105 protein-coding genes, 1 tRNA gene and 3 pseudogenes (1 of these 109 running past the window's edge) are annotated in these 115,343 nt (G+C 55.3%); 61 read left to right on the top strand and 48 right to left on the bottom strand.

Annotated elements, in window-relative coordinates:
* The first annotated feature begins 252 nt into the window (after positions 1 to 252).
* Positions 253 to 693, top strand: coding sequence for a M23 family metallopeptidase (locus tag QC815_RS02110; protein WP_309766687.1), 441 nt, complete (start codon positions 253 to 255; stop codon positions 691 to 693).
* A gap of 241 nt (positions 694 to 934) precedes the next feature.
* On the opposite strand, the gene QC815_RS02115 is transcribed toward QC815_RS02110, so the two are convergent.
* The 8 genes from QC815_RS02115 to QC815_RS02150 form a co-directional block, all read right to left on the bottom strand.
* Positions 935 to 1,555 carry an SCO family protein gene (locus QC815_RS02115; protein WP_309766689.1) on the bottom strand — a complete coding sequence of 207 codons (621 nt, stop codon included), beginning with the start codon at positions 1,553 to 1,555 and terminating at the stop codon, positions 935 to 937.
* Positions 1,552 to 2,394: a cytochrome c oxidase assembly protein gene (locus tag QC815_RS02120; RefSeq protein WP_309766691.1), complete on the bottom strand. Its 843-nt coding sequence runs from the start codon at positions 2,392 to 2,394 to the stop codon at positions 1,552 to 1,554. The genes QC815_RS02115 and QC815_RS02120 overlap by 4 nt, the downstream gene beginning before the upstream one ends.
* Before the next feature lie 22 nt (positions 2,395 to 2,416).
* Positions 2,417 to 2,908: a DsbA family protein gene (locus QC815_RS02125; RefSeq protein ID WP_479694311.1), complete on the bottom strand. Its 492-nt coding sequence runs from the start codon at positions 2,906 to 2,908 to the stop codon at positions 2,417 to 2,419.
* 190 nt (positions 2,909 to 3,098) lie between these two features.
* On the bottom strand, positions 3,099 to 4,058 hold the full coding sequence (locus tag QC815_RS02130) for an arsenic resistance protein (protein ID WP_309766694.1): 960 nt from the start codon (positions 4,056 to 4,058) through the stop codon (positions 3,099 to 3,101).
* 21 nt (positions 4,059 to 4,079) lie between these two features.
* Positions 4,080 to 4,541, bottom strand: a complete 462-nt coding sequence (locus QC815_RS02135) for a hypothetical protein (protein ID WP_309766696.1) — start codon at positions 4,539 to 4,541, stop codon at positions 4,080 to 4,082.
* 14 nt (positions 4,542 to 4,555) lie between these two features.
* Positions 4,556 to 5,476 carry a cation diffusion facilitator family transporter gene (locus tag QC815_RS02140; protein WP_309766698.1) on the bottom strand — a complete coding sequence of 307 codons (921 nt, stop codon included), beginning with the start codon at positions 5,474 to 5,476 and terminating at the stop codon, positions 4,556 to 4,558.
* Positions 5,477 to 5,581: 105 nt separating this feature from the next.
* A complete protein-coding gene (locus tag QC815_RS02145; protein WP_309766699.1) occupies positions 5,582 to 5,932 on the bottom strand; it encodes a DUF3703 domain-containing protein in 351 nt (116 codons plus the stop codon).
* 64 nt (positions 5,933 to 5,996) lie between these two features.
* A complete protein-coding gene (locus QC815_RS02150) occupies positions 5,997 to 6,893 on the bottom strand; it encodes a cation efflux transmembrane domain-containing protein (protein ID WP_309766701.1) in 897 nt (298 codons plus the stop codon).
* A 165-nt stretch (positions 6,894 to 7,058) separates the two neighbouring features.
* Between QC815_RS02150 and QC815_RS02155 the strand changes: the two genes are divergently transcribed.
* The gene (locus QC815_RS02155; RefSeq protein WP_309766703.1) at positions 7,059 to 7,523 is read left to right on the top strand and encodes a hypothetical protein; all 465 of its coding nucleotides are present in this window, start codon (positions 7,059 to 7,061) and stop codon (positions 7,521 to 7,523) included.
* A 162-nt stretch (positions 7,524 to 7,685) separates the two neighbouring features.
* Here the strand turns inward: QC815_RS02155 and tnpC are convergent.
* The 3 genes and pseudogenes from tnpC to tnpA all read right to left on the bottom strand — a co-directional run.
* Positions 7,686 to 9,224, bottom strand: a pseudogene (tnpC, locus tag QC815_RS02160) (IS66 family transposase); the annotation flags it as partial.
* Positions 9,225 to 9,299: 75 nt separating this feature from the next.
* Positions 9,300 to 9,635 (bottom strand): IS66 family insertion sequence element accessory protein TnpB, encoded by a 336-nt coding sequence (gene tnpB / locus QC815_RS02165; protein ID WP_309766705.1) that lies wholly within the window; start codon positions 9,633 to 9,635, stop codon positions 9,300 to 9,302.
* Positions 9,632 to 10,009: an IS66-like element accessory protein TnpA gene (gene tnpA / locus QC815_RS02170; protein ID WP_309766707.1), complete on the bottom strand. Its 378-nt coding sequence runs from the start codon at positions 10,007 to 10,009 to the stop codon at positions 9,632 to 9,634. The genes tnpB and tnpA overlap by 4 nt, the downstream gene beginning before the upstream one ends.
* 87 nt (positions 10,010 to 10,096) lie before the next feature.
* Here tnpA and QC815_RS02175 point away from each other — a divergent pair, with 87 nt between their 5' ends.
* On the top strand, positions 10,097 to 10,855 hold the full coding sequence (locus QC815_RS02175) for a ZIP family metal transporter (protein WP_309766709.1): 759 nt from the start codon (positions 10,097 to 10,099) through the stop codon (positions 10,853 to 10,855).
* Between the two features lie 28 nt (positions 10,856 to 10,883).
* Here QC815_RS02175 and QC815_RS02180 read toward each other — a convergent pair whose 3' ends face one another.
* Positions 10,884 to 11,342 carry a MerR family transcriptional regulator gene (locus tag QC815_RS02180; protein ID WP_253026807.1) on the bottom strand — a complete coding sequence of 153 codons (459 nt, stop codon included), beginning with the start codon at positions 11,340 to 11,342 and terminating at the stop codon, positions 10,884 to 10,886.
* Positions 11,343 to 11,428: 86 nt separating this feature from the next.
* Here QC815_RS02180 and QC815_RS02185 point away from each other — a divergent pair, with 86 nt between their 5' ends.
* The 6 genes and pseudogenes from QC815_RS02185 to QC815_RS02215 all read left to right on the top strand — a co-directional run bounded on the left by QC815_RS02185 (position 11,429) and on the right by QC815_RS02215 (position 18,680).
* Entirely contained in the window at positions 11,429 to 13,615 is a 2,187-nt protein-coding gene (locus tag QC815_RS02185) for a heavy metal translocating P-type ATPase (protein WP_309766713.1), read from the top strand.
* The gene (gene lspA / locus QC815_RS02190) at positions 13,612 to 14,115 is read left to right on the top strand and encodes a signal peptidase II (protein WP_253026803.1); all 504 of its coding nucleotides are present in this window, start codon (positions 13,612 to 13,614) and stop codon (positions 14,113 to 14,115) included. Before QC815_RS02185 ends, lspA (QC815_RS02190) begins: the two co-directional genes overlap by 4 nt.
* A gap of 4 nt (positions 14,116 to 14,119) precedes the next feature.
* Complete coding sequence (gene lnt / locus QC815_RS02195) at positions 14,120 to 15,652, top strand: apolipoprotein N-acyltransferase (protein WP_309767058.1); 1,533 nt, start codon at positions 14,120 to 14,122, stop codon at positions 15,650 to 15,652.
* 53 nt (positions 15,653 to 15,705) lie between these two features.
* Positions 15,706 to 16,749, top strand: coding sequence for a L,D-transpeptidase family protein (locus tag QC815_RS02200; RefSeq protein WP_085920377.1), 1,044 nt, complete (start codon positions 15,706 to 15,708; stop codon positions 16,747 to 16,749).
* A 406-nt stretch (positions 16,750 to 17,155) separates the two neighbouring features.
* Positions 17,156 to 18,131: pseudogene (locus QC815_RS17345) on the top strand (IS30 family transposase).
* A gap of 114 nt (positions 18,132 to 18,245) precedes the next feature.
* Positions 18,246 to 18,680: a hypothetical protein gene (locus QC815_RS02215; protein ID WP_233337237.1), complete on the top strand. Its 435-nt coding sequence runs from the start codon at positions 18,246 to 18,248 to the stop codon at positions 18,678 to 18,680.
* A 67-nt stretch (positions 18,681 to 18,747) separates the two neighbouring features.
* Here the strand turns inward: QC815_RS02215 and QC815_RS02220 are convergent, their stop codons facing one another.
* From QC815_RS02220 to QC815_RS02260, 9 genes are all read right to left on the bottom strand, one after another.
* Positions 18,748 to 19,206: an ATPase gene (locus tag QC815_RS02220; RefSeq protein WP_199283581.1), complete on the bottom strand. Its 459-nt coding sequence runs from the start codon at positions 19,204 to 19,206 to the stop codon at positions 18,748 to 18,750.
* A 25-nt stretch (positions 19,207 to 19,231) separates the two neighbouring features.
* Complete coding sequence (locus QC815_RS02225; RefSeq protein ID WP_309766719.1) at positions 19,232 to 20,569, bottom strand: APC family permease; 1,338 nt, start codon at positions 20,567 to 20,569, stop codon at positions 19,232 to 19,234.
* A gap of 164 nt (positions 20,570 to 20,733) precedes the next feature.
* The gene (locus QC815_RS02230) at positions 20,734 to 21,492 is read right to left on the bottom strand and encodes a glutaredoxin family protein (RefSeq protein ID WP_085920385.1); all 759 of its coding nucleotides are present in this window, start codon (positions 21,490 to 21,492) and stop codon (positions 20,734 to 20,736) included.
* Between the two features lie 194 nt (positions 21,493 to 21,686).
* Positions 21,687 to 22,103, bottom strand: coding sequence for a hypothetical protein (locus QC815_RS02235; RefSeq protein ID WP_309766721.1), 417 nt, complete (start codon positions 22,101 to 22,103; stop codon positions 21,687 to 21,689).
* A gap of 132 nt (positions 22,104 to 22,235) precedes the next feature.
* Entirely contained in the window at positions 22,236 to 23,006 is a 771-nt protein-coding gene (locus tag QC815_RS02240) for a copper resistance protein B (RefSeq protein ID WP_199283577.1), read from the bottom strand.
* A gap of 9 nt (positions 23,007 to 23,015) precedes the next feature.
* The gene (locus tag QC815_RS02245; RefSeq protein WP_309766724.1) at positions 23,016 to 24,848 is read right to left on the bottom strand and encodes a copper resistance system multicopper oxidase; all 1,833 of its coding nucleotides are present in this window, start codon (positions 24,846 to 24,848) and stop codon (positions 23,016 to 23,018) included.
* A gap of 69 nt (positions 24,849 to 24,917) precedes the next feature.
* Entirely contained in the window at positions 24,918 to 26,252 is a 1,335-nt protein-coding gene (locus QC815_RS02250) for an ATP-binding protein (protein ID WP_309766726.1), read from the bottom strand.
* The gene (locus QC815_RS02255; protein ID WP_085920390.1) at positions 26,239 to 26,904 is read right to left on the bottom strand and encodes a response regulator transcription factor; all 666 of its coding nucleotides are present in this window, start codon (positions 26,902 to 26,904) and stop codon (positions 26,239 to 26,241) included. Before QC815_RS02255 ends, QC815_RS02250 begins: the two co-directional genes overlap by 14 nt.
* 15 nt (positions 26,905 to 26,919) lie before the next feature.
* Complete coding sequence (locus QC815_RS02260) at positions 26,920 to 27,423, bottom strand: cupredoxin domain-containing protein (RefSeq protein ID WP_253026791.1); 504 nt, start codon at positions 27,421 to 27,423, stop codon at positions 26,920 to 26,922.
* Between the two features lie 161 nt (positions 27,424 to 27,584).
* On the opposite strand from QC815_RS02260, the gene QC815_RS02265 reads away from it, so the two are divergent.
* Positions 27,585 to 28,178 carry a DUF411 domain-containing protein gene (locus QC815_RS02265; RefSeq protein WP_309766729.1) on the top strand — a complete coding sequence of 198 codons (594 nt, stop codon included), beginning with the start codon at positions 27,585 to 27,587 and terminating at the stop codon, positions 28,176 to 28,178.
* A 97-nt stretch (positions 28,179 to 28,275) separates the two neighbouring features.
* Here the strand turns inward: QC815_RS02265 and QC815_RS02270 are convergent, their stop codons facing one another.
* Both QC815_RS02270 and cadR read right to left on the bottom strand, forming a co-directional pair.
* Complete coding sequence (locus QC815_RS02270; RefSeq protein WP_085920393.1) at positions 28,276 to 28,791, bottom strand: cytochrome b; 516 nt, start codon at positions 28,789 to 28,791, stop codon at positions 28,276 to 28,278.
* A gap of 1,334 nt (positions 28,792 to 30,125) precedes the next feature.
* Complete coding sequence (cadR, locus tag QC815_RS02275) at positions 30,126 to 30,533, bottom strand: Cd(II)/Pb(II)-responsive transcriptional regulator (protein WP_004364961.1); 408 nt, start codon at positions 30,531 to 30,533, stop codon at positions 30,126 to 30,128.
* A gap of 95 nt (positions 30,534 to 30,628) precedes the next feature.
* Between cadR and QC815_RS02280 the strand changes: the two genes are divergently transcribed.
* The 4 genes and pseudogenes from QC815_RS02280 to QC815_RS02295 all read left to right on the top strand — a co-directional run.
* On the top strand, positions 30,629 to 31,525 hold the full coding sequence (locus tag QC815_RS02280; protein WP_004574643.1) for a cation efflux transmembrane domain-containing protein: 897 nt from the start codon (positions 30,629 to 30,631) through the stop codon (positions 31,523 to 31,525).
* A gap of 3 nt (positions 31,526 to 31,528) precedes the next feature.
* Positions 31,529 to 32,041: a signal peptidase II gene (gene lspA, locus QC815_RS02285; RefSeq protein ID WP_004863699.1), complete on the top strand. Its 513-nt coding sequence runs from the start codon at positions 31,529 to 31,531 to the stop codon at positions 32,039 to 32,041.
* A gap of 21 nt (positions 32,042 to 32,062) precedes the next feature.
* A complete protein-coding gene (locus QC815_RS02290; RefSeq protein ID WP_309766732.1) occupies positions 32,063 to 33,352 on the top strand; it encodes an ISL3-like element ISPpu12 family transposase in 1,290 nt (429 codons plus the stop codon).
* 64 nt (positions 33,353 to 33,416) lie between these two features.
* Positions 33,417 to 33,626 (top strand): annotated as a pseudogene (locus tag QC815_RS02295) (IS5/IS1182 family transposase); the annotation flags it as partial.
* Positions 33,627 to 33,930: 304 nt separating this feature from the next.
* Here the strand turns inward: QC815_RS02295 and radC are convergent.
* From radC to QC815_RS02325, 6 genes are all read right to left on the bottom strand, one after another.
* Entirely contained in the window at positions 33,931 to 34,428 is a 498-nt protein-coding gene (gene radC, locus QC815_RS02300; RefSeq protein WP_309766735.1) for a RadC family protein, read from the bottom strand.
* Positions 34,429 to 34,516: 88 nt separating this feature from the next.
* On the bottom strand, positions 34,517 to 35,128 hold the full coding sequence (locus tag QC815_RS02305; protein WP_199283573.1) for a lambda exonuclease family protein: 612 nt from the start codon (positions 35,126 to 35,128) through the stop codon (positions 34,517 to 34,519).
* Between the two features lie 36 nt (positions 35,129 to 35,164).
* The gene (locus QC815_RS02310; protein WP_309766737.1) at positions 35,165 to 35,950 is read right to left on the bottom strand and encodes an ERF family protein; all 786 of its coding nucleotides are present in this window, start codon (positions 35,948 to 35,950) and stop codon (positions 35,165 to 35,167) included.
* A gap of 89 nt (positions 35,951 to 36,039) precedes the next feature.
* Positions 36,040 to 36,216 (bottom strand): hypothetical protein, encoded by a 177-nt coding sequence (locus QC815_RS02315; protein WP_309766739.1) that lies wholly within the window; start codon positions 36,214 to 36,216, stop codon positions 36,040 to 36,042.
* Between the two features lie 151 nt (positions 36,217 to 36,367).
* Positions 36,368 to 37,336, bottom strand: a complete 969-nt coding sequence (locus tag QC815_RS02320; protein ID WP_309766742.1) for a DUF932 domain-containing protein — start codon at positions 37,334 to 37,336, stop codon at positions 36,368 to 36,370.
* 90 nt (positions 37,337 to 37,426) lie between these two features.
* Positions 37,427 to 37,729 carry a hypothetical protein gene (locus QC815_RS02325; RefSeq protein WP_309766744.1) on the bottom strand — a complete coding sequence of 101 codons (303 nt, stop codon included), beginning with the start codon at positions 37,727 to 37,729 and terminating at the stop codon, positions 37,427 to 37,429.
* A 193-nt stretch (positions 37,730 to 37,922) separates the two neighbouring features.
* Between QC815_RS02325 and QC815_RS02330 the strand changes: the two genes are divergently transcribed.
* Complete coding sequence (locus tag QC815_RS02330; protein WP_309766746.1) at positions 37,923 to 38,372, top strand: LexA family protein; 450 nt, start codon at positions 37,923 to 37,925, stop codon at positions 38,370 to 38,372.
* Positions 38,369 to 39,646: a Y-family DNA polymerase gene (locus QC815_RS02335; RefSeq protein ID WP_309766747.1), complete on the top strand. Its 1,278-nt coding sequence runs from the start codon at positions 38,369 to 38,371 to the stop codon at positions 39,644 to 39,646. The genes QC815_RS02330 and QC815_RS02335 overlap by 4 nt, the downstream gene beginning before the upstream one ends.
* Before the next feature lie 635 nt (positions 39,647 to 40,281).
* Here QC815_RS02335 and QC815_RS02340 read toward each other — a convergent pair.
* On the bottom strand, positions 40,282 to 41,940 hold the full coding sequence (locus QC815_RS02340; protein ID WP_309766749.1) for a hypothetical protein: 1,659 nt from the start codon (positions 41,938 to 41,940) through the stop codon (positions 40,282 to 40,284).
* A gap of 982 nt (positions 41,941 to 42,922) precedes the next feature.
* Between QC815_RS02340 and QC815_RS02345 the strand changes: the two genes are divergently transcribed.
* On the top strand, positions 42,923 to 43,993 hold the full coding sequence (locus QC815_RS02345) for a YagK/YfjJ domain-containing protein (RefSeq protein WP_309766751.1): 1,071 nt from the start codon (positions 42,923 to 42,925) through the stop codon (positions 43,991 to 43,993).
* A 367-nt stretch (positions 43,994 to 44,360) separates the two neighbouring features.
* The gene (locus tag QC815_RS02350) at positions 44,361 to 44,570 is read left to right on the top strand and encodes a helix-turn-helix transcriptional regulator (RefSeq protein WP_309766753.1); all 210 of its coding nucleotides are present in this window, start codon (positions 44,361 to 44,363) and stop codon (positions 44,568 to 44,570) included.
* Here QC815_RS02350 and QC815_RS02355 read toward each other — a convergent pair whose 3' ends face one another.
* Together QC815_RS02355 and QC815_RS02360 are read right to left on the bottom strand one after the other, a co-directional pair.
* Positions 44,571 to 45,362 carry a hypothetical protein gene (locus QC815_RS02355; protein ID WP_309766755.1) on the bottom strand — a complete coding sequence of 264 codons (792 nt, stop codon included), beginning with the start codon at positions 45,360 to 45,362 and terminating at the stop codon, positions 44,571 to 44,573.
* A gap of 99 nt (positions 45,363 to 45,461) precedes the next feature.
* The gene (locus QC815_RS02360) at positions 45,462 to 45,710 is read right to left on the bottom strand and encodes a hypothetical protein (protein WP_309766757.1); all 249 of its coding nucleotides are present in this window, start codon (positions 45,708 to 45,710) and stop codon (positions 45,462 to 45,464) included.
* Between the two features lie 129 nt (positions 45,711 to 45,839).
* Between QC815_RS02360 and QC815_RS02365 the strand changes: the two genes are divergently transcribed.
* A complete protein-coding gene (locus QC815_RS02365; RefSeq protein WP_309766759.1) occupies positions 45,840 to 47,411 on the top strand; it encodes a hypothetical protein in 1,572 nt (523 codons plus the stop codon).
* A gap of 1,159 nt (positions 47,412 to 48,570) precedes the next feature.
* The gene (locus tag QC815_RS02370) at positions 48,571 to 48,945 is read left to right on the top strand and encodes a histone-like nucleoid-structuring protein, MvaT/MvaU family (protein WP_309766760.1); all 375 of its coding nucleotides are present in this window, start codon (positions 48,571 to 48,573) and stop codon (positions 48,943 to 48,945) included.
* Positions 48,946 to 49,316: 371 nt separating this feature from the next.
* Here QC815_RS02370 and QC815_RS02375 read toward each other — a convergent pair whose 3' ends face one another.
* Positions 49,317 to 50,510, bottom strand: a complete 1,194-nt coding sequence (locus QC815_RS02375) for a tyrosine-type recombinase/integrase (RefSeq protein WP_309766762.1) — start codon at positions 50,508 to 50,510, stop codon at positions 49,317 to 49,319.
* Positions 50,511 to 50,894: 384 nt separating this feature from the next.
* Here QC815_RS02375 and QC815_RS02380 point away from each other — a divergent pair, with 384 nt between their 5' ends.
* The gene (locus QC815_RS02380; protein WP_230446483.1) at positions 50,895 to 51,821 is read left to right on the top strand and encodes a YihY/virulence factor BrkB family protein; all 927 of its coding nucleotides are present in this window, start codon (positions 50,895 to 50,897) and stop codon (positions 51,819 to 51,821) included.
* A 166-nt stretch (positions 51,822 to 51,987) separates the two neighbouring features.
* The gene (locus QC815_RS02385) at positions 51,988 to 52,953 is read left to right on the top strand and encodes a zinc-binding metallopeptidase family protein (RefSeq protein ID WP_230446484.1); all 966 of its coding nucleotides are present in this window, start codon (positions 51,988 to 51,990) and stop codon (positions 52,951 to 52,953) included.
* A gap of 14 nt (positions 52,954 to 52,967) precedes the next feature.
* Here the strand turns inward: QC815_RS02385 and QC815_RS02390 are convergent, their stop codons facing one another.
* Positions 52,968 to 53,759 (bottom strand): CLCA_X family protein, encoded by a 792-nt coding sequence (locus tag QC815_RS02390; RefSeq protein WP_230446485.1) that lies wholly within the window; start codon positions 53,757 to 53,759, stop codon positions 52,968 to 52,970.
* 168 nt (positions 53,760 to 53,927) lie between these two features.
* On the opposite strand from QC815_RS02390, the gene QC815_RS02395 reads away from it, so the two are divergent.
* Positions 53,928 to 54,986 carry an oxidoreductase gene (locus tag QC815_RS02395; protein WP_230446486.1) on the top strand — a complete coding sequence of 353 codons (1,059 nt, stop codon included), beginning with the start codon at positions 53,928 to 53,930 and terminating at the stop codon, positions 54,984 to 54,986.
* A 41-nt stretch (positions 54,987 to 55,027) separates the two neighbouring features.
* Here the strand turns inward: QC815_RS02395 and nudE are convergent, their stop codons facing one another.
* On the bottom strand, positions 55,028 to 55,642 hold the full coding sequence (gene nudE, locus QC815_RS02400) for an ADP compounds hydrolase NudE (RefSeq protein ID WP_230446487.1): 615 nt from the start codon (positions 55,640 to 55,642) through the stop codon (positions 55,028 to 55,030).
* A 72-nt stretch (positions 55,643 to 55,714) separates the two neighbouring features.
* Here nudE and yrfG point away from each other — a divergent pair, with 72 nt between their 5' ends.
* The 9 genes from yrfG (at position 55,715) to rsd (ending at position 65,519) form a co-directional block, all read left to right on the top strand.
* Positions 55,715 to 56,368 carry a GMP/IMP nucleotidase gene (gene yrfG, locus QC815_RS02405; protein WP_230446488.1) on the top strand — a complete coding sequence of 218 codons (654 nt, stop codon included), beginning with the start codon at positions 55,715 to 55,717 and terminating at the stop codon, positions 56,366 to 56,368.
* 18 nt (positions 56,369 to 56,386) lie between these two features.
* The gene (gene hslR / locus QC815_RS02410) at positions 56,387 to 56,776 is read left to right on the top strand and encodes a ribosome-associated heat shock protein Hsp15 (protein ID WP_230446489.1); all 390 of its coding nucleotides are present in this window, start codon (positions 56,387 to 56,389) and stop codon (positions 56,774 to 56,776) included.
* A 40-nt stretch (positions 56,777 to 56,816) separates the two neighbouring features.
* The gene (gene hslO, locus QC815_RS02415; RefSeq protein ID WP_230446490.1) at positions 56,817 to 57,692 is read left to right on the top strand and encodes an Hsp33 family molecular chaperone HslO; all 876 of its coding nucleotides are present in this window, start codon (positions 56,817 to 56,819) and stop codon (positions 57,690 to 57,692) included.
* Between the two features lie 303 nt (positions 57,693 to 57,995).
* Positions 57,996 to 59,552: a phosphoenolpyruvate carboxykinase gene (locus QC815_RS02420; RefSeq protein WP_230446491.1), complete on the top strand. Its 1,557-nt coding sequence runs from the start codon at positions 57,996 to 57,998 to the stop codon at positions 59,550 to 59,552.
* 107 nt (positions 59,553 to 59,659) lie between these two features.
* Positions 59,660 to 60,157, top strand: coding sequence for a peptide-methionine (R)-S-oxide reductase MsrB (gene msrB, locus QC815_RS02425; protein WP_230446492.1), 498 nt, complete (start codon positions 59,660 to 59,662; stop codon positions 60,155 to 60,157).
* 123 nt (positions 60,158 to 60,280) lie between these two features.
* Positions 60,281 to 62,638 (top strand): Tex family protein, encoded by a 2,358-nt coding sequence (locus QC815_RS02430; RefSeq protein WP_309766768.1) that lies wholly within the window; start codon positions 60,281 to 60,283, stop codon positions 62,636 to 62,638.
* A 132-nt stretch (positions 62,639 to 62,770) separates the two neighbouring features.
* Entirely contained in the window at positions 62,771 to 64,411 is a 1,641-nt protein-coding gene (gene gshA, locus QC815_RS02435) for a glutamate--cysteine ligase (protein WP_230446494.1), read from the top strand.
* Positions 64,408 to 64,923, top strand: coding sequence for a disulfide bond formation protein B (locus QC815_RS02440; RefSeq protein ID WP_230446495.1), 516 nt, complete (start codon positions 64,408 to 64,410; stop codon positions 64,921 to 64,923). Before gshA ends, QC815_RS02440 begins: the two co-directional genes overlap by 4 nt.
* 107 nt (positions 64,924 to 65,030) lie before the next feature.
* Entirely contained in the window at positions 65,031 to 65,519 is a 489-nt protein-coding gene (rsd, locus tag QC815_RS02445; RefSeq protein ID WP_230446496.1) for a sigma D regulator, read from the top strand.
* 182 nt (positions 65,520 to 65,701) lie between these two features.
* On the opposite strand, the gene QC815_RS02450 is transcribed toward rsd, so the two are convergent.
* Both QC815_RS02450 and QC815_RS02455 read right to left on the bottom strand, forming a co-directional pair.
* A complete protein-coding gene (locus QC815_RS02450) occupies positions 65,702 to 68,764 on the bottom strand; it encodes an efflux RND transporter permease subunit (protein ID WP_230446497.1) in 3,063 nt (1,020 codons plus the stop codon).
* On the bottom strand, positions 68,748 to 69,896 hold the full coding sequence (locus QC815_RS02455) for an efflux RND transporter periplasmic adaptor subunit (RefSeq protein WP_309766771.1): 1,149 nt from the start codon (positions 69,894 to 69,896) through the stop codon (positions 68,748 to 68,750). Before QC815_RS02455 ends, QC815_RS02450 begins: the two co-directional genes overlap by 17 nt.
* Positions 69,897 to 70,141: 245 nt before the next feature.
* Between QC815_RS02455 and QC815_RS02460 the strand changes: the two genes are divergently transcribed.
* A complete protein-coding gene (locus QC815_RS02460) occupies positions 70,142 to 71,116 on the top strand; it encodes a malate dehydrogenase (RefSeq protein WP_230446499.1) in 975 nt (324 codons plus the stop codon).
* Between the two features lie 104 nt (positions 71,117 to 71,220).
* Here QC815_RS02460 and QC815_RS02465 read toward each other — a convergent pair whose 3' ends face one another.
* Complete coding sequence (locus tag QC815_RS02465; RefSeq protein WP_230446500.1) at positions 71,221 to 71,877, bottom strand: histidinol-phosphatase; 657 nt, start codon at positions 71,875 to 71,877, stop codon at positions 71,221 to 71,223.
* Between the two features lie 196 nt (positions 71,878 to 72,073).
* Between QC815_RS02465 and QC815_RS02470 the strand changes: the two genes are divergently transcribed.
* Positions 72,074 to 72,565: an RNA pyrophosphohydrolase gene (locus QC815_RS02470; protein WP_230446501.1), complete on the top strand. Its 492-nt coding sequence runs from the start codon at positions 72,074 to 72,076 to the stop codon at positions 72,563 to 72,565.
* Positions 72,566 to 72,646: 81 nt separating this feature from the next.
* Positions 72,647 to 74,908, top strand: a complete 2,262-nt coding sequence (gene ptsP / locus QC815_RS02475) for a phosphoenolpyruvate--protein phosphotransferase (RefSeq protein WP_230446889.1) — start codon at positions 72,647 to 72,649, stop codon at positions 74,906 to 74,908.
* A 16-nt stretch (positions 74,909 to 74,924) separates the two neighbouring features.
* On the opposite strand, the gene QC815_RS02480 is transcribed toward ptsP, so the two are convergent.
* A complete protein-coding gene (locus QC815_RS02480; protein ID WP_309766774.1) occupies positions 74,925 to 75,695 on the bottom strand; it encodes an NRDE family protein in 771 nt (256 codons plus the stop codon).
* Between the two features lie 190 nt (positions 75,696 to 75,885).
* Between QC815_RS02480 and QC815_RS02485 the strand changes: the two genes are divergently transcribed.
* The 9 genes from QC815_RS02485 to QC815_RS02525 all read left to right on the top strand — a co-directional run bounded on the left by QC815_RS02485 (position 75,886) and on the right by QC815_RS02525 (position 85,654).
* Entirely contained in the window at positions 75,886 to 77,049 is a 1,164-nt protein-coding gene (locus QC815_RS02485) for a response regulator (RefSeq protein ID WP_309766776.1), read from the top strand.
* A complete protein-coding gene (locus tag QC815_RS02490; protein WP_230446504.1) occupies positions 77,046 to 77,849 on the top strand; it encodes a sulfite exporter TauE/SafE family protein in 804 nt (267 codons plus the stop codon). The genes QC815_RS02485 and QC815_RS02490 overlap by 4 nt, the downstream gene beginning before the upstream one ends.
* 39 nt (positions 77,850 to 77,888) lie before the next feature.
* Positions 77,889 to 78,707, top strand: coding sequence for a prolipoprotein diacylglyceryl transferase (lgt, locus tag QC815_RS02495; RefSeq protein WP_309766778.1), 819 nt, complete (start codon positions 77,889 to 77,891; stop codon positions 78,705 to 78,707).
* A 71-nt stretch (positions 78,708 to 78,778) separates the two neighbouring features.
* Entirely contained in the window at positions 78,779 to 79,606 is an 828-nt protein-coding gene (locus QC815_RS02500; protein ID WP_309766780.1) for a thymidylate synthase, read from the top strand.
* Complete coding sequence (locus tag QC815_RS02505) at positions 79,603 to 80,154, top strand: dihydrofolate reductase (protein WP_230446506.1); 552 nt, start codon at positions 79,603 to 79,605, stop codon at positions 80,152 to 80,154. The genes QC815_RS02500 and QC815_RS02505 overlap by 4 nt, the downstream gene beginning before the upstream one ends.
* Before the next feature lie 26 nt (positions 80,155 to 80,180).
* Positions 80,181 to 80,870 (top strand): ProQ/FINO family protein, encoded by a 690-nt coding sequence (locus QC815_RS02510; RefSeq protein WP_309766782.1) that lies wholly within the window; start codon positions 80,181 to 80,183, stop codon positions 80,868 to 80,870.
* A 263-nt stretch (positions 80,871 to 81,133) separates the two neighbouring features.
* Positions 81,134 to 82,201, top strand: coding sequence for a porin (locus QC815_RS02515; RefSeq protein WP_309766784.1), 1,068 nt, complete (start codon positions 81,134 to 81,136; stop codon positions 82,199 to 82,201).
* A gap of 85 nt (positions 82,202 to 82,286) precedes the next feature.
* Complete coding sequence (locus tag QC815_RS02520; protein WP_309766786.1) at positions 82,287 to 83,327, top strand: hypothetical protein; 1,041 nt, start codon at positions 82,287 to 82,289, stop codon at positions 83,325 to 83,327.
* Between the two features lie 365 nt (positions 83,328 to 83,692).
* Positions 83,693 to 85,654, top strand: coding sequence for a sensor domain-containing diguanylate cyclase (locus QC815_RS02525; RefSeq protein WP_309767062.1), 1,962 nt, complete (start codon positions 83,693 to 83,695; stop codon positions 85,652 to 85,654).
* On the opposite strand, the gene QC815_RS02530 is transcribed toward QC815_RS02525, so the two are convergent.
* A complete protein-coding gene (locus tag QC815_RS02530) occupies positions 85,651 to 88,719 on the bottom strand; it encodes a sensor domain-containing phosphodiesterase (protein ID WP_309766788.1) in 3,069 nt (1,022 codons plus the stop codon). The genes QC815_RS02525 and QC815_RS02530 overlap by 4 nt on opposite strands.
* Positions 88,720 to 88,866: 147 nt before the next feature.
* Between QC815_RS02530 and QC815_RS02535 the strand changes: the two genes are divergently transcribed.
* From QC815_RS02535 to QC815_RS02550, 4 genes are all read left to right on the top strand, one after another.
* Positions 88,867 to 89,814, top strand: a complete 948-nt coding sequence (locus tag QC815_RS02535; protein ID WP_309766790.1) for an AEC family transporter — start codon at positions 88,867 to 88,869, stop codon at positions 89,812 to 89,814.
* Positions 89,815 to 89,867: 53 nt separating this feature from the next.
* Positions 89,868 to 89,944: transfer RNA gene (locus tag QC815_RS02540), tRNA-Arg, on the top strand.
* A gap of 202 nt (positions 89,945 to 90,146) precedes the next feature.
* Positions 90,147 to 91,316: a tyrosine-type recombinase/integrase gene (locus tag QC815_RS02545; RefSeq protein WP_309767064.1), complete on the top strand. Its 1,170-nt coding sequence runs from the start codon at positions 90,147 to 90,149 to the stop codon at positions 91,314 to 91,316.
* A gap of 109 nt (positions 91,317 to 91,425) precedes the next feature.
* Entirely contained in the window at positions 91,426 to 92,478 is a 1,053-nt protein-coding gene (locus QC815_RS02550; RefSeq protein WP_309766792.1) for a hypothetical protein, read from the top strand.
* A 95-nt stretch (positions 92,479 to 92,573) separates the two neighbouring features.
* Here the strand turns inward: QC815_RS02550 and QC815_RS02555 are convergent, their stop codons facing one another.
* On the bottom strand, positions 92,574 to 93,050 hold the full coding sequence (locus QC815_RS02555; RefSeq protein ID WP_309766794.1) for a head completion/stabilization protein: 477 nt from the start codon (positions 93,048 to 93,050) through the stop codon (positions 92,574 to 92,576).
* Between the two features lie 292 nt (positions 93,051 to 93,342).
* Between QC815_RS02555 and QC815_RS02560 the strand changes: the two genes are divergently transcribed.
* The 9 genes from QC815_RS02560 to QC815_RS02600 all read left to right on the top strand — a co-directional run bounded on the left by QC815_RS02560 (position 93,343) and on the right by QC815_RS02600 (position 103,033).
* The gene (locus QC815_RS02560) at positions 93,343 to 93,645 is read left to right on the top strand and encodes a helix-turn-helix transcriptional regulator (protein WP_309766796.1); all 303 of its coding nucleotides are present in this window, start codon (positions 93,343 to 93,345) and stop codon (positions 93,643 to 93,645) included.
* Positions 93,642 to 93,869 (top strand): hypothetical protein, encoded by a 228-nt coding sequence (locus QC815_RS02565; RefSeq protein WP_309766798.1) that lies wholly within the window; start codon positions 93,642 to 93,644, stop codon positions 93,867 to 93,869. Before QC815_RS02560 ends, QC815_RS02565 begins: the two co-directional genes overlap by 4 nt.
* Positions 93,870 to 94,323: 454 nt before the next feature.
* Positions 94,324 to 94,563, top strand: a complete 240-nt coding sequence (locus QC815_RS02570) for a hypothetical protein (RefSeq protein ID WP_309766800.1) — start codon at positions 94,324 to 94,326, stop codon at positions 94,561 to 94,563.
* Positions 94,556 to 94,873 carry a hypothetical protein gene (locus QC815_RS02575; RefSeq protein ID WP_309766802.1) on the top strand — a complete coding sequence of 106 codons (318 nt, stop codon included), beginning with the start codon at positions 94,556 to 94,558 and terminating at the stop codon, positions 94,871 to 94,873. The genes QC815_RS02570 and QC815_RS02575 overlap by 8 nt, the downstream gene beginning before the upstream one ends.
* Positions 94,866 to 95,858 (top strand): toprim domain-containing protein, encoded by a 993-nt coding sequence (locus QC815_RS02580; protein ID WP_309766804.1) that lies wholly within the window; start codon positions 94,866 to 94,868, stop codon positions 95,856 to 95,858. Before QC815_RS02575 ends, QC815_RS02580 begins: the two co-directional genes overlap by 8 nt.
* Positions 95,855 to 97,648: a DUF927 domain-containing protein gene (locus QC815_RS02585; RefSeq protein ID WP_309766806.1), complete on the top strand. Its 1,794-nt coding sequence runs from the start codon at positions 95,855 to 95,857 to the stop codon at positions 97,646 to 97,648. Before QC815_RS02580 ends, QC815_RS02585 begins: the two co-directional genes overlap by 4 nt.
* 436 nt (positions 97,649 to 98,084) lie before the next feature.
* The gene (locus QC815_RS02590) at positions 98,085 to 98,993 is read left to right on the top strand and encodes a hypothetical protein (protein ID WP_309766809.1); all 909 of its coding nucleotides are present in this window, start codon (positions 98,085 to 98,087) and stop codon (positions 98,991 to 98,993) included.
* 919 nt (positions 98,994 to 99,912) lie between these two features.
* Positions 99,913 to 102,372: a TIR domain-containing protein gene (locus QC815_RS02595; protein ID WP_309766810.1), complete on the top strand. Its 2,460-nt coding sequence runs from the start codon at positions 99,913 to 99,915 to the stop codon at positions 102,370 to 102,372.
* 91 nt (positions 102,373 to 102,463) lie between these two features.
* Positions 102,464 to 103,033 (top strand): hypothetical protein, encoded by a 570-nt coding sequence (locus QC815_RS02600; RefSeq protein WP_309766812.1) that lies wholly within the window; start codon positions 102,464 to 102,466, stop codon positions 103,031 to 103,033.
* A 424-nt stretch (positions 103,034 to 103,457) separates the two neighbouring features.
* Here QC815_RS02600 and QC815_RS02605 read toward each other — a convergent pair whose 3' ends face one another.
* From QC815_RS02605 to QC815_RS02630, 6 genes are read right to left on the bottom strand one after another with little or no spacing between them, the layout of a single operon-like run.
* Positions 103,458 to 103,736, bottom strand: a complete 279-nt coding sequence (locus QC815_RS02605) for an amphi-Trp domain-containing protein (RefSeq protein ID WP_309766813.1) — start codon at positions 103,734 to 103,736, stop codon at positions 103,458 to 103,460.
* Entirely contained in the window at positions 103,737 to 105,068 is a 1,332-nt protein-coding gene (locus QC815_RS02610) for a metallophosphoesterase (RefSeq protein ID WP_230446513.1), read from the bottom strand.
* Between the two features lie 27 nt (positions 105,069 to 105,095).
* Positions 105,096 to 105,776 (bottom strand): histidine phosphatase family protein, encoded by a 681-nt coding sequence (locus QC815_RS02615; RefSeq protein ID WP_309766815.1) that lies wholly within the window; start codon positions 105,774 to 105,776, stop codon positions 105,096 to 105,098.
* Positions 105,776 to 106,885, bottom strand: coding sequence for an HprK-related kinase B (locus QC815_RS02620; RefSeq protein ID WP_309766817.1), 1,110 nt, complete (start codon positions 106,883 to 106,885; stop codon positions 105,776 to 105,778). Before QC815_RS02620 ends, QC815_RS02615 begins: the two co-directional genes overlap by 1 nt.
* Positions 106,882 to 107,778 (bottom strand): GAK system ATP-grasp enzyme, encoded by an 897-nt coding sequence (locus QC815_RS02625; protein ID WP_309766819.1) that lies wholly within the window; start codon positions 107,776 to 107,778, stop codon positions 106,882 to 106,884. The genes QC815_RS02620 and QC815_RS02625 overlap by 4 nt, the downstream gene beginning before the upstream one ends.
* Entirely contained in the window at positions 107,771 to 109,294 is a 1,524-nt protein-coding gene (locus tag QC815_RS02630) for a phosphotransferase family protein (protein WP_309766821.1), read from the bottom strand. Before QC815_RS02630 ends, QC815_RS02625 begins: the two co-directional genes overlap by 8 nt.
* A 192-nt stretch (positions 109,295 to 109,486) precedes the next feature.
* Here QC815_RS02630 and QC815_RS02635 point away from each other — a divergent pair, with 192 nt between their 5' ends.
* The 4 genes from QC815_RS02635 to QC815_RS02650 all read left to right on the top strand — a co-directional run bounded on the left by QC815_RS02635 (position 109,487) and on the right by QC815_RS02650 (position 114,708).
* The gene (locus QC815_RS02635; protein ID WP_230446518.1) at positions 109,487 to 110,722 is read left to right on the top strand and encodes a GAK system CofD-like protein; all 1,236 of its coding nucleotides are present in this window, start codon (positions 109,487 to 109,489) and stop codon (positions 110,720 to 110,722) included.
* A 209-nt stretch (positions 110,723 to 110,931) separates the two neighbouring features.
* Positions 110,932 to 112,548, top strand: coding sequence for a methyl-accepting chemotaxis protein (locus tag QC815_RS02640; protein WP_230446519.1), 1,617 nt, complete (start codon positions 110,932 to 110,934; stop codon positions 112,546 to 112,548).
* Between the two features lie 145 nt (positions 112,549 to 112,693).
* A complete protein-coding gene (locus QC815_RS02645) occupies positions 112,694 to 113,662 on the top strand; it encodes a GlxA family transcriptional regulator (RefSeq protein WP_230446520.1) in 969 nt (322 codons plus the stop codon).
* A gap of 107 nt (positions 113,663 to 113,769) precedes the next feature.
* Positions 113,770 to 114,708 (top strand): ABC transporter substrate-binding protein, encoded by a 939-nt coding sequence (locus QC815_RS02650; RefSeq protein ID WP_309766825.1) that lies wholly within the window; start codon positions 113,770 to 113,772, stop codon positions 114,706 to 114,708.
* 62 nt (positions 114,709 to 114,770) lie between these two features.
* Here the strand turns inward: QC815_RS02650 and QC815_RS02655 are convergent, their stop codons facing one another.
* Positions 114,771 to 115,343, bottom strand: partial view of an alpha/beta hydrolase gene (locus QC815_RS02655; RefSeq protein ID WP_309766826.1) — the 3' portion only. 249 nt of this gene lie beyond the right edge of the window; the window shows 573 of its 822 coding nt (coding positions 250-822); its start codon lies off the right edge, out of view — the gene reads right to left on this strand; the stop codon is at positions 114,771 to 114,773.

Here is a 115,343-nt window from a genome sequence, read left to right on the forward strand (position 1 = left end):
GCTCAGCGTACAAAACTCTCTCCAGCGTGAAGGCCGTGTGCAAATCGGTCACGATCACCGGAATGACCGGTCACGTTCGCCGGAATACGCACTGATCAGGCAGAGCCCTTGGAGGTCATATGGCCGGTCGCCCAAAAGGGGGACGTAGCTCTTTTCAAAAACGACAGCCTACTAGGCACGTTGCGGTTGCCCGTGCTTAGTGCCCGCTTAACGTCTCGCTTTGGGAATCGGCGACATCCTGTGTATGGAGGGATGCGCCCTCATAATGGAATTGACTTGGCTGCACCAACGGGAACACCAGTCATTGCCACCGCACCTGGGCGGGTATCCTTTATAGGGCGCCAAGGGGGATACGGGCAGGTGATCGAGGTGGAACACGAAACAGGGGCAATGAGTCGCTACACACACCTTAGCCGATTCTCCCCGCAGCTAATGGTTGGGGATTTAGTCAACGCGGGAGAGTCGCTCGGAGAGGTAGGTGCCTCTGGTGTCGCCACGGGCCCCAACCTGCATTACGAAGTGAGGATTAATAACCAGCCTGTTGATCCCCTTGGTCAAGGTGAACGCATCATGCTGGGTGAACAGCCGACTCAGAGTGAATATCAAGCATCACTTTACGAGGCAAGAGATCGCTTGGAACATGCTATCGGCACGGCGTCCATTTATGACTTGATCTCGTTTAAAGACCCATAACGAGCCATATCGACCCGTGCTTAACAGCTTTGCATGGATCATTAGCATCGTGAACTTGTGTTTGCCTCGTTATGGAACCCGGGTCGTGTAATCACTCATCTATCACAACACAGGTAATCGGTATGGAAGAGGTTTCTCTCGTCACCATGGTAAGCGTACGGCAATCCCATCTTGATCCAAGCGCTACTGCCGTAATGGCCCAGCAACTGGGGATTACCTTCCGATAGCGAACGTCATTAACTCAGGAATCCTCCTGAATAAGAGCAACGAGATCATGTCTGATCTCTTCAGCCTTAAGACCAGGTCGAATTAATAAGCGGGCGCTGCCGTCACGATCAAACACATAGATCGCGCTGCTGTGTGACACCGCATAATTTCCGTCGGGGCCAGGTTCGTCATAACCAAAGGTTGTCCGATAGCGTTTGGCCAGCTCGCGAAGCTGAGGTTCGGTTCCGGTGAGCCCCACAATGTTGTCGCCGAAAAAATCTACGTAGTTTGCCAGGCGCTCAGGTGTGTCACGTTGCGGATCGACACTCACGAACAGAGTTAGCACCTCATCTTGAAGTTCAGGGGCCAGGCTGCTGGTTACCTGATTGAGTTTTTGCAGGGCGGTCGGGCAAACATCGGGGCACGAGGTGAACCCAAAAAACAGCATGCGCACGCGGCCGTCGTAATCACTGCCAGACACCGGCTCGCCCTGACTGTTCATCAAATCGAATTCCAGCTCGGGCATCAGGCCGCTGATGTTTTTCCCATGCCAGTCCTCATCGTTACCAAAGCAACCAGTAAGAAGCATCGACATGACCAACACTGAAATGGACGGTAAGGCCTTGGTGCGTTGCCGCCAGAAACGAGCGCTCATGATGCCTTTCCCTCAAGATTTCTGGAATGATTCGTGTATTTCCCGTCCTGGTGCATGGCACGACGGAGGATAAGCAGAATCCCGATAATGCTCATCATAGCCGGGGGAATGTAGGTCAAAAGGCCGCCGAGGAATTGGTCAACCTCGGGGTCCAGAGGCCAGGCGCGGCCACACACCTCGTAAACGTCGTAGACCATGTCTCGCGAGAACACGATCCACGCTCCCAGTATCATCTGAAGTACACCGGCCACAGCCAGGATCAACATGCGTTTGCCATATCCCAGCGATGAGGTGATCGCCGGCGGTCTTGGATCAAAGATCAACCACCAGAACAGCAGGCCATCCAGCAACATGCTCCAGTTCATGACCCAATACAGATCCCGGCTGAGCATGGCGTCAAAATGGATTGATGGCCACAGCCAGAAATAGATAAGCCCGACAAACAGGAAAAGGGCGATAAAAGGCTGTTGCAGAACGTTATAGACCCAGCCCAGAGGACTCAATGTATGCCTCCAGCCCGGGCTGATTTTTGCGAACCAGAACCGCATCACCGGTAAAGGGTTGGACAGGGCGATCAGGATCGGACCGATATGATGAAGAATCAGGTGCTGACCCCGATGGACGAAGAACATGTATTGTGCGTAGTAATCGAAGCGGGTCTGCATCACCGCATAACAGATCAGTACCCCCAGGGTGAACGCAAAGATCCGCAGTGAGCCTGGCCGGTCCTGTTTCGGCATCCGAATTAGCCCGACGCCATAGAATCCCATCACGAGCATGTAGCTGAGTATGGTCAGCGGCGAGAAATCGTAGGGTAAAAGGTAGTCAAGCAGTGACATAGCGTTGCCGGTTGTTTTGTTGTTATTTCAGTGACTCTACCTTGGATGTCACCAGGTCGTACAGTTCCTGAGGCCCCAGGCGGCTCAAGGTGTCTCCGTTAACGTAGAATGTTGGGGTTCCGGAAATTCCAACCGCCTTAACGTCCGCAGCATCCTGTTGAATAATGCCGTCAATCTCGGGTGAGTTCATACCGGCCCGAGCGGCTTCGACATCAAGTCCGGCTGACTCCGCCGCATCCCATGCTGCGGCGACCTTTGGATCATCGTGCCATTTCGGTTGTGCTTCCATAACAGCGTCCAGTACCGGCTCATAGACCCCCTGTTCACGGGCGGTTTCCAGGATTCTGACGGCCTCTTCCGAGCCTTTATGAAACAGCACGTAGCGTAATACGAGGCGCACTTTGTCCGGGTAAGCCGCCATAATCTGTTTTACATAGGGGTACATGGCGCGACAGCCTTCGCAGGATGGGTCGAAGAACTCGACAATGGTCACCGGCGCATCCTCAGGGCCGATAACGGGAGAGTAATCTCTTACAAGGGGCGTTTTTTCAACAACGGCGGTTGATCAGTGCCCTGAGAGCGGTCGTAAAATACAAAAGCGGCAGCAAAGGCAACCAGACAAAAAAGAACGAGAGTTATGACCAGGTTTCGGGTAAGCACGCAGGATCTTCCTATTTTAGATGAATTTAACGAGTGGCAGATTTTCAGATATTTGGTAGCAGCCGGTCGGGCACCCACCTCAGATAAAACATCATTCCAAACAGTTCCACCAAAGACTGCACGACAATCACCACGACGGCCGCAGCCCAAGCCTCTGGCAGTGACAGTGCCAAAGGTAACACGACGAAGGAGTTACGCGTTCCAAGGCTGAAGATGACGGTGCGTCCGGTTGCTACCGGTAATCGATAGACCCGCCGTAGAACTTTTCCGACCAGGGCCGCCGCAAGCAGATAAGCCGGGAACACTATCATCAAGGGCCAGATGAGAGCGCCGGTACTGTCGATCTGACTGACCTGTGTCATTGAGATGATGAACAGCACGACAGTCAGCAGGGGGGCCGGCATCAGACCCATCGAGCGAATCAATCCGGTCGCTTTTTCGGACTTTTCGGCCCATTTTTCAGTCCGAAATGCCAGGATAAGCGGGACAATAATCAGCCCGGCAAAAGCTGGCAGAAGGTGTCGCCCAATCTCCAGATTTACATCGAACTGATTGCCCAGGAAAAACCAGAGGTAAAGTGGCAGAAGCGCCAACTGAGCAATTAACAGAACCGGCGTTGCCGCAATGGCTCGGGTGCTGTCCCCCTTGCCAAGATGGGTGAAGGTGACAAACCAGTCGGTACAGGGCATCAGCAATACCAGAAGCACCCCCAGCTTCAGCGCGTCATTGTCTGGCAGTGCCAATACCAGCAAAGCGGTAATCGCCGGCATAATCAGAAAATTGCCGGTCAGCAGGGCCCCCATGAACCGACGATCCCGGAACACATCAGACAGGTGAGTCAACGGTGTTTGAGTAAACGTGGCGTAGAGCAGAACCCCGAGTAAGGCCCAGATCACGCCATCCGGCACTCTGTCGCCGAGGGAAGAAGTCCAGCCCACAACCAGGCCGAGAACAACAGCGATGAGGTAGGCCCAGACCTGGTGGCGTTCGATCATTTCCCGCATGGAGTTTGTGGCCTTGTTGATTCAAGAATCAGATGGATGATGTGCGATCTCTCGCAGTAAGGTGCGCCAGCGATGCTGGCGATACCGGTAGAAAATGTGAGCGTAGAGCCACACCACTATCGTGAATATTCCTGCCTTTATGTTCACCTCATCACTGTAGGTGCAGGCCTTGCTTCCATCCGGGGCAACCTGAATGACGTGGTTCCAGACCGGAACCAGCCCCCCGCCTTCCTCAGTCGCAAGAATTCGCTGTTCGTCGTCAATCCTTGTAAACGTCAGTGTGTGCTTCCACGCCGGGATGTAGCCAAAAAACATTAAGCGTGTGACTTCTCTGTTTCCCTCTCGCCATTCTTGAGGAAAATGCTCTGAGCGCTCGAAACCCAGAAGACCCTTGCAAACAAACAGCAGCGTACTGCTTTGTTTGACCAGCGCCCAGACGTGATCAGCGGGCGCTGGAAAGGTAGTTGCCAGTGTCAGTTTCACGCTCTCATGCCTTTTTAGTGAGCCTGCGTCCCGCAGTGGCCAGTGTTAGGGCATTGTTCATCACCACGCTCCCACTGGATGGTCGTATGCTGAATGCCAAAATGCTTGTTCAGCATCTCCGTAGCCTCACTGATCACCTGATCGTCACTCCCAGGGTCCGGTTTCACCAGATGAACGGTCAGCGCATTTTCAGTAGTACTCAGTGCCCAGATGTGAAGATGATGGGCCGATTGTACGCCGGGCAAACTTTCAAGACGCTCATGAACAGCCGAAGGATCAATTCCCTTTGGGACAGCATCCACTGCCAGGTTTACGGAGTCCTTCAGCAACTGCCAGGTGCCCACAAAGATCACAACGGCAATAACCAGGCTCACAATCGGATCAATCCAGGTCAGGTTGGTGAACATCAGTATCGTGCCGGAGATCACGACGCCTACCGACACTGCGGTATCTGCGGCCATATGCAAGAAAGCGCCACGGATATTGATGTCACCTTTTTGCCCGTTGAGAAAGAGCATCATGGTTGCGCCGTTGATCAATACGCCAATGCCAGCCACGATCACGACGGTCAGCCCGGCGACGTCGGCAGGATCTGTCAGGCGCTGAATGGCTTCCCAGGTAATACCACCGACAGCGGCGATCAGAATCAGAGCGTTAAACAGGGCCGCTAGAATAGTGGTTTTCTTCAGGCCATAGGTCTTGGCGTTGGTTGCCGCTTTGCTGGCCAGCCAACTCGCTGCCCAGGCCATGATCAACCCCATGACATCGCTTAGGTTGTGGCCGGCATCAGCAAGCAGGGCGAGAGAGCCGGATATGACCCCGTACACCGCTTCGATGACGACGAACAGGATGTTGAGGAACACAGCAATCGCAAAGGAGCGGTTATGGGTGTCGAAATGATGACTGTGGTCGTGACCGTGACTGTGATCGTGCATTTTTTCCTCTATCAATGATCAACAACGATGTTGGTCTAGTTATGAACCCTGTAGCAACTATAGGGTCAAGGGAGCCGCTGATTCTTCGGTACGGTGTGAGCAACCCTACTGACCGCGCGTTTTTCCCAGTATCTCTGCCAAGTCTTCGGGCACCGGCATGGGTGCAAACGCGCTGACGTTTGCGCGACCGGTATTTCCGACCGGAACCCAAATTCGGGAAAAGATCAGGGCGGCAATGGTTCGGGTCAACTGCCCCAGCACTTCACGGACGTCTCTTGTTCGCCAACCCAGTCTGAGCATCCGTAAGTGGGTTGCAGCGTGCGCCAGAGCATATTTCTGGCTGAGGATATGGGCACGTTCCAGATGGGTGAAGGCTGTCTGGAAATCGCCCGCGCCTTCCGCCCTGCGTGCCGCCTCAAGCTCCGCAAGATAGGATGGCTTCAGTTCACTGTGCATTGATGTTTACTCCCCGTAGATTGGCAACGGCAAGCCGATAATCGACCGCCTGCCCCCGAAAGGTTCAGCCTTTCAGTGCGAGTATGCGTTTGGCACCCATCAAGACGATGCCACCAACAATGCCGCCAATAACCAGATCCGGGTAGTTGGAGCCGGTCCAGGCGACAAGAAGCCCTGCGAGGATAACCCCCAGATTGATGACCACATCGTTAGCTGAAAATATCCAGCTGGCTTTCATGTGAGCACCGCCTTCACGGTGTTTTGCGATCAGGAGCAGGCAACTGATATTCGCAATGAGAGCAACAGAGGCGACGGCCATCATCATTAACGACTGAGGATCACTGCCGAACAGAAAACGTCTGCTAACTTCAACCAATACCCCAGCGGCAAGGATAAGCTGGAGGATGCCTGCCACATGGGCCGCTCTGACCTGCATTTTGATGCCGTGCCCAACGGCGTAAAGTGCGAGACCGTAGACGGCGGCATCGGCAAGCATGTCTAGCGAGTCTGCAATCAGGCCAGCGGACTGGGCGATCAGGCCCATCGTCATCTCGACCAGAAACATCAGGCCGTTGATTGCCAGCAGTATCCATAAAGTGCCGGATTCCTCGGTTTCGTTGGCATTAGACGACTCAGCCGCTCTAACGGATTCAGCGCTGGCCTCTTCTGACTTCTGCAAGGAAGCGCCCAGCCCCAGGGCTTCCAACTTGCTGGTAATGGGTCCGGTTTCGCCCTGATGAATAATTTCCAGCTTTCGATTCGATAGGTCGAATGAGAGTGACTGAATGTTGTCAAAGCCCGTGAGCGCCATTCGAATCATTCGCTCTTCTGAGGGGCAATCCATTTTTGGCACTTTGTAGGTGCTGATCTGGGCTCCCGGCGTGGTGACGATGGGGTTCTGAGTGTAATTATCTGTGCCAGTTTCCTCACTGCCACACTGTCCGTCACAGGCGTTGCGCATTTTCTCGGCTCCGGGTCTTGTACAAATGGTGCAATTTAAAACCCTGTAGTTACTACAGGGTCAATGGCTAGTTTACTCTAGTCGTAAAGATCGGCGTTTATCTGAATAAAGATCTACAATGATAAGTGCAATGGAGTGGGCATTTCATTTTCGGGGGATAACTATATGATTTCATTTAAAGGGCTCGCAGCAACCGCTGCGCTATTGGTTTTTCCAGCCTTGGTACTGGCGCATGGTGACCAAGGCCCCTGGCAAGGGCATGGTCCTGGCATGATGATGGATCAGGAGCAAATGCAGCAGATGCACCAGAACTGGTCCCATATGAACCAGCTCATGCAACGCATACCTGATGAAGCTTCACCGCAGGAGCGGCAACGATTGATGCGAGAACACAGGGAGGCGATGCAAGAGCAAATGAATTTTATGCATCGCGGCATGATGGGACCCGGCATGATGCAGGGACAAAGCGGCATGATGGGCGGTCAGCACATGATGAATGGCGGTCAACCAAAAAATGGCGATGGTTTGACTACCGAAAAACAGATTCAGATGATGCAAGAGCGCATGGATCAAATGCAGCTGATGATGGAGCAAATGCTGCAATACCAGAAAAATTTAAACGTACAGTAATCGGGAAGCCTTCAAATAGTTCTGTGTAACAGCTCATTCCGTTGCAGGTGACCGTTAAGGTGGTCACCGAATTTAGTAGCAAAGCAATTCACCGCAGGCTTCCGATTCCAGGGAGATACCGTCTGCCACGTAATCCTGATTCTTGTTAGATTCGCCCAGCCTCCAGTTGTGGGGCAACAGCTCGGCGATAGCGTTGTTTTTCTGCGTCGGCAGGCGGGTCAGCACATCCTTCAGGTAAGCATAGGGATCATGTCCGTTCAGCTTGGCTGACTGGATCAATGTCATCACAGCGGCAGCACGCTGGCCACTGCGCAGTGATCCGGCGAACAGCCAGTTGCTGCGTCCCAGCGCCCAGGGTCGGATCTGGTTTTCCACCCAGTTGTTGTCGATGGGCACAGCGCCATCGTCCAGGTAGCGCGTCAGTGCTTCCCAGCGTTTGAGGCTGTAATCCAGGGCTTTGGCCGTGCCGGAACCATCCGGCACCTTCTGTCGATGCGCCAGCATCCACTGATGCAGTGCGTCAGCAAGTGGTTTGGCTCTGGTTTGTCGGATTTCCCGGCGCTTATCCGGCGGCAGGTCCTTGGTTTCCCGTTCGATTTCGTAAAGTCCGCCGATGTATTCCAGCGCCTTGGCTGCCAGTTCGCTCTTGTTAGCTTCGTGCAGGTCGTAGAACTTGCGCCGGGCATGGGCCATACAGCCGATCTCGGTGATGCCGTTGCCGAACCCGGCCTTGTAACCAGCATAATCATCACACACCAGCTTCCCCTGCCAGTCACCCAGGAAGGTGCGGGAGTGTTCGCCCGCCCGGCTGGGAGCGAAGTCGTAAACGGTGGCTTTCAGGTCCGAGAACGGCGTGGTGCAGTAAGCCCAGACGTAGGCCTTGTGGGTTTTCTTCTTGCCCGGAGCCAGCATGCTGACCGGGGTTTCATCGGCATGCAGAACGTTGTGTTCCAGCAAGGTGTTTCTCAGCGCATCCACCAGGGGCTGCAACTGCACACCGCAGGCACCGATCCATTCGGCCAGAGTAGAGCGTGGGATTTCCAGACCGGCTCGACCGAAGATGCGTTCCTGGCGGTACAGCGGCAGATGGTCGGCGTACTTGGCCACCAGCACCTGAGCCAACAGACCGGCGGTGGGGATACCCTTGTCGATCACCTGCGGTGGTACCGGTGCCTGTATCAGGGTTTCGCATTGGTCGCAGGCCCATTTACCGCGGATGTGGCGCTCGACGGTGAATTCGCCCGGCACGTAATCCAGCTTCTCGCTGACATCCTCACCGATGCGCTTGAGCTGGCAGCCGCACTGGCACTGGATATCGTCCGGTTCGTGGTGGATCAGGGTGCGGGGGAGTTCTGGCGGTAGTGGGGTGCGCTTGGGTTGCTGCTTGCGCCGAGAGGCCTTCTCTTCCTCGGTCACCGCCTGGTCCAGCTCGGCTTCGATGGCGGCCAGGTCGCTGTCGATCAGTTCGTCCAACAGTTTCCCCTGAACCGCATCGAGTTGTTCACTGCGACGGGCGTACTTGTGACGCTTGAGGATGGCGACTTCTTGGGTCAGCTTCTCAATGATGGCATTGCTGCGCACCAACGCCCGGTCCTTCCGGTCCAAGACTTGATCTTTGGCGTCCAATGAGTCCATCAGTTCCGTCGCCAGGGCACGGAGCTGATCGGCAGAGAGTTGGTTGATATCGGGGCGCAGAGTCATGCCGCTTAGTATGCCAAGCCCATGAGCCGCAAGCGATTCGCGGTTCTGGCTATAGCGGCATCACGGCACTTGTGGTTACAGGATGGAGATGATGCCTTCCGCACCAAGGCGCTGCCAGGGCAGGCCCTGAACCAGGGCGGATAACTGTTCCTCTGTCAGGCGCAGTTGGTCACCGCGCCAAGATTCGCCCCAGTGGAACTTGCCCCGGTTCAGCCTACGGGCACACAGCCAGATGCCGAGGCCATCGTGGATAAGCACCTTCATCCGGTTGCCCCGTTTGTTGGCGAACAGATAGGCACAATGGGGCCTGGCCGAACCAAACACTTGAATCACCCGAGCCAGAGCTTTGTCTGGCCCGGCTCGCATATCCAGCGGTTCGGTGGCCAGCCAGATCTCCTCAATGCGGATCATCCCAGCAGGTCCCGCAACAGAGCAGCACACTGATGAGCTTGCTCCGCAGGCCATTCCACCACAACCGCGCCACCGGCGCGGGGAACCTCGATGCGGATGGTGCTACGCTTATCAGGGACTGATTCATTGTCAAGCGCCGGAGGTACTGTCGGCAAGTTGACCGGCACGAACTCTGTCCTTTTTGAAGGTGCTTTATTCGCCTGCTGCGCCTCTTGGATCCAGCGCCGGGCCATATTGGCGTTAAGGCCGTTATCCAAGAAAATCCGGGAGACAGATGCGCCGGGCTCCAGGCATTGGGCTACGATCTGGGCTTTGAACTCCCGAGAAAACCGGCGACGGCGCTGATAGGGTTTGGTTGCGCTTAATTCGTTCATGTTAAGTGTCCACTAGAAAATAAGTGGACACTATCCTGACGTTGGCAGCGCATGGCGCAAGGTGGGTTTACCGGACGGTTACTCACCATGGGGGTATTGGCAAGCCTTACGGCGGGCTTGATGACGGCTGTCGGTGCGCTTCCCGTCTTGTTTACCAAAACACCGGATCGTGGTGTTCGCGATTTAGCGTTGGGATTCGCCGCTGGCGTCATGCTAGCGGCCTCTTTCTTCTCACTGATCATACCCTCCTTAGAAGCCTCGGAACTGCGTTATGGAGGTAGCGTTGTGCCTGCTGCCATTGCCTGTGCGGCCATTTTGCTAGGGATTGGAACGGTCGCACTACTGAACGAGCTCTTACCTCATGAACACTTCGAACAGGGTCGAGAAGGGCCGGAGGCCGCCTCACTACGTCGTATCTGGTTGTTTATTATTGCCATTACGATACACAACCTGCCAGAAGGGCTGGCCGTTGGCGTGGCCTTCGGCGCAGGGGGAAGCGAAGGAGGCATGCCGCTAGCGATTGGCATTGGACTACAGAATGCCCCAGAAGGACTGGCCGTAGCAGTATCACTGCTAAGCGTGGGCTATTCACGTTGGCGGTCATGGACGATTGCTGCCCTTACGGGGCTTGTTGAGCCGTTGGGTGGCTTATTAGGCGCTGGGGTCGTCAGCATGTCACAAGCGCTACTGCCCTGGGGGTTGGCCTTTGCGGCGGGGGCGATGTTGTATGTGATCAGTCATGAAATTATTCCCGAAACTCATCGGAGCGGGCACCAAAAAAAGGCCACGCTGGGCCTCTCCATCGGATTGGTACTCATGCTGTTTTTGGATGTCTCGCTGGGCTAAGCATTGGGCGTGGGGCGTAGCGTTAGTTCTAACTCAAGTCGTGAGCCCCTCCATGTGAGTTTTCAGTGATACAGAGCTGATGATCACTGATGACCTCGATGATTCGACAGCTTTCCACTTTGCCACCGGCACACTGCGTGACCATCCGTTGAAGCTCCTCACGCAGTGCGGACAGTCGTTGAAGGCGGGACTCCACTTTCTTTAGGTGATGCGTGGCGATGGCATCGACTTCTTGGCAAGGCATATCAGGTTGATCTGACATGGCCAAAAGCTCTCGCACTGACTCTACCGAAAAGCCAAAGTCTCGGGCATGACGAATAAAGGTCAAGCGCCGCACAGCGTCGTCTCCATAGCGGCGCTGTCCTCCGCCGGTTCGTGTCGCATCGCGCAACAGCCCAATACGCTCGTAATAGCGAACCGTTTCAGGTTTGCAATCGGCTCGTCGTGCTAACTCACCAATGCTGATACTTTGCCCCATCATCGACATGGTAAAACTCCTTACGCAGGGCTTGAAGCTGTAGTTGCTACAAGGTTTACACTTCAAAACCATAGCCCATTGGGAGGAGAGGCACCATGAAAACATCAACGCCGACAACAGCGCCTACCGTCTTGACGCTGCGTGTTGAAGGCATGGACTGCGGCGGTTGTGAGCGCAAGGTTGTGTCGGCGCTAGAGCGGCTGGACGGCATTGAGGAAGTCACGGCAAGCTCCGTCACGGGATCGGTGAAGATTCACCAGCGCGATCATGGAGGCCCCTCGCAACAGACCATTGAGGGCATCCTGAACGAACTAGGCTATCAAGTGACTTCCCCTGATGGCCAAACACGCGCATCTGGTGCTTCATCCTCTTGGTGGCAAACCGCTAAAGGGCGCTTGGTCATTATCACAGGCAATCTGCTGATCGTAGCCTTCGCGCTTCGTTTAGCATGGCCTGCGCTGGGTAATATGCCTTTCATTTTGGCCACGCTGGTCGGCTTAATACCCATTGCGCAGAGTGCCTGGGGCGCCCTCAAGATGCGCAATCCCTTTACCATCGAAATGCTGATGTGCATCGCTGCGCTTGGTGCATTGGCTATCGATGCTGCTGCTGAAGCTGCGATGGTCGTGTTCTTGTTCGCCGTAGGTGAGCTACTCGAAGGGGTAGCTGCGTCACGGGCGCGCCGCAGTATCTCAGCCTTGGCAAATTTAACACCCTCAACGGCGAGGCTGATGGACAATGGCCATCTGCGTGACGTCTCGGCGGAGTCACTTAAACCCGGTCAGCGTGTGCTGGTGCGGCCCGGTGATCGCGTTCCCTGCGATGGACGCATCCTGGTGGGCACCTCCGACATTGACGAGTCGCCAGTAAACGGCGAGTCCATACCCCGTTCGCGAGCGCCTGGTGATGACATTTTTGCTGGCACAGTGAATCTTGATGCCGCCCTGGAGGTGGAGGTAACACGAGGCGCTGATGACAATACGATCGCACGCGTTATTCGCCTGGTTGAAGAAGCACAGGCCGCCAAGGCACCGATAGCACGCTTTATTGATCGTTTTGCGTATTACTATATGCCCGCCGTCGTCTTACTCGCCCTCCTGATGGCGATAGTGCCACCGCTGGTATCGACCATGGCATGGTCGGAGTCGATTTATCGTGCGTTAGCATTGCTGTTAATCGCATGCCCCTGCGCGTTAGTCATTTCCACCCCAGCCGCCATCGCCGCAGGCCTCTCGGCGGGCGCTCGGCGCGGCCTATTGATCAAAGGGGGAGCCGTTCTTGAACAGTTAGGTAGGCTTCGCTTGGTGGCATTAGATAAAACGGGCACCCTCACTGCGGGTACTCCAAGAGTCACAGATGTGGAGTCTTGGATCGCTGAGGAAGACGATAACAGCGTATTGCGGCTCGCCGCCGCGATAGAGCGAGATTCCAGTCACCCTATCGCCACGGCTATCGTTGAGCATGCCCGACAATCGGGCCTAAACCTCCCCACCGCCATCGGCAGCCGCGCTCTGGCGGGGCGCGGTGTCTCAGGCCAGGTGGAGGGTCGCGAGCTGAGCTTAATGACGCCTCGTCACCTTCACGAGAAAGTCATCCTGGAGGAAAGTCTCAGTGCTCGGATTATCGCGTTAGAAGAAGCCGGTAAGAGCCTCGCTCTCCTCGTCGAAGGCGAGCGTTTGTTGGGCTTGATCGCTGTTCGCGATGAGCCACGCGAAGATGCCCTTGAAGGCCTAGCGGCGCTATCCCGTTTAGGCGTACAGGCGGTCATGCTCAGCGGTGATAATGCCCGCACCGTCGCTGCCACTGGGGGGCGCTTAGGCATTGAAGCGTACGGCGAACTAATGCCTGAAGACAAGGCAGCGTATGTTCGAGACTGGCAAGCGACAGGTTGTGGCCCCATCGGTAAAGTAGGCGATGGCATCAACGATGCACCGGCACTCGCGGCAGCCGATGTGGGTATCGCGATGGGTGGCGGCACGGATGTGGCGTTGGAAACCGCCGATGCAGCCTTGCTCAAGAACCGCGTTACCGGCATCGCTGAGCTGATAGACCTATCTCGTGCCACGCTACGCAATGTGAAAACCAACGTTGTTCTCGCCCTTGGCTTAAAAGCCATTTTCCTGGTCACCACAGCTCTGGGTATTACCGGTATGTGGATTGCGGTGATGGCCGATACCGGTGCTACCGTCCTGGTGACGTTGAACGCCATGCGACTGCTGGGTTATCGCTTTTCGCCCAGTACCGCATTGACAGGCCTGTCACAAGGACAAACAACGTCATGAGTACAGCGCAACACGACAGCCCTTCACGACGTTGGCCATGGTTCACATTTGCTTGCGTGTTGGCTCTATCCGATCAACTGGTCAAAGAAATCGTGCATGCCCAGATGTCGTTTGGCCAAGTCATTCCGCTAACACCGTTTTTTAACTGGGTTTACACCGGTAATACAGGGGCCGCTTTCAGCTTTCTCGCGGAGGCAGGTGGTTGGCAGCGCTACCTCTTTCTTGGTTTAGCGTTGGTGGTGGTCGTCGTATTGCTCGTGCAGCTATGCAAACCCAAGCCGCGCTTGGAAGCCTGTGCGTACAGTCTGATTCTTGGCGGCGCACTCGGTAATACCGTTGATCGCTTAGCGCGTGGGTACGTCGTCGACTACCTGGACGTTTACTGGGGCGAATGGCATTGGCCCGCCTTTAACATGGCCGATATCGCGCTGTTTGCAGGTGTATTGATGTTCGCAGTGGCGTTATGGCGTGAAAGTCCTGCTTTTAAGCGCGCTGAATAACGGTATGGATTCGGTCGATCAAGAAAAAAAATATACGCTTTTTGCTGGGCGACTCTCACCAATAGTCGATTGCGTTGTAGCGCTAGCCGCTGGGGTACTGACCACCTTGAGTGCCGCTCCCTTTTCCCTATGGTGGCTTGGCCCAGTGGCCGTGGCACTGGTCTATTGGAAGATAGCGTCGCTAACGCCCGCCATAGCCACCCTGCGTGGGTGGTGCTATGGGGTAGGCCTGTTCGGTTCTGGTACGTCGTGGGTCTTCGTTGCTATTCACGATTTCGGTGGCACCGGGGCCTTGGTGGCGATGCTCCTCACCACTCTTTTTGTCAGCGCTCTGGCGCTCTTCTTTGCAATCCCCTTTGGGCTCTATCGACGCATCGCGGGGCCACGGTTAGCCTTTCTTAGCTTTGCCGGTATGTGGGTGATGAGCGAATGGCTACGCACCTGGTTGTTGACCGGCTTCCCCTGGTTATTGTTAGGCACCTCTCAGATAGATTCTCCATTAGCCCCATGGGCGCCCGTTGGTGGTGTGTACTTGCTGTCACTCATTACCGCGCTGACAGGCACGTTAGGGGTAGAGGTACTGCGTCGCCGCTGGGTTTTTCTCGTCCCAATGGCTGGCCTGTGGATCGTTCCATTCCTATTGCCCGCCCAATGGACAACCCCGGCTGGCAAGCCCATCCAGGTGGCATTGCTGCAAGGGAATCTTGATCAGCGCATTAAGTGGACTGCACAAGGGCAGCGCGAGGCGATCAGTATCTACACGGCGATGACACGGGAGCAAGCAAAGGATATCGATCTCATCGTTTGGCCCGAGGCAGCCCTTCCCATGCTTGAGCAGGAAGCACAGCGAATACTTGAGCAAGTAGCGTCAGACCTGGGGCCTGACACCGCCTTGTTAACTGGCATTTTGCAACGCGATGGTGAAGGGCGCTCTTATAACAGCGTCATAGGGCTAAATGATGTGCAAGGCGAATACCAGAAAGCGCACTTAGTACCCTTTGGCGAGTATTTGCCATTCCAAAGCCTCCTCGCTGACACCCTTGCTTTTTTCGACTTGCCAGCACCCCGCCTGACCCCTGGGTCAGACGTACAGGCTCCGTTACACGTGGCTGGAACTACCATTGGCACTGCCATCTGTTACGAGATCATTTTTGCCGACCATGTCGCCCAACAGGCGCGTAATGCCGAGCTGCTATTAACGGTTTCCAACGATACGTGGTTTGGGCGCTCCATTGGCCCACACCAACATCTTCAAATGGCGCGTCTACGTGCCCTTGAAAATGGTCGTCACCTACTTCGAGCTACCAGTAATGGCGTGACGGCCATCATCGATTCACAAGGTCACGTCACAGCCCGTGCCCCACAGTTTGAACAGGCCAGTTTAACTGGCGAGGTGACCCCGATGCAGGGCCTAACTCCTTTCGCACGCACCGGTAGCGGGCCCGCTTGGATACTCGCTGCCTTGCTGACGCTGCTCGGATTACCACTTAACTTATCTCGATCAAAAAACGACGCATTAGATGAAAAAGGAACCTAGCGATGCTCTCGGTAAATAACGCAGCAATACTTAAGAGACTCCTCCGATCGCCAATGCAGATGGGCTTCATCATGAGTGTGATGGTTTCATCTTTGGCATGGCTCCCTGTCGCCATCGCGGCACAACCCGCCACTACCCAGGAGACGGAATGGCCCAATGGGCACTACCCGCTACCTGAGGAAGGCAATATTATCGGCGAGGCTGACACCTTCGTCGTGAAGGATTACGACGATACCTTGATAGATATTGCCAGGCGTCACAACCTTGGCTATTTGGAGATGACCCGGGCAAATCCAGAGGTCAGCATCTGGGTACCAGGGGTGGGCACGGAAGTAACTATTCCAGGACGTTTCATTCTGCCGAATGTCGAGCGTACTGGGATCGTCATCAATATCGCCGAGCTGCGGCTTTACTACTACCCAGATGTCAAAAACGGTGAGACACCGCGCGTTGAGACCTATCCTATTGGCATTGGTCGCGAAGGCTTTGATACTCCTCTCGGTGTGACCGAGACCACAATGAATATTAAAAATCCTGCCTGGTACCCGCCTGAGTCGGTAAAACGCGAAGCGGAAGCACGCGGCGAAACCGCGCCAAGCGTTGTGCCGCCCGGCCCCGATAATCCGTTAGGAGACCATGCCATCATCCTAGGCTTCGATGGCTATTTGATTCATGGTACCAATCAGCCAGACGGGATTGGCATGCGCGCAAGCCGAGGCTGTATTCGCATGTTACCCAAAGACATCGAATCTATATTTGACCGCATTCCTCCCGGCACCCAAGTCAACATCATCAATCAGCCTATTAAAATCGGTTGGGAAGACGGACAGACGCTGATTCAAGCATTTCCGCCGCTTGGAGAAGAAGAGCACAGCATGGCCGCACTGTCAGACACCATGACACGTCTCAACCAATACAATGTCGATAATATAACCATCGATTATGAGCAGCTCAGCACCGTACTGGCATCGTCCAGCGGGCTTATAACACCTCTCAATCCGAAGCAAGAGCAGGAACCACAAAGTAGCGGCATAGAAGAGGGGAGTATCGAAGACATTTATAAAGAGTTGGTTTTGCCCTTATCTCAGCGGTCGTGACATTCACACAAGAGGTCCATTGAGCGCTGATATGTAGGTTGAGAAAAGCAGTCCCCTGTCAATGAGATGGGGAGACTCATTTCAACTTGTGCTTTTCATAAGGTGCATTTTTTAGATTAGGCGTTCCGTTTCACTCAGCTATGATGCCGTCCTTCTAAACCTTAAATTGGCATGATGATTGGGCATGTCTCATCCAAAAATCTGCTGGCCACTATCCAGGGAGACCCATACGTTCAAGCGCCATAACCCTAATAAGGAAAACCTCCCTTGCGAAGCTTCTTTGATGAAAGCCTACAGCCTGGATTCATAGAATAACTGCAGCACTTTGGACCACGAGGTAGAGGCGGGAGGGTCAGCGCCGGTACCCTTCTCGGCTCACCGACCAAAGTGAAGCAGAGCATGGGATATAACCCAGACCCAACGATACCAAATATATGCCCGTCATGACCTGGGCATGAGCCGACGTCAGATCGCCAGAGAGCTTGGTATCCACAACAGTACGATCAGCCGTGAACTGCGCCGCAACGCTACCACCAGCGGCTACGATCCAGAGCAGGCGAGTCCGCAGTGATCATCGGCGACGCACCGCCTGGAAGTGGACGAAGCGCTTACCCAGCATGATCGCCGCCGTCGCCGACCGGCTGCGGGAGGAATGGAGCCCGGAGCAGATCAGCGGTTTCATGGTGCCCTTGTATGGCGTAGGCGTCAGTCACCAGTGGATCTACGCCTTGATCTGGGATGATAAGGCTCGTGGTGGCGATCTCTGGCAGCATCTCCGCCAGCTCAAGCGACGCAGCAAGCACCGTGCCCAGGCAAAGAGCGCAGGGCTCGGCAAGATTCCCAACCGTATGGGTATCGAGCATCGTCCCGCTGAGGTCGATGACAGGCGCTTTATTGGGCACTGGGAGGGGGACACCGTGGTCCAGGGGCACAAACAATCTGGCCTGGTGACGCTGGTCGATCGACGTAGCGGCTATCTGCTGGCAGCACGATTGCCCAAGCTCTCAGCGGAGCTGACGCAAAAAGCCATGATCCGGCTGCTTAAGCCTCGCCGGGGTGCTGTCCAGCACCATCACCATGGACAACGGCTCGGAGTTCGCTGATCACGATACCGTAGCCCAGGCGGTAACGGCAGCGATTTACTTCTGCGCCCCCCACTGTTCCGGTCAGCGTGGGACCAATGAAAACACCAATGGCCTGATACGGCAGTACTTCCCCAAGGGAACGGACTTTCAACAGGTCACCGATGTCGAGTTACGCAGGGTGGTCAAGAACCTGAATGATCGCCCCCGAAAACGACTAGGATATCGGACACCGGCACAGGTGTTCCTGGGGAGTACTCAGGAGCCTTGGATACCGCAGGTGCTGCTCTTATTGCTTGAATTCAGGACCAAGCCAACGCCAACTCGGCGCAAGACCCCGAGCAAACCAACCAGTCCGCTGAAATACGCATTGTCGAAGAGGTAAATGAAAGCCCTGAACCGGCTGAGGAACAGGTGGCATCGGCACCTTCCGCTGATGAGACGTCGCACGAGGCTCAGCTCGAAGCGAGTGATGATGTGGCCAATGTCACATCTGATACGACACTCACCGAAGGCGAGATATCGTCTGAGCCAGCGTGGCGTGAAGAAGTAAGCTTCTCGCTTGCTCCCGGAGAGGGCACCGAGTACAAGTTGACGATGGATGAAGGATCTATTGCGACCTTTGCTTGGTCATCTGAAGGCGGGCCAGTCAATTTTGACACCCACGGTGATGGCGGTGGTAATTCCATCAGCTACGAAAAAGGACGTGGCGTTCCTGAGGATGAGGGGGAATTGGAAGCTGCCTTTACGGGGAACCATGGCTGGTTCTTCCGTAACCGAAATGAACAGGAGGTAACCGTTAAGCTGCGTATTAAAGGTGATTACGGCGAGCTTAAACGTATGATGTAAGCCGTTAATAACCAATGCCCCACTGTGCAGCTAGGCAGTGGGGCATTTTTTTAGATGTACCATTCTATTAGATATCGTGCATTCTTTCAGTTTGCCGAGATAGACGCATAGCCTCGTGCTCCTCTAAATCGAGAAGTGTTTCCAGCAGTTCCTTGGCTTCTCGGATTTCGGCTCTGCCGATCAGGCTGCGATATAAACTGATGGCTTGATCATGGAAATCCAGTACTTCTTTGCAGATAGCATCAGCTCCTAGCGTGGAGTAGGGCGCATCGCAGGTTCGGTGGCTGCGAATAGGCTGATGAGAGAGGTAATCGTAGACATAGGTATTAAGCACGTTAACGCTTGCGGTACCTTCAAAGCCAGCAATTACTCGCTGCATTTCTGCCTCATGAAGAGACAGATAGTTAAGCAGCATCTGCGCGCGTTCTTCTTCGTGCTGATTCGCGCAGTGGGCCAAACACTCGGCAAGATGGGCATGTAATTGATGTGTCCAATCGATTAGATCACCAAACGTTTTAATCTCCATTCATTTGCTCCTTGTGCCGTTGTGATTAGTGAATGTGCGTGTGGTGGCTATCGGTTGAGCTGTTGCTGTTAGCAAGAAATAGCCACTCGCCGATTAGCAGCGCGGCCATCACTGTAACGGCAACGATAAGTACCAGTGGGTCGGCAATAGCTTTTACCCAAACAAAACCACCCAGTACAAGGACATCTAACAGGATGGCAATGGTCGGAATAATCGCGTTAGCGCCCACGCTTTTCCTGAGATGGCGCAAAACTCCCCAATGGATGGCGATATCCATGATCAGGTAAAAAATAATGCCGAGCGCCGCGATTCGGCTAAGGTCAAAGAAGGCGGTCAGCACCAAGCCGAGCACGATCGTGTAGACCAGCGTATGTTTTTGCAGGCTACCGGGCATGTGGAAATGGCGATGCGGTACCAGTTTCATTTCTGTGAGCATGGCGAGCATACGAGAAACGGCAAAGACGCTGGCAATAATCCCACCCGCAGTGGCCAGCATGGCGAGGATGACGGTAAAGCCAACCGCGGCTTCACCCAGCGCGGGTCGGGCGGCAGCCGCCAGGGAGTAATCTTGAGTTTCGATAATCTCGGATAGCGATAGGTTACTGGCAACGGCAAAGCCTACAAGCGCATATATCACCACGCACAGCGCGATGGAGATCATGATGGCCTTGCCCAGGTTGCGCTTTGGATTTTTCAGCTCCGAACCGCTATTGGTAATGGTCGTGAAACCTTTGAAAGCCAAAATACCCAACGCCGTCGCGCCCAAGAAACCTGAGAGAGTGGGGGGGGGCGCATCCCCACCAGTCCCCATGTCGATAGAATCGGCAATAAAAACACCGACAACACCAAACACGATGATGCCACCAATTTTTATGAAACCCAGCACTGAGGCGACTGTCTCGATCAACTTATTGGCAGATAAATTGATCAAAAAAGCCGCTAGCAATAAGCCCACACCGAGTAGTGGGACAAACAGAGTGCGATCGCCTAGCTCAAATAGCTCCAGAGTGTAAGAACCGAACGTTCTCGCTAAAAAGCTCTGCGCAATGACCATGGAAAAATACATCAATAGCGCATGGAAAGCGGTAGGGAGCGTTGACCCATACGCTTTTTGCAGATACATGCCAATCCCCCCGGCGGATGGGTAGGTATTGGACATTTTGACGTAAGAGTAAGCGCTACAAGAAACAATCATCGCGGCGGCTAAAAAAGCTAGGGGAAATAGAGGGCCGGTCATTTCTGCCATCTGTCCAGTTAAGGCAAAAATACCCGCCCCGATCATGACCCCCGTGCCTAGCGCTACGGCACCGATGAGAGAGAGGCTCCCTTCTTCGTACTTTGGCTTTCTATCCTGGTCAGCCATACAAACACTCCTAGGAATGAAGCCCAAAGCGTTCAGGTTTTTCGCCTCAGGCAAGCGTCGGATAAGTGCTAAACAAGTCTGGTTGAATTAGCTGAACACAACCTGAATATATGCCAGTTAATTATCTGACCCAGAGCATGCTTTGGCGTAAGAAAGTGGCGGGCTTAACCTACCAGCATACGTAATGGCATCCACAGCCCCATGGCGATCATTACCAGATTCTCGGTTAACGATACAAAGCCCAGCGGCACATTGCTGTTACCGCCGACGCAAGCACACTTAAGCTCACGCTTGTCGATATAGACGGCTTTAAAGACGGAGATTGCCCCCACCGTGCCAACAAATAGCGCCAGTGGCGCTGCCAGCCACACCAATGTTCCGGCCAGCATTAAAATGCCTGCAACTGTCTCGGCATAGGGGTAAAGATAGCTATAGGGGACATAGCGCTGGGCCAATAGGTCGTAATTCAAAAACATACTACTGAAACTTTCGACATCCTGTAGCTTCTGCAGGCCGAGCAGCACCATCGCCGTGGCCACGGCATACTCCGGCATGCGCGCAGTAAACAGCGTGCCCTGAGTAGCCCAGCTAATCGCCAAGCCAATCAGCAGCGCAGTAGCAAAAATAGCAATTACTGGCCTATAAGTGGTTTTTTTTGCATTAGGAACGCTCATTCCCAGATGTTTGCGTAGCTCTTCGTACCCACCTATGCGTTGATCACCGATATACACTTGGGGCGTCGTATCGACGTTTTCCTGTTCTTTGAAAGCATCGATTTCATCACGAGACGTTAAGGTATGGTCGTCAACCTTAAAGCCCTTGCGCTTGAGAAGATCAACTGTCTTCAAACCGAACGGGCACATATGCTCGGCGGTTTTCATCCGGTAAACCCGTGCAGAGGCAGTGGGTGTTGATATTGGCATTGATTTTCCTTCGCTAAGAACATGGTATTTAAAAAAATCATAGAACCTTTGTGCAGCACTCAGGCAAGTATAGCTACTCCTTTATTTTGATAATTCTAGCTATGGTTAAAATTTTTTTTCAGCGAGAGAAATATATGTTAAATAAAAAGGGCCATCATAAAGAATGGCCCATATCTTAAGTTAGTGACTACATATTAATAGTCAACATGTAATTCATAGCGATTATTGTCACTTTCTTTAGTGCCTCCTAGTGCATTGCCTGTCACTTCAAGTTGATAATTGCCTGGCTGCAGTTGGCGGACCAGTTCAAAATGACCACGTGGGCTGGATGCTTCTGCTACCTGCTGTCCTGCTACATTATAAAGCACAGCAGAGATACGGTTGCCAGCGCTGGTTGCGCCTGGGAAGTGCTCGCTTGCTACCTTCAGCGTAGTCGCTTCTTGAATGTTAATACTGAAACGTTTTGATTGGCCTTGGGCAAGCAATTGTGTAGAAGAGACGCCTCTTTCAAGTAGAGGTAGATCCTGGTTGTTTGTCCCATAGTTAGCCAATGCAGGTGTTGAAAGGATGCTGGCTACAAGCGACCCAAAGATAATTGATTTAACTTTCATGGTGATTACTCCTCTGGTTGATGACATGGTTATATTAGATGGCTTTTTTGAAATGAAGCTGAATTTAAAAATAAAAAATAAAAAAAACGCCACCACTGGGTGACGTTAAAAAATATCTATGTTCAGAGTTCGCTAAAACATCAGTTTAACACCGGCAACCACCCCAGTATCTTCCGTATTGTCGCCACTGGCCCGTGAAAGGTCGGCTGTATCGCCATACTCTTTCTCCCAATAAGCACCAATGTAGGGGGCGAAACGACGAGTCACTTCATAGCCTAGTCGCAGGCCAGCGCGCACCGAGTTAAGCCCTTCACCCACGCCAAATTCTTCAACTTCGCTGGCGGCTACGGCAATTTCGGTGCGCGGCTGTAGGTAGAGTCGCTGTGTTAGGCGCAGATCGTATTCGCCTTCAAAACTGGCGGCGACATCACCATCTTCACTCACTTGCATGGCAACATCGGTTTCGATGCCATAAGGTATCACTCCCTGTAGGCCCAACACCCCATAAGTACGTTCGGCGTGATCATCGGAGAAGACACCGCCTTGGTAACCAATCCCCCCCTGTAACTCCCAAAAATCAGCCACTAAGCGACTATAGAGGAGTTCTAGGGACTCAAACTCAGCATCTTCGCCGTCACCCTGAACGTTTTCGCCTTCCGATTTAAGGTAAACGCGGTTAATGTCACCGCCGTACCAGCCTTGAAAGTCCCATACCACGGCGTCTTGACCTTTGTCGGGAACGGTGTATTCAAGCCGGTCAAACAGTGCCATGCCCATATTATGTTCCTTAGTGGGCGCGGGCCAACTGTCTGGTGCCGCATAGCCGTCTTCGGCTTGGGAGCTCGTTGCGACGGTCATGCCAAGGGCGGCACTGGCGAGGGTTACGTAGCGCTTAATTTTCATACTGTCTCCTTAAGAAACCTGAACAACGCGGAACATGCCGGCATCCATGTGGTAGAGGAGGTGGCAGTGGAACGCCCAACTGCCCTCGGCGTCCGCAGTGATCAGCGCAGACACGCGCTCGCCGGGCTTCACATTTAGGGTGTGTTTGCGCGGTATCAATTCACCCTGGCCGTTTTCCAGCTCCATCCACATGCCGTGGAGGTGGATAGGATGTTCCATCATGGTGTCGTTGATCAGGATCAGGCGCAGGCGTTCGTCTTTTTCGAAGTGAATAGGGCCGGAAACCTCGCTGAACTTCTGGCCGTCGAACGACCACATGTAGCGCTCCATGTTGCCGGTAAGGTGCAATTCAAGCTCACGGCCGGGTTCGCGACGGTCGGGCCAGGGAGTGAAAGATTTCAGATCGCGATAAACCAGCACACGCCGCTCGTTGGGATCAATACCAATACCTGCCTGGCCGTAGCGGGAGCCTGGCTGTACTTCACCAGCCGCCAGCATGCCGTTTTCGCGTGTTTTGCGCTGCTCGCTGGCCATACCTCCCATGCCCGAATGGTCCATGCCTTCCATGCTGGAATGATCCATCCCACCCATGTTTGACATGCTCGAGTGATCCATTTCCTCCATATTAGCGTTATCCATCCCCTGCATATTCGACATGCCGGAATGATCCATGCCGCCCATCCCCCCCATGCCGTGAGCGCCCATGGCTTCCATGCCGCGGTCGGCAATCTGACGGCGCTTGGGGATCTCCGCCTGCATGCCTTCGCGCGGCGCCAGCGTGGCGCGGGCGTAGCCGCTGCGGTCCATCGACTCAGCGAAGATGGTGTAGGCCTGATCATCTTCGGGTGCGACCACCACATCGTAGGTTTCGGCAACGCCGATGCGGAACTCATCGACGGGAACGGGCTGCACCGGCTGGCCGTCGGCGGCCACCACGGTCATCTTGAGGCCAGGGATGCGCACATCGAAGTAGGACATTGCCGAGCCGTTAATCACCCGCAAGCGCACACGCTCGCCTGGCTTGAACAGCGCGTTCCAGTTTTCCTCGGGAGAATGGCCGTTGAGCAGGTAGGTGTAGGTGCTGCCGGTTACGTCGGCGATATCCCGCGAGCTCATGCGCATCTTGGCCCACATGCTGCGCATTTCGGCCGTTTGGGCGAAGCCGTTTTGGCGTATGTCGGCGAAGAAGTCGGCAATCGTGCGTTCCTGAAAGTTGTAATAACCTTCCATGGTTTTGAGATTGCGAAACACCGACATGGGCTCTTCAAAGGTCCAGTCGGTCAGCAACAGCACGTGCTCGCGGTCGTAGCGAAAGGGTTCACGCTCGGCGGCGTCGATAATTAACGGCCCGGCATGACCAAGCTGTTCCTGAAGGCCGGAATGGCTGTGGTACCAATAAGTGCCGTTCTGACGGACAGGAAAACGATAAGTAAAGGTTTCGCCTGGCTCAATACCGGCAAAACTGACGCCCGGTACACCGTCCATGCCCGGCGGTAGAATCAAGCCATGCCAGTGGATTGAGGTGGGTTCGTCGAGCAGGTTGGTGACTCGTAATACAGCGTCCTGACCTTCCTTAAGGCGGATCAGCGGGCCGGGACTGGTACCGTTGAGGCTAATCGGGCGAGCCTCTTTTCCATTAATCGGGATGGATTCGCGGCGGATAGCCAGCGACACATTAGGCCCCTCTTCCACGCCCTTTGAATAGACATTTGTGCGTCCCCAAGGGTTAGCCCAGGCGGGGCTTAAGCCCATCGCTGCGGCGGAACCCAATCCAAGTGCCGCGCTGCCTTTCAACACCTGGCGGCGTGAAAGTGGGTGGGTGATGATGTCCGAACACGTCATGTAAAACTCCCATCGCTGATGAATGACATCATATTGGGGGAGAAAGCTGAATCAACGCTGAAAAAGCAGTTAAGCGGAGGTGACGCCTGTCATTGGCAATGTGGTGATGACCCGAAGGCCACCCAACGGGCTGTGCTCAAACTGGCAGCGACCGTGATAACGCGCCACCAGCTGTGAGAGAATAGCTAGTCCCAGGCCATAGCCAGGGTGGTGCTCATCCAGTCGGGTGCCACGCTCGCCGAGGCGCACCATATCGCTTTCGGCAACGCCGGGGCCGTCATCGTCAATCGTTAAAGTCAGTGCGTCTGATGAGGTGCTAATGTGGCAGCGAATCTCGCTGGTGGCCCATTTGCCAGCGTTATCCAGCACGATGCCCAGTATTTCGGCGTAATCGTGGGCATCGATCGGCACTTGGTCGCGCGCGTCAATCGCCTGCGTCAGCTCGAACAACTGTTCAGAGTAGAGGCTACGAAACATCTCCATCAGACGTTGACTGTCACGGGTCAGGTGGGTCATGCGACCCGCATGAGGACCTGCGATGCGTGCACGGCGCAGCTCAGCATCCAGCTGGGCGTTGATGTCCTCGATGCGCATCAGCAATTTCCGGCGGCGGTTTTCATCAATCGGTCGGTTGCCGCTTAGTACTTGGGTAACGGCGGCCAACGGGGTTTTCAGCGCGTGGGAAAGGTTAGCGACCGACTCACGTGAGCGTTTAAGGCGCAGGTCAATGTCGTCCATAAAGCGGTTAAGCTGGGCAACAAGCGCGTCGAGTTCGTCGGGCGCTTTTAGCGAGAGGCGCTGGCGGTCGCCCGCTTGCAATGCTTCCAATTGATAACGCAGTTGCCAAAGCGGCCTTAATCCGCGATTGACGGCCAGCATATTGAGCGTGACCAGCACCGCGAGCATGCCCGCAGCGATGCCGCCCACCCACCAGTGCAAAGTAGCTAGGCCTGCTTCGACTTGGGAAAAATCCTCACCAATCAGCAACACGCCGTTGGCGCCTTGCCATTCGAAATGCTGGCGATACACCAATAAGTGTCGCTCGCCGCGCGTTACCTCGATCAGTGCATCCCCTTTTCCGTTAAGTAGTGGGGCAAGTTGTCGTTGCCAGACTGAGTCTGAGGCGCTGATCTCTCCGTTGAGGCGCAGCACGTAAAGGTGATGAAAGACCTGGTAGGCTTCGCTTGTCGAGGCTAGCGATGTGGGAACCGCCAGGCGGTCTTGTTCGAGCTGTGCGACCGCGTGGTCGGCTTCACGCTTGAGGCGCTCGCCCAGAAAGTCCTTGGCAAGATTTTGCAGGAATACGCCGTGCAGTAGCCAGGTCAGGCCGACTACCAGCAGCGCGACACCGCCCAGCCAGGCGAGCAGGCGAAACTGTAAGCTGCGTTTATTAACGTGAAACAAAAACGTATCCCTGGCCGCGGCGCGTCTGGATGATTGGCTTGCCAAGATACCGGCGCAGGCGAGCCACGTATACCTCAACCAGATTGGGTGCGGGGGCGTCTTGCTCCAACGCGTAAAGCTGTTCCAGCAAGCGCTCCTTGGAGTGAATGCGGTCCGGGTGGTGCATCAGGTAGCGCAGCAGCCGAAACTCGGTGGCAGTCAGCGAACGCCATGGGGTGTCTTCACGGCAAACGCGCTGACCGGCTTCGTCCAGAGACACCCCGTTCAGTGTGATGACTTGGGATAACTGGCCAGACTGCCTACGCAGCAGTGCCTTTAGGCGAGCCATCAGCTCGGCTTCGTGGAAGGGTTTGGTCAGGTAATCATCGGCGCCAGTTTCCAAGCCAACCACCTTGTCTTCCCAGGTGTCGCGCGCGGTGAGTATCAAAATAGGAGTGGCGCGTTTCTGCTTACGCCAATGGGCTAGCAGCTCAAGCCCCGAGCCATCGGGCAGCCCAATATCGAGAATGGCAAGCGCGTATTCTTCGGTGGCCATGAACGACGTGGCCGCCTTAACAGTGGGGGCCACGTCGACCAGGTAACCGTTGTCTTTTAGACTCTCTGCCAAGCTTTCGGCCAGCAAGTCATCGTCTTCTAATAGCAACAGTTTCATTGGTAAAAGGTCTGCTTAGAAAGAAAAATTACCGTACATGCCGGATTCATAGTGGCCGGGGATGTTGCAGGCGTACTCTAACTCGTCAGCATTATCGGGAACTCGCCATAGTAGAGATTCGGTTTCACCGGCGGCAATAGTAACGGCTGCCATGCTACTACCATCAGACATATCGTGACCTTCGCCTTCTGACATGTTGGACATATCATGGCCTTCGCCACCTGCCATTTCTTGCATCATTTTACGATGTGCTTCTTGGGCTTCCTTGCTGCCGATCACGAACTCATGCTCAATACTGCCAGTGTTGGTAATTTCAAATTTCACGATCTCTCCGGCGGCCATTTCCAGCTCATCAGGGTCGAACCACATATCGCCTGCGTCGATGTTAATCGTGCGCTCAGCATCAGCATCGCTAAGGTCGCTTTCGCCGCCGCCGTGTCCAGGTCCCGCCCAGGCAGCGCCGGCAAGTATACTCAGTGAAAGAGCTAATAAGCTGGATGTAAGATGGGTCTTGCGCATAGTCATATGCCTCCAAGGTGAGTGTGACTCGTTCTTTATACGTCGCCAACCTTAAACGAGCCTGAACTCGCCCAGAAAAAAATGATCTGTAGCAAACTTTCTTTTTCCGCAGGGTGGCATGGCTTGACCCAGGGGGTAACCCCATAGGTCGTAAGCTTTCAGTGGTTTTAAACATCACGCTATTGTCAGGAGGCCACCATGATGAACGCAGACTGTTTTGCAGTAATGGCCTCAATGGGCTGGTTAGCCTGGTTAATGCCCTTCATGCTTCTGTTACTCGTAGGATTGAGCATTGCCTCACTCATCAAATACCTGTTCAGCCGCGCCAATTAGTTCTTTCATTAATAGAGGATACGCTTATAAACCTAAAAACCACTTCACTATTGGTGTCAGGCTCGCTATTGCTGGGAGCAACAGCCGCCCAGGCAGGACTGCCTGATGAAGCAACGATGTACAAAAACCCTCAATCCGGCTGCTGCAATGAATACGCTCGCCACCTGGAAGAGCAGGGCGTAGATGTCACCATTGTGGACGATGCTGAGCTTGGCGAGATCAAGCAGCGGGCCGGGGTACCACACGGACTGGGTTCATGTCATACCATTGGTATTGGCGAGTACTGGATTGAGGGCCACGTACCGATGGAAGCCATCACCAAGCTATTTGAAGACCAGCCTGACAGGCATTGGCTTGGCCGGTATGCCGATTGGTACGCCGGGCATGCCTGGGCCACAGCAGGAGCCCTACGAGGTTTATAGCTTTACCGATCAGGAAGATGAGCCATTCATGACACTTGAGCCTTAATGACGCGAGCAGGCGGTACCTGCTCGCGGCCTAATAGCACAACATCATGGATTAACTCTTTGCCTGCCCTACCATGCGGTACAACGTGCCATCGCGATGAACCCAGTGGTGGAATAAAGCCATGAACACATGTCCTGCAATGAGTACGGTCAGCAAATAAGCAATGGGGCCATGTATTGCTTGCGAGGCTTCTGCAAAGGGTGTGCCAATTCCCTTGGAAACCAAATGATCAAATAACCGAATTCCAAAACCTTGTAGTAAACCACTCACTGGGGCCGCAACCAATAAGGCATAAATAGATAGATGGCCTATCAGCACCGCCTTACCTTGATGCGGAGGGCGATTGCGTATTTGAAAAAGCAGCCAAACAATTCGCAGCCCAACAAGCGCTAAAATCATAAAGCCCACAGTGGCATGCCAAGGCTGAAATAATTGGCTGAATGCATTACCCGGCTGCCAGTTGTTCATATAAGCACTAGCGAGCTGTAATGTCACCAGCAGCGCGGTTATCCAATGTAGCAGGCGGCTAACCGAGCCGTAATATTTCTGTGAGTCGTTAATAGCCATCCAAATTAACCCCGCTGATACTTGCGTTGGAGATGACAACACCCAAGGGACGGTGGTAGGTAAGGGATTGGGCGATGGAAAGACGATACCGCAAGCTGTTAACAACATACATTTTGTATTTCATACAATTTCCTAATCTGAAGATGCAGGAAACCATATGTCATAAACCTGAACAGAACCTTAAAAGAACTATCAAATGAGGTTAATTTTTTATCCCAGTCTCCCCGGTGCCTTGCCGATAATTTTCAGCAATTGATGCGATCCTCAGCGCGTAATATCGGTCGTCAATATAAAAAGGCAAATTCACCACGTATAAGATTTTATTGCCAGGAATCGCTTCCTCAAGAATGTTATCTAAAGCAGTTCGTGCGCTCAGTGTCTCTCGACTTGATATTCAAAATGAATTAGCAATGGCATCAAGCTTTTATGGGTTGTACACCGAAAAAATCAGTGCTCTTCGGTAAGTATTAGCTGAATAGACCATTGGTGTTTTAGGTGGGTCCGGTCATTTTTATGGCTTGATTATTGTTGCCAAGTTCTGATGCGGTTGTTTTTTCCATCTCTGGTTAAAGTGGCGAAAGTATCGGTTAAAAACTTACTCTAACGGTTTACTGAACAAGTTTGCGCGACATAAAAATACGCTTCTCCATCAGTTGACCAATCCGTGATAGAGCTCATCGGTATTAGGCTCGTCGGACTGTTTGGTGGACTTCTGTTTGGCTTCGAAGAGGTCAGGAGCGTTCTCCAGTACTTCACGCTCCAGGTACTGACCATGGCTGGATGAGGCTGGAAACGGGCAGCCGTCTCGGATGTTATTTAGTCCCCTTTGACATTTTAAAGGGCGGGAATACCTACAAAATGTAGAGGTTTGATGTGACAAAACACGTTGACAATAAATCTAGATTCCATGAGCTCTGTGGATATGTCATATGCTATGTCACAAACGGGTATCACATAAGTAACTAATGTAGGCAGTGATCGGGGGAACTTTACCGGGTGTCCAAGTAGTCACGTGATGCTAGTTGCTTTAGCGACCTCCATGGCGTAGCTGATCGCGGTTACTTTAAGAGACGGAAAATTCTTGCTTGCCACGATGCCGGTTTAACGTCTTATTTCCCCAAGCCAAGAACCTCGCCTAACAAGCTACATTGCTATTGGTGCTCGGCCTATCAGTGTTGCTCAATGAAGACGCAATGCACCACGGGCACCTATAGGCGTATCAAAAGCTGGGAACACTAGGATAAACTGGGTAAGCGGATTAAATGGTTGATCTTACCTTTGCATGAGAGTGAGACAGACCGGCATCTCATCGGATTATCTGGTTGATGCTTCACCTACTGCTGGTGCATGTTTCCTTCGCTTATTCCAGCAAGAACCCCACACGCCTCAACTTCCCGGTCATCGTTGCAACTCGCTCTCAGTGAAACGAGTTGTTTCTCAAGCGCTTGCAGAGCGGTTATCTGCGACCGCACATGAGAGATGTGATCATCGAGCAAGGCGTTGACGGCGGTACAAGGCTGATGAGGGTCGTCCTGATAGCTCTGTAGTTCGTGAATCTCAGCCAGTGACAGGCCCAGGATTCTGCAGCGACGGATGAAGGCCAGCCCCTCACCATGCTTCTCGGTATAGACACGGTAACCGTTGTCCTGCCGATCAGGCGGCGGCAACAAGCCCTGCTGTTCATAGAAGCGGATCGTCTGTGTTTCGACCCCTACCAACTGCGCCAACTGACCAATGCGCATCAGCCTCCTCCCCAACGGATTCTTTACTCTATTGACCTTATAGTAGCTTTATAGTTTTAAATGGTACCACAACATTGTTCAAGTGGAGTCGTATCATGAGCAAATCCTGTGGTGGCGCCTGTGGCGGTGATGCAACGTCCGCAGCGGATACCGATATACAGGCCTCCTCCGAGGCGCCAGGGAGATGGGTCAGTGTTTATGCCGTGCCGAAGATGGACTGTCCATCAGAAGAACGAATGATTCGCCTAGCCCTGAACGGCTTTGAGGAGATTCGGGCGCTGTCCTTCGACTTGTCGAACCGCCGGCTGAAGGTCGTGCATGACGGCGAGGTCGAGCCCGTCACCTCGAAACTGAAGACCTTGGGGCTAGGCGCCTCGCTTCAGGAAACCGTCGCTGCAAATCCGGAGACCATCAAGGCCGCCGAGTTTTCGGCAGCTTCTGCTAAGCAAGAATCCGGGACCCTGCGCTGGTTGCTCGGCATCAATGCACTTCTGTTCGTGGTGGAAATGACTGCCGGTCTGATCGCCCAGTCCACCGGCCTGATTGGAGAATCCCTGGACAATTTTGCCGATGCGGCGGTGTACGGGCTTGCCCTTTATGCGGTTGGACATAGCGTGAAAATGCAGGTACGTGCCGCGCATCTTGCTGGTGTACTGCAACTGATCTTGGCTGTGGGCGTGCTCGTAGAGGTGGTGAGACGCTTTGTATTCGGTAGTGAGCCTGAATCGCTGGTGATGATGGCTATCGCATTCGTCGCATTGATTGCCAATACCAGTTGTCTGCTGCTCATATCCAAACATCGGGAAGGCGGGGCGCACATGAAGGCAAGCTGGATATTCTCGGCCAACGACGTGGTGATCAACCTGGGGGTCATCACCGCCGGCGCCCTGGTCGCATGGACCGGTTCCAATTATCCGGATCTGATTATCGGCACCATCGCGGGGGGCATTGTACTTAACGGTGCCAGACGCATTTTGGCGTTGAAGGGTTAAATAATGCTCATTATTGGCAAAAAGCTCTCGCCGTATGCCCTATTGTCCATATCGGGCCTGCTGGCAGCGTCTGATCAGGCTGTAAAGTGGCTGGTGCAGCAATCAATGGCCTATGGCGAGTATGTTTCGGTGACCCCGTTCTTTAACTGGGTGCACCTATGGAACACCGGTGCCGCATTCAGTCTTTTTGCGAATGGTGGAGGCTGGCAGCGCTACTTTTTTATCGGAATCGCGGTAGTGGTCTCGATTTTTTTGATCAAGCTGATCCTTGAAAATCGTCATAAAGGAGAAGCCATCGCTTACAGTCTTATCCTCGGTGGCGCCATGGGCAACCTGATTGACCGGGTCTTTCGCGGCTATGTTGTGGATTCCTTTGATTTCTATTGGCGAGACTGGCATTGGCCGGCCTTCAACCTGGCTGATATTGCAATTGTCCTCGGTGCCTTACTTTTCGTTTCCAGCAGCTTGTTGGGTAAAAAAGCAAACACCAATGCCGAGCCGGATGGATCTGACTGACACCTACGCCTATACAACACCATGACCGAACTTCCCGACAACATCCTTCACCTGCCGCAATACCAAGTACTGGGCTGCAAATCAACCGACGACGAAATGCACTTCCAGGTGGACGTGCCCGATCCCATCGCCTGCGAGGAATGCGGCGTGCAGGGTGAGTTCGTACGGTTCGGCAAGCGTGACGTTCCCTATCGTGATCTGCCCATCCACGGCAAGCGGGTCACTCTCTGGGTGGTCCGCCGCCGATACACCTGCCGGGCCTGCAAGACAACATTCAGGCCCCAGCTACCGGAGATGGTGGACGGATTCCGAATGACACTGCGGCTGCATGAGTACGTGGAGAAGGAATCCTTCAACCACCCCTACACCTTTGTGGCGGCACAGACCGGCCTGGACGAGAAGACGGTGCGCGACATCTTCAACGCCCGCGCCGAGTTCCTGGGGCGCTGGCACCGCTTCGAGACGCCCCGCATCCTGGGCATTGACGAGCTATACCTGAACAAGCGCTACCGCTGCATTCTGACCAACATTGAGGAGCGAACCCTGCTCGACCTGCTGGCCACCCGCCGCCAGGACGTGGTGACCAACTACCTGATGAAGCTGAAAGACCGGCAGAAGGTCGAGATCGTCAGCATGGACATGTGGAACCCCTACCGGGCAGCGGTCAAGGCTGTGCTGCCCCAGGCCCGTATCGTGGTCGATAAGTTCCATGTGGTGCGCATGGCCAACGATGCCCTAGAGAGAGTGCGCAAGGGCCTCAGAAAGGAGCTGAAACCGTCCCAGAGCCGGACTCTCAAGGGAGACCGGAAAATCCTGCTGAAACGCGCTCACGAAGTCTCAGACCGGGAGCGCCTCATCATGGAGACCTGGACAGGCGCGTTCCCGCAACTGCTGGCCGCCTACGAGCACAAGGAGTGCTTCTACGGCATCTGGGACGCCACCACACGGCTCCAGGCAGAAGCCGCCCTGGACGAGTGGATAGCCACCATCCCGAAGGGCCAAAAGGAAGTCTGGAGCGATCTGGTCAGGGCAGTGGGAAACTGGCGCGAAGAGACCATGACCTACTTCGAGACGGACATGCCCGTCACCAACGCTTACACGGAGTCCATCAACCGACTGGCCAAGGACAAGAACCGTGAAGGGCGCGGTTACTCCTTCGAGGTGATGCGGGCACGAATGCTCTACACCACGAAGCACAAGAAGAAGGCACCGACTGCGAAGGTCTCTCCTTTCTACAAGAAAACCATCGGTTACGGACTGCCGGACTTCGCAGAGGAACTCAACTACGGAGTCGATCTATCAACCATCTGAGGGTGGTATCAGATTGATGGGGTGAAGGTGCCCCATCAACCATTAAATCCGTATACCCGATAAACTGGAGGTGGTAAAATCTCTACTGGACCGGACGCCGAACATGATGCGCCTCCGTCGTCAGAATGTCGAGCACCCCTTTGGCAAGTTGAAAGCGTGCATGGGAATTCACTTCATGTCCAAGAGCCTTAAGAACGTCAGCACGGAAATGAGCCTTCAGGTGCTTGCTTACAACATGAAACGCCTCATGAATATTCTCGGTACTGGGGGGTGATCCAAGCAATGCAACCATAGAGTTGCTGACCTTGGCGCTACTGCGCTTGTAGAATCTGGTAAGGCTCTTTAGTAGAGGCTTCTTAGACTTTTATATCGATCAACGTAGATGTTGGTTTAATTATTGAGGACGTTGTGAACCTATCTAGCTGACCGTTAATGGCGCAATTGCGGTTGTATACTGTAATCCCCAACTGGTTTTTTGTTTTCACACAGCCTCGCCCGATAGCTGACATAAAAAAGAAAGAAAACATCCCAACTTGGATCCGCCCGCCTGGGCGGATCCAAGTTGCTCTCCATTTCCGCTACAAATACCCCGTCTCTGCAAACGACGTGTATCCCTCACTGCCCACTACCACATGATCAATTACCCGAATGTCCATCATCCCCAGGGCTTCCTTGAGACGCTGAGTGATACGTTTGTCCGAATCGCTGGGTTCGGGATCACCGCTTGGATGGTTATGAACGAGAATGACCGCCGCGGCATTGTAGGTGAGGGCGGCTTTGAGCACTTCGCGGGGGTAGACGCTGGATGTATCGATGGTTCCTCGGAACATCTCCTCGAAGCGTATGACGCGGTGCTGTGTGTCGAGAAACAGCACGCTAAACACCTCGTGCTCGTAGTCCTGGAGTAGTAGCCGCAAGTGCTCGAACGCTTGTGACGGCTGGGTTATCTTGCAGCCTCTGGCAAGCTTTCGTCGTGCAAAGCCTTTGGCGAGGTTGATGATATCGGCTTCGGTCAACGGTTCTACAACATGGTAAGTGCCTGCCACTTCACCAGCCTTGAGTTTGCTGTTCGACATGGTTGTCTCCAAAAAAGAAAACGCCGGGGTGGTGGCCCCGGCGTCTATGTCGTTACTTGGTCTGTGGTGCGTTGGTAATAAGATGGGCTCACGCCACCATCACTTGGCTGATGCGTCGCTCCATTTCTTCGTGGAACGCCTCAACCCGCTCAGCAATGGTGCGGATCATGATGTCGTCGCGGTAGGCGCGCTTGATAAACAGCGGCATGCCCGGCCAATAGCTGACAAAGTCGATCCATTCCCGCTCGCTGACCCATAAGCCGCCCTGGCATTGTGGTATATGTTCCTCCGGTATTTCTCCCTTTAGCAGCACCTCGATCTGGAACTTGGGCAGTTTGGTTTTGATTTCCAGCAGCCCGTTAGCGCCCACCAGGCTGTCGGGCGAATAGCCCACGTCATGATTGAGGATGATGCCCACTTCCTGCGGGCTCGGCTCGCCGGATGCATTGACGTAGAGTGAACGGGCCACCCCTTCCAGTTCATGACCACGCCGGGTATGGGCATTGCCTTGAAATGGCTCGGCCAATTCACCGGTCATCCGTTCGCCCATCAATTGATGCATGTAGGTAATGGCCCCGGCACCGAATCCACCAGGGCCCTTGCCGTTGACCAGCAAGGTCTTGAGCTCCGACATGGTGACGCGCCCCAGGCGCGCCGCCAGCCACTCGGGAGAGCCTTGCGCCATGTTGAGAATCTGCATGGTCGCCTCCTTGGGTTAGATAGGGGGAAATGCCGGTTACTTATTGGCCCGTTTGGTGAGGGACGCTCGCAGCTTGTCGAAGTCGCTATAGGGCACCTGCACTGCAGCCCCGTACTTGCCGCTGAACCATTCCTGGGTCGTCGCTGGGCACTGGCTGATCAGCCGCTGGATCTGTCCCGCCTGAAACGCCGTCACTGTCTTGATGCCCGCTTTGGTACTGGCATTGCCGTTATCGTCCTGGCCGCGGGTGGTGATATTGAGCAGCGCGCACAGCACGTAACGCTTGCCGTAGCTTGTCGAGGAACCAAACGCCTGTACCGCATTCTTGTTACCGCTGATATCGGCGGGCAGCAGCATGCTGGTTTCTTCACGGTGACCGTCCTTGTGCATCAGAACACCGGTGATCTGGATACCACGCTCCTGCGTCTGAATACGAAAGCTCACCGCAAAGCCATGCTTCTGCATGATCGGGCGTACGGTATCGACGATATCCTCCAGGGTGGCGTAGAAGCCGTTGTTGGTTTGCCCGCGCTCCTCGATGCTGGGCAGTTCTGTCTGCATCGCTGCCATGGCCGCGTTGTAGGCCATCATGGCCTGGCGATCCATCACCCGCTCCTGCATCTGCAGCAAACGCTCCATCTTGTCGATGTCGACATCCGGGTTCAGCGCAGCACGCTCGATCACCTGAATGATCGCAGTGCTGTCGGCGGTGGGATGGGCCTCCAAGGAGGCCGGTGTGTTGGTCGAGGCAGCGTCTGGCTGAATGGCTGATGACGATGTGTCGGGGTGATTGGAATTGATGACATGGGTGCGTTGTGCCATGGGGCACCTCCGGTTTTCTCAAATCGATAAAGGAATAACCCAACGCCTCAGCGTTGGTGGGCTGGTTGGAAGCGGTAAGGCGGGTAGGGTTAGTCCTCCAGGTGATCGGCCAATGTCTCGGCATCCAGGGGCTCCAGGCGGATTTCCGCCCGGTAGAACTTCCCCTGGGCGCAGACGACGGTCGCGGCGTGATGTTTTTGGTTGGCCAGCAGGGCTTCAGTCAGGTGGGTCAGCCCGGTTTCGACGGTGTGGGAAACGAATGTCATGGCAGTTCCTCGTAAGGTAAGCCCCACAGCAAAACGCCCGGCCTTGATGGGGCCGGGCGTGTATGCCGTGGAGGTGGTTAGTGTCACTGGATAGGGAATAGCGTGATGGTGGGATATCCGGGAAATCGATGAAGCTTGGTGGCTTGACTGATTACGACACCAATGCAAGCGCGGCATCGAGCGCTTCCTGCTTGAGCTGCGCCCCCTGGCCGAACCACGCCGAGTCCATGCGGGTATCGTTGCTACGCGCCCGTTTCTCGTGATCGACATACTCGGTGACCGCATTGAGCAGGCCCCAGGCGGTGTCCTTGGCGGTGACCAGGTGCGAGCCCCGACCCTCGCCGGTATAAAGCTTCTGCACTTTATTCAGTGCCCGGTAGTTCGGCAGTTTGGAAGGATCATCCAGAGGCTTTTCGGCCCCGCAAATCACCGACTGCAGGTACTGCTGGGCTTCACGGCGGTCGATCTTGCGTTCCGACAGGGCCTTCATGCGGTACATGAAGTCGTTCCACTGGGATACGGAAATCCCCAGCTGTCGCTTGACGGCCCGTGGGTCGAACTCCGACCGATGGGGCACCTTCACCGCCTGCGATGTCCCGTCCACGGCGATCTGCAATGTGTTGTTGCACACCACTCGTACCGTGGTGGGGGTCGCCATGGTGGCCAAGGTGCCATCACACGAGGTGGCCAGCAGCAGGTAGTCGTTCACTTCATCCTGGCCTTGCAGCGATGTGCTCAAGCCACTGCGCGCCAGGGCCCAGAACTTGCGACCACCCTTGAGCACCCCGGCGGTTTCCAGCTCATACCCCGCGTACTCAGTCAGGTCACGGTAAAACTCCAGAATCTCTTCCGGCTGCACCACCTTGTAGCGCTGCGATACCACGGAGAGCGGTGCCTTGTTGTCCGAACGGTAGAGCACCTTTTGCTCGGGGAAGGAATGGATGCTGCCCAGGTGACTTGCGCCTTCGGCAATAAAGCGCACCGGGGCCTCTTCAATGTGCCAGTTCATACCGGCCTGTTGTTGCCAGACCTCCAGCGGTTGATGACGTGTCAGTTGCTGCCCCAGGCCATGCCAGGGGGTAGCGCCTACGTAAGCCATTTGTTCAACGAGATGTGCCATGGGTCATTCTCCAGACATAAAAAAAGCGCTGACACAGCTGTCAGCGCATGGGTGGATGGTGAGTAAGGTGTATCGCTGTAAAGCGGTGTATCAGCGTGCGGATGCCAGGGGCGGAAAGGGGTGACGAAAGATATGCCCGCACGACAGGCAGAGCCACGGGGTGCCTTCACCGGGCGGCAGCCATTGCGAGAAGAACAGGGCGGCTACCCGCGCCCCCGACTGTCCTCCGGCAATGGCGCCCATCATCGCGACGGGCAGCTTGGCGAGCGGAAAGCGCGAGGTGGCTATCGACAAAGTCCCCGTGACGGCGCCTGATCGCCAGGCACCGATCGCCCCGCCAATCAGGCAGCTCCCCGTGGTGCCGACCCGTTGAGCGGTATCAAGGTTGATCATGCGCGTTTCAGCGCATTTAAAGCAGGGTGGTGGCATTAGCGGCACTCCTATGGTTCAGGGAAGCGATCCCTGTGGTGGGTTCATGGGAGTGATATAGATCTCAAAATAAGTGGCGTTGACCTTGTTGGTGTTGCGTCAACCGGCGTCTTTCTTGATACTGACTATATATACAGTAATCGAGAGGCGCCTTACCATGTCATTGCCCGTTTCCCTGCTGGGCCGAGCAGACGCTGCGGCCCCGTCATGCCCGTTACCGCTCTATTCAAGTGCGGTGCGTGCCGGCTTTCCGTCTCCCGCCGATGATCATCTGGATACCGACCTGGACCTTCACCAGTATGTGGTGAAGCGTCCGGCCGCGACCTACTTTGTGCGTTCCGAAGGGGATTCCATGACGGGTGACGGCATCCATCACGGTGACTTGCTGGTGGTGGACCGAAGCCTTGATGCGGTGCCAGGCCGGATTGTGGTGATCTGCGTGGACGGCGAACTGACCGTGAAACGGCTGGAACGGGTTGGCCAGCGCACCTACCTCAAGGCAAGCAATCCCGCTTATCCACCGATTCCGATTGACGGTCGTGAGTCCCACGTCTGGGGTGTCGTCACCCATGTGCTGCACAGCCTGCCAGGGGCACCGCTGCAATGATGGCCCTGGTCGACTGCAACAATTTCTATGTGTCCTGCGAGCGGGTCTTTAATCCGACACTGGAAGGTCGTCCGGTAGGCGTGCTCTCCAATAACGATGGATGCGTGGTGGCCCGCTCCAACGAACTGAAAGCCCTCGGCGTCGAGATGGGGGCAGCGATGCACCTGCTGTCGCCCCAGATCCGCCGTCAAGCCGTGCTGCTATCGAGTAATTACGCCTTGTACGGCGACATGTCCCGGCGCGTCACGGAAGTGCTTGGCGAGTTTTCTCCCCATGTCGAGGTGTACTCGATTGACGAGAGCTTCGTGGGATTCCAAGGCTTTGATCCCGACGCGCTGGAGCAGTACGGGCAAAGGTTGCGAGAGACCGTTAAACAATGGACCGGCATTCCGGTCTCGGTGGGTTTTGCGCCATCCCGCGTTCTGGCCAAGGTGGCCAACCATGCCGCCAAGAAACACCCTGCCTACCGGGAGCAGGGCGTGTGCAAGTTGATGGCTGATAGCAAAGCCACTCAGGCTTTGTTGAAACAGTTGCCCGTCATGGAGCTTTGGGGTGTGGCCCGCCGCACCGGCGAGCGCCTGCGGGTCATGGGGATTGAAACGGCGTGGGATCTACGCGAAGCCGATCCGAAGCACATACGGCGGCATTTCAGCGTGGTGCAGGAACGCATCGTGTGGGAGCTGAGGGGCCAGCCGGTGATACAACTGGACGACATGAGTGAGCCCAAACAACAAATCATGGTATCGCGCTCGTTCGGTCGACTGACCAATAACCCACATGATCTTCGTGAAGCGCTCCGGCAGCACGCCGCCAGGGCCGGTGAGAAGCTTCGCAAGCAAGGCAGCGTGACCAGTGCCGTCATGGTCTTCATCCGCACAAATCCCTTCCGCAACGACTTGCCGCAATACACCAACCGCGTCGTCATCTCACTGGAACGACCCACCGACGACAACCGAGAAATCACTGCTGCCGCAGTACAGGGCTTGCGGCGTCTGTGGCGTAAGGGCTACGCCTACCAAAAAGCCGGCCTGATGTTGCTCGACCTTTCCCCCAAGGCCAACCGCCAGCTCACCCTTGCAGAGACCCCGCAGACCGAAGCAGACGCCGAGCGCAGCGAACGCCTGATGACCACGGTTGATAAGCTCAATCGGGAGTTTGGTCGGGGCACCATACAGATGGGCCTGCCCCGTAAAGGTAATGCCTGGGCGCTGCGAAGCGAGCGCCGCACGCCGCGTTACACAACGCAGTGGGGTGAGCTTTTGGCAGTTAAGTAGTCAAGAATGCCGGATTATCTGGCTTCAATGGTCAATATGAAGCTAAAACATCTCAGAAAAAAGTCACTCGCAGACCATATTGTTTGAGCATATGAAATTCCTGATTGGTTTTCGTGTTCCATTGAAAGTAGATTTTCCTCTTGAGGAATACCGGTCGAGACTGAGTCGATTGCTCAAGTATTGGCGATTCACTCAGGTACCTGCAGAAAAGTGCAGATGGTTGGGCTGGCTTCATGTCGGTTACAGCCCATCGTATCTATAAGGTTGCAGTGGTTGTTGGAACGATCAACGGTATGCGAAATAACTACCCTCCGAGCACGACGTCACGACGTTGAAAACTACGTTTTTCAAAAAAGCATATGAAGAAGTGGGTACTCTGTATGATTTGTCACGGCGAACGTCGTCTTGTCGTGGGTGTTCGGAAGACTTCCTTGAATGAAACTGACTCGAGAATCATCTGCCAGGGCGAACTGCAAGCACTGAAATGCTCAACTTGGTGGCATGTCAGCTTAACGGTCTGCCTTCACCAGCAAACACCCGAGGAAGCCGTGCGCTGGTGCTATCAAATTGAATATTGAAAAGTGGCGGATGTACTGTATTTCGTAATTTGTTTAGCCTGCTAAAAATATCGAGCTTCACATCAAGCCAGCGAATTCATTAACTTCTTTATTGACGATGGATGAAGCAAGTCTATTGCTCAATGCAATACCACAAGGCACTGATCTTGGACCAATAACCCAATGACGTTTGGAGCCACGCTTTCCAGTGCTATAGCAGGTTATTCCCTGTGCATCGAGCAGTTGAGCGGCTCGCTTGAATGCTGCACCAAGACCTCGCGGCTCTCGCGGCCATTGGTGATCCAAAGCCCAAGTCGGGCGATATGGATCCAAGGTAGCCAACCACACCCCCACCGGTTTTTCAGCAATTTCCGTAATGTCGTTGATTTTAAGGTATTCGAGAATTGCCTGAGCAATTGGTTCTTCTTCAGTAATCTCAGCAAGTCGTTCGCTACGATACGCAACATATTGCGACCAGAAAGCGTCAGGGCTTCCATGCAAAACGCTGGATACAACCATGCCAATCCGACAGAAGTCTCCCCAACAAACCGGTACACTTCTATCGATACTCACATGATCGATTTTAGTGTGCACCTCACCAAGTAGGGTCAGCACGGCATCGAATATAACCGCCTGATTACTATCCGTGATGCTCACAGAACGAGTCGTCTTTGGGTACTCAATTCTTGGCTGATCTCTAGAGGGGGATGGCATCTCCAGGCTCAAGGTGAGCTCCGATAATTCATCCTGATGAATGACGGGTTCCAGACTGCTGATAATACAAGGGCGTGACACAGATAGACTTGTTGTAATCTCATGGCAGCCAATGGCTTTCCATTCCAGTTGAGTATGGGAGAGCAATTCAAACAGACGTCTCTGTACGACTGGGCTCAGCGGGGAGGCAACGCTCTCCAGGCTAAGTACGTGATGCCGCCAGGCGAGTCGATTCACTTCCTTCACCGTTGTGGGGATTTCACGTATTGCCGTTTCCTTGGTCACTGGGTCAACAAGGTGCTTGATGATTCGTTGAAGCCTGGCCATGCCGCTTTTCGGCTCTCCTGTAATCTCTAAAGCCAACTGCTGGCGCTCTGGCATCAGACACAGCAGAATATACGAGTAAATTAGCAGTTCTCGATCCTTAGGAAGCTGGACGAATTTATCGATAGCTTTTATGTCTTGTGAAGCGGCTCCATGGTTCAATTTTTGAAAGGGGCGACAATTGGTGGGCTGCCAGTAATTATAATACTGATTTGGCTGAATCATGTACTCCTTACCTACAGGAAACATCATTACAACACCATCCAATATGATGTAGCGCTCGTTGTTTTCTCCCAGCCAGGTTCGACCATTACCAACACCTACATGATGGGCTTGGTCTCTTCGAATGATATCCAGTGCATCTCGTATACTCTGGTCAGAAACATCTCGATTTCCGTAATCCGCTACAATTTGCTTGATGACCGGAGCAATCATGTCGGCTTCCACCATCAACACTGGCCCTGAATGGTACGGCACCAGGAAGTGCACACCGCTGGCATCCTCTCCGAGCCAATATGAATAGCGAATTATTTGCCGGATGAGGTTTGCTTTACAAAGTTTGACTGGGCGTCCGGATTGGTTTGAGAAATTCCCTCTGCCATCCATAGGAACAGAAGCTAGAGGTGGTTGTTGCGAGCAGGGAAGAAATTCTTCTTTCATAGAGTGGGGATAAGAAGGGTTGTATGTGTAATGCGACATAAGGCTAAGTCCTTAGCTTGCTCTATAGTTTGGTCGTGTTTGATAATCATTCTCGATGATATTCTGCTATCAGTAAGAATACTCAATGGATGTGTAGTAGGTGTTTCACTTTCTATTAAGGTAAGCAACAGGCTCCCGGAATTTGTGGTGTAGGCGAAAATTCGTATTTGAACGTCAGTGACGGTTAGAAAGCACTCATGAGAAAACCTTGTGTTGCAAATAATGCTAATAACTTTAGCAGCTGTTTGAATGGTGTCTATTGATTTATTTTAATGCTTGAAACTGGTGGGTGCTGGATAATAAGAGTGCTATTTGGATTTATATGGACACTACTGGACTATAGCCAGTAATGAAAATTATTCACTTGCTTGTCTATGATTGGTTGAGTATCAGGCTAGTGATGAAAATCCCAGGTCTGTAAACGTATAGAGTTTATCTACCTCCCGGTTTTAAATTACTTGCCAGCGTATATATATGCTTGTAGTACACGCTATGGAGCTACTAATAGCTCCATTTGATTATCAGGACCTCAATTGAAGTTCTGAAAAATGGACTTTTTATGAATATTGCTATCAACGCGCTCATCTACATATCGGGCCTGAAGCTAGATAGGTTCTTAGCGATCATCCTGACTTTAAAGAATCTAGCGGGTGGATAGGAAAGTGACTGTCAATAAATAAATTGTCAGATACTTTGTTAATAATTGTAGTTTGTGTATTAAATATTATACTTAAAAAAGTATCCCTGTTTAGATATATAACTTTATGACACTAACTTTCAGAATGGTTTCTTTATTATTGACAAGTAGATTGGCTTGATAAAGAGGGTATGGAAGACATGAGCATTAAAGCCATTCTGGTGTATATGTTATTAGGGGTTGGCTGGTAGCAATTAACGTAAAAACCATAAGTATCATGGGATAAGTCGACTATGATGATGGCAGACACCTACAAAGGTGAATGCCCTATCTAATGAGGTAGATATGATGGATCACGAAGATAGTAACTGGCCAGAGTGTGTAATGGAAATTGATGAAATTCTGAAGAATGATGAATGTGAAGAAGACTGGAAAATAATTGCATATTTTAAGCAAGTACAGGCTGTAGTAGAGCGATTGATTGAAACCAAGCATGAGTACTTTTCAAACATTCAAGAAAGTAATGGAGTGTGTAGAGTAAGATCTGAAAGCCTGACCGGAAAGAAGTTTTTATCTTTACTCACCAGTGGTGAATATGTGAGTTACAAGAGGATTTCATTTGTTAATAGTCACCCCTATGTCAATGCTTTTCATACGGCTATTGAAGAACTGGACCTGAATGCGCTTGATGAATGTGGTGATGAAGATCACGCAGACAGATTGAATGCAGCGGTCGAAATGATCCGGGAGAAGTTTCGTGGACATTCGATGCGTAAATACATGCACAAGCAAGAAAAAGCCAAGAGGGGGCGCAGTAACAGCGCTCAGAAACTAATCAATTCCCTGAGGGAAAAATACGCCAGGATCGAAGTGCTGAGGCTAGACTTGAGCTATCGAAAGGGAAAGTATGTTGATCTTGATGATTTTCTAGGTGCTTTGAAAGAAGTGAAAGAGCACTGGAATGTTTTTCATAAAGACTTGGTGAGCCGGGCTTTAGTTTCTGGTTATATCGGATGCATAGCTAAGTTGGAGTATGGGATATTAAGCGGGTTCCATTTCCATTTGTTGGTCTTTTGTGATGGCTCGAAACATCGAGAGGACATAACCTTGGCTAAGGTGCTGGGAGAACATTGGGTTGATAATGTGGTGCTAGACAATGAGGGGAGATACTATAACTGTAACCGACATAAAAATGATTATAGATATTTGGGAATAGGCACGCTGAATTACTATGATCAAGAAAAATACTCTTACCTTATGAGCCTTGTGATTGAATACATGGTTAAAACAGATCACATCATGGCCAATGAAGCTCCAGGTGAAAGAATATGGTTTCGGTCGGTAGAGAAAGCTTCCAGATTGACTACCCGGAGAGGCAGACCACGAAGGGCTCTTACTCATGATTCATTTTTATAACCTAGTTATAAATAGGTGAGCATACGTCAAGGACAACTATTACAAGCCACGTTTGTGGATAACCAATTGACGACTAGAAACGAGACCTATCTGACCTGCTTAGGAAGAATAGGCCTGAGTAGACGTGTATCACCGAATGTAAACAACCCAGCACTACAAAGCACCAAGCACCAGGTTCTAGCAGTGGTCGAAGGTGATGCACATAGACTGAGAATAAGGTTCTAAACCTCCAGTATTTTTATACTGTGCTGTTTTTAAAGGAAAAACAATGAAAAAAAGCGAGATATTCTAAACCCCCTCTCTGCTCATTGCAGCCTAGGTTGGTTGCTCACTAAGATGTAGCTATCAATCAACAAGGAGCTACAACATGACAACTACCAAGCAAACCGTCACGATTCTGAGAATCCGTCAGCTAAGCAAAAAGCTTGGCATGAGTCGCTCTTGGATTTACGAAAAAATAAATCCAGATTCTCCGCGGTATGACCCCTCATTTCCTAAGCCAATCAAGCTAGGCGCTTCCGCAATAGGCTGGATTGAGCATGACATCGATCAATGGGTAATGAGCCAACTTGTATAGTTACTTAGTCGACCTAGAGCTGTTTTTTTTGCAATTTTCCTCGAAGACAGATTTGCACTCTGGGTCGTAATTTAACCAGTTATACAGCTTCGTCTCAATTTGTTGTAAATCGTGTCTTCTTTTTTCTTTGACACTACTTTTTTCATAGTAAGAATAGACTTCAGGTGCGAGCTTTGAACAAGCTTCAGTCATGAATTTCCAGCCTCCTATAGGTTTTGACAATGAAAGGAGAGAAACAAAATGTCGTTTCAGTGGGATAAGGTAATCGTAGTTCTTTCTTCCGTTTATGCTTGCCAGTTTAGCGCGATGATTTTCTTCTTCTAGGTCCATTAATTGTCGGATATTGTGCTCTACTTCTTTGTAGTGGAGCATTGAAGACCATGCTTTTTCAGTTGAGCCATGTTCAATCAATAGCTTTATACATGCCATCCAAGTGACTGCTCGAGGGAAAATATGCTGTAAAAAATCATTTTGAAAAACAAAGCTTAACTTAGACTCGATATCTTCTTCGCAATTCATTGCTGATACACCACTTTCGATTTTGTGGTGGCTGTTTTCAAACTCTTGATAAAATATATCCCTGAAAATTGGAGATGAGTCTGGACTTATTTTGTTATTAAAATCTAATGAAATATTGTAATTTTCGTATAGATAATCGATGGATTGCTTAAAATGTTCGTATACTGACATTTCTGATAAAGCGTGAAAATAATCTGGGAAGCTTAGGGTTTCACCTGAATCGCTTGGCCCTAAAGAGTCTAGATATGGAAGAGGATTTTTCGTAGCTGTCATAACTATCTCAATAAATTTATATGGTAAATTTACTGTTAAGTATAGCAGAACCAGCCATGTGCTGGCATCAAATAGGTGCTAGAACGCGACCATCGATATCTACAGTGATATCAGCACTATCGGCTTTGAGATAAAGAGCAGGGGCCGTCCGTCGAGGAGCTCTATCGTGACATCCTGACCCATACTTTCCACGCCCCGGGGGGCGGAACGCTGAACGTCGACCGTATCACCGGCGGCTCCGGTGAGCTGCTGCTGAAAGTCGGGGAAGCGGAAAAACCCTTCGGTCTGATCAATGTGGGTGATGCGCTGGGTCTGGCCGAGCATATTGAAGGCAGTGAGATTGACCACCTGCAGGTGCGTAAATCGGAGTTGGCCAACCCCATCTTCTCCGAGGTCACCCGAGAGAGCTCACCGGTCAACCTACTTATTGGGTAAAAAAAATTTATCGAAGGCTGGAACTGCTGGCGAGTCTCTAGCATGGGGCTGATGAACACCGGCAAGAAGGAGGGCTCTCAAATCATCCAGTTATTCGGCCGCGGCGTGCGTTTGAAAGGCCGTGATATGAGCCTTATGCGCTCCAGCAGACTCGATCCGGTGCTGGCCCCTAAGCACCTTTACTTACTGGAAACTCTCAATGTGTTCGGCGTCGGTGCTGACTTCATGGCGACTTTCAGGGACTTCCTAAAAGACGAGGAGCTTCCGGGCAACGATAAGCCAGAAATCCATACGCTCAAGCTGAACGTAATGGAAGACGTGGGCAAGTCACTGAAGATGCTTCGCCCCAAGGTTCGCCAGGACACGAAGCAGGCCTACAGCTTTCATCGTAATGGCCCTCTGGTGCGTTTCGGCCAGCCAGTAACCGTTTCAAGCAATGAGTTCTATAGCGAGCTGGGACTGACGCCAGACATTGTCCTCAAAGAGCGCAAGGTCGAGCTTGATCGCTATCCGCGGGTCGAAAGCCTCCAAGCTTCGGGAGTGAAGGACGTAATGGCCAAGCCTGGCCAGGCCAAGCAACATGAGCGCTACTTTGACGACGACCACTTGCTTTTCGTTGATATGGCCGCGCTGGAGCGCGACTTAGAGCGATATCGTCGAACCCGTGGCTACGCGAACTTGTTGATTGATGCTAGCCGATTCCCGGCGTTGCTGAAAAGCCAGGTGTGGTACACGTTGTTGGTACCTGATGACCAGTGGAAGCTGCATGCCGACAACTTTAAGCGCTACCAGAGCATGGCACTGGAGCTCTTGTCCCTGCTGATGGACCATGTATTCAACTATCACCGCCGGGCCTATCTGGAGCCGCGCATGGAGCTGGTGGCGCTTGAGGATGCTCGAGGTAATCTACCAGACACAAACGAGTATCAGTTGGTCATTGATGGTAGCGAATCGGCGCTGATTGATGACATCAAACAGATGAAAGAGGCTATCGAGGATAATCGCCATGCCGCTTATCGCTCATCCAAGTCCAATGGCGTTAGCGCTGTGCAAATTGGAGCACACCTTTATAACCCGCTTCTGCACCTGGGCAAGGACAGCCGTATCCGAGTCGAGCCTGTCGCCCTTAACGATAGCGAATTTCGCTTTGTTGAGGATCTGAAAGTATGGCTTGAGCGTAATCAGCAGGCGATAGCAGAGCGTGGTGAGCAACTTTATCTTCTGCGTAATCTGGTCAAGCAGGGAGTCGGCTTCTTCGAAGCAGGTGGTTTCTACCCCGACTTTATCCTCTGGCATGTACAAGAGGACCGTCAGCGTATCGTCTTCGTTGATCCCCATGGGCTGCGTCATACCGGACCCAAGGACGAGAAGATCGAGTTCGGGGAGCGTATTAAGGATGTTGAGCGTCGGTTGAAAAATAATCAGGTCGAACTGGAAAGTGTCATTCTTGCCCCATCCAGTACGACGCGAGAGTGGATCATCAGCCATTGGGGCATGACCACTGAGGAGTTGCGCAACAAGCATGTGTTGTTCATGTCGGACTCGGACTACTTGGATAGCCTTATGAAGGTGGTGGTTGGAGAGCCGAAAGCAGAAGTATTCATTCAACCATGACTTTTACTACTTTATGGTTGGGATAGTTCCTGGCAAATCTTTAACCAAGACGGTGCACACTGCGCTTTTTATCAGCATAATACTTACCCTGCCAACGACTAACTTACAGTTAGTTGGCAGGGTTTTAAAATTAATGTAAAGATTAATTTAGCGCAGAAGTAACACAATTCAGTTTGGTTATTGTGCGCAGAAAAGGCAAACAGTGTTGAGGGATATGTCAATCCTTGCACCCTTTTCTATGGGACAGTATGAAGGGTCATTTGCGCTTATATGGTTTAATTTCATTTGCTCGTGTGACAAATACAATGTTGTACACCCTTCAGTGGACTCAATCAACTCGAACTGATCTTGTGTGAGACCGACAACATCAAGATAGAACGTATTTTCGAGCTCACATTGAGAGTCACACTGGTCGTTGCACGGGATAGTAATGGCGTCATACATGCGAGATTCTCCTGGCTATGCTGGTGCGTTTGCACCAGCTCGCAATCAGTATATTTTTGAAACCCTACATCACGTCAACAGCCATTTGTAATTTATACGTAAATAGACTTGCTTGGACAGAAATTAAGAAGATGCACCGCCTTATTTGTAATAAAATATTGTAGTGGTCAACTATTTCCGGACCGTATTTTAAGTTTTTTCTTCTTCAACCATGGGCGGCATGCCGCCCATGGTTGAATGTATGGGGAAGCTGACGGTTATAGTAGTTCAACAGATAGCCGCCAATATCTTTCCTTGCGTCAGACGTCGAGCGATATCCGAGCGAGGATATCCATTTTCTCCTCAAGCTTCATAAGGCCTTTTACATCAGGGGCGTTATCACAGCAATTTTTGAGTGGTTGTGACCAGCGGTTTGTTGCAGAGCGTGTAGCTGTGTTGAATCTTTTGTCCCTCTAAGCACTTAAATTTAGTTTTCGAACGATAGCTTTGATAGAAGGCACGGTGTTGATCAAAGCCATTCTACTCAAGGGTTTTCGTGCTTTGTTGCTATTTTCAGGCTTGCCATCAACTTTGAAAGCTCCAGAGAGCCAATGTAATAGCTAGCTTCGAAGCGCCTGCCACTTTTGTAATTTTACTTGTATTGTGGCTGAAAGGGTTGATATGCCATGCTTATATGCTGATAATCATGGTGAGTCTAAAATGAGGAGTTAATGTGATGGCGTCAGTATTAAATGATTACATCAAGAAAGAGCAGCTTCTAAAGCAGCTACAAGATGAACTTCAAGAGCTGGAAAGCAATAGCGAGCTAAAGAAAGAACTTGAATTCAAAGATAGGCTCCATGCATTGATGAATGAGCATGGTAAATTTGCACGCGATGTATGTGAGATTTTAGACCCTTCGTATCGAGAAGCAACAACAAAGAAAGCCCGTCCCGGTACCCGAATAAAGCGTCCCTTAAAAGTCTACAAAAATCCCCATACAGGGAAAGTTGTAGAAACACGAGGTGGAAATCACAAGGTTATCCAAGAGTGGAAAACTAAGTTTGGTAATGACGAGGTGGTTAGTTGGATTGTAGAAGAGCGTCCATAAATATCAGGTTTATGCTTGTGATTGACTGCTCCTGGAGTTATTGATAGAGCTCTGAAGCAGTATGGAGCACAGCAATGATGGTGGATGTTCAGGGTGCTAATAGTACTTTATTGGTCACGTTTTAGATATTGAAGCGTCTGTGCTTGATAAGCATGGAAGTTATCCCATCGAGGTGGGCTGGTCTGAAACCTTTGGCAAAAGGGACAGGTTTCTCATTCGTCCCTTTTACAGCTGGTAGCACTGGTGTCCAATTGTAGAGTCTATGCACGGTATTCAGCGAGAGGAGCTGCTAGATAAAGGTTAATCTGAACTCGCGATCATTTCTGCTTTGCTTAACTTATTCTCTACAGATAAAAAATCGAATCTTAAAATCAGCCAAGATAGTCAGCCCAGTCCTGCATCATTGCACGTCGTTTCTCGAAAAGGTCGCCCCGACGGTAGGCTGCTTCCACCTTATTTTCGATGGTATGGGCTAAAGCCATCTCAGCAACATCGCGTGGGTAGCTTGTAACCTCTCCAGTCCAGTCGCGGAAGCTAGAGCGAAACCCGTGGGGTACATAATTACCTTTTTCGCCACTTGGTCCGTACCCCATTCCGCGCATGAATTGCAGTAGCGCCATATTAGAAAGTGGGCGGGCGAGCTTCATGCCAGGAAATACATACGAGCTGCCTTTTGCTCGGGGAAGATTAGAGAGAAGAGCTAAAGCTTGCTCTGAAAGCGGCACTCGATGTTCGCGGTTGGTTTTCATGCGATCAGCGGGTATCGTCCATGTGGCATTAGCGAGGTCAACCTCGTTCCATTCGGCATTCAGTACCTCGGAGGTGCGCGTTGCGGTCAAAATCAAAAACTGCAGCGCTTTAGAAGACATGCTGCTGTATTGCTGAGCCGACTTCATGAAATCAGCAACGTCGTCATAGGGCATGGCAGGATGGTGATTAACCTTCTGGATACGCGACGGTTTGGCTAATAACTTATCCAGATGCCCGCGCCAGCGGGCGGGATTAACCGGATCGCGATAGCCGTGTGCTGCTGCATAGTCCAAGATATTCTCAACTCGTCCCTGCACGCGTTTGGCCGTTTCGTTTTTATTTGCCCAGATGGGTTTTAGGACTTCAAGCACGTCCTGGGTCGAAATATCTTCTATGGGCTTTTTGCCCATTTTTGGACGCACATAGGTTTTGAGAGTGCTGACCCACTGACGGGCATGCTTGCCATTTCGCCAACTACGGCGGTGGGCCTTGATAAATCGAGCTGCACAGCTTGTGAATGTAACAGCTTCCTTCTGAGCTTCTTTTTCTTCTTCCAAGCGCGCTTCCAGAGGGTCAATCCCTTGCTTGACCATTTTGCGGTTATCCGCTGCGAGCTCGCGGGCTTCGGAGAGGCTGACACCAGGATATGTCCCTAGACCCATATAGCGCTGTTTGCCTTTCAGCTTAAAGCGGTATATCCAGCTAACCGACCCGCCAACGGTAATTTGCAGGTACAGGCCCTGCCCATCACCCGTCGATCCTTTCTTTCCCTCTTTCGCAAGCTTCTGAACTGTCTTGCTAGTGAGCTTACCCATGACAATGCCTCTCTCTGGTAGAGCCTCCTGATTGCTGCTGATTCTACCATAATCTAACCCACACTTTGACCCACACTTTTGTTCTGGGGTAAGTTGGATCTAATTGGAGAGGATTGGACGAAGAATGGTATTATTATCTATAAAAACAGCTAATTAATGTAATTCCATGGACTTCCCTGGAGAGTATGTATGCGGACTCCTCCTCCGCCAAGAATGCCAAAAGCCTGCCGAGATAACTCGGCAGGCTTTTTTAATGCAGGTATCTTTGTTATGGCTACCTGGCGTTATCCGCCAGTCAGGCCACTATTTATTATCATTCAACCTTGTTAATTGGCAGCGCGATAGGCGTATCATGGCGCCAGCGAACAAGGAGAGTGGCCAACCATGGTTCGATATCGCGAATTCCTTAGTGCCGTCGTCCTGTTGCTGCCCAGACTGGCCCACTTCGCATGGCGCGTGCTGTGCAATTTTCTCAAGAACCGTGGCATTCTGCTGGCTGGCGGGGTGGGCTACAATATTTTGCTGTCCATCGTGCCGCTTTTTGCGTTGCTGGTCGTGATGCTGACGCAAGTCGTGGACGAGCAGCATCTGCTTAACGTGTTAGCCGTACAAGTTCGCCACCTGACTCCGGCGCACGCCGAAGTGCTGTTGGAAGCCGTCCGCAGCCTGCTGGATTCCCGCGATGTGATCGGCATCTTCGTTTTCCCCATCATGTTGCTGTTCAGTTCGTTCGCCTTTCGGATGCTCGAGGATGCCTTGGCGATCATCTTCCATGCACCTGAAACGCCGCATGTCAGGCGCAGCGCCTGGGTGTCCGTGATGCTGCCTTACGCCTTCATGCTGGTGCTGGGCGCGGGGCTTTTGGCATTGACCCTGGTGGTTACTCTGGCCAGTTCGCTCAATGCGTTGGTGCTGGCCATCTTTGAGCGGGAGCTGCCGCTGGCGCGGTTTTCTGAACCGGTGCTTAACCTGATCAGTTTTGGCGGGGTGTTCCTGTTGTTCAGCGCCATCTACAAGGTGCTTCCAGTCGTGAAGATCGCACTACGGCGCGCCGTGGTGGGCGGGTTTGTGGCGGCGCTGCTATGGGAAGGCGCGCGGCTGCTGTTGGTCTACTATTTCACCCATCTTTCGTTCGTCAACGCCGTTTACGGCTCCCTGGCAACCCTGGTGATTGTGCTGCTTAGCCTGGAGATCGGCGCGATTATTGTCCTGCTGGGCGCCCAGGTAATCGCCGAACTGGAGCGAAATACTCGCCTCAGCCTGCCGTGGTATGCCGACCCTGATCACCACGCCATCACCCGGATTGATTAATACGCCAGGTTAGTCTGCCGTCAGCGAGTGCTGGAAGTGCTTGAATTCAATCATGGGGGTAAGGCCCCTAATGGTAGAGGGGCGGGTATCTTTCTTACGGCACTTGTGGTTAGGCCGTTAAGGCGCGCAAGATGGATGACAACGTTCTAAATGGAGTTCTCGCACAATGCGTGTTTTCGCCAACCCGGTTGGAACCGGTAGTCTCTGGTTTGACAACCTCAACACGGCAGACGGTACCCCGGTTGCCTACGACCCCCAGGCGCGGGCCTTTCTGCCGATGCCGCCTTTTTGTGCCAACCGGGAACGCATCGGCTGTAACTGGATTGCGCCGGAAGAGGGTGCCTTTTGCCGCTCTTGCGCCATGACGGCCCTGGCCCCAGATCCCACCATCCCCGATGCCATTTCCAACTGGGCGAAGACCGAAGCGGCCAAGCGTTGGGTTCTGGATAACCTCGGGCGCTGGCATTGGTTCCGCCCGGAAGACCCCGGGGCGCCGCCGGTATTCCATCTGTTGGCGGAAGGCCCTACGCCGGTACCCATGGGGCATGTCGAGGGGATCGTAACGATTAGCGTGGCGGAAGTGGATCCCGTATTGGTTGCTACGCGTCGCGAGGCGCTGGAGGAACCTTATCGGACCATGATCGGCCATATGCGCCATGAAATCGCCCACATGTTGTGGTGGAGACTGAGCCTGCGCGAGGATTTTCTTGACGCCTTTCGCGCCATGTTCGGTGACGAGCGGATCGATTACCCGGCTGCGCTTCGCTATCACTACGAAAACGGCCCACCGCCGGAATGGAAACAACACTATCTGACCAGCTATGCCTCGGCGCACCCCCACGAAGACTGGGCGGAAACGGCCGCGCACCTGCTGCACCTGACCGACATTGCCGACAGCTTTGTCGCCACGGGGCTGTCATCGCCGCAAATACCCAGCACGGGGTGGGATCCCTATTCAGAACCTGATGCACAGCAGTTGATTCATATTGCGGCGTCACTCACTGTAGGGGTCAATCATATCAATCGCTCCATGGGCCTTTCAGATCTTTATCCGTTTGTGCTTTCTGAGCATGCCCGCCATAAGCTCGCGTTCGTGCATAACTGGCTGCGCCGCGGCGCCCAGGGGCTTTAGTCGCCCCGCCTGGTTTAGGCGCTGGGCGCGGTTTCCCGCCGCAGCGCCTCGCCAAGTGACGAAAAATACGTGCCGAATCGCCGGTTGATCCGCTCACGCTGCTCGCCTTGGGGGTAAAGCCCGCGTTCCGCCTCTGGCGAGGCTTTGCTGCCCTTGACCAGAAAGTGGTTGGTGATGTTGGCGTCTTGCACAAAGGCTTCAAACGCCCGGGCGCAGAGCTCTTCAGGGCGGCTGTAATAAAGCTGGCCAAGCTGTTTATCCATTGCCGCGGAGTGCTTGAACAGCTCGCTCGGCTGGTCGCCCTCTGGCTGGAGCAGGACGGCCTTGAAGCATTGCCAAAGGCGCTGATTCAGCGGGTGGGCGATCGCCGAGGCATCCGCCAGCCAGGCAGCGGAGGCGAACATGCCAACGGGCAGGGCGCGAAAGCACTTGCCGGCAATATAGTGATCAAAGGCATGGAACCACTCGTGGGCGATGCTCCCCGGGCCTGCGTTTTTGGCCAACGCAAAGCTGCGCTGGCGGGGGTCGTAATGGGCCGAGACCCCAGGCCTACCGCCGCTACCGTACTGCAACGCCAGCGAGCCACGCAGCGAGATGAGTGTCTCCGTCCCTTCCAGTATCATCATCAAGTCGCATAGCGCATCGTGGAACAGCGTTGCCGCCCGATCACGCTCGACGTTTGTCACCCAACGGCCAATCTCGATAGAACGGAAATCAAACTGGCGGCGAATCGACGCAAAGCTACTGGCGTGTTCCAGTCGGTGCGCTGGCCCGTTTCGATAAAACTCACGTGCGTTAATGCTCACGGGAACTCTCGGTGTGATGTAAGTGGTGTGTTTATCCATGCTACAGCAGCGACATCTGGTTTGCGGGGTTCGCCCATGCCACAATCTATCTTAATACCGTAAGTCACGTTTGCCGATAAAGTGGCCGTGAGTGACGTTAGCAAATTCGATTGTCCAGTAAGGAATGTAATGAAGGCGATTATCAATGTAGGCCTGGTGGGCTACGGTTTTGCCAGTAAAACGTTTCATATGCCGCTTATTCGGGCGACGGAGGGGCTCGATCTGGTGGCCGTGTCCTCCAGCGATGCTGACAAGGTGCGCGCGGATCTGCCCGGCGTTGAGGTGGAAAGCAAAGCCCTGGCGCTGTGTGAGCGCAAGGATATCGACCTGATCGTGATTCCGACGCCCAACGACACGCACTTTCCGCTTGCCAAGGCGGCGCTGACGGCCGGCAAGCACGTGGTGGTCGACAAGCCGTTTACCGTGACGCTTTCCGAAGCCAAACAGCTGAAAACGCTGGCCGCTAATAAAGAGCGGATGGTCTCGGTCTTTCATAACCGGCGTTGGGACAGCGACTTCTTGACTATCAAGGCACTGCTGGAGGCGGGCACGCTGGGACGGGTGTCCGGCTTCGAATCGCATTTCGACCGCTTTCGGCCGGAAGTGCGCGACCGCTGGCGTGAGAAAGCGACTCCCGGCGGTGGTATCTGGTACGACCTGGGGCCCCACCTGCTGGATCAGGCCTGCGAGCTGTTTGGCATGCCCAACGCCATCCTGCTTGAGTTGGCGGCGCTGCGTGAGGGGGCCAAGGCCGATGACGATTTCCTGGCGCTGCTCGATTACGAGGGGTTTCGGGTCACGCTGGCGGCAGGCACCCTGGTGGCCGAGCCGACACCGCGTTTCCGGATTCACGGCACCCGGGGCAGCTTCGTCAAATACGGCCTGGATCCCCAGGAAGATCGCTTGAAGGCCGGTGAGTCGCCCGCGCCGCAGTGGGGAGACGATACGCAAAACGGCGTGTTGACGCTGCGGGAAGGCGAGGGGGAAGACGCCCCGCTCATGCGCCGGGAGCACTCTACCCAGCCCGGCGATTATCTGGCCTATTATCAGGGGGTTGCCGGCGCGATTCTGGATGACAAACCGCTCCCGGTGGATATCGACGATGCGTTACGTAGCATGGCGCTGCTGGAAGCCGGTCTTGACAGCCATCGCCAGCGGCGCTGGATTTCGCTAAAAAACCATCTGTAACCTCCCTAGCAGAGCGGGGACAGTCGTCCTGCGATCCGCCTTTATAGCAGGTCGTTGGTGTGGTCGTGCCGCTCTTCGCGCAGTTTGTCGCGGGCGATGTAGAGCGCGGCAATGGCCCGCGCTTCGTGGAAGTCCTCGCGCAGCATCAAGGCAGGCAGCTCTTCCAGCGCGTGGGTTTCCACAATCAACGGTTCGGGCTCATCCCCTGGTAAACGCTTGGGGTATAGGTCGGTGGCCAGTATTACCTGCATGCGGTGGCGCATGTAATTGGGCGCCAGGGAAAGCTCGGCCAGCGGCTCCAGATGATGCGCGCCAACGCCGCATTCTTCCATCAATTCCCGGTTGGCGGCGGTGATGACATCTTCACCAGGGTCCACCAGCCCCTTGGGAAGTGTCAGCACGTAATCCTCGAAGCCTGCCGCGTACTCGCGAATCAGTAACACGTGCTCCGGGTCGGGCATGGCGACGATCATTACCGCGCCTCTGTCGGCGCCGGTCAATCGTTCGAACTGACGCTCCTCGCCGTTGGAAAATCGCAGGTCGAGGGCTTCGACCTGGAATAAACGGCTTTGCGCCACGGTGTTGCGCTTAAGGATCTGCGGTTTTTGCGGATAGCCCGATGCAGCGCGGTTCGGGGTCGAGTCGTAGCGGGACATGGTGCCTCCATGGCTGGTAAACGGCGGTTAGGCTACAATACCACGCTTACAATGTTCGCGATGGGAGTGGCAATGATCGAGTGGAGTGAAATTGATACCGTGCTGTTGGACATGGACGGCACGCTGCTGGATCTGCACTTCGACAGCCATTTCTGGCTGGAGCATCTGCCTCGCCGCTACGTCGAGCTTCACCAACTGGACGAGGCAACCCAAGACACTCTGCGCGCCCGCATCATCGGCGAGCAGGGCACGCTCAACTGGTACAGCCTGGCCTACTGGAGCCGCGAACTCGGCGTCGATATCGTCGCCCTCAAGCGGGAAGTGCAGCACTTGATCGGCCTGCGTGGCGACGCCCTGGATTTTCTGACCTGGCTTAAGCAGGCTCATCCCCGGGTGATACTGGCAACCAATGCCGACCGGGCCAGCCTGGCTCTCAAGCTGCCGTTGACGGGGTTGGAAAACTACCTGGACGCCATCATTTCATCGGAAGATGTCGGTGCGGCAAAAGAGGAGCAAGCCTTCTGGTCGGCGCTGCAGGCGCTTGAACCGTTTGATCCCGCGCGTACCCTGTTTATCGACGACAACCCTCACGTGCTTGCCAGCGCCCGGACCTTTGGTATCCGCTATCTGATGGGCATCAAGCAGCCCGATAGCCAGCGGCCGGAAAAGGCTCTCGAGGAATTTGTCGCACTGGATCGATTTGCCCAACTGCTGCCGCCTGCTTGAGCAGCGAGGAGAGCGTCAATGAGCGATAGCGTTCGCTTGGATAAATGGCTGTGGGCCGCGCGGTTCTTCAAAACCCGCGCGCTGGCCAAGAAGGCCATCGAAGGTGGCAAGGTACACTACGACGGTACCCGCGCCAAAACCAGCAAAAACGTCGAGCTGGGCGCACTGATCAAGGTGCCCCAGGGGTGGGATGTGCTCGAGGTCGAGGTTACCGCGCTGTCCGACCAGCGGCGCGGGGCGCCGGAGGCGCGCAAACTCTACGCCGAAACCCAGGAAAGTATTGAACATCGTGCCCGCGAAGCCGAGGCACGCCGGTTGAACAATCAAGTGATGCAGCATCCGCTCAAACGGCCTGATAAAAAGCAGCGCCGTGAAATCCAGCGCTTTCAACGCCACCAAGGTGAGTGAATCCTCACTGGCGTTCCCCCCAATTCTGTAACGGTTTCTTATGTCTGATCAAATCCAACGTTTTCTGTTTGACCACACCAACGTGCGCGGCGAGATCGTGACGCTGTCCAGCGCCTACCACGAGGTGCTGGATCGCCATGCCTATCCCCCGGCGGTCAACCAACTGCTGGGCGAGCTGCTAGCTGCAGTGGCGCTATTGACCGATACTGTCAAGCTGGACGGCACCATGAGCATAGAAGTGCGCGGTCAGGGCGTTGTGTCGCTGATGATGGCCGAATCCAACCCCGGCGGTGAACTGCGAGCGATTGCCCGCATCGCCGACGGCGGCGACCTGCCCAGCGAACACGCCAGCTTTCGCGACCTGGTGGGTGACGGCCAGATCGTGATTACCCTCGATCCCCGCGACGGCAACCGCTACCAGGGGATCGTTGCGCTTGACCACGAGACGCTGAGCGGCTGCCTGGAAGCCTATTTCAGCCAGTCGGAACAGCTGCCCACGCGGCTATGGCTTGCCGCCGACGGCGAGCGGGCAGGGGGACTGCTCCTCCAGCGCCTGCCTGACGCGTCGCAAAATCAGGATGTGGATGCCTGGGAGCGCAGCGTCCACCTGGCCGATACCATCAAGACCGACGAGCTTTTGGGGCTTGAGCAGCGAGAAGTACTGTACCGGCTTTACCATGAGGAGACGGTTCGAGTATTCGAACCTAAAGCGCTGCGGTTTGGTTGCACCTGCTCGCGTGAACGCATGAGCAATGGGCTGCTGACCCTGGGCGGCGATGAGCTGCGGGATATCTTGCGTGAACAGGGCGAGATCGATACCCAGTGCCATTTTTGCCACACGAAATATCACTACACGGCCGCAGAAATCGAAAGTTTATTGGCCGACCCGGATGCGCCGGCTCCGACCATTCACTGAGTTTGTAGTCGTGCCCGGCGGAGACAGTTTTCAAGCGGCTTTCTACGGCGCCAGACATACCGGTCATTCGGGCGTTATCGCCAAACAGGCGTTTGAAAAAATACTGCGGCGCAACACAAAATGTAGTGGCAATGTCGTAGTTTAACTACAAGATATTTGCTCCAGGCCCCCGTTTTACGGGGGCTTTCTTTTTGCCATAATGCGCCCGACTCAAGCGCCCAGCCATTCGCCGGGATGAACTTTTGAAAGGCGTCGGTGACGCCCGGTAAACGAGAAAATCGGCCGCAAGGCCCAGGAATCGACATGACCACGACTCAAGCCGCTCATCAAGCCCACGTCAACCTCTGCAGCGCCGAATTGATCGAGCGCGCCGTGGCCCGTGGCGAAGGCCGCCTGTCGGCAAACGGTGCCCTGGTAGTGAACACGGGCCTGCGTACCGGCCGTTCACCGAAAGACCGCTTTATCGTCGATGAACCGTCTACCCGCGACAGCATTGACTGGGGTAGCGTCAACCGGCCCTTCGATGCCGACAAGTTCTCCGCGCTGTGGGCGCGCGTCGAAGACTATCTGGGCGCGCGCGAGCACTTTATCTCCGAGCTGCACGTGGGCAGCGATTCCGTCCACTACCTGCCGGTGCGGGTCAGCACCGAAACGGCCTGGCAGAATCTATTCGGGCGCACCATGTTTGTCCGCCCTCAAGCCTTCAATCCGGCGATGAAGGACGAGTGGACGATTCTCAACGCGGCTGATTTCGCCTGTGACCCGAGCCGCGACGGCACGCCTTCGGATGGCTGTGTGATTATCAATTTCGCCGAGAAGAAGGTGCTTATCGCCGGTATGCGCTACGCCGGTGAAATGAAGAAAGCCATGTTCTCGGTGCAGAACTTCCTGCTGCCCGACGCCGATGTGCTGCCCATGCACTGCTCCGCCAACGTCGGCGAAGATGGCGAAACCTGCCTGTTCTTCGGCCTCTCGGGCACCGGTAAAACCACTCTCTCCGCCGATCCAGCCCGTTACCTGATCGGCGACGACGAACATGGCTGGGGCGACGGTACCGTGTTCAACATGGAAGGCGGCTGCTACGCAAAGTGCATCGACCTGTCCGAGAAAAACGAGCCGGTCATCTGGAACGCCATCTCGTTCGGTACCGTGCTGGAAAACGTGGTGCTCGACGACCGCCGCGAGCCGGATTACGCTGACGACAGCCTGACGCAAAACTCGCGTGCCGCCTATCCGCTGGAGCACGTCGAGAAGCGCGTACCGGAAAACCTCGCGGGCGAGCCGAACGCCATTGTCTTTTTGACCTGCGATATGTCCGGCGTGTTGCCGCCGGTCTCGGTACTGTCCAAGGAAGCGGCGGCCTACCATTTTCTGTCGGGCTACACGGCCAAGGTCGGTTCCACCGAAATGGGCTCGTCTGAAGGCTTGGCGGCTACTTTCTCTACCTGCTTCGGCGCGCCGTTCTTCCCGCGCCCAGCGCGTGAATACGCTGATCTGCTGATCAAGCGTGTCGAGAAGCAAGACGCCCAGGTTTATCTGGTCAACACCGGTTGGACCGGCGGGGCCTTTGGTGAAGGCGGCTCGCGCTTCTCGATCCCGACGACCCGGGCGATCATCAGCGCCATCCAGTCCGGCGTGCTGCGCGATGTGCAGACCAAGCATATTGATGGCTTGAACCTCGAAGTGCCGGTGGCGGTGCCTGGCGTCGACTCGAGCCTGCTCGACCCGCGCGACACCTGGGAAGATCGCACGGCCTACGATCGCCATCTTCAGGAGCTGGTGACCAAGTTCGTCGATAACTTCAAGAAATTTGAAGGCGTCAACCCGGCCATTATCCAGGCCGGTCCACAGCTGACGTGATCATGCGTTCGCTCTATAAGGGGTAGAACGTTAGCACCCATTAGGTGTCAGAAAGGGCAACGCTTTGGCGTTGCCCTTTTGTTTTTGACCGCTATGGGAGAACGCTTATGAAACGCCGTCACTTTTTAGGCCTGACCGGGCTAGCCGGAGTCGGCGGGCTGATACCCGGATTTTCGTTTGGCTTTCCGCGGCTGGATCTTGAGCCGGCACCCGGGCTTGAAAAGCTTGAACTGAGCGCAGCCGAATGGCGTGAACGCCTTTCTGAGAAAGCCTTTGAGGTGCTGCGAGAGGCGGGCACCGAGCCGGCCTTCTCAAGCCCGCTGGATAAGGAAGACGGTGAGGGTGTATACCGCTGTGCGGGCTGTGACCTGCTGCTTTTCACCAGCGCCATGAAATACGATTCCGGTACCGGCTGGCCGAGCTTTTTCGAACACGTTGAAGGGCATCTGCTCACCGAGCTTGATTTCAAAATGGTATGGCCGCGAACCGAATATCACTGTGCGCGTTGTGGCGGCCATCAGGGCCATGTGTTTGAAGACGGCCCCGAGCCCACCGGACTGCGCTGGTGCAATAATGGCGTCGCGCTGCGTTTCGTGGCGGCCTGAGCCAGCCGGGCATCTTCGCCCGTAAGCTGAGCGCGCGTCACATGGCCCAACTCATGCCAGCCACGAGGGGATTGTGATACCTTGTGAGCACTTAATCGTGTTGCATGAGTTTCGTGGTCATTTATGGATGTTAATCAGCGTATTATTTCTCGCTTAGCCACCGAGCTGAGTGTTCGGGCCGAGCAGGTTTCCGCCACGGTGGCGCTTCTGGATGAAGGCGCCACCGTGCCGTTTATCGCCCGTTATCGTAAAGAAGTCACCGGCGCCCTGGACGATACCCAACTTCGTCAACTGGATGAGCGACTGCGCTATTTACGCGAGCTGGAAGAGCGCCGTGTCGCGGTCCTGGCCGCCATTGATGAGCAAGGCAAGCTGGACGGCCCGCTCAAGGCGGCTATCGACGCGGCGGAAACCAAGCAGCGTCTGGAAGATTTATACCTGCCGTTCAAGAAAAAACGCCGTACCAAAGCGCAGATCGCCCGTGAAGCTGGCCTGGAGCCGTTGGCGGACGCGTTGCTTGCTGACCCAACGCTCACCCCGGAAAACGAAGCCGCCGGCTACCTGCGCCCGGCAGAAGGCGATATTCCCGCCGTCGAGGATGCCAAGGCCGCCCTGGATGGCGCCAAGCAGATTCTCATGGAGCGCTTTGCCGAAGACCCCGAGCTGATCGGCCAACTGCGGGAACGGCTCTGGCAGGAGGGCGAGCTGAGCGCCCGCGTGCTGGACGGCAAGCAGCAGGAAGGGGCCAAGTTCTCCGACTATTTCGAGCACGACGAAACCCTCGCCAAGGTGCCGTCACACCGTGCGCTTGCCATGTTCCGTGGTCGCAACGAGGGCGTGTTGAGCCTCGCTATTCGCCTGCCCGGTGAAGACGAAGCCCCTATTCATCCCGCCCAGGTGACGATTGCCAAGCATTTCGGCATCAGCGACCAGGGGCGTGCGGCGGATAAATGGCTTGCCGAGGTGGTGCGTTGGACATGGCGCGTCAAGCTCTACACCGCGCTGGAAACCGAGCTGTTGGGCCGCCTGCGCGAGCTGGCCGAGCAAACCGCCATTGATGTGTTTGCTGCTAACTTGAAAGACCTGCTGCTTGCGGCGCCTGCAGGGCAAAAAGTGACGCTGGCCATCGATCCGGGCCTGCGTACCGGCTGTAAAGTTGCCGTGGTCGATGCCACCGGCCAGTTCATCGATCAGGCGACGATTTATCCCCACGCACCGCAGAACCGCTGGGACGATGCGCTCGCCGAGTTGACCAAGCTGGTGAAACGCCACGGCGTTCAATTGATTGCCGTGGGCAATGGCACCGCCAGCCGTGAAACCGACAAGCTGGCAGGGGAGCTGCAGAAAGCCCTGGCGCCCGATTACCGCCTTAGCAAGGTCATGGTGAGCGAGGCGGGCGCCTCGGTTTACTCGGCGTCGGAATATGCGTCGAAAGAGCTGCCCGACCTCGACGTCACCGTGCGGGGCGCGGTATCGATTGCCCGCCGTCTGCAGGATCCGCTGGCCGAGCTGGTCAAGATCGAGCCTAAATCCATCGGCGTTGGTCAGTACCAGCACGATGTGTCCCAGGTGCAGCTATCCCGCAGCCTGGAGGCGGTTATCGAAGACTGCGTCAACGCCGTGGGGGTCGACTTGAATACCGCTTCTAGCGCGTTGCTGTCGCGGGTGGCCGGGCTCAGCGCGGCGATTGCCGATAACATCGTCGCCGAGCGTAACCTGCGCGGCGCCTTCAAGAGCCGTAAAGCGCTTTTGGACGTCAGCCGTCTCGGGCCCAAAACCTTTGAACAGTGCGCCGGTTTCCTGCGTATTCATCAGGCGGAAAACCCGCTGGATGCCAGTGCCGTTCACCCCGAGGCCTATGTGGTGGTCGAACGTATGGCCAAGCAGAGCGGCCGCGACGTGAAAGGACTGATTGGCGATAGCGCAACGCTCAAGACGCTAAAGCCAGGCGACTTTGCCGACGAGCGCTTTGGAGTGCCGACGGTGAGCGATATCCTCAAGGAGCTCGATAAACCCGGCCGCGATCCGCGCCCCGAGTTCAAGGCCGCTGAATTCCGTGAAGGAGTCGAAACCCTCAAGGATCTCAAGCTTTCGATGGTGCTCGAAGGCACGGTGACCAACGTCACGCACTTCGGCGCCTTCGTGGACATTGGCGTTCATCAGGATGGCCTGGTGCATATTTCGGCGCTCTCCGACCGTTTTATCGACGACCCGCGCAGCGTGGTCAAGGCCGGGGATATCGTCACCGTCAAGGTCATGAGCGTGGATATCCCGCGCAAGCGGATAGGGCTTTCCATGCGCCTCGACGACGAGCCTGAGCCGGAGCAGCAGGGCGATCCCCAAGCCGGCGAGAAGGAGGCGCGCAAGCCATCGCGTCGCCAGGGGCAGAGCAACAGACGCCAAGCGAATAAATCCAGCGAACCGCCCGCGGCAGTGGGTACGCTGGGGGCGGCGTTGCTCAAGGCCAAGCAGGACAAATAGTCACGCGTCTTGAAAGTTGAACGGCTGCCGCCATATCCTGCTGTCTATTCTCGATGGGTAGCCGCTGGCGATGCCACCCGATTCCACCAAGGCTCGTGCGTGCACGGGCCTTATTGACAAGGAGTGTTCACCTTGCCTGAACCACTCACTGTGCCACCTTCACTGACGGCGACGGTCGATCGCTTGCTGCCCAGCGCCCGACAGGGCCGTCTTGGCCGCCTGCGCCGCGGGCTGGAAAAAGAAGGCCTGCGGGTCGATGCAAAGGGCCATATTGCGCAAACCCCGCATCCCTATGCCCTGGGCTCTAAGCTGACCCATCCGCACATCACCACCGACTATTCCGAGGCGTTGCTCGAGTACATCACGCCGGTGTACTCCGACCCGGGCGAGGCACTGTGCTTCTTATCGGATCTGCATAGCTTTACCTATCAGCACCTGGCCGATGAATGGATCTGGCCGGGGAGTATGCCGTCGCGCCTGTCGGGCAACGACAGCATACCCATCGCCGATTATGGCAGCTCGAATGTCGGCACCATGAAGCACGTCTATCGCAAGGGGTTGGACGTGCGCTATGGGCGAATCATGCAGGCGATCGCCGGGGTGCACTATAATGTCTCCCTGCCGGACGATATGTGGCACGCGCTGCGTGAGCTTGAGCAGGCCACCGATGTATCCTTCAACGATTATCGCTCCACGCGCTACTTTGGCATGATCCGACATTTTCGACGCCATAGCTGGCTGCTGCTGTATCTCTTCGGCGCCTCCCCGGCGGTGGATAAAAGCTTCCTACCCGATGGCAAGGTGCCGGAAAAGCTCCAGCCGTTAGGCGATGACACCTATTACGCCCCCTACGCGACCACGCTGCGCATGTCTGATCTGGGCTATCAGAACAAGGTTCAGTCGCAGCTGAAGATCTGTTTCAACTCGCTGTCCAACTACGTCAATACGTTGCGCCACGCGATTTCGTCGCCGTGGCCGGATTACCAGAAGCTAGGGGTAAAAGTAGGCGACGAATGGCGACAGCTGAACGCCAACATTCTGCAGATCGAGAACGAGTACTACAGCGATATTCGCCCCAAACGGGTCGCCAAGCACAACGAAACGCCCAGCCAGGCGCTCGAGGCGCGGGGCGTCGAATATATCGAAGTGCGCTGTCTGGACTTGAATCCCTTTGACCCCCTGGGCGTTGATGAAACGCAAATGCGCTTTGTCGATACCTTCCTGATGTGGTGCCTGCTCAGCGATAGTCCCTGGATCTCGGACGAGGAATGCGACCGGCTCGATGACAACCGCCGGTTTGTTGTCGAGCGTGGGCGTGACCCGGCGCTGACGCTGATTCGCGACGGTGAAGCGACCTCGGTGCGGGAATGGGGCGAACAGATATTCACCGAAATGGCAGAGGTCGCGCGACTTCTGGATGCAGTGGAAGAGGGCGCCCCCCACGCCGACGCCCTGGAAGCGCTGACGCCGCGTCTCAAGGATCCCGAGCTGACTCCGTCGGCGCAGCTGCTTGCGCAGTTGCAGGCCGGCAATGGCTCGCTGAGCGATGCCCTGCTCACGCTTGCCAAGAACCAGGCGGACGAGCTCAGGGCCAAACCCATGCAGCGTTCACGGGAGGCGCTGCTGGCCCAGCTGATTGATACCTCTCACCAGCAGCAGCACGACATCGAAGCCGATGAGCAAGTCAGCTTCGACGAATTTTTACGCGACTATTTTGACCGCGCCCGGGAATCGCGCGCGCTATCGACACTGCCGACGGAGAAGAAAGCATGAAAACGCCGTCTATACGTTACCCGGCGCTATTGGGCGTCTTTTTTTGTATCGTCATGATGGCGGTCGCCCTGGGGCTGGAGCACATCGGCGGGTATGAGCCTTGCCCGCTTTGCGTCTTCCAACGCGTGGCGGTGATTGCCACGGGCATTGTCTTGTTGCTGGCGGCGGTGCACAACCCGGCAGGACGCGCGGGCAAGGTGATTTACGGCATCCTCGGCTTGCTGACGGCGGGGACGGGGGCGTTCATCGCGGGTCGCCACGTGTGGCTGCAGTCGTTGCCCGCCGATGAAGTGCCCACCTGCGGGCCGGGGCTGGATTACATGATGGATATCCTGCCCATGCAGGACGTGGTGGCCATGGTGTTGACCGGCTCGGGGGAGTGCGCCGACATTGACGTTACCCTGCTGGGACTATCGCTGCCGGCGTGGACGTTGATCGGCTTCGGGGTACTGTTACTGATACCGCTGCGTATGATCATTCTGGCACGCCAGCGCGCCATGCTCTTCAGCTGATAGGCGGAATGCCAGGATGAGGCAAACCATCCTTATGAGGATTGACACCGCTGAGCGGAAAAGCGAGTCTAGCCATCTAGACGGCGGCGACAAGCAAGGAGAGCCCCATGCTCGAAGATTGTAAAAACGCCCAGGAGCGCTGGGGCGGCGTGCACAGCCTGATTGACCGCTGGTTGGAGCAACGTCGTGATCTACTGGTAAGCTTTATCGAGCTGAAAGACGCCTGTGACGCTGAGCTTGAAAGCGTCAGCAAGTCGCGCATTGATCATTTTAGCGAATCGCTGATGGATTACATCAGCGCTGGGCATTTTGAAATCTACCCGCAGCTTGCCGAAGAAGCCCGCGCCTTCAACGACGACAGCGCGCTTGAAACGGCGGAAAAACTGCTCGAGCGTCTGGAGATGTCGACGGAGATGGTGCTGGCGTTCGATACCGATTACGCCACATCGGTGAGCTGTCAGCAAAACCTTGCGCGGCTGCCGGCCTGGATTGATCGGCTCGCGCGTGGTCTGACCGAGCGCTTTGCGTTGGAAGACCAGCTCATTGCCCGCCTGCACGCAGCTCATAGCCCCGAAACGTCCAACGCCCCTGCCTGATAATAAGCGATCGTGCCACCGCAGTTTAACGTCCGTAGATAGTCTGATCGCCCGACAAGTCGGGCTCCTACAGGGGCTGTGTGCCTGTATTGATTTTGTAGGAGCTCAACTTGTTGAGCGATCAGCAGCAATCCTGTCGATGAAAAAGATCGCTAGCAGATAGCCTAAACGGATGCTTAGTTTCACCGCAAGCGGCCGCCAATCACCAGCATGCAAGGCGTCAGTAGCAGGGTGAGGGCGGTGGCGAAGGTGAGCCCGCCAGCGATAGCGCTCGACATCTGGGTCCACCATTGTGCAGAGGGCGCATTGAAGCCGAGCGCGGGCGAGAACAGGTCGACATTGATCCCCAGCACCATCGGCATCAGCCCCAGCACCGTAGTGATCGCCGTCAGCAGCACCGGACGCAGGCGCAGACAGCCGGCTTCCAGCGCCGCCTCGCCGGGCGTCATGCCCCTACCGCGCAGCTCGTTGTAGGTATCGATCAACACGATATTGTTGTTCACCACGATGCCTGCCAGGGCAATGATGCCCATCCCCACCATGACGATTCCGAAGGCCTGACCGGTTATCAGCAGCCCCACGAGCACGCCCGCTGTGGAAAACACAATGGCGGAAAGCACCAGCCCCGCCTGGTAGAAGCTGTTGAACTGGGTGACCAGAATCAGCGCCATCAGGCCAATGGCCACCAGGAAGGCACTCGTCAGGAACTGCATCGACTCCTGCTGGTCTTCCTGCTCGCCCGCCACATTGACCATCAAACCATCGGGCAAGCGGCCGCCACTGGCCTCGAGCAGGGCGTTCAGCCGTTCGTCGGCGAGATAGCCCGGCGCCAGATCGGCTTCGACGGTGATGGCCCGGCGACCATCGATGCGGTTGAGGGTGCCGACCTTGGGCGCCGGTTCCAGCGTCACAAAGTGCGAGATGGGCACCTGGCCGCGCTGGGTGTTGATCGTCAAACGCTCCAACTGATCCAGCGAGCGCCAGTGTTGCGGCAGACGCACGCGAATATCCACTTCATCGCTCACCTCGGGTGGCCGATAGCTCGCCACCTGCAGGCCGGTCGTCAGGAGCTGCACTGCGCTGCCGATGGTCGTAACGTCGGTGCCCATGCGCGCGGCGGCTTCACGGTCGACATTTACCTGCCACTCCACGCCGGGCAGGCTGCGGTTATCCTGAATGTCTTCAAAGCCGCCCAGCTCGCGCATCAGCTGGGTCAACTGGTTGACGCCAGCATCGGTTACGTCGGGATCCGTGGCGCTGACTTCCAGGACAATGGGCTTGCCGCCGCCGGGGCCCATCTCCTGCTCCTGGAATTCAAGTCGAATACCCGGGATGTCGCCGGCGCGTTCGGCCATGTCGTCCAGGATCGCCTGGGCAGGCCGGCGCTCGTGCCAATCGATGAATTGGAACTGCAGCATGCCGATCACGTCGTTGCCCATCTGCTCGTTGGGCACGGCAAAGGAGCGCGCGTACAGCGCACGCACTTCGCTCATGCTGGATAGCTTGGCTTCCACCCGCTGCACGATGGCGTCGGTCTCCTCGGCGGAGAAGTCCCCACGGGCGCGCACCAGCACCTGGGCGCTGTCCGGCTCCACGTCGGGGAAGAAGTCGACACCGTGATTGAAGCGCGCGTAGCCGGTATACAGCAGCGCCATCAACAGGAGGGTGACCAGTAGCACCCAGGCCGGGTGCAGAAGCAATCGGGCAAGCAAATGGCGATAGCCGCGCCCGAAGGAGGTCGTCGACGCATCATGGTCAGGGCCTGTCGACGTCGCGGCGGTGCGTGTAAACAGCCGCCCCAGCGCCGGCAAAAATACCAGCGCCATGGCAAGCGATGCCAGCAGGCACAGGATCACCGTGGCGGGCAGGTACTTCATGAACTGGCCGACGACGCCGGGCCAGAACAGCAACGGAATGAATACCGCAAGCGTCGTCGCGGTAGAGGCAATGACCGGCCAGCTCATGCGTGAGGCGGCGTTGAGCCACGCTTGATGGGGCGATTGGCCATCGCGCAGGTGTCGGTCAGCCAGCTCACTGACGACGATGGCGCCGTCCACCAGCATGCCGGCTACCAGAATCAGGCCAAACAGCACCACGATATTGAGCGTAAAGCCAAGCGCCCAGATAAGCAGAATGCCGGTCAGGAAGGCGCCGGGGATGGTCAGCCCGACGAGCAGCGCCATGCGCCAGCCCATTACCGCCACTACCACGATCAATACCAGCACCACGGCGGTGAGTACGTTGTTGAGCAGCTCCGAGAGCATGTTCTCGACGGTGGTCGATTCATCCAGAATGGTGGTGAAGCGCAGCTGCTCGGGGAGCAGGTCGCTTGCCTCCGCCAGGCGCTCGCGCACGGCGCCAATGGTGGCAATGATATTCGCGCCGGCGCGTTTGGAGACTTCCAGTACCACCGCCGGTTGACCATCGATACGGGCAAAGCCTTCGGGGTCTTTATAAGTCGGGTTGATCCAGGCCACGTCGCCAAAGGTGACGACGCGATCCTCATCGACCTTGACCGGCATGTTCATGACATCGTCGAGAGAGGCAATGATGCCGGGGACTTTCAACGCCAGGCGCCCCGCACCGGTATCCAGGCTGCCGGCCGCCACCAGGCGATTATTACGCGACACCTGATTGAACAGCGCATCAAAGTCGACGCCGTAGCTTTCCAGTACCAGCGGATCCACGACGATCTCAAGCAGGTCTTCCCGTTCGCCGGCAATATCGACTTCCAGTACATCGGCGATACCCTCGATTTCTTCCTGCAGGCGACGGGCAATTGTCATGCGTTCGCGGGTATCCAACTGCCCGGACAGGCCAATGGTCAAGACCGGAAACTCCGACACGTTGACCTCCATGACCCGTGGCTCATCGGCCTCGGAAGGCAGGTCGCTGCGTGCAATGTCCACCCGGTCGCGCACGTCGGTCAGCGCGGTGTCGGGGTCAAAGCCCGGGTCGAACTCCAGCGTGATCGAGCCATGGCCTTCGCTTGATTGAGCGGTGAACTTGCGCAGTCCTTCAATGCCACGCAGTTCCTGCTCCATGGGCCGGATCAGCAGCCGCTCGCCGTCCTCGGGGCTTACCCCTTCCAGAGACAGCGACACATAGATCATCGGGATGGTGACGTCGGGGTTGGCTTCCTTGGGAATCACCTGCCAGGCGGTGATGCCCGCCAGCAGAAGACTTACCAGCAGCAGTAGCGTCGTGCGGGTGTGGGTCAGCGCCGCGTTAATCAGCTGGCGCATGAACGCTATCCTGTTCTGCTGAAGGGTCTGAAGAGCGTTCAGGGGACGCAGGCGAAGAAATCGTGGCGGTGTGTGTCATGATCGGGGTAACCGTCTCGCCGACGTCGACCATGCCCGCGCCCAGCGTGATCAGGCGCAGCGGATCCGCAAGGCCGGTCACATAAGCGCGCTGGGTATCGGCGCTGACCAGTTCCACGCGGGTCTGCTGCACCTGATTGTTATCGTCCAGGTGCTTGACGGCCAGTTGGCCCTCGCGATCGAGGCTCAGCAGCGCGGGCGACAGGGAGTGCACCTGGCGGGGCGGCAAGGTAATCGTCAACTCCGCGCTGCCGCCTGCCAGGCGCTTGCCGGCGGGGTTGTCCAGCGTGGCTTCGATATAGAAGCTGCGCGTGGCTTCTTCGGCGCGATGGCTGATAAAGGTCAGTTCACCTTCAAGGTAATCGCCATTCAATAGCCGTGCAGTAACCGGCAGGCCCACGCTTAAATCGCCCACCTGCTGCTGGGAGACCCAGGCGGCGCCTTTCAGGCGGCGGTCGTCGACCAGTTGGCCCCATTCCTCGCCGGGCTGAAGCAGGTCGCCAAGCTCCACCGTCACGCGATTCAGCACACCGTCAAACGGCGCGGTGGGGCGGCTGTCATCCAGCTGCTTCTGCAGCTGCGCCACGGAAGCGGCGCTGGCGCTCAGTGCGCTCTGTCGGCGCAGCAGTTCGGGCTGTGAAATCAGTTCCCGCTGGCGCAGGTTGCGCGCGCCGGCATACTCGGCTTCGGCCAGGGCCAGTTCGTCGCGGGCCTGCTGCAATTGCTCGGGGAGGGCGTCGTTGTCGAGCACGAGCAGCGTGTCGCCGGCTGCCACGCGGCTGCCCTGGTCCACCGGCTTCTCGGCGACATAGCCTGCCACGTTGGCGCGCAGGGTGGTCTCCCGCTGGGCGGTCAGCTGGCCCTGCACGATCTGCTCGGGAATATAAGCGATGCTCTGCTGTTCGACGACTTCCACGCGCGACTCGGGGGCGCTGTCTTCAGTGGCGTCCGGAGGGGTGGATTGAAAACCCTGAAAATTACCCAGAGCCAGCCATACCACCAGCGCCAGCACCAGAAGACTCGCCAAGGCATAAGAGAACGGGATTTTTCGCATGGAGCGTCCATGTCCTTAGCAAAACAAGAAAAGCGGTACTACCGCCGATGACACCATAGCGCAACTCGCCCTTTTCGGCGAGCGACAGCCCGCTGCATGAATGTCTATTGAAGTAAATGGGTACTCGTCGCATGTCTGATTGAGTTTTTATTCACCTGGGCATACCATCTTTGCGTCTTGAGTTTATGAAGCGCCACTCCTCTCAGGCGAGAACCATCCCTAGGTGAACCAATCAAGGAGCAATGATGAAAGATCCAGTACGTATTGCGATTACCGGCGGTGCCGGTCAGATCAGCTACTCTCTTATTTTCCGCATCGCCGCAGGCGACATGCTGGGGCCGGATCAGCCTGTCATTCTCCAGCTTCTGGAAATTCCCCAGGCAATGGACGCCCTGAACGGCGTGGTCATGGAAGTCAACGATTGTGCCTTCCCGCTCGTGCAGGACATCGTTGCAAGCGACGATCCGAACGTTGCGTTCAAGGACGCTGACTTCGCCCTGCTGGTCGGCGCACGTCCGCGTGGCCCGGGCATGGAGCGTAAAGACCTGCTGGAAGCCAACGCCGCGATCTTCTCTGTCCAAGGCAAGGCGCTGAACGACCATGCCAGCCGTGATGTGAAAGTGCTCGTTGTCGGTAACCCGGCTAACACCAACGCGCTGATCGCGTCCTGCAACGCGCCGGATCTGGACGTCGGCCAGTTCACCGCCATGACGCGCCTGGATCACAACCGCGCCCTGACGCAGCTGGCGCAGAAAACCGGCAAGCACGTTACCGACGTTGAAGACTTGATCATCTGGGGCAACCATAGTGCGACCCAGTACCCGGATCTGGCCCAGTGCAAGGTCGACGGCAAGCCAGCGTTTGATCTGGTCGAGCGCGACTGGTACGAGAACGACTTTATCCCTACCGTGCAGCAGCGCGGCGCGGCGATCATCAAGGCCCGTGGCGCCTCTTCTGCCGCCTCAGCTGCCTCCTCCGCCATCGACCACATGCACGACTGGGCGCTGGGTTCCAAGGGCATTGTCAGCATGGCGATTCCCTCTGACGGCAGCTACGGCATCGAAGAGGGCATCATCTACTCCTACCCGGTACGCTGCCAGGGTGGCAAGTATGAAATCGTTCAAGGCTTCGAAATTGACGAATTCAGCCGGGAAAAGATGAAGGCAACCGAGACAGAGCTGCGCGAAGAGCGTGCGGCCGTTGAGCATCTGCTCGGCTAAGCGCACCTGCCGGCGCTTTGACACGCGCGTCAGTTAACGCAAAAACCCTGCAAGCGCTGCTTGCAGGGTTTTTTTATCGATGCGAGGTGGCGCTCACGCCATGCTCAGTCACGCAGACTCATGATCCGCCATTGGCGCTGCTCAGCCACATTGCGTAGGGTGTCGTCAGGGTCGACGGCGACCGGGTGGTCGACTTGTTCAAGAAGCGGTAAATCGTTGTGCGAATCGCTGTAGAACCAGGCGCCTTCCATGCTCAGTTCCTGCTCCGCCAGCCACTGTTGCAGGCGGGTGACTTTGCCTTCCCGGTAGCTGGGCACGCCTTGGACGCGGCCGGTGTAGCGGCCGTCAACGCGCTCGGGTTCGACGGCAATCAGGTGATCAACGCCCAGTCGCTCGGCGATCGGCGCGGTGATGAAGCGATTGGTGGCGGTAATGATCAGCAGGGTATCGCCGCTGGTGCGGTGGCGGGCCAGCAACGCTTCGCCTTTGGGTAGAATATGCGGCTCGATCTTGCTGGCCATGAACTGCTGGTGCCAGGCGGCAAGCTGTTCGGGGGTGTTGTCGGCAAGCGGCTTGAGCGCAACGGCCAGGAACTCGGCCATGTCCAGGTTGCCGGCCTGATAGTCGGCCATGAAGCGGTCGTTGGCTTCCCGGTAGGCGACGGGATCTACCGCGCCCTGCTCGAGCAGGAACTCGCCCCAGGCGTGATCGCTATCGATGGAAATCAAGGTGTTATCCAGGTCGAAAATGGCCAGACTCACGGCGCTCCCCTTATCATGCATGATGGATAACACACGGCGTGTCATCGGTGATTGGCGGGAGCGGATTATCGCAGAGTCACGGTGGGTTTCACACCGCAACGCCGGGTGCGTTGGTAAGTTAGCGCCATATTGTATTGATACGCTTGTTGTCCCTGTGGAAAAATGGCGCTAATTGAAAATCTATAAGGTGATGTCCGTGATCGACGCTGACGGCTTTCGCCCCAATGTTGGCATCATTATCGCCAACCGCCAGGGGCAGCTGCTATGGGCGCGTCGTGTAGGACAAAATGCGTGGCAGTTTCCCCAGGGAGGCATCAAGGCAACCGAGACGCCGCAACAAGCGCTTTTTCGTGAGCTTCACGAAGAAATTGGCCTGACGGCCAACGATGTTGACATTGTCGCCTGCACCCGGGGCTGGCTGCGCTACCGTCTGCCACGACGCATGATTCGCACACATTCGCGGCCAGTTTGTATCGGCCAGAAGCAGAAGTGGTTTTTACTCCAAATCCGCTGCGAGGACAGCCGTATCTGCATGACGGCGACGCCCAAGCCCGAATTTGATGGCTGGCGTTGGGTGAGCTACTGGTATCCCCTTGGTCAGGTCGTGCCGTTCAAGCGTGAAGTGTATCGCCGAGCGCTCCGCGAGCTATCCCCCCGCGTTCAACGATTGGCGCTAATAGACGAGTAGGCTGCGACCCTGTGACGGGGTAGCAGTTGATTGCCAAGGAATTCCTCAGCGAGGCAGATAACAGTGAAAAGCAAAACGTCCATGCTTGAGGTGCTGCGACGCGTTATTCAGGAAGTGAATGGCGCGAAAAACCTGGATGCCGCCCTGGCCACAATGGTGCGGCGCATTCGCAAAGCGATGCAAACCGATGTGTGCTCGTTTTATCTCTACGATAAAGAGCTGGAATCGCTGGTGCTGATGGAAACCATCGGTCTGCGCACCCAGGCTGTCGGGCAGGTGGTGCTTCCGCTGGGTGAGGGCCTGGTGGGGCTGGTCGCCAAGCGCAGCGAACCGCTCAATCTCGAAGATGCCCAGTCTCACCCGCAGTTCCGTTATTTTGAAGCCACCGGCGAAGAACGCTACTCGAGCTTTCTCGGCGTGCCCATCATCCACCAGCGCCTCATGCTGGGCGTGCTGGTGGTTCAGCAGGCGGAAAAACGTCAGTACGACGATGAAGACGAAGCCTTTCTGGTGACCATGGCGGCGCAGCTGGCGGGCGTCCTGGCGCATGCCCTGGCGACCGGCAACCTGAATCGGCGCGCCTTGCCCAGCGGCCAGACGATGTTCAAGGGCGTGGCGGCCTCCCCGGGGATGGCAATGGGCGAGGCGGTGGTGATTACGCCGCCGTCGGATCTCAACAGCGTGCCAGATCTCGTCCCCAGCGATGAGGACTTCGAGGTCGCGCGGTTAAAAGAGGCGATCGGCAAGACACGCAATGAAATTCGGGCGGCGGCCGAGCGGCTGGTCAATCGTATCTCGACCCAGGAACTGGCGCTGTTCGACGTTTACCAGCAAATGCTCGGTGAAGCAGCGCTGTCCGAGGAGGTCGAGAAGCGCATCCGCGAAGGGCAGTGGGCGCCCGGCGCATTGGCCGATGTGGTGCGTCGCCATGTGCAATACCTGGAGCGCGTGGACGATAATTATCTGCGCGAGCGGGCGGCGGATATCCGCGACCTGGGGCGCCGCGTGCTGGCTCACCTGCAGGAGGACTCCCCCTCGACCCCTGAGACCTACCCCGATAACGCGATTCTGGTCGGCGATGAAATCAGCGTGGCGATGCTGGGCGAGGTGCCCCGGGATAAACTCAAAGGGCTGGTGTCGGTGCGCGGTTCAAGCACCTCCCACGTGGCGATTGTCGCTCGCGCCATGGGGATTCCCACCGTGCTTGGCATGGTCGACTTGCCGCTACCTCGACTGTCGGGCGCGCCGGTCGTGCTCGACGGCCATCGGGGACGGCTGTTTGTGCGCCCGGCCCCTGAGCTCAAGGCCCGCTATGAAAGCCTGATTGCCGAGGAAGACGCGCTTAGCGAGCTGTTGGCCCACGAGCAGGACCTGCCCAGCGAAACGCCCGACGGCCACGACATGCCCTTGATGGTTAACACCGGATTGGCAGTCGATGCCGCAGCGCTACTCAAGAGTCGCATCAGCGGGGTGGGGCTGTATCGTACCGAAGTGCCGTTCATGATTACCGAGCGCTTCCCCGGTGAGAAAGAGCAGACTCGTCTGTACCGTGATCAGTTGGAAAGCTTTTCGCCGCTGCCGGTGGTCATGCGTACCCTGGATATTGGCGGCGACAAGGATCTGCCGTACTTCCCCATCGAAGAAGCTAACCCGTTTTTAGGCTGGCGCGGCATGCGGGTGACTCTGGATCACCCGGAAGTGCTGATGGTGCAGCTGCGGGCGATGCTGAAAGCGTCCCGTGAGCTCGACAACCTCTACGTGCTGTTCCCCATGATCACCAATGTGGAGGAGGTGGACGAGGCGCTGCGACTGCTTGATCGTGCGATTCTGGAACTAGGGGAAGAGGGCATCGACGTCGAACGCCCCAAGGTGGGCGTGATGATCGAAGTGCCGGCCACCATTTACCAGATGGATGCGCTGGCCAAACGGGTGGATTTTTTCTCGGTCGGCAGCAATGACCTGACCCAGTACCTGTTGGCAGTGGATCGCAACAATCCGCGCGTCTCCAGCCTTTACGACGCGCTGCACCCCGCCTTGTTGGGTGCCTTGCAGGAACTCTCCCAGGACGCCTCACGGCTCAAGAAGCCCATTTCGCTTTGCGGCGAGCTGGCGGGTGACCCGGCCGGCGCGCTCCTGCTGATGGCGATGGGGTTCACCAGCCTGTCGATGAATGCCCCCAGCCTGCCCAAGGTGCGCGCGGCGATTCGCCGTGTGTCGCTCAAGGATGCCCAGCAGCTGCTGTCGGAAGTGATGCTACTGGACACGCCTGCCCAGGTGCACATGCATCTCGATAAACGCATGGACGACTGGCAGCTTTCCCATTTGCTTCCCCCGCGAGACTAGCCTTTTGTGACAGGGCTCACCGCTCGCAAGGGATGGTGAGTGTCGTGTCCCCTTCGAAGGTGCCCCCGGGGCCAAAGCGCTGCTCGGTAATGTCGATCTCGCCATCGCGGGCAAGCGATAGCCAGGTGGTGGCCCGGGTGCCGTAGCGTTCGCCGACGATAAACGCGGCCGATAGCTGATGCTCAAGCTCTCTGCCCACGCCGGTGTCTGGTAGTGCACTGACCGGCGCTGTCCGGGGGTCCTTGAAAGCGGGCAGCGTTGGATCAGGAAACTGCAGCGGATCCGTCTGCGTCAGCGCCGCCTTCACGGACTGCAATTTTGGCCATGGGGTATCGAGCGCTGCATTGGACAGCCCGTGGACGCCCGGCGATACCTGCCAAAGCGACAGCTGTTCGCGGCCGCGGTGCAGGTACCACAGCTGATCCGGGGTGGCGACCAGCAGGTTGAAGCCCGCGTACTTTGCAGCCTCACCCTCGGCAAGCTGGTTAAGCCAGGCGGCGATGTCGTCGCATTCCAGTGCCTGACTGACCAGATGCCCGCGACTGGGTGCCCCTGGTGCCGTCACCAACGCCGGGTCGCGGACATTGGTCAGCGTCGCGACCCGTCCCTGGCGATTGGTCGCCAGCCAGCTTCCGCCGGCTTCCAGGTCGCGCCCGCCGACCAGATGAGGCGCATCGTCCCAGGCGGCGAGCGGGGCAGTAGGGCGCGCATGAAACTCATCGCGGTTACCCATCAGCTGCAAGGGCACGGCAGATCCTGGCTGCCAACGAAAAGCGATTAAACACATAGAGGGCTCATTGTCCGGTTGGCGAGTGGCGTGGAGATTGTCAGCACCAGCGGATGCATGACACTCCAGGCGTGTCGACGTACACTTGATGCGGTCATTTCCTACAATAACGCATGTGGTGAAACAAATGCGTCCCGCAAGGGTGACGCATACGCCTGTGATGCTTGGCCAGAGAGGAAGGCGCTATTATATGCAACGCAACCAGCGAGAACACGTCTGGAACATGCTGATATGGCCCGTGCTGTGGCCATTATTGCTGGTGCAGGCTGCCTTGGTGACGCTCTGTTTACTGGTGGTCTGGCTGGTGGGCTGGATGTCGCCCGACTATGCGTCCTGGAGCCTGTCGCTTTGGCTTATGCTGGCGCTGCTGGCGGGTAGCAGCTTGAACGTGGCGACATTCTTGATGCTGATCAAGTCGCGTGCCAAGCATCAGGAGGCGCGTCTGGCTCAGCAGATAGCCGAGCTTGAGCAGCATGTGCAGGCGCTCTCTGACCAGGCTGCCATCAGCGTTCCACCGCAGGCGCAGGTGGGGGGCGAGAACACGGCCGTCGTGCCGACGACGCGCCTGATGCACGTTAACCAGGGGCTGTCCAGCCTGATTGCATCCCTTGCAGACGTTTCGACACCTTCGGCGGGGCCGCAGGCAGAGGATAGCGCCAAGACCCTGCTGGATGACCTTCACCATCAGCAGCGACAGGTCAGGCATTTGCTGGCGGGACGTGACCGGGCCCGTGAGGAGTCGCGCCTCAAGTCCGAGTATCTAGGCTTGCTGCAGCGCGAAACCGACGAGCTGTTTGACCACTTGAGCAAGCAGTTGAACACGCGACTTAGCGAAGACTGCCGGGCCAATCTGCTCGAGGTTCGTGAACGCATTGCCGATATCCGCGCGCTGTTGATGAACCTGGTTCAGCACCGTGACCTCCCAAGCGGGTCTGACACCCTGCCGGTGGCGGCTTCGCTGCGCGTGCTGGTGGTGGACGACGGCCCGGTCAACCTGATGCTGGCACGTCAGGTGCTCGAGAACCATGGCCTTTACGTTGAGGGCGTCAGTAGCGGTGAACAGGCGCTGGCGCGGCAGCAGCAAACCTTTTTCGATCTCGTCTTTATGGATATCTTCATGCCAACGCTCAGCGGGCTTGAAACCGCGCGCCGCTGGCGAGCGTTTGAAAGCGCCCAGGAAAGCCGCAAGAGCGTGCTCGTGGCGCTGACCGCGAATGCGGATAACATGGGGCGTGAGGAGTGCTTTGAGGCGGGCCTTGATGACCTGCTGATCAAGCCGTACCAGCCTGAAACCTTGCTGGGTATCATGACGACCTGGTTTCCCGGCACCGATGGGGCATCGACCGCCCGATGAGCGTATTGGCGATGTCGGTGCTCGGGTACCTGCTGCTTGGCGTCGTGGCGGGCACCCTGGCAGGTCTCTTCGGTATCGGCGGTGGACTGCTCATCGTCCCGGCATTGGTCGTGGCGTTCACCTTCCAGGGCTTCGCGCCCGAGGTGGTGATGCACCTCGCCATTGGTACGTCGCTGGCCACCATCGTGGTCACCGGTGCGTCGTCGGCGCTGGGTCACTGGCAACGGGGCAGTATCCACCTGCCGTGGTTGATGGCGCTGTTGCCGGGGTTGATGGCAGGCGCGATTGTCGGCGTACTGGTGGCCGGCCAGCTGTCGGGGCCGCTATTGGGCACGTTGTTTGGCCTGTTTGTGCTTGCGATTGCCGTTAAAATGGCCGTCGGGTTTGGCGCCGTCAGCCGTCAGGTCACGCCACCCCCTGGCTACGCGATGATAATCGCCGGGGGTGTCATTGGCGGCGTTTCGGCGCTGTTCGGCATTGGCGGCGCCACCATGGCCGTGCCCTGGCTGTCGCGGTGTGGCGCTAGCCTGACGCGAGCGGTGGGAACCTCCGCCGCCTGCGGTGTTCCCATTGCACTATTGGGGGCCGCGACCTTTATCTGGATGGGCTGGGGACATCCTCAGCTGCCTGACTGGACGACCGGGTATGTGATGTGGCCAGCCTTTATCGCCGTGGTCATGACGAGCGTTCCCTTTGCTCGTGTGGGGGTTCGTCTGGCGCACCGTTTGCCCAGCCACGTGTTGCGCTGGGCCTTTGCCGCCCTGCTGGCCGTGGTGGGGCTCAAGTTTTTGTTGAGCTAGTTGGATTTTTCAAGCACAGACACCTTCAAGAGAACCTAGATGATTAACTATCCCACCATCGACCCCGTTGCCATTGCCATCGGGCCGCTGCAAGTCCACTGGTACGGACTGATGTATGTCGTCGGCTTTGTTGCCGCCTGGTGGCTGGGGTGCCGTCGCGCGGCGCGCATCGGCCTGAACCGCGACGATATCGGCGACCTGCTGTTTTACTGTGCCATTGGGGTCGTGGCAGGGGGACGCTTGGGCTACGCCCTGTTTTACGGGTTGGATCAGTGGGCCGCCGACCCGCTATGGGTGTTCAAGGTCTGGGATGGCGGTATGAGTTTCCATGGCGGGTTGATCGGCGTATTCCTCGCCGCCTGGTTGTTTGCCCGGCGCAAGCAGTTGGCACTGTTCACGCTCACGGACTTTGTTGCCCCCCTGGCGCCTATCGGCCTGGGCGCCGGGCGGATCGGTAATTTTATTAACCACGAACTGCCCGGGCGTGTGACCTCGCTCCCCTGGGGGATGCCGTTTCCTGGCATGGGGCCGGCACCGCGCCACCCGTCTGCGCTTTACGAGGCGTTGCTCGAAGGTCTCGTGCTGTTTTGCATCCTCTGGTGGGCATCGGCCGAGCCCAAGGCCCGTGGCTTCATGTCGGGGGTGTTCCTGCTGTGTTACGGCGTTTTCCGCTTCCTGGTGGAGTTTGTCCGCATGCCGGATGCCCACATCGGTTTTGTCGCCTTTGGCTGGGTGACCATGGGGATGGTGCTGACGCTGCCCATGATCGCGCTGGGCGCTGCCATGATCGCCTGGTCGCGCCAGCAGCCGGTAGATGCGGTGAGCGGGAACCAAGCAGACGTAAGCGGGAAGCGGTGAGTGGCTGTCTGTTAGATAGCTGTTCACACGTATAGAATAGAAATGAACCGATGACACAAGCTGGGATTAATGTGACTGCAACGACGCCGATGAACGAGGCACTCGAACAGCCCTACCTCGACCTGATGCAAACCGTGCTGGATCAGGGAGACGACCGCCACGACCGCACCGGGGTGGGCACCCGTTCGGTGTTTGGCCACCAGATGCGCTTTGATCTGTCGCGCGGCTTTCCGCTGTTGACGACCAAAAAGCTGCATGTGCGCTCCATCATCCACGAGCTGCTGTGGTTCCTGAAGGGCGACACCAACATTGCCTACCTGAAGGATAACGGGGTGCGTATCTGGGACGAGTGGGCGGACGAAAACGGCGACCTGGGGCCGGTTTATGGTTATCAGTGGCGTAGCTGGCCCGACCCCAGAGGTGGCAGCGTCGACCAGATCGCCAATGTGCTGGAGCAGATTCGTACCTCGCCCCAGTCGCGTCGGCTGATCGTCTCGGCATGGAACCCGGCGCTGGTCGATGAGATGCAGCTGCCGCCGTGCCATTGCCTGTTTCAATTCTACGTCGCCAACGGCCGGCTTTCCTGTCAGCTTTACCAGCGCAGCGCGGATATTTTCCTGGGCGTGCCGTTCAATATTGCCAGCTACGCCTTGCTGCTGAGCATGGTGGCCCAGGTCACAGGGCTTGAACCCGGCGAGTTTGTGCATACCCTGGGCGATGCCCACCTTTACAGCAATCACCTGGAGCAGGCCAGGGAGCAGCTCGGCCGCACCCCCACGGCGCCGCCAGCGCTGCACTTGAACCCCCAGGTAAGCAACCTTTTCGACTTCCGGTTCGATGATATCGATATCGTCGATTATCATCCCCAGCCGCATATCAAAGCCGAGGTGGCGGTATGAGTCAGGCCTCTTCTCAGTTGGATACGCACGTCGACCCCCTCGTGCCCGTTGCCATGATGGTGGCAATGGCCAACAACCGCGTCATTGGGGTCGACGGCCAGCTCCCCTGGTACCTGCCGGAGGATCTCAAGTTCTTCAAGCGAATGACCCAGGCCAAACCGCTGGTGATGGGGCGCAAGACCTTTGCCTCGATCGGCAAGCCATTGCCTAACCGATTGAATATCGTGGTGACGCGACAGCAGGACTTTGCCCACGAAGGCGTCCGGGTGTGCCATGACCTGCCGTCTGCGCTGGCGCTTGCCGACCAGCAGGCAACGATCGAGGCGGCCGAAGAAATCATGGTGATGGGGGGCGGCGAGATCTATCGCCAGGCCATGCCCTATGCCACGCGGCTTTATGTCACGGAAGTTGACATGGAGGTGCAAGGTGATGCGTACTTCCCTCCCATAGATTCAAACGAGTGGCGTGAAACCCAGCGCATTGCCGGGCAGCCAAATGAACAGCAGCCGGATTATGCGTTTGTTACCTACGAGCGCATCGAGGCCTAGGCCTGCGAAGGGAAGGAGAGCCTTGGATGTCGATAAGCCCTGAGTCAGAAAGCCCCAGACAGCTATTAGACGATCTGGAGCGGCGTTGGGAGATCGCCCAGGCTGAGCTAATAACGCTGCGTGAAGAAAACGCCGAGCTGAGGCGGTTGCTTGCTCAGGCGCAGGAGGCGGCGTCATCGCAAACGAGCGATGGCGATGCGTTACCCGTGGAGCCCGCTGAAAAAGACGAGCCGCCTTCGCCCCATGCGCTTCTGGAACAATGGTATCAGCGCTACCCGGAGGCGTTCTTCAAGGGGCACACCCAACCGCTGAAGGTGGGGATTCATCATGATCTCGCGGCGTGCGAGCCCTGGTCAGGCAAGCTTATCCGCCGCGCCCTGGCCAACTACGTCAACCTGCCGCGCTACGTAAAATCGGTGCGCGAAGGCGCCAGGCGGATAGACCTGGCGGGCAACGATGCCGGCGTGGTAGACGCTGAAGCCGCCCGTCACGCCGCCGAAAAGCGCGCTCAACAGGCGGCCGCCACCCCCGTCGAGCGATCCAGGCGAAAGCAAGGGGGGCAGTCCAGCCCTAAAGCCACCAGCCCCCAGAAAAAAGCGCCGTCGCCCAAGACCGTGAAAGCTGAAAAAACGCCGTCCGAGCCTGACTTGTCCGAGAAATCACTCAGCCTGGAAGATAAGTTGCTGGGTTTGAAACAGAAATTTCAAAGCCGTTAAGACCGCCTCAAATGGGTGTGGTTCCAAAAAAAAGCGCGAATAATAAAAAAACACTGTTTTTTTCTATTGCGTTCCTCGGAATCCCGGTATAGAGTTTGCCTTGCGAGCATTGGACTATAACAAGGCTTAGTTGAGGAAATGCCGCGTTGAGCCGTGTGCCAAGCACTCGGCAAATGAAAAAAGAGCATACCCAGCAAGCCGACTGTCGACCGCAGGTCGAACAGAAACGATCGAAACAGTAAGCTAGTTAAGGAACCTACACCATGAAAAAGACACTTTTAGCAACTGCTATCGCCGGTGCGGCCTTCGCCTCTGGCGCCCAGGCAGCGACCGTCTACAACGAAGACGGCACCAAGCTTGACCTGTACGGCAACATCCAGATCGCTTATTACAGCATCAACGATGCCAATGGCGATGCGCAAGACGGTATCCAAGACAATGGTACCACTTTCGGCTTCGCCGCTGAGCATGCCATCACGCGCGATCTGACCGGTTACCTCAAGCTTGAGCTTGACGACATCAAAGCCGACGAAATGGCGACTGCCACTGATGACAGCGACGCTGGCGACACCGCCTTTGTTGGTCTGAAAGGCAACTTTGGTGACGTTCGTCTGGGTTCTTACGACCAGCTGATCGACGACTGGATTCAGGATCCGATCACCAACAATGAAGGCTTTGACGTAAGCGACTCCACTTCCGCTCACGGTAACGGCGCTGACCAGCAGACTGACAAGGTAACCTATACCTCTCCGTCATTCGGTGGCGTGCAGTTTGCGGTAGGTACCCAGTACAAAGGCGACGTCGACTCTGCCGACAGCGGCGTTGACCAAGGCAGCAGCAACGCCTCCTTCTTCGGTGGCGCCAAGTACACCGCTGGCGCGTTCTCTATCGCCGCTGTATACGACAACCTGGATAACACCGTTTATGCAGACGCTAACGGCGACGTTGACAGTGTTGGCGACCAGTACGGCATCACCGGTCAGTACACCATCGATACGCTGCGTCTTTCTGCCAAGGTTGAGCGTTTCGACTCTGACATCAGCGACGGCGACTCCACCAACTTCTATGCTGTCGGCGCACGTTACGGCTACGGCAACGGCGACATCTACGGTGCCTACCAGTACATCGACGTTGGCTCCGGTACTTTCCTGAGCGAACTGGATGAGTCTCTTCAGGGCGACCAAGATCGTGACGAGACCTACAACGAAGTAATCCTGGGCGCTACATACAACATCTCTGACGCGATGTACACCTGGGTCGAAGGCGCACTGCGTGACAAGCCGAACGACGAAGGCGACGGCGTTGGTGTAGGTGTAACCTACCTGTTCTAAATCCTGCCAGGGCTAATACTAGCCCCAGGGTTTACATAGAGCCGGCCCCATGGGGTCGGCTTTTTTGCTTACTAGGTGAATGCTTATGAACATACGTTATGTATTGGCTGGCGTCGTGGCGATCAATGTCTTGGCAGCCGCGCCCTTTGCCTCGGCCAGCGAGACTCAGGACCGCTTTCGCGAAGAAGGGCGGGGGATGGATCTGACGGGCATACTGCAGTCCCGCACGGATGCCAGCAGCCAGCGATTCTTGTTTGGCAGCGTGAACACGCATAAAGTGACGGTCGATGAGCCAGGTCAATACCGGTTTTCCAGCAATGTGACCAGTGGGTTTTCGGACGACTACCAGATTGCTGCAGAGCTTCTGAATAGCAACGGTGAGGTCATTGCGCGCAGCGAAGCACTGGGGCAGAACGGCGGCCTCGCGATGCAAGAAGCGCTGGCGCCGGGCGACTACACGCTCCGCGTTGAGGGGCGTCGATTCGGTACTCGCGGTAAAGCAGGGGACGGCTATTCGATTTCTGTGGCGGGCTTGAATGCGCAAGGTCAGGTGGTCGAGGACTCAGTAAGCGATGGTGCGGGCATTGCCTTTACCGGCAATGGTGAGCGGGGCGGGCGCTCGGTATTTGTTCGTCAAAATGATGCCGTTGTCGCCTTGGGTGCAGGGGCTTCGCAGGATGAATCGCGTTCGTCTGGTGCCAACGACGATGTAATGGACGCAGCGGATGCCGAGCCCTCTACCGCAAGCAGTCAGCAGGCGTCAGCCGAGTCTTCAACCAAACAGGCGCAGCCCGCTGCGAATACGTTCGAAGAAATCGTGAGTGACGTGAAAATCCGCGCCAGCGGCGAAGTGCTTACTTTCGAGATGGCCGAGGCGGGGCGTATTCAGCTCACCACGTCGACGTATCCGACAGGGTATGAGGACACGTACCGCATCGAAGTCGACATATTGGACGAGCAGAATCGTGTCGTTGCCGAAGGTGCCGGTGAGGGCTTCGATGGGGACGTTGACTTGACCACTAACCTTGAGTCAGGACGTTACCGCGTGCGTGTGAGCGGTCAGAAGTTTGGCTCAGCCCATTCCGGTGTCAATAACTATGAGTTGCGTATCCGTCGGCTGAATTGATGCAAGGAGCTAAAATACGCGCAATGTGTCATTGCGACTCATCAGTCCCGACAACAAGGCTGAGGTCTGGAGAGTAACGTGTATGAGCTTGTACAAGGGGGCTCCGGCATTAATAAGTGTCGCCCTCCCTTGTGACGACACCCTGTGAGAGTGTTATGGATTGGATGGCGACTGCTCACCCAGGGGCGAGTCACGCTTAATTCTTTTGTGGTCGTCGCTCATACAACGTTACTATAGTGGTAACGTCCTCAAAGGCACTGGTATCAAAAATGGTTGGTTATGATAAACATTAAGCGGGGCGGTTTGGTTTGGCTCGCCTTTTAAACCGCAGAACCTGCTTCGGTTCACTCCAGAACCGCCTGCTGATGGGGCTGGCGGTTACCTGGCTGTTGGTGGTCATACTGGTGCTGGGAATGGCTTGGCAGCTAGGCACTGCCATGGTCAAGGCCACCAATATGGCGCATCTGCGCTATGAGTCCACCTTGCTGGCCGATGAGGTGGCCGAGCAGATTGAAACGCGTTTTGATGCGCTGACCCGCTTGAATGACCAGTTGGAGCCGGGGGCGGACAGAAACACGCTCCGCACCACCCTTAAGCAAAATGCAGCCTTGATGGCCTGGTTTGAGGGCGTCGTGGTTGTCAATGCCAATGGTCGGGTAATTGCCGACTGGCCCAATGTCGAAGGGCGCGAAGGGCTGGATACTGCGCCGCTTGAGTATTTTAAAATGCTGCGCGGCACTCGGATGCCCTACGTCAGCGAACCCTTTGTGGGGCGTGCCAGCGGCATTCCCATGGTATTGGTAAGCGTCCCACGTACCGGTTCAGACGGTGAGTTTGACGGTTTTGTCGGGGGCATTGTGAGCCTGCATTCCGGCGGCCTCTTTGATCGCCTGTCGCGGGTAAGGCTCGGTGAAGACGGCTATGCCGGCGTCGCCACGTCGTCGGGCAAGATTCTATACCATCCGAACCGCGGCCTGATCATGAATGAGGTGCCCGACAACGACTTTAACCCCTGGTTGGGGCTGGCGCTGGACGGGTGGGAAGGGGAAGCCGAAGCGCCGCTGCTCAATGGCGAACGCTCGTTTCAATCCTACCGCCAGGTGTGGCCTGCTGACTGGATCGTCGGCCTGTATTTGCCCAACGATCAGGCCCAGCAGCCGTTAAGCGGTTTTTTACAGCGGCTCTGGTGGCTGGGCGTTGCCCTGACCCTGCTCATGTTGCCGCTGTTGTGGGTGCTTTTACGCCGCATGCTGTCGCCGCTCAAGCATCTCGCCAGACAGATCGGCGAGGTGGGGCGCGGCGAGCGTGAGCGCGTGCAGCTAGGCACTCACATGCAGGAGTTGCAGCATGTGGCGGGTACCTTCAACCGCGTGGAAGACGAACGACAAGTGTTGATGACCAACCTCCAGGAGCGCGAAGCGTTTCTCGACTCGGTGCTCAATGCGACCCCCCAGGGCATGTTCGTGGCCAACTTCGACGGGCATATTACCTATATGAACCCCTCGCTGCTGGGAATGCTGGGCATCCAGGCCGAGGTGCCCATGGAAGCCTGGCTGCGACAGATTCACCCTGACGATCGTGAGGGCGCCATGGATATGTGGCAGCACAGCCTGAAAACGGGCAGTGATTTTGTTCGTCAGTTGCGTTTCGAGCGAACAGACGGTGAAACCTTGTGGCTGGATATTCACGCTCGCGTGGTCATGCTGTCCCAGGGCGGCCATTCCCTGGGGCTGGTGGGGGTCGTCAAGGACATCACCGAGCGTCGCGAACTGGAAGCCATACAGCGTTGGGAAGCCGAGCACGACCCCTTGACCGGCCTGCTGAATCGGCGAGGCTTCGAACGGCGTTTGGACGAGGCATTCGCCGACTTTCAAAAGACCAGTACCCCCTCGGCCTTGCTGCTCTTCGACCTGGATCATTTCAAGCCGATCAACGATGAAGGCGGTCACGCGCTGGGCGACGAAATGCTCCGGCGTATTGCCCAGGTAGTGGCCTGGGAAGTGCGCCGCAGCGACCATGTGGCCCGTCAGGGAGGCGATGAGTTCGGCGTTCTGCTGCCCAGCTGCACACTGAGCCAGGCACGGAGGATTGCAGAGGCGCTGCGCAATTCCGTTGGCGAGATTTCCGTCGTCCATGAAGGCAAGGAGTACCGCGTCACGCTGAGCATCGGCGTCACCACCTTCCATGAAGATGACAGCAGTACCGAAGATGCGGTAGCGCGAGCGGATGCGGGCAGCTATGCGGCCAAGGATAAAGGACGTAACGGCGTCGTCATTAAGCTACATGATGATGAAGAAGCCGCAGATCCGATACAGCTTTTTGACTAGTGTCCGCAGCGTTGTGCTTGCCACTGCGCCAGCCAGGTAGGTATCTCTACCGCCGGCATGGGGCGGGCAATGCCGTATCCCTGCGCCAGGTGGCAACCCAGGGCGAGCAAGGCACTGGCATGCGCCATGGTTTCAACCCCCTCGGCAAGCACCGGGCGGGAAAATTTCCTGGCCAGAAAGATAATGCTTTCTACGATGGCGCGGTCATCCTGGCTGCTCAGCATGTCGCGGACAAAGTCGCGGTCTACCTTGATCAGCTGTACGGGCAGTCGACGAAAATACGCCAGGGATGAATATCCCGTTCCGAAATCGTCCAGGGCCACATCAATGCCCAAGGTGTGGCAGGCGGAGAGCACCGCGAGTGCCGCCTGCATATCGTCGAATGTGGCCGATTCCAATATCTCCAGCGATAACTGGCGCGATTCGATATGCGGGTAGGCGTCAAGCAGCGACTGCAGTCGTGGCAGGAAGCCGGGATGCAATAAATGCCTTGGGCTGATGTTCACGCTGGTAGGCAGGTCAATCGATTGCTGCTGCCATAGGGTCTGCTGCTTGAGGGCGGCTTCGATCACCCATTCGCCAAGGTCATATTCGAGATCGGTGCCTTCGACCAGCGGTAGAAACGCCGCTGGCGAGAGCAGGCCTTCCTGTGGATGTTGCCAGCGAATCAGCGCCTCGACCCCGATGACTTCCTGGGATTGCAGGTTGACCTGGGGCTGATAAAAAAGCTGGAATTCGCCTTTTGCCAACCCGGCATGGATGGCGCTGCGCTGCTTTTGCCGGTTGCGCGTCGACTGTTCCTCGTCGGGGTTGTAGACGGCCTGCTGGGAGGGGCCTGCCGCTTTAGCCTGGTACAGCGCTTGATAGGCATGCCGGATCAGAGTGTCTGGATCACCGTTGTCGTGTGGATAATACGTTGTGCCCACGCAGGTACTCAGCTTGATGGGCTGGCCTGCCAGATACAGCGTTTCGTGAATGCAGCGCTGCAGGCTTGAGGCGGTAATGGCTGAGCGGGTGACGACCGCGAACTCATCACCGCTCAGGCGACCGCAGACGCCGTCGCAATCGGTCAAGGTTGCCAGGCGTCGTGCAACACTGACCAGCAGATCGTTGCCGGCTTGATAGCCGAGTAGTTCGTTGAGCCGCTTGAAATCGTCCAGGTTCATTACGTGTACATTGATAGGCTGATCGTCTGTCGCCTCAAGGCAGTAACGGGCTAGCTTTTCCTTGACCAGACGCCGGTTGGCAAGGCCGGTGAGTTCATCAATGTTGGCGGCTTTGTAGAGGGCCTCTTCGTGGGCTTTGCTGTCGCTGATGTCTGACTGAATGGCAATAAACCCCTCGCTGCCGTTTTCGCTTTCGGGCAGCGGGTTGCAGCTGATATGCACCCAGTAGGGCGAGCCATCCTGTCGGTAGTTGAGCAGTTCTTCTTCAAACCCCTGCTTGTTTGCGAGGGCTTTCGAGATGCGCGCGAGGGTGTCCGGATCCGTTTGTGATCCCTGGAGCAGCTCCCCTGGCGTCTTGCCTTTGGCATCGTCCAGGGTATAGCCACTCAAACGGGTAAACCCTTCATTGATCCACTCGATACGGCCCCGGGTATCGGTGATCACTACCCCATTGCTGGTTTTTTTGGCGACCATGGAAAGGCGCGCGATGGCGTTCTGATCGTCGCGTTGCTGGCGATGGACACGCAGGCTGTTCACCAGCTGCCCAATGCTGCCCAGCAGCGGCGCCAGAAAATCGACAAGTGCCGTGTCATACCCGCCCGGACGATTTGCCAGGCCGATCATGGCAATGCAGTGGCCGTGTAAATGGATCGGCACCCCTAGAAAGGCGTTAAGCGGAGGGTGGCCGGGAGGTAGCCCGCCCCGGCGAGGATCCTGGTCGGGCTGGTTGGCAATGACGACCTCCTCATGACGCATGGCATGGCCAAACAGGGTGTCGAGATTGCTGAATATCATGCCGCTGGGCGCATTCTGCGCGTAAAAGTCACGTGATGCGGCGTCCCAGGTGATATCGGTTATCGCATGGGCGACCAGATAAGGCGCTTGCTGTTGATCCCTGAGTACTTCACCAATGAAGCCGTATTCGCTGTCGGTGAGCGCTAACAGGTCATCCAGTAGAAGATTGAGCGCTTGGGTATTGTCACGCTCGTCAATGAAGCTTGCCTGGGCGCGCATAATGGCATGTTCCAGCGCCTGCTGCTTTAGCAGTTGGGTTTCGATACGTTTGCGTGGGGTCACATCGATCATGGTGCCGATGAGCTGGGCAACATGGCCGTTGGTCATCACCGGGTTGCCGGTAATGCGTACCCAGCGCTCGAGGCCCTTGGGTGTCACTAGCTGGTAGATATCGCTGAACGCCCGCTGGTGGTCAGCGGCGGCATCCAGTGCCTGCTGCAGGCGTGCTTTGTCCTCATCCACGTAAACATTCAAGTGGCGAAACATGTTGATATCGTCGTTTTCACCAATGCCGTAGAGCTGGTAGATCACATCATTCCAGTACGTATCCCGGCTGGGAATATCCATTTCCCAAATGCCGATCCCTGCCTGACTGATGGCATGCTGGCCACGTGAGGCCAGGTGACACTCGAGCTGTAACATGACGTTATTGGCGAGCTGGCTCAACAGCTCGCGCTGAAGTGGAGTCAATTGGCGCGGCCGCATGTCCATGACACAAAGCGAACCAATCGCCTGGCCGTTATGGGCGATTAACGGCACTCCTGCGTAGAAGCGGATTTCAGGAGGCTCGACCACCAGGGGCAAGTGCGCGAAGCGAGGATCCTGTGCCGCATCGGGTACTTCAAGCAGGTCGGCAGTTGCAATGGTGTGGGTGCAAAAGGCATCGTCACGTGGAATAGAGGCAGTAGCGCTTCCAATGCCGCTCTTACACCACGCATGGGTATCGTCCACGAGGGTGATGAGCCCGATAGGCATCTGGCAGAGCGTGGCGGTCAGTCGGGTAATGCGATCCAGTTCAGGGTCTTGGGTCTGATCGCCCAGCGTGTAGCGTTTCAGAGTAAACAAGCGCTGCGCTTCGTTGTGGTGTCCGGCGGGCGATACCATGGGCAACCTTTCTGTTATAGGCGCGTTTTAAAATACTTTCCATGATGCCGTCCGCAGTGTCCAGCCAGTCGACAAAACACTGTCAACGGTAGAATATAAGCAAGCACTGCTTTAACGACGCCCATCAACGAAAAGAGCCCGCTGACCGTGAGTCTATCTGAGCTGTTTGCCCGCACCCTTGACGTCACTCTGCCCGTCTTTGCCATGGTGTTTGTCGGCTTGGCGTTGAAGCGCATGGGGTGGATCGATAGGGCGTTTGTCGCGACTGCCTCTGCCCTGGTTTTCAAGGCGACCTTGCCGACGCTTATCTTCCTGAGTTTGGTTAACGCCGATCTGTCTGTGGCACTGGATATACCGCTATTGGTGTTTTTCGCCCTGGCGACGCTTTGCCAATGTGCGCTCAGTTGGGGATGGGCGAGCTTTCGGATCCCGCGTCAGGAGCGTGGTGTCTATGTGCAAGGCGCATTTCGCGGCAACTGTGGCGTGGTAGGGCTGGCGTTGGCGGCGGGGATGTATGGCGACTACGGACTTTCCGCCGGCAGCCTATTACTGGGGGTGGTGATAGTGACGTACAACGTGCTCTCGGTGGTGGTCCTGGCCATGTATCAGCCGGGACAGGCCACCGACTGGCGCAGTCTGATGTGGAAGATCGCCACCAACCCCCTGATCATCAGCGTATTGGCGGCGCTGCCGTTCACCGTCGGGTCGGTCTCGCTGCCCCGTTGGTTGATGACCTCGGGCGATTATTTTGCCTCTCTCACGCTGCCGTTGGCGCTGATTTGCATTGGCGCGACGCTATCGGTACGTAGCCTGCGCGATAGCCAGCAGGTCGCCTTGAGTGCCAGCGTGATGAAGATGGTGGTACTCCCTGCGCTGTCGACGGGGGCCGCCTGGCTGATCGGCTTTTCCGGCCGCGAGCTGGGCCTGCTATTTCTGTTCTTTGCCAGCCCCACTGCGGCGGCAAGCTTTGTGATGGTCAAGGCGATTGGCGGCAACGTCGCCCTGGCCGCCAATATCATCGCCATCACCACGCTCATGGCCAGTGTGACGGTGACTGCCGGCATTTTCTCGCTGCGTCTGCTCGGCTGGATATAGTGCTGTTGCCTTGGCCTGCGCTGCGCCAGCGGTTATACTGCTCGCCCTCATAAGTCCCTGTAGCTCAGTAGGATAGAGCAGCCGCCTCCTAAGCGGCAGGTCGCAGGTTCGACTCCTGCCAGGGACGCCACCCCACTGTTTTAAGAAGTCCTGAGAAATCCAAAAATGATGTGTAACACACTGAAAGACATTATTTTTTAGCCCCGCTTGTTCCCCAGCATTCCTTTCAAAACCGGCTTTCAAGTGGTATACAGAATGGTATATACCTCCGTTCAAAGATGCTTGGTATGCCACCATGACGCTAACTGTACGACAGATAACCGCAACCAAACCTGGCACGAAAGTCCACCCTCTCCGATGGCCAAGGATTAGAACTTAGGATCTCGCCTAACGGGAGCCGTGGCTGGCGTTTTCGCTACACACGCCCTAACGGCAAGCGAAACATGACCAGTCTTGGCGTTTACCCTGATGTGAGCCTTGCAGAAGCGAGAGAAAAACGTACGAATATCAAGCGCCTGCTGGCCCAGGGCATCGACCCGGTTGAGCAAAAGCAGGAAGACAAACGTAAACAGCAATACGCCGCCGAGAACACTTTTAAAGTGCTGGCCATGGAGTGGCACGCCTCAATGGTGCCGCGCTGGAAAGAAAGCTCTAAACGGGCCAATGACAGTAAGCGCGTGCTTGAAATGTACGTTTTCCCCAAAGTGGGGGATCGCGCCATTGAAACCATTCAGCCCCTTGAGTGGCTGGAAATGCTGCGCAGCCTGGAAGATGCGGGTAAATTCGAGCAGAGGCGACGCCTACACGCTTTTTGCAGGGATATTTACCGCTACGCCATCATTACCGGCAGAGCCAGCTACAACCCCCTTACTGATCTAAATACAGCGCTGAAGCCTTACAAGAAGGGGAGCTTTCATCATATACCCCAGCAAGAGCTACCTGAGCTTGTGCGCGACATTGAGGCGTACGACAAAAGCCCTATCGTGCGTATTGGCTTAAAAATGCTGCTGCTGACGGCCGTGCGCCCTGGTGAACTGCGCATGGCTGAATGGAAAGAAATCGATCTGCAAGCCGGGGTGTGGCAGATCTCTGCCGAGCGAATGAAGATGGGCAAGGCGCACCAAGTGCCCCTGCCAACCCAGGCGGTTGAAGAGCTGCGATACCTGCATAAGCTAACAGGCTCTTTCAAGTTGCTATTCCCAGGCCGTAACGATCCAAGGCAACCCCTTTCGAATACCGCATTTGGCATGGCATTAAAGCGCATGGGCTATGAGGGGCGGCACGTACCACACGGGACGCGCCATGTGGTAGCCACCGGCCTTAAAGAACTGGGTTACCCAAGGGAGTGGATCGAAGTCCAGCTATCGCACAAGCTGCCAGGGATCGAGGGTGTCTATACCCATGCCCAACACATGGCACCGGATCAGCGGCCCGCCATGATGCAATTTTGGGCAGACCACCTCTTTGGAACCGAGAGCCGCAACTGTGGGCTATCGTCTTGATATTGCTGAAGCAAGAATGAGCCGGTAGCAGTTTGGTCACTTTTAAAGTTAATATTGATTAGCCCCCCGTAGAGGTGGTGGCCGATAATACCTTTCAGGGGAGCGAGTGATGGCAGACGATAAGATTGTTTTAACTGGAGTTGAGCAAATTTTGGGGCTGCTTGAAGACAGCTCAATAGATCAAATAGAAAAGCTAGATTTCTCTCAATGGCCAAGCCTGAAAATAAAAATTGAGGGTGACAAGTATCACGGCACAATTACTCCAGAGCTTGCAAAGTCGCTCTATGATTTTGTTTACCAACTGAAACGCGGCTATGCTGAAATTAAGTACGGTACCAGCAACCTTCAGAGGCTAAGAAAGGAAGATGTAGCGCTTTTTGACTCCATCACCTTCAGGATTTCGGAAGGGTGTTCTGATGTCATATCTGAGGGGCTTGGAAAAATATTTGATGCCATAGCCCAATGCGTAAAGGACGGTTTTTCAGAGATGACACCTAAGCAAAAGATGGCAACGATAGTTTTACTGGCGTCTATTGCTGCCGGTTACTTCGCCTTTGACTCATATCTTGGTCAACAACATGAGCAAGAAATGGCTCGTATTGATATTGAAGCCCAAGATAACGACTATGCACATACTTCAGAGATTGCGGAAATCGTAAGACAAGCTGCGACTTCTAGTGAACGGGCTGACGAAGCGATCACTGGTTTCCGTCGGCATGTAGAAGCCGGGCACCGTAATATCGTTCAGTCAGTAAGTGATGCTGATCGGATAAATTATTCAGGTCGAGAGCTAACTGAGGAAGATATTGAGCGAATCACTCACGATAGGCCAATAACATCAGACTCCACGACCTTTACGGAAGTTGTCGCTCTTGAGCATGTTAAGAGGTTGATTGTACGTCAAATTGTTACTGTCAGCTTCTACTCTCCTCAATTTGATCGCCAAATTACTATTCAGTACAACATGGGGCATTTAGGTACTAGAAAAGAGGAAAGACTGAAGGAGGCATTTTTTGAAAACACTCATAAAAGTGTAGAGGTTGAATATTCTGCTGTTTTTAATGAGCAAACTGGTGAATTCATCCGTGGAACATTGGTCAGCATAGGCGATATACATACAGGCGTTGGCCTGCATGAAGAATCAGAAGACGAAGATGAATAATTGCAATTAGAAGAATATGGAGACATAACTTAAAAAGGCCCCCAGCAGAGGGCCTTTTCGATTATTGATTGACCATAGGCTCTCACTACCCCACCTCACTCCAAATTAGTCAGAATATCCGCCCTTACAGGTCGCTCTAAAATCTCACTTACTGCCCAGGTGGCGTCTCGCCAGAAGCCACCGATGGCCTTAGCTCGCTCCATGCCCAACGGTGATATATCAATATATGGATAGGTCTCAAGTAGCTTGGCAAAAGCTGTTGAGAATAGCGCTCGAAGGTATAAGCAGTGGTACGCGTCCTCGTCCTGCCACAAGGGCACATGCACGGCTGAAAGTGCGCTGTAGCCTGCCTTTTCTTTTTCCGCTTGCCAGGGCATGAGCGCAGAATTGACGGGGGTCATGGCCTCAATCAACGCATTTTCCAATAGAGGGCCTTTTGAGAGGCCATCGATCACTTGGTAATGCATGCGAGGTGGCTGGCCAGGGTCTATGTCAGGCCAAAAGCCGTTGTTGGGCAGGGCGCGCTCTGAGGTTTCATTGGTGCCTGTATCGGTGGTGGCAATATCGCTCATGGGCCTCTCTACCTGGCTATGTTCATTGTGGTTGGCGTCAAGCTTGTGGCTTTGTGTGGATAAACGTCAAGGCGCCTTGCACAAGGCCATAACCATGCCCACCCGCTTATGACCTTACTCACAAGCCGCTGCCCCAGCAGCGGCTTATTAAGTTTGCAAGGCATAAATTAGTACCTCGGTGTAAGTAGCCCTTCTTACACCGGGCGCTGCTGGATAGGTGTTGGCATGGGCCTCAAGCTTACTAGGGCTATAGAGGCACTTACCCGGAATAACATCACGAGGACATGAGCCAATGACCGAAACCACACAAACCACCCCTTTCAAAACGGTGAGCAAGATCGCGCTTGGCAATCGCTTGCTGCGCCGTAAAGACGTGGAGCAGAAAACCGGAAAGAGCCGTTCAGCCATTTACGAAGGCATCCGCCAGGGCACCTTTCCCGCCCCGGTACCGATTGGCGGTAAAAGCGTGGCATGGCTGGAGGAGGAGGTAGATAGCTGGATTGCCAACTGCCTCGAGGAGCGTAAACGCCAACGCCTGGAAAACTGCCCGGCACCGCTACGCATGACCACTCAACCGCAGGAGCAACGCGCATGAACCAGTTTGAAGTCACCGTTAATGGCACCACGCTGAAGCTGACCGCTGAGGATGTGGTCATGATGTCAACCGCCATGATGGATGCTATGCGTACCCCACGCGAAAAAACGTTCCAGAAGGGCACCACAGGAAATATCTACGCCAGGTTGTTGAATGATCAGGGTGGAAGTGCCCAGCGGTTCAGCAAACACCCGCCTGCTGGTGACGTCGAAACCGACTGCTAACCCCTAGTTCTTAAAAAATAGCCGTAACGCTGCTGGGCAATGCCCAGCGGGTATGGGGAAGGTTTGTCCAAAAATCGTAAAAAAGGCTCCAGAGCGGGGGAGCACTGGAGCCAAAGCGAAGCAAAATGAAAGGGTACACATGAAATCTATCAAATTAAGCACAATTTGCCGCCTGGAAAGCTTGCGAGGAACGCTAAGGAATGCTTACTATATAAATACCGTAGCAAAATCTATGGTCAGGTTTGGCGACCTGAGACTATCTAGGCGCAGTAGCGCCACTAGCATTGCAGGCGCTTTTTTTGTGCCCGTAAAGCTATGTTATGGCGGGCTGCGTGGGGAGACCTTCGGGTCTGCCGGTTCCCTAGATAGCCGGTTCGCCAACCCTGCGCAGTCCGCCCCCAGTCTGTTTGGCGACAGCCGGGGCGGTTCCGAGGAAATATCTAGGAGCTTACCCATGGCCAATCACAGCCAAGGTGCGTCCACGCACACCCAAAATCCTCCCTCGCAAGTCGTAACAGCGCTGATCGGTGCAAAACTGATTGCCTACCGCGTTAACCGCAAGCCTGAACAGCTACACCAGCTGCTGGGTATGGCACGCATGGCCACCGCGCTAAATGTCCTCTCTTATCATGATCATGACCAGCTACTTCTCGAGCTCGAGCGCCTCTGCGTCGAGGAGGTAAGCCATGACTAAGCTAAGCACTACTCCACGCCTGGAAGATGCCCCTTGCCTGACAGAGGCCGAATGCTTATTGATCGATCCTCGCGCCGACCAGGACGCGCTATTTGACCAAGCAGAAAGCCGTCTGGAAGCCGCTAGCAACTTGATGTTTACGCTTTGCCAAATGGACACGCCAGGAGCCAGCGCCGATGCCCGTGATTTAGCTAATGTGGCAATAGCATCGCGCTTTCTGCTAGCTGACTCTCTTGATCTGATTATGGTTGCCCGTAAAGTCGCTAAACGCCAACAAGCGCCTGCCAAGAAGGGGGGCGCACATGGCTAAAACGACTATCCAAAAAATTCAGCAGGTGGCGGCTGTTGCCCTCAACAGCGCTGACATTCTGTTAGCTGAGTGGCTGCCTGATGGGGAGCGCCAGGGCAGCGAGTGGGTAGCGCGCAACACAGCACGCGCCGATGCCTGCCCAGGCTCGTTTGGTGTGTCGCTCACCTCAGGCAAGTGGAACGACTTTGCCGACCAAGACGCCCACGGCGGGGATCTCGTATCCCTGCTCAGTTACCTACGCAACTGCCGACAGATCGACGCGGCCATGCTCATTGACGAGCAGCTTGGGCTGGGCATCTTCCAACGCTCAGGCAGCTCAACTGCACCGCTTCCAAAGCCCTGCGAGGTGCCAGGGAAAGCCCAACGGCGTAAGCAGGCGGAAACGGCAAGGATAGCCGCCCAGGCCCGCGCCGCTCAGGCTGCCCAACGGTTATGGCATACCGCAGCCCCCGCTAATCCTGCGCATCCCTATTTGGTTGATAAGGGGGTAAAGCCCCATCACTTACGGCAATCCGCCCAGGGGCAACTGCTTGTGCCGCTTTATGCGGATGGGCAGTTAGTCAATTTGCAGTGTATCGACCCGCAAGGCCAGAAGCGGTTTTTAAAGGGAGGACGTGTAAGGGGCGCTTATGCGCCCCTTGGCAAAGTGCAGGCCGGTCGGCAGTTGTTTATCTGTGAAGGCTGGGCGACTGGCGCCACGCTTCACGCCCATACCGGGGAGCCTGTGGCGTGCGCCATGAATGCGGGCAATTTGGCCGCGGTAGCGGAAACGCTTCGGGATCGCTACCACACGCTGGATATGGTGATTGCCGGTGACGATGACCGCTTAACGCCGGGAAACCCAGGCCGCACAGCGGCCAATGCCGCCGCGCTATCCGTAGGCGCTTTGGTGTTATTTCCCACATGGCCACCAGATGCGCCCGACTCGCTCAGCGATTTTAATGACTTGGCTCGCTGGCACAGCCAGCAAAGGAAGGCCAAATGAGCGAGCACAACACGCAAGAACAGCAAGCGCATCTTGCTCTGGTGGGCAAGCCCACAGCACCCAAGATCGACACCTTAGAACGCCCGTCGTTTGCAGTGTACGAGGGGCCAACCATCGTCGAGGGCAAGCAGTTCCGTGCAGGCACTTGGTACCACGGCATCAAGCACACCAACAGCGATGAAGCAGGACAGCCGTTTGATCTTTGGCTTTGCGCACCGCTCTACGTGCAAGCGGAAACGATCAATAGCGATGATGGCAGCGTAGGGCGCTTGCTGCGCTTTAAGCATCGTGGCCACGCCATTGAGTACGTGATGCCTATGGAAGCGTTGGCAGGCAAAGGGGAGGAAGTTCTGAAAGCCCTGCTCCGCCAGGGACTGGAGGTGGATTATCACCAGCGCCGTTACGTACCTGCCTATATCGCCAGCCACCACGGCCTAACGCGGATTTTAGCAACCACCACAAAGCCAGGGTGGCACGAGCGTAGCGGGGCCTTTGTACTGCCTAGCCGTATCTTGGGGGGTGAAGACGTTCGTTTTCAGGATAGCGGTAAAGGGGCCCACCTGTTCACAGAGCGCGGCACGTTGGAAGGCTGGAAAAGCGAGCTGGCCACCTACTGCCAGGGCAACCCGGTGTTGATCCTCTCCGTCTGTTGTGCGCTGGCTGGGCCACTACTTTCCAAAGTGGGCGTGAACGGTGGCGGTGTGCATCTGGTGGGCGATTCCTCAAGCGGTAAATCACTCGCCCAGGCACTCGCCGCCACGGTGTGGGGCGACCCCAGCCGGTTTGCTGCATCGTGGGATATGTCCCGGGGCGGTATCGAGATCGAGGCATCGTCACGTAATGACACGGTGCTGATCCTGGACGAAATCAAGCGCGCCGACCCCAAGCGCGTGCAAGAAATGGCCTACGCCATCGCTAACGGCACGGGCAAGGGCACCATGACCCGCGAGCGTGAAGGGCGGCCTAAGCTGTATTGGCGCGTTTTAGCGCTTTCCAGCGGGGAGCGCTCGCTTACCGAACACGCTGCTATTTCAGGCAATGCTGCCCACGCCGGGGCAGAACTGCGCATGGTAGACGTGAACGCAGGCACCCGCACTTACCGCGCCTTTGACGATGTACACGGCATGGGTGGAGCGACCTTCCATAGAAAGCTGACCACGGCCACAGCGCACCACTTCGGCATGATTGGCCCCGCCTTTGTGGAGCATTTAATCAAGGAAACCGACCCTGACTACTTTTATCGGCGGTTTGCTGAGGTACGGGAAGGATTCAACTCTGAAGGCCCCCAGGCGGGAAGGGTAGCGGATCGCTTCGCCATCATTGGGCTGGCAGGCGAGCTGGCAACCACTTACGGAATTTTGCCGTGGGAAGAAGGCACCGCCGCCAATGCAAGCCGACAGCTTTTCCGCGAGTGGATAGCCAGGGTAGGCGACGGTAACGCAGAAGACCGGCAAATACTTAGCGCGCTATCAGATTTTATCGCCATGCACGGGGATAGCCGCTTTTCTGACATCACTGCCCATCTACCCAACCCAGGTATTAAGCACCGGGCGGGTTACTTCGAAGTCGAGGACGGTAAGCGCCTGTACCTATTCAACCGTGCCTCACTGGCAGAGGCCGCCGCAGGCTATGGCCGTGACCGCGTGATACGCACCCTGGAAACCTACAACGTGCTTGCCAAAACCGACAGTGGCCGCCGCCAGAAAAACTACCGCCTGCCAGGAGGAGGGAGCACGCGCTTTTTCGTCATCGATCCCGACAAGCTGGACGGCGAGCGAGGGGGAGAATGATGCAGGGGCTTTTTACGCGTGAACCTAGTTTCTGTGGCAACACTGGCTACAACGGCAACGCCCAGCAACCATGCGGCTTGCAGCCGTTGCCTATTAATAAGAGAGGTGGCAACAAAGGCAACACATATCTTTATATCTATAGAGCACCTGATTTCGTCTGTTGCCGTTTTAAAAAAGCGGCTACAGGTTGCCAAAAAAAATATCAATTAAATCAATGTTGTTACCGATGTTGCCACGTTGCCCACGTTTTTGAAATCAGTCAGGGGAATTATAGGGGAGTGGCTTCGTTCGTTATGCGAACACTTCCTAATTGTCTCCTTGCCGTGACCCATCCCCCTTTCTGGCAGGCGCTTTTCTTCTTTCTTCCGTTTTCCCAACCGTGGGGCCTTGGCTCCACATCGTCACCCTGCACCCCAACCGCCCAATGGAGGGCCTGATGAACCAACCAGCCACTAACACCCAGCAGACCGACCTTAACAGCAACGAGGGCCAGACTATGGAAGCCGCACAACCGGAAGCACAAGCGCCTGCCCCAGGTGGCAAAGCACCTGGACGATCCCTTAGCTACTTTGGTGCGCCTGAAATCGCCCAGTGCATTTCAGAGGAGGAGCTGCACAGGAAAGTCGAGAAGGGATTAAAGGTATATCTCACGCGTCGTCGTAAGTTATCAGAGGTATGCAATGAAATTGACCGGCTCAAAAAAACAATGAGCGCCCTAGAGCAGCAAGGGGAAGAAGCCGATGGGGAGTGGAAACTTAGCTTTCTGAAGGGGTTTGGCAAACAGACCAAAACTGTGCGCGACACGATTAAGCAGAAAACCCAATCCAAGCTTGAGGCCGAGCAAATCAAGGAGATGATCGCGTTACTCGAACCACAGGCCCAGTGGATCAAGATGCATACCTATCTGGCGCGCAGCTTACTGGTTCAGGATAAGAATAGGCTAATCGACCTAGTGACACATAATCGCCTGATTTCAGCAGTAGACAAGCTTTCTCAAAACACGGAGTGCATGGCTGAGTTAGCGGTAGTGGTGAAGTACCTGTTTGAGCGAGTCGATACTGATACCTGCAATGACCATGCTTTCATGGCCTCGCTAGGTATTGATGCCGGTATGCAGAAAGGAGCAGCTTACAGGGCAGTACTATCGGGTGATGATAACGCTCAGCTGAACAGAGAAGTGCATAAGCGCCAGATTGCCGCGCTTGGGGATCTGTTCCTTAGCCGAATACCTGTTAACCATGAGCGTGTGATGCTGCCAGGAACCGAGGTGCCAGAGCGCCTACCGTTTGAGGACTATATGACGATGGTGGTCGTTACTCACCTATTCGCTTCCCGCGTGAGCTGAAAGAGCTTGAAGCGCAAATGAGCTACGTACCCAGCATTGAGGAACTGGATAGCGACGATACCGCCGCTTAGCGCTCAATCATGCCCCTCAAGCCAAAGCCTCGCCTTGTGCGGGGCTTTCTCGTTTCAAGGCATTAGCGAAGCTTACAGCGGCACACAGCGGCTATATGGCTAGGTTGCCAGGGAGTAGGCCCACCCAAACCGCCGCACCCCACGGCGCGTCGTCCCCCGCCCGCCTGCGGTGTTCGCTTGTGGGGCAATTCTTCATGCACCCCGAAAAAATGGGCCAAAGCCCGCTATTGCTGGGCTGTAGGCGGGTTTTGGGTGCATGGAAGTCATGCGAAATCATGCGGATTTATGCGCTTTCCTTGGGCAAGATGGTAAGAAGATCCTAAAGCCAGTCCACCGACTGGCCGATAGTATAGAAAGGCATTTCTGTTAAGGCCTCACTGTGCCGAGGCGTTCCAATGAGTAGCGGTGCAGAGTGGTCTAAAGTCTCAGGTGATTGTGTTTTACAGACGTTGGGAAATGATGAATACTGCTTAAATAATGAAGTACAGATGTGGTAGCCGATGGGTACTAATTGGCTTGTAACAACTGATTCGCGAATCACCAGTCAACGTTGTTAAAGCTTAGGAAAATGTTGTTACTTATTGCATAAGTGCACATGTTTTTCTATATGAATTTTTAAGTGAGCCATTGTGTGCGAAGCTTAAGAAAGCCTAAAATAAAGTTATAAATTTCAGAAAGAGTTGTAATAACTGAACGAGCTTTAGATACATATTGATTGAAATTGCTAGATAGAATTATACGTTAGGAAAATTGCTTGTATATATTTTTCAGACAATCATGCCAGTACGTTTATCCACTCGCACGATGGATGTTTTAATGTCGTTTCATGTAAAAATTAAGGATGCTAAATGATTAAGTGCTTTTTGTCTCATAGTTCTACTGATAAAGAAGGCTATGTGAGTATTGTTAAAAATATAATTAGGAAAGAGTCGATAATTTATGACGAGGATACTTTCGAAGCCGGTATGTCTCCTGGCGAGGAAATAATCAATGGGTTGGATGAAACTTCCCTTTTTGTGATCTTTATATCTGAATCGGCTTTGGAATCGGAATGGGTGAAAAATGAAGTTTTCATGGCAAAAGAAAAGGTTGATATAGGGAAAATTGATAGGATATACCCAATAATTATTGATGAAAAAATTACTTTTGAAGACACTAGAATACCTAGTTGGATGAAAGAAGGATTTAACATTCAGCATATCCGACAGCCAAAAGTTGCTGCTCGAAAGATTAATTCTAGGCTGCGAGAGTTAACTTGGAAAAATCATCCTACTTTACGCGAAAGAGAGAAAATATTTGTTGGTAGAAATGCAAAGATAAAACATGTGGAAGAAAGGTTTGATGATTATGAAAAGGATCCCCCTCTTGTATTTATTGCTTCAGGACTAAACTCTATAGGTAGAAAGTCATTTATAAAGCACTCGCTTAAAAAGTCAAACGTGATTAGGGATTCGTATGAGTTGCCTCAAGTCTCGTTGGATGAAAGTGATAGCGTTGAGGATTTTATTTTAAAAATCAACGATCTTGGTTTTACAGATGCGATAAATACAGAAGACCTGCTAAAAACGGATTTGCATGAAAAAAATAAGATTGCATCAGTTCTTGTTAATGGCATAGTATCTGAAAAAGAACGTGTGTTAATTGAAGATAGAGGCGCAATAGTTCAGTTTAATGGTGAAATAGTTGATTGGTTTACCAACATCATTAACAATATAGCTGACAGAGAGCATTTGACATTTTGTATCTCGAGTAAATTTCGAGCCAATAGGTCTTTGAAACATAGAAATCCTGTGTTCTATATGGAGGAGATTCCCGAACTGGAAAAATCCGAGCGCAATGGACTGTTATCTCGGTACACAAAATTCAGAGGTTTAGAATTGTCACGTGACGAGCTCGGATTTTTTTCAGATATTCTTACCGGTTATCCTGAGCAGGTTATTTATGCAGTGGACATGATCGCTGAAAGTAGTGTATTTGAGGCCAAAAAGAATTCTCACCTTATTCAAGAATACGCTACCGATAAGGCGAAGCTCGTTATCGATTCGCTTAAGAATAACCAACAAGCTCTTAATTTTCTTTATTTTTTGTCAAAGTTTGAGTTCATAAGTTTCGACTTTCTATTCGAATTAACGGATGAGGAAACCTATTTTCCTATACTGAGCGATTTTTTATTGAGCTCTGTCTGTGAGCGGCTAGGCGCGTCCGGCGACTATATTAGAGTTAATGAGGTGATAAAAGATTACATTGATCGAAGCCGCTTTGGAATGCCCACAGAATTCACAGATAAACTTAAAAGCCATGTGCAAGAGTTTATAAATAGCAACGAAGATGATAATAGAGATATTTCCGATTATATATTCTCTATACAAGAAGCATTGATTTCTGGCGAAGATGTTCCAGATAGATTGTTGGTTCCTTCATATTTTATTAAAACAATTAGAACCATATATAAGAGAGGAGGTGGTTCTAACTATAAAGAAGTGTTGAGATTATCTGATAGAGTTTTGCAAAATTCATCGTATCTCCACAAGAACGTTCTCTCACATATTTATTTTTTAAAGTGTCAGGCTCTTGCTCGCCTTAGGGATCCTGAGTTTTTTGGTGTTGTGAAACATGTGCACGAGCCTGAAAAATCGTTTTTGCATGGGTTTTATTATCGAATACAAGGTAGTCAGGATAGAGCAATAAGTAGCTATAATAAAGTTCTGGAAAAGCGTCCAAACGATTTTAGGGCTAAAAGTGAGTTGGTGCTAGTTTATATGCAAAGCGATGAATATGAGCTTGCTTATGAACTCGCAAAACAAATATATATCCGGGCTCCTAATAATCCGATAAATGCCAACAATTATCTTTCATGCATATTTCAAAAAGATAAAAATCAAGCTGAAAGATCACTCATAGAAGAAATCGTAGGAAGACTTGAGTCAGATCCTACTGATAGAGCTCAAGAAATGTATAGCAGTGCGCGTGCAAAGATACTTGCTCACTTTGATAATGATGTTATAGGTGCATACAAACTACTTGAAGAAACGATAAGAAGGTTTCCAGAAGTTACTTATCCTATCTTGACATTGGCAGATTTGGCTATCCAATTTAAGAATACAGATAAACTTAAGCAAGCAATTGCACTTCTTGATGATAAAGAGTCAAAAAATTCCCAAACATACAGAAGCTACATTAGGTACAAGTCAATCTATATAGCTATGACTGGAGATTGCGGTAAGGCTATCTCATTAGCCAGAACAGAATTGAGTGGCGTACGTAAAGAAGCCTTAGATAAGTTTATTAACAGGCTGTCCGCTTTATAGAAAGAGTTCAAAAAATTAACTTTGCAGGGGGTGTGCTAGCTGCACCCCCTATTTTTTTGGTAACTAGACGTGATGACTTTCAGAGGTAAATATGGATGAAAGAAACAGTAGTGAATTGATTTTGACATTAGGTGAAGACTTTAAAAGATGCTACGCCAGTGTTCTAAAGGATGTTGAAGAAGGTGAAAAGCAAGCGGATGGTACTACTATTGCTGATCACGAGTTTAATGCCCGGCAACTGGTTAGGGCTGGTTTTGCTTATATTGAAGGAGTGAGTTTTTCTTTGAAGGTGGCTGCAATCGATGATGCCATTGAAAATGGTGTCAATCTAACTCAAGCAGAAATTGATTTTGCATTTGAAGTGTCTCACCAATTAAATGATAAAGGTGATATTGTTAAATTTAATGCGCATATAAGCCTGACAAAAAATATTAAATTTGCATTTAATCTTTATTCAAAAGCACATGAGTTGAACAAGTCTTTTGATGCTGGGCTTACGTGGTGGAGTGACTTAAAAAAAGCTATAAAAGTTCGAGATAGGCTGATGCACCCACGTACACCTGAAGATCTTGATATTGCGCCAAGTGAAGTAGTCACAGTCATTTCCGCGGTTAGAGGGTTTGAGTCCTTGTTATTTGAGTATTTTGGAAACGAAGCATAACAAGTCGCAGCACCCTCATCTTGCGACTGCTGGGACGCTTGCCCCACATCGCAACTCCGAGCTTGTGTTTTGCGTTATAATAGTGTTGCCAAAAGTATCGGTTTTGGCCGCAAGTAATACGTATGTACCCAAACAGATCTGCCATTGCCTTATGTTATCCAACGGGTACACGGTCAGTTGGTTGCAAATGGAGACGCTGGTATACGAGGTGGTATATTTTATTTTGTTTTTCTCATTAATTTTTCATAAAATCAGTGGTTTATATATTATCTTATGCTCCTGCCAGGGACGCCAACTTGCGTTTATCGCCTATGTGGCAACCTGCCAACAGCTGATACGGCTTGCTGCATGGTGATGAAAAGATCAGCGGATGTGGCCAAGGCCGCCGCGATCATGGCATCAGGATAGTGAACTCTCTTGTTTATTATTTGCCCGCTTTGCTTTTAATTTTAGGGGGCGTATCGGAAAGTGCTCTTTCCTTGGTGCGCCATTTAAGCTTGATTTCCACCTCCTGTTTATCGCCTTCATCGCTTGCGCGCAGCGAGACTTGCAGCAGTTGCTGGGGAGAAAGTACCAGCTCACCCTCGCTTTCCTGGAACGTCAGTTCGCCTTTCTTGACGGCGTTTGCCAGCGTCACCAATAGCTCCTGGGTTGACTGGCGATCCAGCAGCGAGTCGTGACTGAATTTCGTTTTGGACTTCATTTAGCGGGCTCCCGACAGATTTCCCTTGCGGCTGGGTTTGAAGACTTTGGCGTGAGGATAGTCGCAGCTCAAACCGATTACGCCGCGTTTTTTATCGATCAGCGTGACGCCGACGCCGTGGCCCTCAAGCCCTTCTTTCTTGCGTGAGTGAGCGTCCAGGGTGATATCGGCTTCAATATGGATAAGCCCATTTTTTAGCGATAACCGCTGGCCGAAGTGTCGGTTGATATGGCCGTGAACCAGTACCTGGATGCCTGCCCGGCGAGCAACGTAGGCGCCGCGTGGAGTCAGGGGGAGATCGGCTTTGCGGTATTTGGTTCTGAAGGTGTTGGCTAGAGAACCATAGTAGAAGCTGAACAGGTTCTGGTTCATCAGGTTTTGTTTGAAAGCGCGGTTGGCATACTTTACGCCGTGCTTGGCGAGCAGTTCGGCCATGTGGTCATCAAGCCCGGCATGCAGAAACAGGAAGGAGCCGCGTTTTTTTACCAGCCGCATGCGGCGGAAAAACCAGCTGAATTCCCCTGATTTCTTGAGAAACAGCGAACGACACTTCATCGCGGCGGCGTAGACCTGGGGGAGCGTCAGGCCGTTTTTGGCACAGTGTGCCTCAAAGCTCTGCGCCTTGGTGGTCATCTTGGCGAGCTCACGTTCGATACCCTCGTGGGTCAGGAAGCCGGCGGCATAAAAGGGGAAATTATCGAACCAGTCGCTGCCTGGAAACAGGGCTTGTCGGCAGGCCTCTTCTGATGGCACGCCTTTATCCCATTGGGTGTCGGCCAGGTATTGATCGAACACTTCCTTGAACAACGGGATCACCTTCTTGCCCATGCGCACAAAAAGGTGCTGGCTACCGACGTCGGTCTCGCGCTCCAGTGAGAGCAGCCCCATCAACAAGCGAAGGTCGTGGTTGCCGGCCAGCAGGGTGACCTTGGCCTTGAGGCGATATAAGTGGGCGAGGCTGCGCAGCATGGTCAGGTTGCTGGGCCCCTTGTCCAGGCAATCCCCACCCACCACGATATCGGCTTTCTGGCCGAATTTCGTCAGTGCATACTCGCACAGATGGGCGCCGTCACGTTCAATGATACCGGCGGCAAGCAGAGAGGCCTCGAATGCCTCGGCGTCCGCGTGGGGGTCTGAGATAAATACCACCGGGGTCTTGGGCCAGGTGAAGCTCTTTTTCTGCGAACGTTTCAGTAGGATGCCCAGTGCATCTTCATGATTGACCGAGGAGGCGTCATCGGGCCAGGGTACCCACTCGGACGGAAGGCGCGTCAGGATGGCATGGTGGTATGGCTGTTCGCTTACCTTGGGAATAACATTGCATGCGGTCATAGAAGCCATCTTGTTTGTCGCAATCGTTTAATCGAGAGGGTCTGCCGTCTGGCGCTGCTTCCAGTTTCCGTACAGCCGATTCCAGCCGTGCGGGTGCCGCGTGTAAACGACCGGGTGACCGTGAAACATGCTTAACCGTTTAATATCGCTGAAGGGAATGATGTCTAGATGGTAGCAGGCGTGGCGTATGGAGGCGCCGTGGCCCACCACCAGCTGAAGTCGGTTATCCCTGTGCGTCGCCAGCAGCGTGCTTAAATGCGCGGCCACGCGTTCACCTGCCTCCAGCAGCGACTCCGCGCCATCGAAGGGCAGTCTGAAATGGCTGGCGGACTTCCAGCCCTTGGGCAAGGGGGCAAGGCGAGGGTCTAGGGCAACGATCCGTTCTATTTCCTTGACGTCAAGATTGGCCAGGGCCCCCACGCTGCGCTCACAAAGTGCTGGGAAGCTGCGCGAAAAAGCGGGTTCGGTAAACAGCGTTGCCAGCTCTTCACGGAAGATCTCGGCCGTCTGCCAGGCTCTGAGCAGCGTCGAGCAGTGTATCTCGGCATTGAGCCGATAGCCCGACGCGGTCAGCCACTCGCCGAATCGGCGCGCCTGCTCGCGGACGTCTTCTTCCCCTTTTGCGGTGAGCGGGTAAGGCTGCAGGGCGCTGGGAGTATCCGCCCGCTTTAAATAGTCACCGTGTCGAATCAGCGCCAATGCCACCATCAGAGAATACCCCTGGCCTTGAGCAGCGCAATGGCTCGCTCGAAGTCGACGGCCCCGGTCAGGCGCAGTACATCAACACCAGGCAGGTGCTCGGCATACATACCGGCTGATGGGGCGTGTCGGGCGGGAAAACGGCCATCCGCGTGTTGAAAGAAGGCGCCCGGGCTTTTGCGCAGCCCCTCGAGCGCCTCGGGCGTTTTAGCGATATCCACGCGGCTCAAATCGGTGGGCGCCGTCGCGTCCAGTGACCAATCCAGCAATATCAGGCGGTTGAGCGTACCTGATAAGACGGTTTTGTCCTCGCCGTAGGCGTTGGGAATCCGCACGTCGTACTTCTGCTCGATATCCCACAGCTGGTGTTGGGGCATGTTGATAAATCGTTCGCGCTCCTCCGCGGGCAACAGGTTGATCAAGCGCTCGGAATGAACCAGCGTACCCGGATTGACGCGGGGATGCTTGGCGACACCGATAACATCTACCCGACCATTGCCGGGCTTGAACAGAATACGATCATTGGAGAGGAAGCGTGCGCCGGGGGTCTCCAATGCCTTGAGCATCAGCGTGGACTTGCCCCCACCGGAGCTGGCGGCAACGGCGGTGGTGTTGCCATCGATATCAAAGGCAGAGGCGTGGCCCAAGAGGTAGCCGCTGCGCTGGTGATGATTGAGAAATTGATTGTTGATGAAATTGATCACCTGGGATGGGTGTTCCGTCAAGTCGCCAGCCGCCATCGGATCCGTCAACGACTGGAACAGCGCCATGCCAGTGCGTACCTTGTGAATCCAGCGCCCTGTCGGCGTGTCCACATAGGCTTCTTTCAGGCTCTGCGCGCGGGGTCTGGCCTGCTTGACCGGGATCCACTCCCGGCCAGCGACCGCCACCCGCTGGTTCAGTAGCCACAGGCGTAGTTCGGGTGGTGCTGCGCCATCCTCTTGTCCGGCGGCACGCCCGGCCGAGGTCAGGCCCGCATAATAGGACGTGAGGTACGCAAGGATGGAAGGGCAGTCAGCCATCAGGCGCATTGTGAACCCATAGAAAGTCAGCACTAACTCATGGCGGCAGGCGGTTCTGGCCTCGGCAATCTGCTCATCGTCAAAAAGGTCGATCATTGGCCAGCCTCTAATTGGCGAAGCACATGATCACACAGCTTTTCGGCGGCATCGATGCCACAGCCTTTGCTGGCGCCGCTGAACCCGCCGAACGCCGACACCTCAAAGACCACAGGACCGTCTTCAGTCAAGGCAATGTCCACGGTGGTAAAATTCAGATCAAAGCACGACTGCGCCTTGCGGCCCAGCTCGATCAATTCAGGGCTGGCCTCATAGGGCTGATATTGACCCCCGCTGTGTATCGTCGTGTTCCAGGACGTGTCGTCAGCGACGCGGGCATAGGTACACAGGTACTCGCCGCCGAGAAACACCATGCCGAGATCCTGGCCGCCCAGGTTGACGAATTTCTGCACATAATAAAGGCCATGCCGGGCCTTGAATGTTTTGAGCTTTTGCTTGTTCACGTCGATCCCGTCTTCGGCTTCCAGCACGACCATGCCGCGCGCCTTGGTCGAGTAGAGCGGCTTCAGGATCGCTTTGCCGAACGCCTGGATGGCGTCCAATGCGGCATCGGTGCTTTCGGTGACTCGCGTTGCAGGCAGCGGAACACCGCCTGATGCCAAGGCGGCGGTACCCTCCAGGCGATTAATCAGGCGGCCTACCTGGCCCGGCGCGCTGAAACAGCGCACGCCACTTGCTTCAAGGCTGCGGAGCATGCGTAGCCGGTCATCGGCGGCAGGGGAGTAGGCTTCGCTGATTTTTTTGATGATCACGCCGTCCAGCGCGTTGAGCAGGGTGTCACGGTAACGCAACCTGCCGGTATCAAGCTCCAGCACTACCTCCGCCATATCCACCACGCAGCGGAAGCCGGTGTGCGCTTCCAGGTGATCCGCGAGAACCTCGGTTGACCATTTGCCAGGTATCCCGATGACCGCAATCCGCTTGTTAATCACTAAAAATATCCTCTAGGGGCAGCCTATACTTGCCTGATTTGTCGGGTTTGAGAAGCGATATGGCTTCAAGCAGGTAGTTCGCTCTAAGAGCGAGTCTGTTGGCAAAGGGGGTGTCATAAATAAAACGCGTGGAGGTGGCAAAGGAACGCCCCAACGCAATGGCCAGCCGCGCATCAAAGCCTGCATCTTTATTTGCCTTGGCAAACCGGCGAGCAAACCAATACAGCTGCTTGATCAATGCCATCAATTCGGCCCTGGGCGCCGCATCCATGATGGGAAGCCGATAAATCGACGCCATCAGTACAGAGATATCCTGCACGTAATCCGAATAGGAGGCGCGGTGCAGGTCGATGAAGTAGATACGATCGGTAAGCTCATCGTAAAGCAGGTTGTCAATGTTAAAGTCTCCGTGGATCAGCACGGAAAAAGGCGCTCGGAGCGCATGTTCCAGAGCCTCGACGCGATCGATCAGCTCATCAAAGCCGGGGCGGTGCAGACCGCAAAGCGTTTGGCGTGTATTGAACAGGGTTGGATGCGTGTGGCGGGTTTCGGGCATGCGCTTGCGCAGCTGCTGCATATATTCTGGTTGCGCCGGTTCTTGGGTGCGCGACGTCTTCCAGATTTTCCTCAGCGTTCGCTGTAGTGTATGAACCAGTTGGGCGGCTGATGCCCATTGGCTGTTGAGCAGCATGGACTCCAGCGTCTGGCCTGGAAGGTGCTCGATGACCATGGAACCCAGTTCATCCCCCTGTTCGACATGATGCGAGAGCACCCTGGGGGCCACCTTGGGATAGACGCGCTTCCACTGGTCAACCCCATCCAGTTCTTCAATGACCTTCTGGCTTTGGCCTTCTTTATAGACGGCCATCATGTTGCCTGAGGCGGCATGCTCGGCTTTTAGCGTGGCGATGGTGCTGCCGCTCCGCGTAAGCGCCAGTCGCTCGACGGTAAAGTCGTCACTCTGCGAGGTCATGGCGTGAGCCGCATTCTGCAACTGCTTGTAGTTCTGCAAGCGAACGGCTGGGCCAAAGTTGGTGGCCAGCAAGGCATCGGCCAGGGCCGCCAGCAGGTGGATCATGCGGTGGAGCTGAAAATCCACCGCGCTGCTGTCAGCGCCCGACCCGCCCGGTTCAGCAATCAAGGCTAGCCGGGCGGTCATCTTGGATATCCTGCGCCCTATTTTCAGGCCCTGGCGGGTATTCGCATCATCGATATTGATCATCAAAAGCTTCAGCGACTTGCCGACGGATCGAACCAGCTTGGCGTACTCTTTTCGCGTCTTGTCGGAAAGCTGTTGCAGGGGCTTGATAGCAGTGAATTCAAGGCAGGCCTGGCCAAGCTGATCCAGTAATCGGGCCAGGCGTTCGAGCGATTTGGACTGCTGAAACCCCTGTCCATCAACCTTGCGTCTTTGCACATCCAGGGCGACGGCCAGTTCGACCTTTTCCAGCAAGGTGCTGCGATAGCCCTTGCGATTGATCAAGCGCTGAGCAAGCGATTCACTGGGCTGAGTCACATAAACTTCAAGTAACTCGAAGTGATTTTCAACTTCGAATCGTAGAAAATAAACATGCTCCAATATCGACGTATTGATACGCTGCCTCACTTGGATAAAGTGCGCTTAGATGGTTACCGCATCTTATTATTAGCATTATAAATAACAGTGTCGTCATTTACGTTACATTTTTCTTACAGTTCAAAGAGTTGCATGAAGAAAAGACGTTTCAGCGGGGGCAGCATGTGTCTGCCTCGGGAGCTTGCCAGGGGGCAAGACCTGCGCCTCGCCAGATACCGAAAAGCCCCCGAGCTGGGTCCGAAGATACTTTTTTTCAGCGGCGGTACGGCGCTGAGACATTTTTCTGATGTGTTGACGGACTATACCCATAACGCCATTCATCTGGTGACGCCCTTTGATTCGGGGGGCAGTTCGGCAGAATTGCGCCGGGCCTTCGCGATGCCTGCGGTGGGCGACCTAAGGGCACGCCTGCTGGCGCTGGCGGACGATTCGGTCACCGGGCACCCCGAGGTGGCGGCACTGTTTTCACACCGGCTTGCCGCGAATGGGCTGGAAGGGGCGGCAGCCAAGGCGGCGCTTGAGCAAAGTCTGCAGGCGCTAGTCAGTGCCAAGCATCCGCTGATCAAGGCGATTGCCGACCCCATGAGGTCGCTGATCCAGAGCTACATCGCCGTGTTCTATAAAAACATGCCCGAGGATTTCAATCTCGACGGGGCCAGTGTCGGCAACCTTATCTTGACCGGTGGCTACCTGATACATGATCGTTCCCTGGATCCGATCGCCTTTCTGTTTGGCCAGTTAATCAAGACACGCGGCACTGTGCGCACGACGACAGATGCCGACCTTCAACTGGAGGTGCAGTTAGCGAACGGCCGCAAGATTATTGGCCAGCATCGCTTTACTGGCAAAGAGACGGCTGAAATCGACTCGCCTATCAAGTCGATAAAGCTAACAGGTGAGGCGGATGATATTGATACTCTGGATGCCTCCAAGGTGTGCAAGGAAACCCGCAAGCTGATTGACGCTGCAGAGCTGCTGGTGTTTCCGCCGGGCAGTTTTTACAGCAGTGTCATTGCCAACCTGCTGCCCAAGGGCATTGATAGAGCATTGGCTAAAAATCCGTCACCCAAGGTGTATGTGCCAAGCCTGGGCACTGATCTGGAAGCCCTCGGGATGACGCTGGTGGATCAAGTCCAAGTGCTCAATGCGCACCTGTCCAGCACGCCAGCGCCGCCCCCATCGTTATCGTCTTCGCTAGATTTTCTGCTGTTTGATTCGCGCCTGCTTGAGGTATCGAACAAGCAGCTTGACAAGATACGTAACGAAATGGGGGTGCAAGTGATTGACGTGGATCTTGCGCCGCCTAACGCTGCTGCCCATCGTTACGATGATGTCAAGCTAGCGGAGGCGTTACTTGGGCTGACGTGATAGCCCCTCCCTGTGAATGATCTGGCGCGGTCAATGCGCCTTGTTGCAATGCGTTGATAAACTGTGAAACACCACAGCTGGCGCGACGTTGCGCTTGGCCGTTACATTTTTTTCAGAGGCCGGTAGATTCAACGCTACAAAAAAGCAGTGCCTTATTTTCCAAGGATGGAGCTATCACGCGATACCCAACACAATTAAACGGTGATGCCATGCTGGAAAAGTTAGACAAAATCAGTGTGAAATACTCCCTTGCCTTCATTCTGATCGCCCTGTCGTTACTGGGCGTTGTGGTGGCCGATAGTCTACTGGTCCAGTCCATGCGCGAGCGTATGCTGGCCTTCAGTGGCTCCTTCAATCCTGCGGTATCGGCGGTGCTCAACGCGGATCGTGACCTCTACCAGGCCCGGGTCGCGGAGCTCGAGGTGCTGCGCGTTGCATCAGGTAGCCAGGCAGCGGAGGATCAGTATGCGACGTTTCAGGAAAATGCCGAGCAGGCCTACGACCGCATGCACGACTTCCTTCGCCTGCTTGACGCCTACCCTCAGGTAAGCGATGGGCTGGGAGACTTCGAGGCGCGGTTTGACGCATGGCAAACCGCCGCCCAGCGGGTGTTTGACCTGCACGAAGCGGGGGAACTCAGCGCTGCCGATGCCCAGGTGGAAGGAACGTCGCTGGATGCCTTCGAAAGCCTGCGGACGCTTTATAACCGTGCGGGAGAACAGGCAGACCAGCGTGGGCTGGCGCTCGAGCAGGAAACCCTGTCCGACGTGGCGGTTCAGCAGCGCTGGGTGATGGGCTTTACCGCGCTGGTGCTGCTGGGCACGCTGGTGCTCGCCCTGGTCGGGCCACGCTTGATGTCCCGGGCCATCCGCCAGGTCAGTCAGCGAATCCATGACATTACCGATGGGGGTGGCGACCTTACCGCCCGTATCGAAAGCCGGCGTCGCGATGAGATTGGCGAGATGGCGCGCGAGTTCGATGGCTTTATCGCGCTGATGGACAAGAGCTTTCAGGCGGTGCGCGACGGCGCCCGCAACGTCAAGCACGCGTCAAGCGAGATCGCCTCAGGCAGCGAGGATCTGGCGTCGCGTACCGAGCAGCAGGCATCTGCCTTGCAGGAAAGCGCAGCCAGCATGGATGAGATGTCGTCGATTGTACGCCAGAACAGCGAATCAGCGACCAATGCCGATTCGCTGTCGAGCCACGCCGCCGAAAAGGCCGAAAAGGGTATTCAGGAAGTCCAGCGTTCGGTGACCTTGATGCGGGAGCTCGAGACCAGCTCGCGCCAGGTCAGCGAGATCGTCAACGTCATCGATTCCATCGCCTTTCAGACCAACCTGCTGGCGCTTAACGCTTCCGTAGAAGCCGCGCGGGCCGGCGAGCACGGCCGAGGCTTTGCCGTGGTAGCCAGCGAGGTACGCAACCTGGCCAGTCGCACCTCTGATTCTTCCAAGGAAATTCGCCAGATTATCGAAGAAATCAGCGAGCGCATCTCCAGCGGTGCTGAACAGGCGGTGCGCAGCGGCGAGGGCATTCAGGAAACCGTCGAGGCGATCCGTCAGGTGTCGGGGCTCATGAACGAGATATCGCTGGCCGTGCGCGAGCAGGAGGCCGGCATCCAGCAGGTGGGGGTCGCGCTGACCCAGATGGATTCCGCAACGCAGCAGAACGTCGCCCTGGTATCACAGACCAGTGGGTCGGCGGGATCTCTCCAGCAGGAGGCGACGCGACTCAGCCAACTGGTCGAGGCCTTCAAGCTGAGCCGTGACGAGGGGGCCGCCGATGCGTCCGCCCCGTTGCCGCTGGCGAACTCGAGCACCTGGTAAAGGCGACCCCTGACCTTCTCTCTGACAGCGTGGACGAAGTGAGGCGCGTTCAACGCTTACGGGCTTGCCTTGGCATCGACATCCATCAATAGTAGCGGCAAGTTTGTCGGGCTCGTGGTTGAAGTTGGAGAGAAGGTCAATTGTTATGCGTTTGAATTACCAGGGGCCGTCACCCGAAAAGGTGGGATTTTTATTGTTGCCGCAGTTTTCGATGATGGCTTTCTTTGCCGCCGTCGAACCGCTGCGGATCGCGAACCGAATTGCCAACCGCCCGCTGTTCGACTGGATATTGATCAGTACCGACGGCGGGCCGGTCACTGCCTCGAATGGCATGACCCTGATGGCCGACCAGGCCAAGGGCGAGGTGCATCATCTTCCTACGCTTGCGGTATGTAGTGGTTTTACGCCCGAAGCGCACCTAAACCGACCCTTGATGGCCTGGCTTCACCAGCTTGATCAGGTGGGCTGCTGCCTGGGCGGGATCGATACAGGCGCCTTTCTGCTTGCCGCCACGGGGCTGTTGAAACACGAGCGGGTGGCGCTTCATTGGGAGAGCCTGCCCGCCTTTCGTGAGCGCTTTCCGGGTATCGACACGACTGATGAGCTTTACGAGCTGGGCGAGCGCCGCTTTTCCTGCGCGGGCGGCGCGGCGGCGATGGACATGGCGCTGGAGGTGATTGCGCGACGCCATGGCGCCAAGCTGGCCATCGATGTCTCCGAACAGCTCATCCATGACCGTATCCGTACACGCAGTGACCAGCAACGCATGGCCCTGGTGAAACGCCTGGGTACCCACAACCGGCGCGTGGTCGAGGCGGTGGCGCTCATGGAGCAGAACCTTGAAGAACCGCTTGCGCTCGAAGAGGTGGCCAGCCGGGGTGACGTGTCGGTTCGCCAGCTGCAGCGCCTGTTTGAACAGGAGCTTAACGCCACGCCGCGGCAATGGTACCTGCAGCTACGTATCAAGCGCGCCCGACGGCTACTGTCCGAGACCGACTTGTCGATACTGGACGTGGGGATCGCCTGCGGATTTGGCTCGTCGTCCAGCTTTGCCCGCGCGTTTCGGGCCTATTACGGCTACTCGCCCCGGCAGGTACGCCAAAAAACCGCGTGAGCGCCAGTATGTGGCGTGTTGTATCTTTAAAGCGTCGCTTAATGCCTAGTAGTAGGGTGATAGCCGCGCATACTGGCGGAACCCAATCAACAAGAGGTTCAAGCCACATGTCTACCACACTTAAATCCATGTCGTTGAAGGCGGGTTTTGTACTATCTGCATTGGCTGCGTCGCCTGCCATGGCCGAGCTGGATGAGCTTCGCTTTGGCGTGCCGCCGTGGCCCGGGGTGACGGTAAAATCCGAAGTAGCGGCGCAGCTGCTCGAGGTGATGGGGTATACGTCGCGTCAGCAGGATCTGGCCGTGAGCGTCATTCTGGAAGGCCTGTCGAATAACGACCTGGAAATCTACCTGGGGGGTTGGTATCCGGTGCAGACGGATATGGTCGAGCCGCTGGTGGCCGACGGCAAGGTGGAAAAAGTCGTTTCCAATATCCGCGGCGCCAATTCCGGGCTGGTGGTTCCCCAGTATGTTTATGAGGCAGGCATCACCACGGTGGCCGAGCTGGCCGAGCACCACGCGCGCTTTGACGGTGAAATCCAGGGAATCGAAGCCGGTACCGGCATTAACGAAGCGATTCTTAACGCCATTGATAACGATCTGGCGGGCCTGGGTGACTGGCAGCTTCGCGAGAGTTCTACCTCGGCCATGCTGGCGCAGGCCGAGCAAAAAATGGCCGACGAGGAATGGGTCACCTTTGTCGGCTGGGAGCCGCACTGGATGAACGTGAGCTTTGACCTGGCCTACCTGGCCGATAGCGACGATGCTGGCGTGGCCTCCATCGAAAGCACGGTATGGACGATTACACCGGCCAACCTGGCGGACGAAGCGCCCGAAGTTCACCGCTTCCTGTCGCAGTACGTCATCGATATTGACGATCAGAACGAATGGGTGCACGAGTACAGCTACGAAGAGCGCCCGGCAGATGACGTCGCCAGCGAATGGATTGGCAATAACCTGGATACCGTTGCCGAGTGGCTGGACGGTGTTGAAACCCGCGATGGTAAATCGGCCATCGAGCAGGTGCGGGCCCAGTATGGTTCCTGATAGTACAACGCCTGATAGCACGGCGCAGAACGCCTGAGCCGCGATCAACGCCAAGCAGCGCCTTACCCGTCAAGGCGCTGTTTTAGCGTTTGGCAAAAGCCCTGCCAGGCAACGCCCATCGCGGGTAGCTGCGCCTGGGCGTGAAGGGCGGCGTGCACCATGTGCGGAGCGCACCGGTAACCCACCGACACGCCTGCATGGCGCCAGTCGGCGATGGCAGCCTCGATGGGGCGAGTCAACGGATCCCGCGCGACGGTCAGTATGTCGATCCTGTCGGCAGGTGGGTGCCTGTCACGCTCGTGGGCAATGGTGGCAGGGCACTGCTGGCGAATGCTTAACACATCATCCCGTGACAGCAGCGGTGCATCGTCGCCCAGGCATTCAGGCGAAAGCCCGCCAACGGCTGGGTAGATCAACCCCAGCGGCGGCGCTTCGTTAAGCGGATGGGCAAGGTCGATGGTCAGTCGGCCGCCTGCGCTATCACCCACCAGCGCGACCGGCTGAATGGCGTCGAACACCACACGGCAGTCGGCCAGCATGGTGGCGTAATCCACCTCCGGCGCGAGACGATAGTTCACGCTCACTACCGCATGGCCTGAAATGTCTGCAAGGCTGGCGGCGGCACCATGGTGGCT

Origin of the sequence: Vreelandella gomseomensis (assembly GCF_031451645.1) — a bacterium.
Classification (GTDB): Bacteria; Pseudomonadota; Gammaproteobacteria; order Pseudomonadales; family Halomonadaceae; genus Vreelandella; species Vreelandella gomseomensis.

Coding starts and splice junctions, on each gene's coding strand:
- QC815_RS02110 (WP_309766687.1), top strand. CDS start 253: ATGCGCCCTCATAATGGAATTGACTTGGCTGCACCAACGGGAACACCA.
- QC815_RS02115 (WP_309766689.1), bottom strand. CDS start 1,555: ATGAGCGCTCGTTTCTGGCGGCAACGCACCAAGGCCTTACCGTCCATT.
- QC815_RS02120 (WP_309766691.1), bottom strand. CDS start 2,394: ATGTCACTGCTTGACTACCTTTTACCCTACGATTTCTCGCCGCTGACC.
- QC815_RS02130 (WP_309766694.1), bottom strand. CDS start 4,058: ATGCGGGAAATGATCGAACGCCACCAGGTCTGGGCCTACCTCATCGCT.
- QC815_RS02140 (WP_309766698.1), bottom strand. CDS start 5,476: ATGCACGATCACAGTCACGGTCACGACCACAGTCATCATTTCGACACC.
- QC815_RS02145 (WP_309766699.1), bottom strand. CDS start 5,932: ATGCACAGTGAACTGAAGCCATCCTATCTTGCGGAGCTTGAGGCGGCA.
- QC815_RS02150 (WP_309766701.1), bottom strand. CDS start 6,893: ATGCGCAACGCCTGTGACGGACAGTGTGGCAGTGAGGAAACTGGCACA.
- QC815_RS02155 (WP_309766703.1), top strand. CDS start 7,059: ATGATTTCATTTAAAGGGCTCGCAGCAACCGCTGCGCTATTGGTTTTT.
- tnpB (WP_309766705.1), bottom strand. CDS start 9,635: ATGATCCGCATTGAGGAGATCTGGCTGGCCACCGAACCGCTGGATATG.
- tnpA (WP_309766707.1), bottom strand. CDS start 10,009: ATGAACGAATTAAGCGCAACCAAACCCTATCAGCGCCGTCGCCGGTTT.
- QC815_RS02175 (WP_309766709.1), top strand. CDS start 10,097: ATGGGGGTATTGGCAAGCCTTACGGCGGGCTTGATGACGGCTGTCGGT.
- QC815_RS02180 (WP_253026807.1), bottom strand. CDS start 11,342: ATGTCGATGATGGGGCAAAGTATCAGCATTGGTGAGTTAGCACGACGA.
- QC815_RS02185 (WP_309766713.1), top strand. CDS start 11,429: ATGAAAACATCAACGCCGACAACAGCGCCTACCGTCTTGACGCTGCGT.
- lspA (WP_253026803.1), top strand. CDS start 13,612: ATGAGTACAGCGCAACACGACAGCCCTTCACGACGTTGGCCATGGTTC.
- lnt (WP_309767058.1), top strand. CDS start 14,120: ATGGATTCGGTCGATCAAGAAAAAAAATATACGCTTTTTGCTGGGCGA.
- QC815_RS02200 (WP_085920377.1), top strand. CDS start 15,706: ATGCAGATGGGCTTCATCATGAGTGTGATGGTTTCATCTTTGGCATGG.
- QC815_RS02220 (WP_199283581.1), bottom strand. CDS start 19,206: ATGGAGATTAAAACGTTTGGTGATCTAATCGATTGGACACATCAATTA.
- QC815_RS02225 (WP_309766719.1), bottom strand. CDS start 20,569: ATGGCTGACCAGGATAGAAAGCCAAAGTACGAAGAAGGGAGCCTCTCT.
- QC815_RS02230 (WP_085920385.1), bottom strand. CDS start 21,492: ATGCCAATATCAACACCCACTGCCTCTGCACGGGTTTACCGGATGAAA.
- QC815_RS02235 (WP_309766721.1), bottom strand. CDS start 22,103: ATGAAAGTTAAATCAATTATCTTTGGGTCGCTTGTAGCCAGCATCCTT.
- QC815_RS02240 (WP_199283577.1), bottom strand. CDS start 23,006: ATGAAAATTAAGCGCTACGTAACCCTCGCCAGTGCCGCCCTTGGCATG.
- QC815_RS02245 (WP_309766724.1), bottom strand. CDS start 24,848: ATGACGTGTTCGGACATCATCACCCACCCACTTTCACGCCGCCAGGTG.
- QC815_RS02255 (WP_085920390.1), bottom strand. CDS start 26,904: ATGAAACTGTTGCTATTAGAAGACGATGACTTGCTGGCCGAAAGCTTG.
- QC815_RS02260 (WP_253026791.1), bottom strand. CDS start 27,423: ATGCGCAAGACCCATCTTACATCCAGCTTATTAGCTCTTTCACTGAGT.
- QC815_RS02270 (WP_085920393.1), bottom strand. CDS start 28,791: ATGGCTATTAACGACTCACAGAAATATTACGGCTCGGTTAGCCGCCTG.
- cadR (WP_004364961.1), bottom strand. CDS start 30,533: ATGCGCATTGGTCAGTTGGCGCAGTTGGTAGGGGTCGAAACACAGACG.
- QC815_RS02280 (WP_004574643.1), top strand. CDS start 30,629: ATGAGCAAATCCTGTGGTGGCGCCTGTGGCGGTGATGCAACGTCCGCA.
- lspA (WP_004863699.1), top strand. CDS start 31,529: ATGCTCATTATTGGCAAAAAGCTCTCGCCGTATGCCCTATTGTCCATA.
- QC815_RS02290 (WP_309766732.1), top strand. CDS start 32,063: ATGACCGAACTTCCCGACAACATCCTTCACCTGCCGCAATACCAAGTA.
- radC (WP_309766735.1), bottom strand. CDS start 34,428: ATGTCGAACAGCAAACTCAAGGCTGGTGAAGTGGCAGGCACTTACCAT.
- QC815_RS02305 (WP_199283573.1), bottom strand. CDS start 35,128: ATGCAGATTCTCAACATGGCGCAAGGCTCTCCCGAGTGGCTGGCGGCG.
- QC815_RS02310 (WP_309766737.1), bottom strand. CDS start 35,950: ATGGCACAACGCACCCATGTCATCAATTCCAATCACCCCGACACATCG.
- QC815_RS02315 (WP_309766739.1), bottom strand. CDS start 36,216: ATGACATTCGTTTCCCACACCGTCGAAACCGGGCTGACCCACCTGACT.
- QC815_RS02320 (WP_309766742.1), bottom strand. CDS start 37,336: ATGGCACATCTCGTTGAACAAATGGCTTACGTAGGCGCTACCCCCTGG.
- QC815_RS02325 (WP_309766744.1), bottom strand. CDS start 37,729: ATGATCAACCTTGATACCGCTCAACGGGTCGGCACCACGGGGAGCTGC.
- QC815_RS02330 (WP_309766746.1), top strand. CDS start 37,923: ATGTCATTGCCCGTTTCCCTGCTGGGCCGAGCAGACGCTGCGGCCCCG.
- QC815_RS02335 (WP_309766747.1), top strand. CDS start 38,369: ATGATGGCCCTGGTCGACTGCAACAATTTCTATGTGTCCTGCGAGCGG.
- QC815_RS02340 (WP_309766749.1), bottom strand. CDS start 41,940: ATGTCGCATTACACATACAACCCTTCTTATCCCCACTCTATGAAAGAA.
- QC815_RS02345 (WP_309766751.1), top strand. CDS start 42,923: ATGATGGATCACGAAGATAGTAACTGGCCAGAGTGTGTAATGGAAATT.
- QC815_RS02350 (WP_309766753.1), top strand. CDS start 44,361: ATGACAACTACCAAGCAAACCGTCACGATTCTGAGAATCCGTCAGCTA.
- QC815_RS02355 (WP_309766755.1), bottom strand. CDS start 45,362: ATGACAGCTACGAAAAATCCTCTTCCATATCTAGACTCTTTAGGGCCA.
- QC815_RS02365 (WP_309766759.1), top strand. CDS start 45,840: ATGGGGCTGATGAACACCGGCAAGAAGGAGGGCTCTCAAATCATCCAG.
- QC815_RS02370 (WP_309766760.1), top strand. CDS start 48,571: ATGGCGTCAGTATTAAATGATTACATCAAGAAAGAGCAGCTTCTAAAG.
- QC815_RS02375 (WP_309766762.1), bottom strand. CDS start 50,510: ATGGGTAAGCTCACTAGCAAGACAGTTCAGAAGCTTGCGAAAGAGGGA.
- QC815_RS02380 (WP_230446483.1), top strand. CDS start 50,895: ATGGTTCGATATCGCGAATTCCTTAGTGCCGTCGTCCTGTTGCTGCCC.
- QC815_RS02385 (WP_230446484.1), top strand. CDS start 51,988: ATGCGTGTTTTCGCCAACCCGGTTGGAACCGGTAGTCTCTGGTTTGAC.
- QC815_RS02395 (WP_230446486.1), top strand. CDS start 53,928: ATGAAGGCGATTATCAATGTAGGCCTGGTGGGCTACGGTTTTGCCAGT.
- nudE (WP_230446487.1), bottom strand. CDS start 55,642: ATGTCCCGCTACGACTCGACCCCGAACCGCGCTGCATCGGGCTATCCG.
- yrfG (WP_230446488.1), top strand. CDS start 55,715: ATGATCGAGTGGAGTGAAATTGATACCGTGCTGTTGGACATGGACGGC.
- hslR (WP_230446489.1), top strand. CDS start 56,387: ATGAGCGATAGCGTTCGCTTGGATAAATGGCTGTGGGCCGCGCGGTTC.
- hslO (WP_230446490.1), top strand. CDS start 56,817: ATGTCTGATCAAATCCAACGTTTTCTGTTTGACCACACCAACGTGCGC.
- QC815_RS02420 (WP_230446491.1), top strand. CDS start 57,996: ATGACCACGACTCAAGCCGCTCATCAAGCCCACGTCAACCTCTGCAGC.
- msrB (WP_230446492.1), top strand. CDS start 59,660: ATGAAACGCCGTCACTTTTTAGGCCTGACCGGGCTAGCCGGAGTCGGC.
- QC815_RS02430 (WP_309766768.1), top strand. CDS start 60,281: ATGGATGTTAATCAGCGTATTATTTCTCGCTTAGCCACCGAGCTGAGT.
- QC815_RS02440 (WP_230446495.1), top strand. CDS start 64,408: ATGAAAACGCCGTCTATACGTTACCCGGCGCTATTGGGCGTCTTTTTT.
- rsd (WP_230446496.1), top strand. CDS start 65,031: ATGCTCGAAGATTGTAAAAACGCCCAGGAGCGCTGGGGCGGCGTGCAC.
- QC815_RS02450 (WP_230446497.1), bottom strand. CDS start 68,764: ATGCGCCAGCTGATTAACGCGGCGCTGACCCACACCCGCACGACGCTA.
- QC815_RS02455 (WP_309766771.1), bottom strand. CDS start 69,896: ATGCGAAAAATCCCGTTCTCTTATGCCTTGGCGAGTCTTCTGGTGCTG.
- QC815_RS02460 (WP_230446499.1), top strand. CDS start 70,142: ATGAAAGATCCAGTACGTATTGCGATTACCGGCGGTGCCGGTCAGATC.
- ptsP (WP_230446889.1), top strand. CDS start 72,647: ATGCTTGAGGTGCTGCGACGCGTTATTCAGGAAGTGAATGGCGCGAAA.
- QC815_RS02480 (WP_309766774.1), bottom strand. CDS start 75,695: ATGTGTTTAATCGCTTTTCGTTGGCAGCCAGGATCTGCCGTGCCCTTG.
- QC815_RS02485 (WP_309766776.1), top strand. CDS start 75,886: ATGCAACGCAACCAGCGAGAACACGTCTGGAACATGCTGATATGGCCC.
- QC815_RS02490 (WP_230446504.1), top strand. CDS start 77,046: ATGAGCGTATTGGCGATGTCGGTGCTCGGGTACCTGCTGCTTGGCGTC.
- lgt (WP_309766778.1), top strand. CDS start 77,889: ATGATTAACTATCCCACCATCGACCCCGTTGCCATTGCCATCGGGCCG.
- QC815_RS02505 (WP_230446506.1), top strand. CDS start 79,603: ATGAGTCAGGCCTCTTCTCAGTTGGATACGCACGTCGACCCCCTCGTG.
- QC815_RS02510 (WP_309766782.1), top strand. CDS start 80,181: ATGTCGATAAGCCCTGAGTCAGAAAGCCCCAGACAGCTATTAGACGAT.
- QC815_RS02515 (WP_309766784.1), top strand. CDS start 81,134: ATGAAAAAGACACTTTTAGCAACTGCTATCGCCGGTGCGGCCTTCGCC.
- QC815_RS02520 (WP_309766786.1), top strand. CDS start 82,287: ATGAACATACGTTATGTATTGGCTGGCGTCGTGGCGATCAATGTCTTG.
- QC815_RS02525 (WP_309767062.1), top strand. CDS start 83,693: ATGGGGCTGGCGGTTACCTGGCTGTTGGTGGTCATACTGGTGCTGGGA.
- QC815_RS02530 (WP_309766788.1), bottom strand. CDS start 88,719: ATGGTATCGCCCGCCGGACACCACAACGAAGCGCAGCGCTTGTTTACT.
- QC815_RS02550 (WP_309766792.1), top strand. CDS start 91,426: ATGGCAGACGATAAGATTGTTTTAACTGGAGTTGAGCAAATTTTGGGG.
- QC815_RS02555 (WP_309766794.1), bottom strand. CDS start 93,050: ATGAGCGATATTGCCACCACCGATACAGGCACCAATGAAACCTCAGAG.
- QC815_RS02560 (WP_309766796.1), top strand. CDS start 93,343: ATGACCGAAACCACACAAACCACCCCTTTCAAAACGGTGAGCAAGATC.
- QC815_RS02565 (WP_309766798.1), top strand. CDS start 93,642: ATGAACCAGTTTGAAGTCACCGTTAATGGCACCACGCTGAAGCTGACC.
- QC815_RS02570 (WP_309766800.1), top strand. CDS start 94,324: ATGGCCAATCACAGCCAAGGTGCGTCCACGCACACCCAAAATCCTCCC.
- QC815_RS02575 (WP_309766802.1), top strand. CDS start 94,556: ATGACTAAGCTAAGCACTACTCCACGCCTGGAAGATGCCCCTTGCCTG.
- QC815_RS02580 (WP_309766804.1), top strand. CDS start 94,866: ATGGCTAAAACGACTATCCAAAAAATTCAGCAGGTGGCGGCTGTTGCC.
- QC815_RS02585 (WP_309766806.1), top strand. CDS start 95,855: ATGAGCGAGCACAACACGCAAGAACAGCAAGCGCATCTTGCTCTGGTG.
- QC815_RS02590 (WP_309766809.1), top strand. CDS start 98,085: ATGAACCAACCAGCCACTAACACCCAGCAGACCGACCTTAACAGCAAC.
- QC815_RS02595 (WP_309766810.1), top strand. CDS start 99,913: ATGATTAAGTGCTTTTTGTCTCATAGTTCTACTGATAAAGAAGGCTAT.
- QC815_RS02600 (WP_309766812.1), top strand. CDS start 102,464: ATGGATGAAAGAAACAGTAGTGAATTGATTTTGACATTAGGTGAAGAC.
- QC815_RS02605 (WP_309766813.1), bottom strand. CDS start 103,736: ATGAAGTCCAAAACGAAATTCAGTCACGACTCGCTGCTGGATCGCCAG.
- QC815_RS02610 (WP_230446513.1), bottom strand. CDS start 105,068: ATGACCGCATGCAATGTTATTCCCAAGGTAAGCGAACAGCCATACCAC.
- QC815_RS02615 (WP_309766815.1), bottom strand. CDS start 105,776: ATGGTGGCATTGGCGCTGATTCGACACGGTGACTATTTAAAGCGGGCG.
- QC815_RS02620 (WP_309766817.1), bottom strand. CDS start 106,885: ATGATCGACCTTTTTGACGATGAGCAGATTGCCGAGGCCAGAACCGCC.
- QC815_RS02635 (WP_230446518.1), top strand. CDS start 109,487: ATGAAGAAAAGACGTTTCAGCGGGGGCAGCATGTGTCTGCCTCGGGAG.
- QC815_RS02640 (WP_230446519.1), top strand. CDS start 110,932: ATGCTGGAAAAGTTAGACAAAATCAGTGTGAAATACTCCCTTGCCTTC.
- QC815_RS02645 (WP_230446520.1), top strand. CDS start 112,694: ATGCGTTTGAATTACCAGGGGCCGTCACCCGAAAAGGTGGGATTTTTA.
- QC815_RS02650 (WP_309766825.1), top strand. CDS start 113,770: ATGTCTACCACACTTAAATCCATGTCGTTGAAGGCGGGTTTTGTACTA.